A 115,343-nucleotide genomic window follows, 5' to 3' on the forward strand; every position below is an offset into this window, starting at 1 on the left:
TTTCAGACGGACTTGCTCTTTACAATAAACTATCTGGATTTGATCCTTCTACCATACAAACGTTAAAACTTGAAGGAGAAGACAAAAAAATAGGTGGTATTTATTACTTCCTTCCGGATCCAATCAGTGTAGAGACGGTACGTAAGGAAATTGAAAAAGAAATAGGGGAAAAAGAACAAGCCCCAACAGAGACTACGAAAAATGAGAATACAAATTCCGATTCAAATTCTAACTCCAGCGCAAAAGCAAAGAAGGAACCGAGTGAGAACAAAACACCACCTCCTCCTCCCCCTTCTACAAATGCTCATGCAGAGTGGATTATGAGGAATCATGAATAAAAAAAGAGCCAAATCGTATACGATTTGGCTCTTTTTATTTCACGCAATTGTTGTGGGCTAATAATAAACGGAGGATAAAAACCCCATTTATTAAAGTTTCACTCTACTTGTTGAAATGTTGTAAAATCGCTTCTACAATACGCTCTGATGCATGACCATCGCCGTAAGGGTTAGATGCTTTCGTCATCTTATCATGAGCTTCTTTATCAGATAACAACTCATCAGCAAGACCAAAGATTGTCTCTTCATCTGTTCCTGCTAATTTCAGCGTACCTGCTTCGATACCTTCTGGGCGTTCCGTCGTGTCACGAAGGACAAGAACTGGCACACCTAGTGATGGTGCTTCCTCTTGTACACCACCAGAATCAGTTAACATTAAGTATGAACGAGCTGCAACGTTATGGAAATCGATTACATCTAGCGGCTCAATTAAATGAATGCGGCTATGCTCGCCTAAAATATCATTCGCTATTTCGCGAACAACAGGATTCATATGAACAGGGTATACAACTTGTACATCTTCGTGCTTATCAACAAGACGCTTAATTGCACGGAACATATTGCGCATTGGTTCTCCTAAATTTTCACGACGGTGTGCTGTCATAAGTACAAGACGATCATTTCCAAGTTTCTCTAACACCGAATGGCTATAAGTTTCTTTTACAGTTGTCTTCAGTGCATCGATCGCTGTATTTCCTGTTATGAAAATGCGTGACTCATCTTTATTTTCTTTTTGTAAGTTCGTTGCTGATTTTGTTGTAGGTGAGAAATGAAGATCCGCCATTACACCTGTTAGTTGGCGATTCATCTCTTCTGGATATGGAGAATACTTATCCCATGTACGAAGTCCTGCTTCAACATGTCCTACTGGAATTTGATTATAGAAAGCAGCTAAGCTTGCAATAAATGTCGTCGTTGTATCACCATGCACAAGTACGATATCAGGCTTCGCTTCTTTCATTACTTTATCTAAACCTTCTAAACCACGTGTTGTAATATCAATTAACGTTTGACGATCTTTCATGATATTCAAATCGAAATCTGGCGTAATTCCAAAGATATTTAATACTTGATCTAACATTTGACGGTGTTGTGCTGTTACAGTCACAATTGATTCAATCTTTTCTGGGTGCTTTTGCAACTCTAATACAAGAGGTGCCATTTTAATTGCTTCTGGTCGTGTCCCGAAAATTGTCATTACTTTTAAGCGTTCAGTCATTTCATTGCCTCTTTTCTTTCACTAGTTAAAACTTCTATTATCGCATATAAAAATATGCATGTGAAAATACACTTTTTAACGCGCCTGAGAAACATTACTATTACAGACGTCTTTTCGCCCAACTGAGTAATAATTTAATCCATGCTCCTCGGCATCCTCATTAGTATAACAATTTCTCCCATCAAATAGAATAGGTTCCCTCATAAGCTGTGCATACTTTTCTAGCGGATAATTTCGAATTGATTCCCATTCTGTTACGATAAAAACTGCATGTGCCTCTCTAATCGATTTATCTATACACTCAGTGTATCGTATCGTATTTCCAAATAAACTTCTTACATTTTGAATAGCTTGCGGGTCATATACAACCACATCCGCACCTACATTAATTAATTCTTCTATTATAATAAGAGATGGCGCTTCCCTAATATCGTCAGTATTCGGTTTGAATGCTGCACCAAGAACCGCAATTTGCTTCTTCTTCATATCTATAATTTTCTTCGCTTTTTCAACTAACAACAACTGTTGTTTATTATTCACTTCAATGACTGCTTTCAACAAGCGAAAATCATGAGAAACATTCCCTGCAATTTGCACAAGCGCTTTCGTATCTTTTGGAAAACAAGATCCTCCATATCCGATGCCTGCGTTTAAAAAAGATGCACCAATTCTCTTATCCATCCCCATCCCTGTAGCTACATCTACTATATCTGCACCCACTTGCTCACATATATTAGAAATTTCATTAATAAAACTAATCTTCGTGGCTAAAAAAGCATTAGATGCATATTTAATCATCTCAGCACTTCGAATATCTGTAATATACGTTTCTAAGCTTAATTTGCTGTACAAATTCTCTACTTTCCTTGCCGCTTCTTCACTACATGATCCAATTACGATACGATCACCATGAAAAAAATCATAAATACCAGAACCTTCCCTTAAAAATTCTGGATTCGATACAATATATAATTCATGTCTACCTTGTAGTTTCTCCTCAATCCATTTTCTCATTACATCATTTGTCCCTACAGGAACCGTACTTTTCGTAACAACAATAATATCGTTATTCACATATGTTCCAATATCATCACAAGCACTACGAATATACGTTAAATCTGCTGTTCCATCTAATGAAGATGGCGTTCCAACTGCAATGAATATAAACTCTACATCATTAAATGCCGTTGATTTATTTGCTGTAAAAGTTAAATGATTATTTTCGTATGCTTCATTTATTAATTCATTTAATCCACATTCATAAATAGGTAACTCGCCTCGTTTAATCCGTTCAATTTTCCCACTATTTATATCAAAACATGTGACTGAATGTCCTAATCTCGCCAATCCTACTCCCGTAATCAATCCAACATACCCGGTACCTATTATCGTAATTTTCATTTTCCTTTCGCACAGGAATATACATAAGAAAATATACGAATACATAGAACTCCCCCTGTGCTTCCCCCTCTCACACTAAGAATGAGAAAACTCTTTCACTTCTTTATTATATGAATTGTTTTTTTATTATTTTTTAAGATTTTGTAAAGTTAAATGATGCAATATATACAAAATGTAAATTCCCACATTTTAACACGGAACTTACTCATTTTTACGTGCAACACTTATAATAAAATACTTGTTATAAATGAGGCAGATACACTGCCATATTCCAAGTCGTAATATGAACAACCTTCTCAAACGATCCAACATTCTATGTACAATTGTCATATATTCTATGCCCTTCCATTTACAGCTAAAAGAAAAAAAGATTGAATTCTAATCTTTTTGTGATACCATATGTTATGAGCCTGCAAATAAACATCATAATTTTCAGATAAATACAATTAGAAAAATTACGTTAAACTATAAAGGGTGGGGTATTAATGGACTCACAAGTGATTTATGCCATTTTGGCATCTTTCATCACTGTACTCGTCGTTACTCCTTTAGTTATTAAATTAGCTTTCAAAATAGGAGCAACAGACAAGCCAAATGCGCGTAAAGTACACCAAAAAATTATGCCTCGTCTTGGCGGGTTAGCAATTTTCATCGGTGTAGCCGTAGGATTTGTTGTCGGTGGATTGTACGAACAAAGAATGTTATCGATAACTTTAGGTGCTATCATCATTGTTATCATCGGGATTTTAGATGATATGTACGAACTATCTGCGAGGGTAAAATTCGGTGGACAACTATTAGTTGCCATCATGATTGTAAAAAGTGGATTATTAGTGCAAGTATTATATATTCCAATTCTTGGAGATACTGAACTCGGATGGCTTGCTTATCCAATTACTGTATTTTGGATTGTAGGTATTACAAATGCCATCAACTTAATTGATGGATTAGATGGATTATCCGCAGGGATTTCATCTATCGTACTTGCAACGCTAGCATATATGGCCTTCACTAGCCCATGGGGTACTGGAGCAGCTATTATATTACCTCTAGCACTGATTACATTAGCAAGTACAATTGGATTTTTATTCTACAACTTCCATCCAGCAAAAATTTTCATGGGAGATACAGGAGCACTATTTTTAGGATACTGTATTTCTGTTATATCGTTACTTGGATTATACAAAAGCGTAACGTTATTCAGTTTTATCGTTCCAATCATTATTTTAGGTGTACCTATATTTGATACGACGTTTGCAATTATCCGCCGTATCGTAAATAAAAAGCCTATTTCAGCACCTGATAAATCGCATTTACATCACCGTTTGCTTGCAATGGGATTCTCTCATCGTAAAACGGTACTAATTATTTACGCATTGGGTATTTTCTTTAGTGTAAATGCAATTATTTTCAGTAGTGCAACATTATGGTTATCCATTATTCTTCTTTTCATTTTAATCTTCTTTACAGAAATCATTGCTGAAGTAATCGGTCTTGTACACGAACGTTACAAACCAATTATTTCCTTCTATAAAAAAGTGAAAAAACGCGAAGACTAATTGTAGTATAGCCTTTACTATTATGAAATATTCAAATAGCACCCTCTTCCAAGGAAGAGGGTGCTATTTTTTTGTTTTTTATTCCTTATTTCCTATTTCCAAAATATAGATTGTTTGAGAGTGCCTCTATTGGAGAAAGATATACGTATATCGAAGGTAACGAAAAAAGTATCAAATTTTCATTTTTACATCTTGATTGTCAAACTGAGGGTGACTGTTATGCTCAAGCGATTACTTCAATGTATAATTTTATTTTTAACTATTACTATGTACGCATCATCGAATACAAAAGCAACTACAGACATTCAAGCAGAAGATCACCAAAGCACTCAAACTACCTCTCCTACAAAAAAAATTGCGTACTTAACATTTGATGACGGACCAAATAAATACACACCACAAATTTTAAATATTTTAAAAGAGAAGAACGGAAAAGCAACTTTCTTCGTTATTGGTGGAAAAGTGCCCCATTATAAAAAAACGATGGAGCGATTGATTAAAGATGGACATTATATCGGTCTCCATAGTATGTCACATGATGTAAAACGTCTTTATACTGGCGATCCATCTGTTTTAATTGCAGAAATGGAGCAAACCCAAAACATCGTCCAGCAAGTTACACATTTAAATACACATCTCGTTCGTGTCCCATACGGTAGCATGCCTTACTTAAAAAAGAATTACCGTGATGCACTCGTATCTGCCCAGTATAAAATGTGGGATTGGACAATTGATACATATGACTGGAAAAGCTATGATAATCCTTCCGCAATACTAGAAAGAGTACGAAATCAAAGCGATGAACAAGTAGAGGTTATTTTAATGCATGATTCTAGTGTCACAGTGCAAATACTCCCAAAAGTAATTGATTATTTACACTCACAAGGATATAAACTACTTCCCTACAATCCATCTTCCCATCTCGAAGTGAATTTTTGGAAAGACACAAGATTGTAACAGCTTTAGTGCCTATGTACTAAAGCTGTTTTATCCCGCATTAACGGGCAGTAAGACTCCCACCTCAAAATTCAGTTGGAACAAAGAAGTTAGGTGGGAGATTAACTACCCGTAAACGCCCGATTGGTGAAGGCTAATAATCAGTGGGGATGAACAAAAACCCCACTGATTAAAGTTTCACTTTATTTTTCTCTTCCCACACTTCTCATTTTTGTGTAAAATTTTAAATAGTGATGAAGTTTCGAGGTGAATAGAAATGAAACGAATAGATCTCATTTTTAACGCAATACAAAAAGGGAATTATACAGAAGGTGTAACAGCATCAGAACTCGCTACACTTCTACAGTTAGACCGTGCAAATGTTAGTAGCGATTTAAACAAGCTTGTGAAAGATAATCGTTTATTAAAAACGAGTACACGCCCTGTCCGTTTTTATATAGAAACGAACACTTCATTGGAAACGCATTCAACAAAGGGCACTTCATTAGATACATTTGCTATTGAAAATACAAGCCTAAAAATTGCAATTGAAAAAGCAAAAGCTTCTATTCTCTATCCTCCAAACGGTATGCATACTTTACTACTTGGAGAAACAGGTGTCGGAAAATCGATGTTCGCTTCTTTAATGCACGAATACGCAATTGAAGTGGAACAACTTCCAAAAGATGCACCTTTTATCGTCTTTAACTGTGCTGATTATGCAAACAATCCACAACTACTACTTGGACAGTTATTTGGGATAAAAAAAGGAGCTTACACAGGTGCCAGTGATCAAAAAGGATTAATTGAAAAAGCACATGAAGGAATTCTTTTCTTAGATGAGGTACACCGCCTTCCTCCAGAGGGACAAGAAATGCTTTTCACCTTTATTGACCGTGGGGTATACCGCCGCCTTGGAGAAACAGAAAATGAACGTAAGGCACGAGTGTTGATTATTACTGCAACAACCGAAGAACCAAATTCATTTTTACTAAAAACATTTACAAGACGTATTCCGATGACCGTTACGCTTCCACCACTTCGTGAGCGAACACATAAAGAACGGTTTGCCTTACTACAGCTATTTTTCACAAATGAAGCAATTCGTCTAAGGAAAGAGATTCATGTTAGTCCAAATACAATGCGCGCTTTCGTCTTTTACAATTGTCCAAATAACATCGGCCAATTGAAAACGGACGTACAAATTGCCTGTGCGAAAGCTTATTCTGATTTCGTAACAAAAAAACGTGATTCTGTCTGTGTTTCAAGTACAGATTTACCTTGGTATATGAAAGAAGGATTATTTATTGAAAGAAAGAGCCGTCATCTATATCAAATGCCAAATGAAACATTTGTATTTACAGGTGATGAAGGTTGGAGTAAACATACAATAAAACCCGAAGGAAGTCGCTCTTCTATTTACGATTATATTGATTATAAATATGAAGAACTTCAAGCACGTGGCATTGAAGAGGAAGAATTAGAATTATTAATAGAAAATGATATTCAAAGCTTTTTCGTCCAATACTTTAACCAAATATCTAAAAAAACAAGTCATGAAAATGTTTTTAAAATTGTGGATCGTAATATCGTTTCCGTATGTGAAAAAATTGCGGAACTAGCTGAAAAATATTTATCTAAAACTTTCGATGAAAAAGTGTTTCTCGCTTTAAGTTTACATGTACAGACAACTCTACAACGTTTACAGGGCGGGAAACAAATTCACCACCCACAATTAAATCAAATTCGTACGAAATATAAAGAAGCTTTTTCCGTAGCTATGCAATGTATTCAGCTATTAGAAGAAGAATTACAAATAACAATGCCTATTGATGAAGCTGGCTTTTTAACAATGTTCTTCGTTGTTGATCCAATTCCTGCCTCACAAACAGAAGTAAAAGTATTAATATTAGCACACGGTAATGGCATCGCAACAGAAATGGCAAACGTTGCAAACGAACTTCTCGGTATCGATGAAGTAACTGGTATCGATATGCCCTTGCATGAATCACCAAAAGACTTCTTAGAGCGTGTTAAAGTGTATATGAAAACACTTCAAAATGTAAACGGGCTTCTCTTACTTGTTGATATGGGATCTCTCGCTTATATTGGTGATATATTAGAAACTGAATTCAAAATCCCTGTCCGTGTTCTTTCAATGACGAGTACACCACACGCACTAGAAGCAGCTCGAAAAGCTCAGCTTGGCTATTCACTAGATGCACTATACGAAACAGTGAAGAACTTAACGCCGTTCTATTTAAACGTACAGGAAGAAAAGAAAAAGCCACTATCACCAATGAAATCCGTGATTTTAACAGCTTGTTTAACTGGCGAAGGAAGTGCTTTAGCAATTCAAAAAATGTTAGAGAACTATTTACGCTTTGATAAAGACTTAATTGAAATTATTCCGATTAGCATCGTTCATGAAAAAGATTTAACGAAAATGATCGAGAACATAAAAAAAGAGCGTAATATCATTTGTATCGTCACGAATTTCGATGTACAAGTACCTTGCTTAACATATCATTTCCAAGACATTGTAAACTACACAGCTATTCAACCAATTCAAGAATTGATTACGTATGAAGAAACATATGCGAAAATGGCTGATATTCTTGAACAACAAATGCAGCGTAACGATGGGGCATTACTTATTAAAACAATTCGCTATGCATTAAATACAATTCAGGAATTGATTTCTTTACAGCTAACTCCCGACAGTTTAATGGGTGTGATTTTGCATATGAGCTGCATGGTTGACCGTCTTCAAAAAGGTGAAAGTCTCCTCCCTCATCCTGATAAAGAGAAACGAAGACAAGATGAGTACTGGATGTATATGAAAGTGAAAAAAGCACTGCAACCTATCGAAAATACATTTGAAATACAAATACCAGATGACGAAGTATTTTATGTAATGGACTTCTTCATCAAAAATCAACCTGTACAAAGTTAAACTAGGCAATATTTTAGAGTAGTACCTAATACGTAGTAAGTGAAATTATATCGGCGATTCGACATAGGATATCGACTTACCGATAATAATTTACAAAAACGGCAACCAGTATAATTAGAAAAGGCTGTTCCAAAATGTTTTTTTGGACAGCCTTTTCGCTTACTTCTTTACTTCCCTTATTCTCCCCCTTATTTCTCCCTTTTTATTAGATTTCGTATAAACATTTACATATACATTTGCTTGCATTATCTCTTGAAACAAGCTGTCAAATGCTCTCCCCTGTAAAGGCCCTTCAAAATCCTCCACTTTAGCTACACCAGTAACGACTCCTTCATTCACACTAATTCCTTGCTCTAACGGACCAAACAAACTTAAAACAACTGGACCAATTTGATTCGCTTTTCCTAAATGAATTTGGCATGACATGATTTTTTTTATGTTTTTTAATATGACCCGATATTGCAACTTCTTTAAATCTTCACTAAAAATGAGCTCTGTTACACCGTAAGCTTCTGTATTTACAGGAGGTACTTCCCTCTTCCCTGTTAACCTAGCAAAGAAATGTGTTGTCATACGGGCATTCTCCTCATATAAATTTCCCAGCACTACTTCTACTACCTTATGGTTTAGACATAATCATTTATGACTTTTTCAAATTTTAATTACAACTAAAAGATTCACAAAATCTTTACATAGAAATCATTTCATTCACTTTACTGCCTCTTGTATAATGCACATAGAAAAACATTCTAGGAGGTTCTTTTGAAGATTAACAACTACTCTTTTCGATTATTAATGGAGATTTTTCTCGTATCATTTAAATTAGGACTTACTTCGTTTGGAGGCCCTGTCGCTCATCTTGGTTATTTCCACCACGAATACGTGCAAAAAAGAAAATGGATGGATGAACGAAGTTACGGGGACTTAGTAGCGCTATGTCAATTCCTTCCTGGCCCTGCTAGCAGCCAAGTCGGGATGGGAGTTGGATTATTACGCGGCGGATTATTAGGAGCCATTATTTCATGGATTGGATTCACTCTCCCGTCTGTGCTCGTTTTAGTCTTTTTCGCTTCCTTCCTGAACCAGTTCGAACTTGGAAGTACAGGCTGGATTCATGGACTGAAACTTGTAGCGGTCGCAATTGTCGCTCATGCAATATGGGGAATGGCTCAAAAGTTAACACCGGACCGAAACCGTGCAACAATCGCGATTGTAACTGCCGCAATCGCCCTATTATGGCCAAGTAGCTGGACACAAGTCATTCTCATTATAGTATCTGGCTTTATTGGTTGGTTTTTATATCGCGGTCAGCCAATTAGCCAAGCAAATAAAATAAACGTACCTATTTCAAAAATGGTAGCCATGTCTTGTCTCATCTTATTCTTCGGGCTATTAATACTGCTACCAATGTTACGACCGTACTCTTATTTCATCTCTTTATTTGACAGCTTCTATCGCTCTGGTGCACTTGTATTCGGAGGAGGGCATGTCGTACTTCCTCTTCTTGAAAGTGAGTTTGTACAAAACGGGATGATGACAAAAGAACAATTTCTAGCTGGATACGGATTAACACAAGCAGTGCCAGGGCCACTATTTACATTCGCTTCTTATATAGGAGCAGTGCTAAATGGAACCGCCGGAGCAGTTATTGCAACGATCGCTATCTTTCTTCCTGCCTTCCTGCTCGTTGTTGGCGTTTTACCGTTTTGGGACAGTGTAAGGAGAGTATCTTACATACAAGGTGCACTACTTGGAGTAAACGCAGCCGTTGTCGGTATTTTACTTGCAGCTTTTTATGATCCAATTTGGACGAGTACAATTATGAATTCTGTAGATTTCGTTTTTTCTTCTCTTCTATTTTGCTTACTCGCTTTTTGGAAAACACCACCTTGGGTTATCGTTATACTCGGAGCCTTCGGTGGATATGTTCTATCCATTTTGTAAGCACAAAAAACGACGGCCCCATTTAGCCGTCGTTTTCCTATTAAAACTTCACAAGCTCTATTCCCTCAGGCAATTCGCTCTCCGTTAAAATACGCAACTCTTTCACGCGATCCATTACGTAAGAAGAACGTTTCACAAGCTCTGGGTCAATATAAGCTGGATGCACCATAATTTCTACCGTTTGCTCGTCCTGCACTCTTTCCTTTAACTTCACAAAATAATCTTCCGTCACACCGTCAGCGTAAAAATCACTGTAAAACACATCTGAAAATGGGTGCACCGCTCGCTCTTCTTCACAACGACGAATTGGAACATTATATTTACTTGCTAAGCTCTCAAGAACGTCGTGTAAAAGCGGTAATCCATGCACGTGATGATGACTATCTAAATGAGTTGGTGTTAAACCGTAAGACAAAAATTTCTCAATTTGAGCCGTCCACTCTCTTTCAACCTCTTCTGGATTTATATTGCCTTCCCATACAACACTTTGTTTATGAAACAATCCATCGCTACTCACAAGTGATGGCACGTCTTTAAGAAGCGGTTCTCCTGCCGTTAATACGAGATGCACTCCTACTCCTAACGTTTTATACTCTTTCGCCAAACATACGGCATGCTCTGTCCCTGGCATATTCATCATCATCGTTGTTGAATTTACAAGCCCGTTTTTATGTCCATCAATAATTCCGTAATTCGTACCTTCTGTAAGACCGAAATCATCTGCATTTACAATTAGTTTAATCATCGCAATACCTCCTACTAGAATTAAAAAAAGCGGGCTAAATAGCGCCGCTTTATTTCTCTATCTTCTTAAAAAATTGTGGAAGATGTTCTTTATGAGCTTCTAACATTTCATCTAAAATTTGTTTTGCAACTTTATCTGATGGTACAAGTGGATTAATTGTCATAGCAAGCAGCGCCTTATGATAATCCCCTGTAATAGCAGCTTCAATTGTTGTGCGCTCAAATGATTTAATTTGCTGTACTAAACCGCGAACTGGTACCGGTAAGTCTCCTACCGCAATTGGTTTTGGACCTTCTTTCGTAATAATACAGTTCACTTCAACAGCCGAATCATGTGGCAAGCTTGCAATTGTTCCGTTGTTTCGTGTATTAACAGGCTGGATATCACCTTTATTATTATAAATAGACGTAATTAAGCTACATGCTGCGTCACTATAATAAGCTCCGCCACGTTTTTCTAATTGTGGTGGTTTAATATCTAAATTCGGGTCTTTATATAACTCGAATAAATCATTTTCTAATTGTTTTACTACTTCTGCACGTGTACCTTTTTCAATCGAAGCTTCTTTCTCTTCTTCTAACATTTCACGTGTTTTATAGTAGTAACGATGGTATGGACATGGAATAGCGCGAAGACCACGAATGAAATCTGGCTCCCAGTTAAGCGCAGCGATGTTTTCCATCGTAATTTGCTTTTCTGGATCTGTTACAAGTTCTAATACACGATCCATTACGCTTACGCCATCCAAGTATACATCTAATCCGTATACCATATGGTTTAAACCAGCGAAATCAACATGGACACGGCTTGCATCTACTTCAAGTAATCTTGCAAGACCCATGCGAATTCCAATTGGAACGTTACATAAGCCAACTACTCTTTGGATATTCGTGTAGCGGAGTACAGCTTCCGTTACCATACCTGCTGGATTTGCGAAGTTAATAAGCCATGCATTTGGACATAGTTCCTCCATGTCCTTACAAATATCTAAAATAACAGGAATCGTTCTCAGCGCTTTGAACAAACCACCAGGACCGTTCGTTTCCTGACCAATTACATCATATTTTAATGGAATTGCTTCATCTTTTGCACGTGCTTCTAATAAACCAACGCGAAGCTGTGTTGTTACGAAGTCAGCATCTTTTAATGCCTCACGGCGATCAAGTGTTAAATGGATATCAATTGGTAAACCTGATTTTTTCACCATACGTTTTGCTAAGTTACCAACGATTTCTAACTTCTCTTTCCCTGCCTCAATATCTACTAACCAAATTTCACGAACAGGAAGCTCATCATAACGTTTAATAAATCCTTCAATTAACTCTGGTGTATAACTAGAGCCACCGCCGATTGTAGCAATTTTAATTCCAGTCATGCTTTATTCCCCTTTCGCTTCTAGCTTTTTATAAAGGTCAATAAATTCTGCTGCTAATTCTTTTACTGTAATAGAATTCATTAAATGATCTTGTGCATGAATTAAAAGAACACTAATCTCTGTTTTTTCCCCTCTTGCTTCTGATTGTATGAGCTCTGTTTGGAAATGATGCGCTTCATTAATCGCTTCTTTCGCCTTTACCATCGCTTCATCTGCTTCCGCCATTTTCCCCTGTTTGGCAAATTGCAGTGCCTCCATTGCAAAGCTTCGTGCATTACCACTATTTAAAATCAATTGGAATGGAATTTGTTCTGCTGTAGTCATCATAATTACCGCCCTCTCTATAAGGTTCAACCGATTTAAATACCCCTTCAGTTTGAACATGTCTATTAAATTATTATTTTATTAATGATTGTTTGGTGTTCTTGTAGATGGGTCTCATCTTTTTGAACATGATATAAAGGTAATTGTTCTCACAGATAATGTTATCTGTGAGAACAATCTCTATGTTACATAGGTACAGAGTTGTTATTTCCTTGCGCTGCTGCTTTTTCAGTACGAACAACTGAACGGTCAGATAACACAACGAATGGATAATAGATTACCATTGCAATTACAAAGTTGAATAACTGTAGAATCGCACCAGAAATATGTCCACCTGTTACAAGATAACCACTAATAATTGGTGGTGTTGCCCATGGAATCATCACAACTGTTTTTGGTACCCAACCAATAGATATAGCTGTATAAGAAGTAATTACTAATACAATTGGTGTTAGGATAAACGGTAAGAATAAAATTGGATTTAAAATAATTGGTGTACCAAAGATTACTGGTTCGTTAATGTTGAATGCACCTGGACCAATTGATAGACGAGATACACCACGTAGTTGTGCACTTTTCGCTACAAGTAATACAACTACTAAGAACGCTAATGTTGCACCAGAACCACCAAGATATACGAAAGTATCAAAGAATGGTTTTGTAACAATGTTTGGAACATCAAATGCAGATGTGCCACCTTTGAATAAATTAATATTTTTCTCTAATGCTGGTAAGTATAATGGCTCAATAATACCACCAACGATATTTGGACCATGTAAACCGAAGAACCAAAGAAGATGAACAAGGAATACAATGACAATTGCACTTGGTAATGTCCCTGCTAAACTTTGCAATGGTAATTGAATCGTATTAAAGATAAATTCATGAACACTTGTACCAGCTAATTTCACTGCTAGTTGAATACCTGCAACTGCTGTTAAGATAACAAACGCTGGCACTAAAGCTGCGAACGATCTTAAAACTGCTGGTGGTACTCCATCTGGCATTTTAAAAGTAATTTCTCTTTGTACAAAGAAACGGAATACTTCAGTAACAAGAAGTGCCACGATAATCGCTACGAATAACCCTTGTGCACCTGTCCAAGCTAAGTTCAATCCGCCTTCTTTCGGTGTTGTTGGTGTAAGAATAATTAACGCACCAAATGAAATAATACCTGCTGACAAACCATCAACGCCGTAAGATTTTGCTAAGTTATAACTTGTTGTAAATGCTATGATGAGTGCTAGAATTGCGAAAGAGCCGGTCCACATTCCACCGCCAACTTGTTTCCACGTTTCACCAAACAAACCTTTCATGAAATCTTGGAAAGCCTCAGATGGAAAACCATTAATTAGTGATGCAAGTGCACCAACTAAAATAAGTGGCATAACTGCAATAAATCCATCACGGATCGCAGCTAAGTGACGTTGCGATCCGATTTTACCAGCGACAGGAACAATATATTTCTCCATAAATGCAATAAACTTTTGCATTTCGCTTCCCCCCTAATTATTTTTTAAGTGTTAATGCGTGATCTAAAACTGCTTCTCCATTCATCATGCCGTAGTGCATTGGGTTAATAACATCGATTCCAACGCTTTTTTCATCAGCAAGCGTTTTCATTGAAGAAAGCATGTAACGAACTTGCGGTCCTAATAATAGTACATCTGCTTGATCGATATTGTTTTTTACTGCATCCCCAGATACAGCCCAAATCTTACCTTCTAGACCACGAGCTTTTGCAGCCGCTTCCATTTTTGTAACTAGTAAACTTGTAGACATCCCTGCTGAACAACATAATAAAATATTCATTTATAAATCCCCCTTGTGTGGTATAAAAAATTTATGTTTTTTATTTTTCTTTACACTATTTATTAATGCAATTAGCGTGCCAACTTTTTAAAACGCCTAAAATCAACGTTTTTTCGAGCAATTCATTTGTGTGTTACCGCTTTCAAACAGTGTGTCACCCGAAAAACACACAGTGTGTTATAAAACAACACGCTTTTAACACATAACTGTATGAAAATAGATTAGTGTTTAGTTGTCTAGTTGTATTTAAAACAAAAAACACTAAATTTTTTTAAAGCGTGAAAAATATAATAACGAAAAATATAATATTTCGACTCAAATCAAAAACAAATACCTATTCAAGACACTCGTCTAACTATTGTCCAGTCAAACTCTATTAAATTACATAGAATAGAATAAAATAAAGTATTTCGAAAGGGGATTCCAATGCCAAAGCATAGAAAAAAGAATAGAATGAAGATTTATAGAATACAGTTTCAAAATAAATGGTATAAACATGAGGAGGGTTCTGAACTAGATTCAAACACGTATAAACTAGACAAACAGGACACTGAAGATACGCAAGACAAACCAGGTAAACAAGACAAACAAGACAAACAAGATAAGCAAGACAAGCAAGATAAGCAAGACAAGCAAGATAAGCAAGATAAACAAGACAAGCAAGATAAACAAGACAAGCAAGATAAACAAGACAAGCAAGATAAACAGGACAAACCAGATAAACAAGACAAACATGACAAGCAAGACAAACAAGATAAGCAAGATAAACAAGACAAACCAGGTAAACCAGGTAAACCAGGTAAACAAGACAAACAAGATAAACAAGACAAGCAAGACAAACAAGATAAACAAGACAAACCAGATAAACCAGATAAACAAGACAAGCAGGACAAACCAGATAAACCAGATAAACAAGACAAGCAGGACAAACCAAATAAACCAGATAAACAAGACAAGCAGGACAAACCAGATAAGCAAGACAAGCAGGACAAACCAGATAAGCAAGACAAGCAGGACAAACCAGATAAGCAAGACAAGCAGGACAAACCAGATAAACACGATAAGCAAGATAAACAGGACGAAGACGATAAGCAAGTACAATCGGAAAATGTAATAATAGTACCAACAGATTCGCACAGCTTAGATATATGGGATGAAATTTCACTAAAAGAAATACAAGCTGGCGAACATACAAGTTTATTTGAAGAAAAAAGCAATTATCAAAACATTAACTTACTCCAAGTAAGCGATATTCGTCTATATTTGGATAAACAGCTACAATTTAGTTCCGTCGATGAGCAAATCTATCATGAGGCACTAGTTCATCCGATTATGTCAAAGGTAATAGATCCAAAGCGTGTTCTCATATTAGGCGGTGGCGATGGCCTTGCTTTAAGAGAGGTTTTAAAATATGAAACGGTTATCCATGTAGACCTCGTCGACTTAGACGACGAAATGATTAAGATGGCTCGCAATGTTCCAGAATTAGTCGCTTTAAACCAACGCGCATTTTTTGATGATCGCGCAAATGTACATGTATGTGACGCAAAAGAATTTCTGAAATCTCCTTCCTCTTTATATGATGTAATTATTATTGATTTTCCGGATCCAGCGACAGAAGTATTAAGCACTTTATATACGAGTGAACTCTTTGCCCTTATAGCTACGTTCCTAACAGAGGATGGCGCATTTGTTTGCCAATCTAATTCACCTGCTGATGCACCTCTTGTATATTGGAGTATTGGTAACACAATTGAACATGCCGGATTAACTGTAAAAAGCTATCATACAATTGTTCCTTCTTTCGGAACTGACTGGGGATTTCATATTGCCGCTAACTCCTCGTTTGTACTCGATCAAATTGAACAATTTTACGTAGTACCATCCCCTCGAACATTACCTTCTCTTCTTACTCCTTTATTTCAATTTAAAGAAGAACATTTAGAGCACCGCAATAATGCCGTTTTAAATTTAGAATCTGACCTTACCCTACATCATTGCTATCAACAAGAAATGAAGTTCTAATAATATTTTGACAAGGAAGGGAAAGTATATGGAATATTCTACGTTTGGGCGTCATATAATAGTAGATTTATGGGGCGTAGATTTTTCTCTATTAAATGATCTTCATTTTTTAGAGCATCATTTAGTTGCCGCTGCGAATCGCTCTGGTGCCCACGTTTTAAATGTAAGTAACAAGGAATTCCACCCATATGGAGTTACGGTATTAATTTTATTATCAGAAAGCCATCTCTCTATTCACACTTATCCTGAAAAGAAATTCGCAGCAATTGATTGTTATACTTGTGGCACATCTGTTGATCCTCAAAAAGCCATTGATTCTATAATAAGCGTATTAAAACCAGAACGTATGCATATAAAAAAATTAATTCGTGGTGTAGGAGAATTTGTTACTATCGATTAGTTATCATCCCCATTTATCCATGAAGAAGGAGGCTTGTTAATATAAAAATACCATCAGTGGAACTTATAACACTCCACTGATGGTAAGCACACATACATAGTCTATTCATCTTAATTGATGATTGAATTTTGCTATTTTTCGTTTCCATATAAAGTCAGCATAAACCTGGAAATATTAAATACAATCATCCATAGGTAGCCCTCTTTTCGTCATAACTGTCTCTTTTAAAAACATAAAAAAACCTTGCATACGCAAGGTTCATTCAGCTACTCACATCTTCCTATATAATTCTACAAACTCACTCGCCAATTCCTTCACTGTAATTGCATTCATTAAATGATCTTGCGCATGTACCATCAGCAGGGTAACTTCTGTCTTTTCCCCGCCAGCTTCTTTCTGTATGAGCCCTGTTTGTAAGCGGTGCGCCTCTTGCAATTCATTTAACGCTTCTTGTAGTTTAGCTTCTGCTTCCTTAAATTCACCGCGCTTAGCACAATCAATTGCTTCCATTGAACAACTTCTTGCATTTCCCCCGTGCAAGATTAAATGAAAAACTTTCGTCTCTATCGTATCCATTTTATTTCTTTACTCCCCCTTTTCTTCCGCTACTTTTTGTTTATCCCATATTTTTAAGAATGGTAAGTAAATAAAGAATGCAAGCGCAAAGTTAACGAGTTGCAAAACAACCCCTGAAATTTTCCCGCCTGACCCTAAATATCCACTAAAAAGAATAGGTGTAGTCCAAGGTACAGCAGCTCCGCTCGGACGTGCAACCCATCCCCATTCCATTGCGAAATAAGAAACAACCGTTAATACGACTGGAACCAGTATAAATGGAATAAGTAAAAGTGGGTTCATTACAATTGGCATGCCGAAAGTCACCATTTCATTAATATTAAAAATACCAGGTGCAATCGACAATCGTCCTAAACTTTTCAATTGCTGACTTCGCGCAAATAATAACATTCCTACAACTAAAGCAAGTGTTGCACCAGAACCGCCCATATAAATCCATAAGTCAAAGAACTGCGCAGTAATCGTATTCGGTACATCTTGCCCAGCCTGAAAAGCAACTCGGTTTTGGTCCATTAACGACAACCAAATCGGGCTCATTACACCGCCAACAATTGCAGCGCCATGAATTCCACACGCCCAAAGTACATGGACAATAATAACGGCTATTACCGCGCCCCAAAGACTCGCACCAAGTGCACTAAGTGGTTCTTGTAAAATTTTCCCCACAATATTATGGATACTGCCGAAAGAAGTATTTTCTATCATTAAGCGCAAGATCCAAATAACAGTTACAACAATAAATCCTGGAACGAGTGCTGCAAATGAACGTGTCACAGCTGGCGGTACCGTTTCTGGCATTTTTATAATCAGCTTTTTTTGTACAATAAATCTATAAAGTTCAGTAGATATAAGTGCTATAATCATCGCAACGAATAACCCTTGGCTTCCCATTAAAACAGCTGGTATAGCCCCTTCTACAAGTACACTTTCTTTCGTACTTGGTATTATATATGCAACTTGAAACGGAGTGGCAAGTAAGAATGTCACAAGTGATAACGCCCCTGCCGCTAATGCATCGACCTTATAGTATCCTCCAAGTCTGTAAGCGATTCCAAAAGTGGCTATTAAAGACATTATATTAAATGTTGCGCTAACTGGATACCCTAAAGCTTTTTGCCAGCTCTCCCCAAACACTCCTGCCATAAAATCATTATACCCTGGTATGGGTAAAGCACTAATAATTAGAAAGAAAGATCCAATAATCAAGAAAGGCATCGTCAAAATAATTCCATCACGAATCGCTTGCAAATGTCTCTGCTCTGCAACCTTTCCTGCTACTGGCATCACATATTTCTCTAAAAATCCAATCATCTATCCCACTCTCCTCATGGTTTCATTGACAAAGCTGCTTGCAAGATAGCTTCTCCATTACAAAGCCCATAATGGACAGATTGAATGACATCAACAGGTATTCCTTTCTCCTTACATAATTCTTTCATTTTCGGTAATAAATAACGTACTTGCGGTCCAAGTAAAAGTACATCTACATCATCGATATGATTTCGCACTTCTGAACCTGATACAGCCCAAATCTTTACCTCTATCCCCCTTGCCTGTGCCGCTTTCTCCATTTTTGTAACTATCAAACTGGAAGACATTCCCGCTGCACAGCAAAGCAAAATATTCATCCTGTTTCCCTCCCTCTTTTTCTAAACCTAAGGTATGATACAGCCCTTGCCACCACTAGGTTACAAATATATATGTCTAGATTTCTAACTGTATGCCGAGCTTAAAAACAAAAATTTCTCGGTTTTCACGCTATTCCATCTATCCGTATTTTCCTAGTAAAGAAGTCTCTAACTCGCTATAATGATTCAGTATGATTTTTTATAATTGATAGGAGGGTATATTTATGAAGGCATATCGCTTTCCGCTTATTTTATTATCTTCTATCCTAATTGGTGGTTTCATTGGTTATTTCATGGGTGCCGATGCAGTTGCTTTAAAGCCGCTTGGTGACATTTTCTTAAACTTAATGTTTACGATTGTTGTACCGTTAGTGTTCTTTAGCATCGCGTCATCTATTGCTAATATGGATGGATTAAAACGTTTCGGTAAAATTATGTCTAGTATGGCTGGAACTTTCTTATTTACAAGTATTTTAGCTGCTATTTTTATGATTATTATTGTGAAAGTATTCCCGCCAGCACAAGGTGTTGTATTAGAACTAACACAGCCTGATAAAGCTGAAAAGGCAGTTAGTGTTGCTGATCAAATTGTCGGTATCCTAACAGTATCAGACTTTTCAAAGTTACTATCTCGTGAGAACATGCTAGCTCTTATTTTCTTCTCTATCTTAATGGGGGTTGCAACTTCAGCAGTTGGTGAAAAAGGGAAACCATTCGCTACATTCTTACAAGCTGGTGCAGAAATTTCAATGAAAGTTGTATCTTTCATTATGTACTACGCTCCAATCGGACTAGCTGCCTACTTCGCAGCATTAGTTGGTGAATTCGGACCACAACTTCTTGGAACTTACTTCCGAGCAGCAATGGTATACTATCCGGCTTCTCTTATTTACTTCTTTGTATTCTTTACATTCTATGCGTACCTTGCAGGTCGCAAACAAGGTGTACAAGTATTTTGGAAGAACATGGTCTCTCCTACAGTTACATCACTTGCAACTTGTAGTAGTGCCGCAAGTATTCCAGCGAACTTAGAAGCAACGAAGAAAATGGGTATTTCTTCTGACGTTCGTGAAACAGTTGTCCTTCTTGGATCTACACTTCATAAAGATGGATCTGTTTTAGGCGGGGTATTAAAAATTTCTTTCTTATTCGGTATTTTCAACATGGAATTCGAAGGACCGAAAACATTAGCAATTGCACTTGTTGTTTCTCTATTAGTAGGAACAGTAATGGGTGCTATTCCGGGCGGAGGTATGATTGGTGAAATGTTAATCGTTTCTCTATACGGATTCCCACCAGAAGCATTGCCAATTATCGCCGCAATTAGTACAATCATCGATCCTCCTGCAACAGTGTTAAACGTAACAGGAGATAACGCTTGTGCCGTAATGACAGCTCGTCTTGTAGAAGGTAAAAACTGGATCAAAAATAAATTTGCTTAATATATGGAAAGAGGATGCTCGTTGGAGCATCCTCTTTTTGGTGTTATTTTTCAGTGAATCGATATATCGGAAAAATCGTTGATATATTTGAATTTGTGATAGATATATTAGCAAAACCGTTAATATAATTTTATCCCGCCACAAATTTGTTATAATCTTCACAAATATTCCACACCTTTCATCCTTTCTCCGTACTATAATCATGTATGGAAAAGGAGATGTACACAATGACACAAAGCGCACCAGAATTTAAAGTTTTGCAAAGCATTGCATTTCTTGCTGTCGTTTTGCAAAGTTCCTTATTATATACAATGAATCAAGGAAATGTCTTACTCGAGCAATCTCTCATTATGGGTATGCTATTTAATCTTGCAAAATTTTCAGCACCTGCATTCATATTTATCGTCGGCTTCCATTTAATTCGGCAATATACGAAGCAACTCGTTTACAAAGAATATATTTATGAAAAAGCCACACATTTACTCATCCCTTATTTCTTCTGGTCTATTCTTTATCTAGTAACAACAAACGATGTCATTACACTACAAGGCGGACTAAAAAGTTTATTACTCGGAACAGCTGCACCTCATCTTTGGTACGTTATTATGATGTTCCAAATTCACTTATTGTTCCCGTTACTATGCACACTATTTTATTGGTTTCAAAAACGAACAGAAAATAAAAAAGACATATATAAATATATGACCATTTTCGCTTGTCTATATTTCTTCTTAATGTGGTACTCTTCTCACTACATTTTTAATGGAGAGAAACTGACTAGTTCAACCATTTTACATTATACAGATCGTTCCTTCTTCTTCTACTCATTCTATTTCGTCATGGGAGGAATAGCTGCTGTAGCATTACAAACTTGGCGTATATTTGTCATGAAACATATTCCGCTTATAACAATCTTATTTTTCATCTTATTTTTATTCATCAATTATGAGTTATTTAGTTTTTACGGCGCCAATTCTATTCATTTAACCGTTTCTACTTATTTAAAACCGTCCATGTTTCTATATATCGTATGCGAAATTATGATACTGTACGTGTTATCTATTATGATTGTAAAACGAAGAGGCTTATTATATAAAACGTTAAAATTTATCGGAAACTATACGTACGGCGCCTATTTAGCCCACTTTTTCTTTTTACATATAGGCACAAAGTTTCTTTCTCTATTTGCACTACAAGAAAACACAATAGTATATAGTCTATTACTATTTTCAGTAACAGCCGTACTTTCTATATTCACAATGGTCCTTTGCAGCACACTACCATTTCATATGTGGATTACAGGACCGTCCCCTACAACTAAGATGAAATGGGCGATTCTTTCAATCCGAAAGAACCATGAAAAACTATTCAAACCATATATTTGATATAATAATACACATATAAGAAAAGAAAGCAGGAGACACCTATGATTAATCAAATTGGACAAATTATGTTATATGTAAACAATCAAGATGAGGCAGTACAATTTTGGACAGAAAAAGTAGGGTTTCATATCGTTGCTGAAGAAAATAACGGCCAAGGATTCCGATGGATTGAAATTGCTCCGACAAACGAAGCAGGAACAAGCATCGTCCTTCACGATAAAGCGTTAATCGCGAAGATGCAGCCTGAATTAAACTTAAATACACCTTCTCTAATGTTCTTCTCTAATAACTTAGATCAACTGTATAAAGATCTTTCTGAGAAAAATGTCACAGTTGGACAAGTTGTAGATTTACCTACTGGTAGAGCATTTAACTTCGCCGATAATGAAAATAATTACTTTGCAGTTATGGAAAAGAAATAAGAAAAAAGTGCCACCCCTAGGGTGGCACTCTATTTTTTACTCTTCTCCAATTCCATTTCAGCTAGAAGTGGTAGTACGTTATCGAAAATATGTGTATTATTATTCTCACCTGTTACATATCCACCATAATATCTACTAAATACATTATCATTTCGGAATGTAGTCATCCGCTCATACAATTCCTTCGCAAACTTTGTATCACCTGTTTGTAGTACGTACAAAATTGTTAATCCGTAAGATGCTGGTGATTCATAGTTCACAGCTTGTTTTCCCGTTTCTAAGTTATAACGTCCGTATAACTTTCCGTCTTCGCGAAATTTCTTCTTTATAAATTCTAAATAAGCATCTGATGAAAGACCGCCTAAACTGCGATGATAAGCAACGTATGATTGATCAATAAGATTCACTTCTTTATCGTACGTAAATGTACCATCTTCTTTATACTCTTTCGGAAATGCCCAACCCTCTCTCGGATAATCAGCTAAAAACTGAACAACTTCCTGATACTGCTGTGCAGAAATTTTTCCGTACTTTTTCATATAAGAGAATGCATGAGGATTTATATAAGATGTTGTTGTAAACTTATTTTGTTTACCTGCATCTGCATCATAATAATCCACGTAATAATTATCTTTTTTATTATAACGAAGTACAGCATTGCTCAATTGATCAGCAAGGTTTTTATAGCGCTCTTCCTTATACATTTCATAAGCACGATATAATTGTTCAATAATACGAAGATCATCTATAAGTGCATTTGTGGCTGACTGCATTTCTCCCTTTTCAGAGATTTTCCATAAAACGATGTGTTCCTTATGTACAAAATTATTTTGAATGACCTTTACTTGCTCATCAAATAGTGACTGATCATCTTTATCAAGCGTATATTGTAACCATAGTCCTGCCGATTCTGATAAAGCTTCACGGCCCTTCGCTTCACCCATTCCTGCCTTTGTATCCTCTAAACGGTACGTTGCAAGTGTCCCATTTTCATTTACCATATGCCTTAAAATAAAATGCTCCGTACGGTTTCCTTGTAAAGCCGACCAAAATACAATTCCGACTAATACGATTAAGAAAACAACTCCAAACCCTATATATAAACGTTTTCGCAAGCTTTTCACCTCCCTATTAAGGCTAACCTTAATTTTAACAGAACATACGAAAATTTAAAAAAGACAATCCGTTAGATTGTCTCTCCCACCTTATCCTTCGCAAACCTCTTTAGAAGGTCTATATAGCGATTCCACAAGTCGATCATATTCACGACGCGTAATTTCTTTATTATACAACTTTAATAATAAATCTCTATGCTCTCTTGAAAATGCCATCTTTTTAATGACTTCAGGATACATAAAACACCCTCTCCATTTCACATAAACTTCTTCATCCCGGAAACAGAACTTACGTTCGCATAAAAGATTATAAAATATTCAGCCATAAAAAACAAACAAAATATTATCAAATTTTAATTTCTTTTTTTTGGGAATATTCAAACATTATATTACCATACTCATTTTTTAAATACATATATATTTTTGGTAGTTTTTTGAATAAATCTTCCAATTCAATCAGAAAATAATGGCAAAAAAGAAGAGGAGTATACATATGGATACCGTAACATTAGCAAGGGCATTTTTTGGTTCTTCATTAGCATTCCACATCATCTTTGCAACGCTTGGAGTTGGGCTTTCTTTAATGATTTTTATAAGTGAAATACTCTATCACTGGAAGAAAGATTCCGACTATGCCATTATGGCAAAAAGATGGACAAAGGCTTTTGCTATCCTTCTCGGTGTAGCAATTCCAACTGGAACAATTGTTGGTGTACAAATTTCACTTCTTTGGCCTGGTTTCGCCAAAATTGTTGGTCAAGTTATTTCCGTTCCGTTTCAAATTGAGATTTTCGCCTTCTTTTTAGAGGCTTTATTCATGTCTATTTATGTATATGCAGCTGATAAACTACCTCCAGTTATGAGATTAATCTCGCTATTTTTCGTTATGATTGGTGCCACTGCATCCGCCGTGCTTATTACATCAGCAAATACATGGATGAACACACCTGCGGGCTTTTCAATGGGGCCAGATGGCTCAGTTTTTAACGTTGATCCGTGGAAAGCTTTCTTTAATCCAAGCTTTGGCACAAGTGCATTCCATGTCGTTATTACAGCCTATACAACTGGAGCAGCTGTTATCGCTTCTATCGCTGGATTTAAATTATTAAAGAAAAATTTAAGTGCGCGTGAAATTGCTTACCATAAAAAAGGATTACTGTTAGGGCTTGTCGTTACATTTATCACTGGTGCTACGATGTGGCTTTCAGGACACGAATCTGCTATTGCCTTACATAAACATTCACCTGAAAAACTAGCATCTGCTGAAGCTTTGTTTGAAACGACATCCCACGCTCCGTTATCGCTTGGCGGGGTTGTGGATCCTAACACACTTGAACTAAACTATGCCCTTGAAATTCCGAACATGCTTAGCTTATTAGTGGGACTAGACCCTAGCACCGTTGTAAAAGGTCTAAAGGAATTCCCGCAAGAAACGTGGCCACCATTTTACACACATACACTGTTCAACTTAATGGTCGGCACTGCTGCCTTTACCTTTGCAGTTGCAGCTATTGCCCTCTTATATTGGCACTTTGTTTACCGAAAAAAAGGAGTAGAATTACCGAAGTGGCTTCTTTGGGGAGCTGCCGCATGTGGACCCGTTATGTTGCTCGGTATTGAATTCGGATGGATTTTTAGTTGTAGTGGTCGTCAGCCATGGACAATTTATGGCATGCAACGCACGGTCGATGCTTCTACACGCGCTGATTTCGTCGGTCCTTTATTTGTTTTATTCATCATTTTATATATTGGGCTCGGTATTTTAACAGTCTTTGTACTACGGACATTCTTTAAGAAACATCCGTTAAAGAATGATTTACATCACGAAGGAGGCGATTCTCGTGCATGAGGAAAGCATTGCAATCATCATCTTATGGGCTCTTATTTTCGTATATAGCATACTAGGGTCTATTGATTTTGGGGCTGGTTTTTGGGGCATGGTATACGCTAAACACCCGACGCTTGCTGCCAAGCTTGCTAATCGGTACTTATCACCAACTTGGGAAGTAACAAATACGTTTCTTGTCTTTGTCGTTGTCGCTTTTCTCGGTTTCTTTCCGAAAGCAGCCTTTACCCTGGCAACGGTTATGTTTGTACCAGTTATGTTAATTTTAGTACTCGTTGCGATTCGCAGTACATTTATGGTATTCGCTTACTCCCTGCCAAAGTACCAACACCTTCTTCGTATTATTTCAGGTATTACGGGGCTCTTAATCCCAGCTCTATTAATTACCGTGCTGCCCGTTACAGAAGGTGCTTATATTACGATGTCTGAAGGAAAAGAAGTGCTCCTTTACGGAAAACTTCTTTCTAGTCCCGTTATTTATTGTTATATGCTCTTTGGACTAACTTCGGAACTATTTCTATCCTCTCTCTTTCTTGCTGATTTTGCTAGGGAACAAGGTTCTGAAGATACGTACCGAATTTATAGGAGAAATGCCATCATACTTGGTCCTGCAACGCTCGTGACTGCTATTATCGCTCTCGTTGTAATGGACCCTGAAACACACTGGCTTATGCAAGGACTAATAAAGCAATTCCCATGGTTTACAGTCTCTATCATTTTATTTGTTATCGGATATTCCTCCCTTTGGTGGACAAATAAGAAGTATGGCACACTAGGCTTTCCTCGCATTGCAGTTTTAGCTGTCGTCGCTCAATATGCATTTGCAAGCTACGCTTACGGCGTCGCCCATTTACCGTATATCATTTATCCGGACGTAACTGTATTTACAAGCTTTACGACGGTCGAAACATTCTATGCACTTCTTATTCTTTACGCAATCGGGATTGCAATTTTACTACCCGGATTCATTTTCTTCTGGAATTTATTCTTGAAGGATCGAACTTTTTTGAAGGAAAAATAATAAAGTGAAACTTTAATCAGTGGGGGTTTTGTTCATCCCCCACTGATTATTAGCCTTCACCAATCGGGCGTTTACGGGCAGTTGATCTCCCACCTAACTTCTTTGCTCCAGCCGAATTTTGAGGTGGGAGTCTTACTGCCCGACAAATAGCGGGATAAATGAGGGGCATTCGTACATAGAATGCCCCTCATTTATTAGACGTCTCTCCTACTAGTTATTACACTACCACTGATACTTGTCCTATAGCTCAAAGAACACATATTCACTCTATTCCATTATATGCCTAGTTCTTCTTATTTCCTGCTGAATATACTAGCAATATAAACTTGAGACAAGCTACATTTGTTCAAGGGAAAATAGAAAGGTAGGTTAAATATGAGCATTGAAATATGGATTACTATTATTGTATTCTTCTTAACAATGATTGTTGTCTTTTGGCGACCCCGTGGCTTAAATGAGGCATGGCCGGCAGCAGTCGGCGCTGGCATTATCCTCATTACTGGACTTGTATCAAAACCAGACGTCATGGACATTATAAGTAAAATCGGCGGTGCCTCTATAACGATATTAGCGACCATCGTTATGGCGGTTATATTAGAAAGCTTCGGCTTCTTCCACTGGTCCGCAGCAAAACTTGCGAATTTAGCAAAGGGCTCCGGTCGCCGTTTATACTGGTATATTCAATTACTTTGTTTTCTTATGACTCTTTTATTCAATAACGACGGTAGTATTTTAATTACAACACCGATTTTGATTTTACTTCTGAAAAACCTTCAATTAAAACCTCATCAACAAATCCCTTATTTATTAAGCGGTGCTTTAATCGCCACTGCATCTAGTGCACCAATTGGTGTAAGTAATATCGTAAACTTAATCGCCTTAAATATCGTCCATATGACTCTTTACATGCATACAGCTATGATGTTTGTACCTGCAACATTAGGATTATTGTTTATGTCATGGCTCATGTATACAGTTTTAAAGAAAAAACTCCCGAAAAAATTACCTGTTTCTTCATATGATATTGAAGAAATTTTCTTCACGAAAAACTTCCATCCGTTAAAAGGAAAAAATTCTGTTGATACGAAACAAAAACGTACAAAATTTATGTTAAAAGTATTAGGCTTCGTCTTCCTTATGCGCTGTCTTCTATTCGTTGCATCCTTCTTATCGATTCCAATCGAAATTGTTGCTGTACTCGGTTCACTCGTTCTTCTCATCTGGAGATGGTACTACTTACGAACAAACCCAGTCGATATTTTAAAAAAGACACCGTGGCACATTTTAATTTTCGCTTTCTCTATGTATGTAATTATTTACGGGCTTCATAACGCAGGATTAACAGCGGCACTTGTAAGTTGGCTCGAACCAGTTGTAAGTCAGCATCTACTCTATGCCAGCTTTGCAATGGGCGGACTCGTTTCCCTCCTCTCTAACGTCTTCAATAACCACCCTGCACTTATGATTGGTACCATTACGTTAACGGAAATGGGCCTAGATCCAGTCACATTAAAAACTATCTATCTCGCAAATATCATTGGTAGTGACATCGGTTCACTATTATTACCAATCGGTACGCTAGCTTCCCTCATTTGGATGTATATACTAAGACAAAACAAAATTAAAGTGAAATGGAAAGATTATTTAAGCGTATCTCTCATCGTAATCCCACTCACAACAGTCGTCACATTATTCCTCTTATACTACTGGGTACAATTATTCTTCGCCTTATAAAGTGAAACTTTAATCAGTGGGGGGGGTTGTTCATCCCCCACTGATTATTAGCCTTCACCAATCGGGCGTTTACGGGCAGTTTATCTCCCACCTAACTTCTTCGCTCCAGCCGAATTTTGAGGTGGGAGTTTTACTGCCCACAAATAGCGGGATAGACAACAGAAGCCCCCTTTGCTACCGTCTTAGCAAAGGGGGCTTCTTCTATATTTAAGTTAGGTACAGTGTGATCAATCAAGTAAAGAGGTATAACGTGTTATTAATATAAGTGACTACCAGTTTCTTTGAATTCTACCGCTTTCTCTTTCATTCCTTTTTCAATTGCTTCTGTCGTTTCTAAATCATTTTCTTTCGCATATTCACGAATATCATGTGAAATTCTCATACTACAAAACTTTGGGCCACACATTGAACAGAAATGAGCTGTTTTCGCCCCTTCTGCTGGCAACGTTTCATCATGATACTCCATCGCACGTTCAGGATCTAAAGATAAATTAAATTGATCGCGCCAACGGAATTCAAATCGTGCTTTCGAAAGTGCATCATCACGCTGATGAGCCGTTTTATGCCCTTTCGCAAGATCGGCTGCATGCGCAGCGATTTTGTACGTAATAACCCCTTCGCGAACATCATCTTTGTTCGGTAAGCCTAAATGTTCTTTCGGAGTTACATAACAAAGCATCGCCGTTCCAAACCAACCGATCATTGCAGCTCCAATTGCTGATGTTATATGGTCATAACCTGGCGCAATATCTGTCGTTAACGGTCCAAGTGTATAGAACGGCGCACCCTGACAAATATCAAGTTCTTTCTCCATATTCTCTTTAATTAAGTGCATTGGTACATGCCCAGGTCCTTCAATCATAACTTGCACATCATGTTTCCAAGCGATTTTTGTTAATTCACCAAGTGTTTCAAGCTCAGAAAACTGTGCTTCGTCATTTGCATCTGCAATAGAACCTGGACGTAATCCATCTCCAAGAGAGAACGAAACATCGTACTGCTTCATAATTTCACAAATCTCTTCAAAATGAGTATATAGGAAGTTTTCTTTATGATGGAATAAACACCACTGCGCCATAATTGAACCACCTCGCGAAACAATACCTGTCATACGCTTTGCAGTAATTGGAATGTAACGAAGTAATACACCAGCGTGAATCGTGAAGTAATCAACGCCTTGCTCCGCCTGCTCAATTAACGTATCACGGTATACTTCCCACGTTAAATCCTCTGCAATTCCGTTTACTTTTTCAAGCGCTTGATAAATTGGCACAGTTCCAACTGGTACCGGAGCATTACGAATAATCCACTCACGCGTTGTATGAATATTTTTACCTGTAGATAAATCCATAATCGTATCTGCACCCCAGCGAGTCGCCCACGTCATCTTCTCTACTTCTTCTGCAATAGAAGACGATACAGCAGAGTTTCCGATATTTGCATTTACCTTTACGTGGAAATTACGTCCAATTATCATCGGTTCCGCTTCAGGATGGTTAATGTTCGCCGGCAAAATCGCACGACCTTCTGCAATCTCCTTACGAACAAATTCAGGCTCTACCCCTTCACGAATCGCAACATATTCCATCTCAGACGTAATAATGCCATTACGCGCATAATGCATTTGCGAAACATTTGCACCTTGCTTCGCTCTAAGCGGCTTACGATCCATTTGCGGGAAAACAGGTGTATGTTTTGAAGCCACTTTCACACCGTCATCCTCTGGTTTCACTTCGCGCCCTTCATATCCTTCTACATCACCACGCTCCAGGGTCCAAGAGTGGCGCGGCGTTGGAATCCCTTTTTCCAGCTCCACTTTATACTCTGGATCTGTATAAGGTCCACTCGTATCATACACACGGATTGGCGGATTTTGAACACCGTTCGTATCACTTTGTTCAATCTCGCGCATCGGCACTTTCATACCTTCACGTGGCCCATCCACATACACTTTCTTACTTCCTGGTAAACTCGATTTCAATTCAATTTGCTCTGCAGAAACAGACTGTTTCATAACCTTTATTGCCCCCCTGTTCGTGACAAGGACGAGATATGGCCAGCGTATGCCAAAATAAAAAGAGCCAGGTCCATAAAAAAATAAGGACCTGGCTCATAAAGACATAATTATGTAAAGCCGTTAACTTCCCTACGCTGGTACGAGCCAGATCAGGTCCAAAGGGTTAAGAAGTTCACACGCTTCTCTCTCAGCCTACGCATACGTTAGGCACCCCTAGTTTATCACTGATTTAATTTTCAATACTTTCCCATCATACCCTATAATCTGAAAAATGCAAAGGTTATTTCTTTTTTGTTTACGGGATCATCCAAGTTAAATAATAAGCCTGCACATACGTCATAATCCCAATAATAGTAACGAAGAATAAACTATGCTTCAATGTAAAGCGGAACAAATCTGACTCTTTCCCAGCAAGTCCAACTGCCGCACAAGCAATCGCAATTGATTGCGGAGAAATCATTTTACCTGTTACACCGCCCGTTGTATTTGCTGCAACGAGAAGCACTTCAGATACACCGACTTGCTGCGCTGTAATTGCTTGTAAATTCGAAAACAGTGCGTTCGCTGACGTATCTGATCCTGTTAAGAATACCCCAATCCAGCCTAAGAATGGTGAGAAGAACGGGAATAGTCCGCCAGTTCCTGCAAGTGCTAACGCTAATGTAGAAGATAAACCAGAATAGTTTGCGATAAATGCGAATCCTAATACGAATCCAATAGATAGAATTGGCATTTTTAGTTCGTTTAACGTTTCTTTAAATGTGGCTACTGCATCTTTTGCACTCATTTTCAAAATAAAGATAGAAATGATACAAGCAATTAAAATTGCTGTTCCAGTCGCTGATAAAACATCTAATTTCAAGATTGCTTCATAAGGTGTTGGTTTATTTACAATTGGCTCTGCTTTCATTACTAAATTGTGCAAGCCTGAAACTTCAAATTTAAATACGAGACTTTCTAAAGCACCACCTGGAGCGAATAATGCTTTAAAGAAACTTTGGCTCCAAATGACTACCATCACAGTTAAAATAATGAACGGAGACCATGCTTTTACTACTTTTCCTACTGTTAGTTTCGGCATAGATGTCGTCGTTGCTGCTACTTCACTATTTGCTTCTTTAGACTGATAAATTTCTTTCGGCTGCCAAACTTTTAAGAATAGCGATAAACTTACTAAACTTACAAGCGCTGACGTAATATCAGGAAGTTCTGGCCCTAAAAACGTCGCTGTAATAAACTGTGTAATTGCAAATGAACTACCGGCTACAAATAAAGCAGGCCACGTTTGTCTTACTCCTTTAAAACCATCCATTAAAAATACGATAAAGAACGGAACAAATAAAGATAAGAACGGTAATTGATGCCCAGCCATTTGCCCAATTTTATGTGGATCAATGCCTGTTACTTGTCCAGCAACTGTAATCGGAATCCCCATCGCTCCGAACGCTACTGGTGCAGTATTTGCGATTAAACAAAGACCTGCTGCATATAAAGGATTTAGCCCAAGACCTGCAAGAAGCGCTGCCGTAATCGCTACTGGTGCACCAAATCCTGCTGCCCCTTCCAAAAATGCTCCAAATGAAAATCCGATTAAAATAACGAGTAAACGATGGTCATTCGTAATGGATAATACAGATGCACGAATGACATCAAATTGACCTGTCTTCACAGAAATTTTATATAAAAATACTGACATAATGATAATCCACGCAATTGGCCATAATCCGTATAAGAAACCGTATCCGGTCGCTGCCATTGCCATTGTGAATGGCATTTTATACGCAAATAAAGCCACCAAAATCGTTAATACAACTGTAATAAATCCTGCCACATACCCCTTCATGCGGAAAACTGCTAAAGCTAAGAAAAAAAAGATGATTGGAATAAGTGCGACTGCTGCCGAAATCCAAATGTTACCGAACGGATCGTAAACTTGTGTCCATGTGTTCATTGTTCTCTCCCCCTAAAGAATCCCCTTTTAAATAGATATAACCTTATCAATAGACTGTCAGGTCATCATACCTTTAAGTCTAAAAAAATATAAACGCCTACGAAAACGTTTTCATTAATTTTATCACACCAATTTTCATTTAAAAAGATTTTTTTGAAAATTTTATCATTTAAACAGAAAATCTTACAAAAACGTCACGTTCTTGTAATGTTAATCGATAGGAAGCTTACCAAATTTACTGCATACTAAAGGTATAACAACGGACATTACTTATGAGGTGATATATATGAACGGAAACAAAATATTAGCAGCTTTATCATACTTTAGTGTATTATTTGCGCCTATCTTATTCCCTATTATCGTGTGGATTGTGGGTGATTCTGAAACGAAACCACATGCAAAACATGCTCTATGGACACATATTATTCCAAGCATTGCTTCATTTATTGGATTAGTTATTTTAGGAATTATGGGCATCGGATCTGATCAACCAGACGTAACACTTGGAACTGGAGCAATCATCGTCTTATGCATTTGCGGAATCATTAGCTTATACTACTTCATTTGGAATATCGTGAAAGGGATTAAGGTACTGAAAGCTTAGTTTTAAACAAACGTTTGATTAAAAAGAAACTGTCGCATAATCGTAAATGAAATTTTATCGGCGATTCGACAAGAGTAACCTACCTATTAATAAGAAAAAAACCGTCCCAAAATACCTTTTGGGACGGTTTTTTTATCTTCTGCGTTTCTTCTTTTTTCTCATCATTTTCTTTCGGCGCGTATTTGCTTTATCCGCTATAATGTGGAGCGTACTCGCCACAACAATTCCCATTACAAACGTTACAATTTCAACCTCGTATTCCTTCGTAATTTCTATTAAATTTCCGTCGAACGCTATTATATTTAATAGGAATAAAAACGGAGAAAACACGATTAACATGTATGCAATACGAATAATATCACCAATTATAATCGTATGTGTGAAGAAGGAACGATGGGGCATTACGCTCCGATATGGATACCAAAAAATGCGCAGGAATCCCCATTTATTATACGCATTACTGTACGTATCTAAATCCGGTGTTAAAAATGCAGTACCTACTAAAAAGCCAATTGCAAAAGTTAATAAAAAATCAAAATTTGTTAATCCATACGAAAAGAGCATAAACAAAACAACCGGAAGGGATATTAAGTTTATTTTCGTATGCGTTCTTCCTGATGGCATAATGCACTTCCTCGCTTACGTTCGCCCTGTCATCCGACAGGTCTCACCTATTGATCTAATTTTTGATCGATAAATGATGTGTCTATATCCGAACCAAACCATTCTGCCAACTTCACTCGTGCCTTATCTTTCACTTCTTCATTTACGTATATCGATGCTTGTAATAGTGCGGCCATTAACGCACCTAAATCATCCGTATAACCAATTCCAACAACGAAATCTGGGATTGCATCAATCGGTGCAATGAAATAAGCAAGTGCTCCGATTACAATAATTTTCACTCGTTTTGGAACATCCGGTCTTTGCAAAACGTAAAACAACAATAAACTCGCATAGATTACCGACTGCCCTGCCTGCTTCGCAACATGTTTTATTTTCTTCCAAAACGCTTCAACTGAAAATTTTTGTTTCATTCAAAAGCCTCCCTATTTTTCAAAAGAAATAAGCTACAATATGTTATGTTATCAGTAAAAGTTCATCAAAATTACACATAATCTATCAATGAAATTTCATTGTAACAAACAAAACCAAAAAGAACAAGTGTTCGTTAATTTTTTCGTGTTTTCCTTCATATAATAGTTTTCTAGACAACCACTTAAAGATTTCTATTCCATATTTCTCAACCAAAAAACTTTCAATTTCGCTTAACATTCTTTTCTATTTTTGTTATATTTTCTAGTTGACGAGCCTATAAACGAATGTTAAAGTTTTCTCTGGTAGTGACAAATCACATACAAAAAATGTAAAATGTTATAGTGTTTCTCAGAAATGAATTTTGTTGTATAATACAGAAATGACGTTATGCTTATGAGCAGCACAAGAAACCAAAAAGGGTATGCATAGTTAAAGTCGTATATGGGTGAATATAGAAACTCTAATTATGGCCAAGAAAACTATGTATTTTTTATTTTAACATTTTTCGCTCCAAAATCGACCAAGCCTGATAGAGAAAGGGTGGAAATGAATGAAAGAAACCATGAAATCACAATTTCAAAATGTGCGTTTCACTTTATTCGTAGCTTTGGCCGTATGGCTAAAAACCTACATCATTACACGCACTAGCTTCGATTTAAAACTTGAATCTTTCATGCAAGAATTCATTTTATTCATTAGTCCATTAGCAGCATCATTACTGTTTGTGGGTCTTGCATTATTTGCAAAAGGGAAAAAACGTAACTATATAGCACTAGGAATTAACTTTATCTTAACGTTCATCCTTGTTGGTAACGTAATGTTCTACGGATTCTACAATGACTTCGTTACTTTACCAGTACTAGGACAAACATCTAATTTCGGAAGTTTAGGTTCTAGTGTGAAAGAATTATTTAACTTCAAAATCATCCTTGCATTTGCGGATATTATCGTATTCTTCGTTCTATTGAAGAAGAAAAAGAAAGATTTTGCACCGACAGAACGTGTAGCACGTCCGATGCGTTCCCTATACTTCGTGTCAACAGTTGCTATTTTCAGCGTAAACCTAGGACTTGCAGAAGCTGAGCGTCCAGAACTATTAACACGTTCATTCGACCGCGTTATGCTTGTTAAAAACTTAGGATTATATGTACACCAAGCATACGATCTTGGCTTACAAGCAAAATCAAGTTCACAAAAAGCATTTGCTGATAGTAGTAAATTGCAAGAAGCAGAAAACTATGTGAAAACAACACAAAGTAAACCAGATCCAAATATGTATGGTACTGCAAAAGGGAAAAACGTAATTGTTGTCTCTCTTGAATCGTTACAAACATTCTTAATTGGTGCGACAGTAAACGGACAAGAAGTTACACCATTCCTAAACCAATTTGCGAAAGAAAGTTATTACTTCGATAACTTCTTCCATCAAACTGGGCAAGGTAAAACATCTGATGCTGAATTCTTAGTAGATACTTCAATGTATCCACTAGACCGTGGTGCTGTATTCTTCACACACGGTAATAACGAATATACAGCAACTCCAGAAATTTTACGTCAGCAAGGATATCACACATCAGTATTCCACGCGAACAACGCAACGTTCTGGAACCGTAACATTATGTATCCGGCACTTGGTTATGATCGTTACTACAACGAGCTTGACTACAAGATCACGCCAGAAACAAAATTAAATTGGGGATTAAAAGATATCGAATACTTCGATCAGTCTATCGATATGTTAAAACAAGTGAAGCAACCGTTCTATACTCGCTTCCTTACTTTAACAAACCATTACCCATTCACTTATGATGACAGTACGAAATTAATCGACGAGTACAACTCTGGTGATGGAGTATTTGACCGCTATATGGTAACAGCTCGTTATTTAGACGAAGCAATGAAACACTTTATTGAGCGTCTAAAAGCAGAAGGTATTTACGACAACTCTGTTATCGTATTCTACGGTGACCATTATGGTATTTCTGAAAACCATAACCGTGCAATGGCACAGTTCTTAGGAAAAGAAGAAATTACTACATTTGACCATATGAACTTACAAAAAACACCGATGTTTATTCACGTTCCAGGTCAAAAAGAAGGTAAAACAATTTCAAAACCAACTGGTGAAATCGACATTAAACCAACAATTCTAAACTTACTTGGTGTAGATTCTACGAATCAAATTCAATTCGGTCATGACGTATTCTCACCAGACAATAAAGGATTCGTTGTTCTTCGTGATGGTAGCTTCATTACAGATAAGTACATGTACACAAACAGTACATTCTACGACCGTAACACAGGTGAAGTTCTGCAATTACCGAAAGAAGAGGCTCAACCACTTATTGACCGTGCACAAAATGAGCTAAATATGTCAGACAAAATCATTGAAGGCGACTTACTTCGCTTCTCTGAAAGCAATAAGATCAAAACTGGCGAAGTAAAAACGGCTATTAAAGAAGAAAAGAAGAGCGCTGAGTAATCTCAGCCTCTTTTTTATTTTCCTCTCTACAAATTCTTCTATACATTAACTTTAAAATTACATAACCTTCACCTAATATTTACACCACATTAACGAAACATCTTTATAATAAAATATGTAAACAAGGTTCCACATATTTCTTATCTCTCATCTTCAATAAGATCCCTTAGAGAAATATGCGCATCATTTGTTTTCAACTTTCTTATACTTGTCTTTCCAAGTGTTTTGTTTGCATAAATGAAACCTTTAAAGACGATGTCCCTATGAAAGATAGCTACCCTCCTTGTGCAACATTCCATACGAATGTTGCTTTTTTTTTTCAAAAAGCAGGATTCTTATTTCTCATTTTCGAATTTGTATATACAAAATGCTATAAGTCACCACTACTTCTCTATGATTTGCAAATAAATACATATACGTCATATGAAGAGAATTGCTTACATAAAAATAACTAGAGTGCTTTTTATTCATGTACTAACGAAAGGATGGGACGAAAATTGGCATACGAAAGATTTGTACTATGGAATGATGCAGTTATTGATACAACGAAACATCGCGCGTACATAGAACTTGAAGAAAGAGGTTTACAATTTGGCGATGGCGTTTATGAAGTTATTCGCCTCTATAACGGAAACTTTCACTTATTAGACCCACATTTAACAAGATTATATCGATCCATGGAAGAAATAGAATTATCACTCCCTTTCTCAAAAGCCGAACTCATCACCTTGCTCTACAAATTAATTGAAAACAATAATTTCCACGAAGATGGAACCATTTACTTACAAGTATCTCGTGGTGTACAAGCTCGAGCACATGCATTCTCATATGACACAACTCCGACAATCTACGCTTATATTTCAAAAAAGGAAAGACCAGCTTTATGGATCGAATACGGTGTACGTGCTATATCAGAACCTGATACGCGCTGGCTCCGCTGTGATATTAAATCGCTAAATTTATTACCAAATGTATTAGCTTATACGAAAGCTGAACGCAAAGGATGTAAAGAAGCACTTCTCGTACGAAATGGTATTGTAACGGAAGGTAGCCATTCTAACTTCTTTCTCATAAAAAACGGAACGCTATATACGCATCCAGCTAATCATCTTATTTTAAACGGAATTATTCGTCAGTACGTCCTTTCTTTAGCTAACACTCTTCAACTTCCTGTACAAGAAGAGCTTTTCAGCGTTCGCGATGTTTATCAAGCAGATGAATGCTTCTTTACGGGAACGACTATTGAAATTTTGCCGATGACCCATCTCGATGGAACTGCGATTCAAGATGGTCAAGTTGGCCCTATCACCAAATTACTACAAAGGTCATTTTCTCAAAGCCTTTTAAAATCCAACAGCACATCTTCCTAAATACGAATAATCTTCTCATTTTCCACATCAAATATATGTATTTAAATGGAAATCAAGGTGTGAATTTATGCCTTGATTTTTTCTTGTAATCTTTTTGTCATATTCAGATTCCCGCATAAGTCTTGACAGTAATCGACATGCTCTTTAGAATTTTTAACAGTTGGTAAATATTTCTTAACTACATTGCAGACAGAAAGGAATCGAAAAATTATGAAAAAATACCTTGCCGGTCTTGCGGCAGTGTCTGTAGCAGGAGGAGCAGCCCCTACACTTGATAGCGTTCAAGCTGCCCCTGAACAAAACACACAAAAAGCTGCTACACAAACTGTCCAAGCTTCCGCATCAAACAATTCATCATATACGGTGAATGCTAGCGTGCTACATGTTCGCGCAGGATCAAGTACTTCTCACGACGTCATCTCTCGCGTTTATAATGGTCAATCATTAAACGTAATTGGAGAAGAAAATGGTTGGTTCAAAATTAACCATAATGGACAAACAGGCTATGTTAGTGGCGAATTTGTATCAAAAAATGGTGCAAAAACAAATAACAATGTAAGTACAGGTGGCAACAATAAAGTTACTGCTGATGTATTACGTGTACGTACAGCTCCTAACACTTCTAGTTCTGTTTCAGGACGTGTATATGAAGGACAAACTTTAAACGTAATTGGAGAAGAAAATGGTTGGGTGAAAATCAACCATAACGGACAAACTGGTTATGTTAGTAGCCAATTTGTATCAGGCGCTTCTTCAAATACTGGCTCTACAAGCAATAACAACAATAGTAACAATGAAGCAACTGTTCAACCAGCAAGCGGAAACTATACAGTAAATGTATCTTCCCTTCGCGTTCGTACAGGTCCTAGCACTTCTCATCCAACTGTAGGTTCTGTTAAACAAGGACAAGTAGTACAAGTTGTAGGCGAAGTTCAAGATTGGTTCAAAATCAATTACGCAGGACAAACAGCTTACTTAAGCAAAGACTACGTAACAAAAGGCGGCTCTAACGAAAACGTTACTCAAGGTAACAACCAAGAGCAAAATAATAATGGAACTGTTCAAACTGGTGGTACTTACGTCGTTAACGCAACATCTCTACGTGTTCGTACAGGCCCTGCTGCTTACCATAGTGTAATTGGCGGCGTGTTAAATGGTACAACATTAAACGTAGTTGGATCTGAAAACGGCTGGTTTAAAGTAAACTACCAAGGAAAAACAGGCTATGTTAGTAGCGAATTTGTAAAATTCGTTAAAGGTGGCACGGCTACTCCTGAACAACCGAAACAACCTGATCAAGGTGCAATTGGCGACTACTACATTAATGCTTCTGCACTAAATGTACGTAGCGGCGAAGGTACAAATTATAGAATCATAGGCGCACTTCCACAAGGACAGAAGGTTCAAGTAATCTCTGAAAACTCTGGATGGAGCAAAATTAACTACAACGGTCAAACTGGTTACATCGGAACACGTTTCCTATCTAAAACACCAGTTGGCGGCGCAGTAGATAATAAACCTAACGACAATCAAAATAACAATCAAAATCAAAATAACAACAACAACAACAATAATAATAGCGGTGATAGTTCTTCTCTACTTGCATACGCGAAATCTATGCAAGGCGTACCATACGTTTGGGGCGGTACTTCTGCTAATGGTGTTGACTGCAGTGGTTATATCTACCACGTATTTAAGAAATTTGGTCATAACATTAGCCGCCAAAGTGTTGCTGGATATTGGAGCAGCTTATCACAAACTTCAAATCCACAACCAGGTGACTTAATTTATTTCAAAGACACTTATAAAAAAGGCCCTTCTCACATGGGTATCTACCTTGGCGGGGGATCATTTATCCAATCTGGAGATAAAGGTGTAGCAATCGCTTCATTAAACAATTCTTATTGGAAAAGCCATTTCTTAGGGTATACGAAAGCACCTTAAGTTATAGTTTCAGAGCCTTCTAGTTTACTAGAGGGCTCTTTTTATTATGTGTTCCCTATATCCCCCTCCTTTTACTCTCTATCCATGAAAAAATAATGTATCCATTTTCCTATTTCGTACACTATATTCCATGAAAATTGTCCAAAACGTTATCATAATGAATATATTTCCACAAAAAACATAACCTATTTCATGTCAATTCATTTCATATGTGTTTTTTCAAAGAATTTTCTTTTTATTTAAACTTTTCGTTAGACGTTTGACCTCAGATGTCCATTATGATAAGTTACTTAAGATGTTATATTCGCAAAAGTATAGACAACTGGTTTATACACTTTTTTACTATGAGGAAGGAGCATACACTGCATGAATATTTTATGGGGAATTGGCGGCGTGATTGGAGTATTAGCAATCGCTTTCTTATTATCTTCCAACCGCAAAGCTATTAATTGGCGCACAATTTTAATCGCGCTAGCATTACAAATGACATTTTCATTTATTGTATTACGATGGGATGCTGGAAAAGCAGGCTTAAAAATTGCTGCTGACGGTGTTCAAGGATTAATCAATTTTTCTTACGAGGGAATTAGGTTCGTTGCTGGGGATTTAGTCAACGCAAAAGGACCTTGGGGATTTATCTTCGTTATTCAAGCACTACTTCCAATTGTATTTATTAGTTCATTAGTTGCAATCTTATATTACTTAGGTATTATGCAGAAATTAGTTAGTTTCATTGGTGGTGCATTAAGTAAACTTCTTGGAACTTCTAAGGCAGAAAGCTTAAATGCAGTAACGACTGTATTTTTAGGACAAACAGAAGCACCAATTTTAATTAAACCTTACTTAGCACGTTTAACTAACAGTGAGTTCTTCACTATTATGGTAAGTGGTATGACAGCTGTTGCCGGATCGGTTCTTGTCGGCTATGCAGCGATGGGCATTCCGTTAGAGCATTTATTAGCAGCAGCAATTATGGCAGCTCCATCAAGTTTATTAATTGCAAAATTAATTATGCCAGAAACAGAAAAAGTAGATAATAACGTTGAACTTTCTACAGAACGTGAAGATGCGAACGTTATTGACGCAGCTGCACGCGGTGCATCTGAAGGTATGCAACTTGTTATTAACGTAGCAGCAATGTTAATGGCTTTCATCGCATTAATCGCTTTATTAAATGGCCTATTAGGATTGGTTGGTTCTTGGTTCGATATTAAACTTAGCCTTGATTTAATCTTCGGTTACTTACTATCACCATTTGCAATCTTAATCGGGGTTTCACCAGGTGAAGCCGTGCAAGCAGCAAGTTTCATCGGTCAAAAACTTGCAATCAACGAATTCGTTGCATATGCAAACTTAGGACCACACATGGCAGAGTTCTCTGCAAAAACAAATATGATTTTAACATTCGCAATCTGTGGTTTTGCAAACTTCTCTTCTATCGCAATTCAATTAGGTGTAACAGGAACGTTAGCTCCTACTCGCCGTAAACAAATTGCACAATTAGGGATTAAAGCAGTTATCGCTGGTACACTAGCGAACTTCTTAAACGCAGCAGTTGCAGGTATGATGTTCCTATAAATTCATGAAAGCCTCCTTTTTAAAAAGGAGGCTTTTTTATATAGTATAAACATAATTTTTATATATATTAAATCCTTTATGTATAGATGTATAGACAATATGTTACAATAATTAGTATGTCTGTTTATTTTTTCTTGTACAAGAGGGATACTACTTGATGTCGCTCGCTAAAAAAGGACTTCCAGCTACATGGTCCATTTCTTAATAATTGTGCATACTACAAATATCCAGCACGAATTATCTTTAAGGAGGAACGTTTCGTGAAAGATAAGTCCTATAAAGTCCTCTCTATGTGGATTTTACAAATTTTATTTTATTTTACTACTGTACATGTGACGAAATATGAGCACGCGCTCATTTTTACAATTATATATGTCATCATAAATGTACTATTCCTATTTTTAGCTGATAAAACAGCATTTATTTTCTTCATACTGGGAACCATTATTTCAGTATTCTATTTATTTTATGAAGCATGGCTTCACTTATGGAGTACATCAGATCAATGGGAATATATTATTACCCACTTCCTGATGGCAGCTAACTTCTTCATTGTTTATATTTCAACCCATCTATTAAAAAAGGTTATCCTTAAAAATAAAGAGTTAACTGAACGAGTGAGAGTGCTTGAGCAATACATTGGAGAATCAAAATTATTAACAAGACAAGAATTCGAAAGACGACAAGCATTATTAACAACTGCGATGAATCGTCGTAATGAAACAGGCATTATCATTTTCTTCGATTTCACTTCCTTTAGTAAATATACGAAGGAAAGCGTCATGGATCGTGTAGCTTCATTATTAGTTGATACAGTCAGAACTGACTTTGACCTTGCTGCTGAATATGACAGCAACACATTAGTCATTTTATTACAAAACACAAATGAAGCCGGTGCTGACATTGTAATGAACCGTCTACATCCAAAAATGAAGCAATGGCTTGCTGCTGAAGCAATTCAAGATATTAAAATAAAACGAGAACAAATCAATACCAAAGGACATATCCCACTATGATGACACTCGTTATGCTTCTTTTATTTATTTTGTTTTGTGTACTTGTTTTCTGGATCAGCATCACATTTTCAATTAAATATGTATTGATTTTTACGGCCTTTCTATTCTCTGGTTTACTCGTTTATTACTCTTTCTTAACAATTGCGGGCTTAATTCATCGAAATAGTAAACGAAAAGATCGTACGCTAGAACATTATCCAAGTGTAGATATTTTAATACCTGCCCATAATGAAGGGGTTGTTATTAAAGATACATTGGAAGCTATGGCAAAGATTGAATACCCAGGCAAACTAAACGTTTATTTATTAAACGATAACTCTCAAGATGAAACACCTGAAATTGGCGATGATTTCGACAGAGCTTATGCTCATATTCATCACATTCGTGTACCACCTGGCGAACCAAAAGGAAAATCGCGTGTATTAAACTACGGCCTTAGCATTTCGGATGGTGAATATTTCTGTGTTTACGATGCAGATAATCAACCTGAACCACATGCACTGCGAATGCTCGTAGAACATGCTGAAACAACAAAGGATGCCGTTGGAGCAGTTGGACACGTTCGTACAGTAAATGAAAAAAGAAATTGGCTTACACGAATGATTTCATTAGAATTTCAGATTTTCCAGCTCCTTATGCAATCTGGACGCTGGCTATTATTCCAAACAGGTTCACTAACCGGAACAAATATGCTTCTTCGTCGTTCCGCATTAGAAGAACTTGGCGGCTATGACCCTTATGCAATCGCAGAGGATGCCGAATTAACATTAAGAATTACCCAAAAGGGCTATCTCTTACCAATCGTCCCGGAATCGATTACATGGGAACAAGAACCTGAGCATTTAAACATTCTTATTAAACAGCGTACACGTTGGCTTCAAGGAAACTTATACATTTTAGAAAAAATGTTTTCTTCGTTAAGCTTCTTTAAAGGGAAACTTCTCGTCCATTCCTTACAACAAGTTTTAGTGTATGTCGTATTTTGGCTATTCCTAATTATTTCAAACGTTTGGTTTGTAATTGGACTGCTCGGCATATTCCAAATTCAATATAGCATTCCACTACTATTCATGTGGTATGTCGCATATATTACATATGTTTCTCAATTATTTAGTGCCCAGAGCGTCGAACGAACCTTTACACCGACCAACATTTTCATAAGCGTCATTATGTACTTTACGTACGCACAGCTCTTTACGTATTTGTTTATTCGCAGTCTCATTCTTTACTTACGCGCAAAGAGCAAGAAACAAGTAATTGGTTGGGATAAAACAGTACGATTTAAAAAAGAAAAATAGATTTCATTAAAAAATAAGCACAGAGCGCCGTATGCTCTGTGCTTATTTTTTACCGTAATACTATATATCAGACAATACCCCTTAGCAGAAAGTTATTTCACGTCCATCCCCCAACGAACGATCGACCTTCATTTATATACGAAAAAGTGATTGCTATTTTTGTAGAACCAATTGCTTCTCTTGATGCTCTTTACGAGTTTCAGTCTTCGGTTCCGTGCTTTCTTGGGCATTTCGATGTGCCACACGTTTCAAGCAAATATGCTTCCACTTTCTTTCGTAACGTTTCATTATTCTAGTTGTCCCCCTTGAATGCGATTTAAAACTATTTGAAATCGCTTACAGAAAATAATATAGCACATATACATAAAAGTGACAACACATTTCCGACATATTTTTGTCAAAAATATGAATATAGTGTGTAAAATATCGGATATTGTCGAACCATATCGATTTTTCTTTTTAAATTACCGATATCTATAGTATTCCCCAACAAAGTAATGCTTTTCCTACAATGGGATAGAACAGTGAAAAAGGACTGCCGACATTCGACAGTCCTAATACTATTTATATATACAGAATTTTTTTCTTCTATTATTAATGTTGTTTCATACGCCCTTCTTTTTGCAACTCTTTAAATAGTGCTGCAATCATAAAGAAAATAACAAATACAAATGGGAATGCCGCAATAATCGACGCAGTTTGCAGCGCCTCTAATCCACCGACATACAATAAGGTCGAAGCTATCGCCGCTAGAACAATACCCCAAACCATTTTGATGCGATTTGGTGGGTTTAAGCTACCATGTGTCGTTAACATCGCTAGAACAAACGTAGCAGAGTCTGCCGATGTAATAAAGAATGTTGAAATAAGTAAAATAGCTAACACACATAAAGCCGGGCCCATACTACCCATCTGGTCTAACATAGCAAATAATCCTACTTCTGTGCCCATTTCTTTAATTTGGCCATATATATTCGCCCCGTCGAACAATTCCATATGAATACCTGTTCCTCCGAAAACAGAGAACCAAAGTGCACCAATTACTGTTGGTACGAGTAACACACCAATAACAAATTCACGAATTGTACGCCCGCGTGACACACGAGCAATAAACGTACCTACGAATGGTGACCATGCAATCCACCATGCCCAGTAGAAAATTGTCCATGACTGAATCCATTGATTTCCGCCTTCATTTAATGGACTTAAACGGAAACTCATACTTGGTAATTCTTGAATGTATGATCCGATTGTTGAAGTGAAATAATTCATAATAAAGTTTGTTGGACCTGCAAATAATACAATTATCATAAGTGCAAACGCTAAAATAATATTCGCATTACTTAAATATTTAATTCCTTTATCGAGTCCCGTTTGTGCAGATAGCATATAAAGAACAGTTACAATTCCGATGATTACTAACTGTGTCGGTAATGAGTTTGGAATGGATGTTAAATAACTAACACCACCCGCAATTTGCTTTGCCCCAAGTCCTAATGATGTTGCCACACCAAATACTGTCGCAAATACAGCTAGAACATCAAACATATGTGCAATACGGCCATGTTCACCGCCTTTAAATAGTGGACCCACTGTCGCACTAATTGTACTTGCTCTTCCTTTTCTAAATGTAAAATACGCAATACATAATGCTACAAGTGCATATAATCCCCACGGATGTAATCCCCAGTGGAAAAACGAGAAACGAAGTGCAAGACGTGCACTCTCTTCAGTCGCACCCTCTCCAAACGGAGGTGTGTATAAATGATTCAACGGTTCTGCAACGCCCCAGAAAACCAAACCGATTCCCATACCGGCACTAAATAACATAGCAAACCATGTCATATAACTATAATCAGGTTCATCATCATCTTTACCTAAACGAATCGAACCGTACTTAGAAACAATTAAGAAAATAGCAATTCCTAAGAAAATAGAAACGGAAATAATATAGAACCATCCAAACTTACTAACTAACGCAGCTTGAATTGCAGTCGTTACATTTCCTAAGCTACCTTTTCCAATAATAGATTCGGGAATAATCCCCCAAAGTGTAAATGTAATACATAATGTTAATGAGACAATAAATGTTTTCGTCAGTTTCCTCATCAAATCCCCCTTCGTATGTTTCATTTCTTGTGAATATCATAAATTCCGATGTGTTAAATCGGATAGAAAACCATAGTTTTTTGTGGTGATTTTCTTTCGGCTCTCTCAAGTTTGCCTTCACCAATTAGAGTTCTTATGGACAGCCTTACCTTCCGTACAACCTTTTCACTCTGCAAGAGCTACAAGATTGGAATACTACTGTCAAATTGTGTGAGAAAAATGCGGATGGGAAGAGATTTTCCCAAAAAAGGATGTGTTACAGTTTTAAAAAAGGGCAGATTTATTCTTTATAACCCTTTCTTCTTGTAACAATTATGCGGTTTTTTTGCTAGTATATAGCGCGTGTTTATAACTTCACAAACGAGATGTTTATGTTTATATAACTATATTACCCATAAAACGGTAAAATACTCAAGGAATGTAACTGTATAGTAATCATTTTGTAACACGTTAGCAATACTTTTATCTCCACTGAAAAAAAATGTTGTAGTAAAAATTTTGACTATAACTATAAACCTACTAAAAGTACGGAGTGAAAAACGCTTTCCTCTAATTCTAGCTATATTACAAATTGTTAATGACTTATTACGAATGGTTTGTAATTGTGTGTTTTCCCAAAATCCGAAAAAATCTGTTGCTATAATGAGGACACGAAAACAAACGCAATGGAGGCTATCATGAAAAAATTAATTGGAATAGCAACAGCAGCAGTTTTTGGTCTTGGGATTTTCACCGCATCTGCTAACGCAGAAACTGTTGTAAAAACAGACGTACTAAATGTACGAGAAAACCCTACTACTGAATCAAAAGTTGTCGGTAAATTACAGAATGGTCATAAATTAGATGTTCTAAATACAGAAAACGGATGGTCACAAATCAAATTAGATGGTAAAGACGCATTCGTAAGTACAGAGTTTACAAAGAACTCTTACTATGTAACAGCTAACGTATTAAATGTACGTGCTGAAGCGAACACAAACTCAGAAATTCTTGGAACGCTTAAGAAAGACGATATGATCGAAACAACGAACCAAGTACAAAATGAGTGGTTACAATTTGAATATAACGGGAAAACGGCTTATGTTCATGTTCCTTTCTTAACAGGTACAGCACCTGTTATCGAGAAACAAGAAACGCCTGCTCCTGCTAAAGCTCAAGCACCTGCACCAGTAAAAACAGCTGCTAAGCCTGCTGTGAAAGCTGCTGAAACTAGCGAACCTTCTAATGGTCGTGAGTTAACAGTTGTAGCTACAGCATATACAGCTCATCCGAGCGAAAACGGTGGCACATACGGCGGCCGTGTATTAACTGCAATGGGTCATGACCTAACAGCGAACCCAAACATGAAAATGATCGCTGTTGACCCGAAAGTAATCCCATTAGGATCTAAAGTATGGGTTGAAGGTTATGGAGAAGCAATCGCTGGTGATACTGGCGGTGCAATTAAAGGTAACCGTATCGACATTCTACTTGGATCAGATAGCGCTGCTAACAAATGGGGACGCAAAACTGTTAAAGTGAAAATTTTAAAATAACCAATGACTGCTAAATTACAGCCGGTTCTCTTTATTGAGAGCTGGCTTTTATTTTTTATATAATACATATAAGGAGGTGACGTCCATGAATTTACAAGCTAAGGTAGACTGGGTCGGTACACCAAAACCGTACATATATAAAGATGATATAACATATGATGCTATCGCAATTGACTTCTCACTCACAAATGATGACAATCGCTATAAATTAATTGTGCTCAAGTCTGAAGAAAATACACATTACAAAATCGTACAATATGGAATAAAGCCAGGCTCTCAAAAGCCATTTCCTATTGATATTCCATTCGAGCAAGGAATGCTACCGCTCGTAGAACACATATTAAATGATCCATATGTACAAGCGATATTAAAGGAAGCACGCTTCTAATTACAAAAAAAGAGACTGTTCAAAATTGAACAGCCTCTTTCTTATATTAACGAGTCGGACCAGATACTTCCTCTGATTTCAGCGTATTATTTGCTCCAAGAGAATGGTACAATATCTTTCCATTTCCATTAACAGTAACGATATGGTCATTATTAAAGCTCTTGAATTTTACAGAGCCATCACCATAACGAATATGATATTCTTCATATGTCGTTACTTTATATTTCGTCGCACTTTGACGTTCTACATTGCGAATGTTCATTGTCAATAAATCTTCTGTAATTCCTTTTTTCTGTAGATATTGTAAGTAATCACGGTCTTCCTTATACGATTTCCCACTCTTATCATAATCATTTTCAATTAAACTAAAATCGTTTAATGCAATTGCACGTACGTTATTATAAATATGATTTTGTACAAAATCTCCCACCGCTGAACTAGAAGCTTCTTTCGGGAACCTTAAGTAATATGTACTTTGATCTCCAACTTTAATACTTTCAGATTTCATCACACCAAATTCAGCGTTTTTCTCTAAATGTACTTCTACCGTTTCATCCGTCGGTACAGGACCAAGTTTATAACTTCCGTAATTTAACTTTCCGCGTTTCTTGCCATTAACAAATACAGTTGCATCGTTTTCATCAGATGAAATGGTTACATAATTTCCTTCAAGTGATAAATTCACTTCTACTGTCCCATTCTTTTCATCTGCTAAATCCACTTCTTTTTCTGTCTCTAATTCAGCAAGTTCCGTCTTCGCCTTTGCCTTTACAACATAAGTACCCGGGAAGTATGGACCTAATTCTTTCGAAGTTTTATCACTGGAAAGCTCTGTTTCTTTTTTATCATTCACATATATTTCAGCATTCTTTGCAGTTGTGCTAACATTCATGTAATACGATTTCATGCTGAACTTATACTTCGGATATAAGAACCACTCTTTCCCGTCTTCTATAATTTTCCCATCTTTAAAAGATGCTTTATCACTTGCTAACTTTTGATTGACTATCTCTTTTTGTAAATAAGACAGTAATGCTTTATTATACGAAGGGTTATCCTTTAAATAACGTAAGTACGCTTTAATATCTTCGGTCTTGACCTTTAAGGTTGGATCGTCTACTTTCAAAATCTCATCGATTGCATTAACATCTTTATTTTGGAATGCTTCGATCATTGCATTTACTTGCTTTTCCTTCGAAAACTTGCTTGCGCCGAATTTATATGCGCCAAACAAAATAGCAAAAACAATGACAAAACCTATAAGTAAAAACATGTTTTTCTTACTTTTCACTGGCTTTGTTTCTCTCCGCATTTCTGAATGAGAAGAAGCTGTTTGATCAGCAATTTCTTCTACTTTACTTCCGCAATCAGGACAAAAGTTCAAATGATCTGCAACCTGCTTTTTACAAGTTCCACAAAACTTCAATATGCTCTCCCCCTACTTTTTCGCTAATTTCATTCCGGCCAATGCCGCTACATATGTCACAATAAAACTAAACAAAGTTAAATATATAAATGAATTTTGCATAAATAATACAGTACCGCTCGCTTCGAATACATTCATTACATTTCCAGACACATCAATTTGGAACTTAGAAATTATGTTCATTACAACCATCATAATTGTGTAAGAACCGCTGCATACCGCTAATGTAATATACATATTCGTAGTCGGTAATGCTGCTAGTTTTCTTCCGGATCTAAACATAAAAAATAACGGAATAATAAGCAATAATAAACCGTAATGGAATACGCTATTTACTTCTTCCACTTCAGCAATATCTTCCGGAGTTCCTCCTTGTGCAATCATTATATCTTTAAATCCAATTCCATTTACAGAAATACCCGATACGAATGAAAAGGCTAATTTGTTATCAGCTGATTTCTTACTAATTCCTTTAAACTCATGATCAAATGCTGGACTTGATACTTCTAACGGAGAAAAATGAGCCATACTCCATAATTGAGGTGTTAATTCTAATGCTAATAATGCACCTTGCGTTTTTGAAGCTTTCATTTCTTTTAACGGTTCAATACTGTCTTCGTTACTTACTAACGCCATAGCTAAAATACACGTTACTACCGCTGTCACTAAAAGTCCTTTTATCATAGCTGAAACCCCATAATAAATAGATGCCCCATATGGCATTAACTCTTGAAACGCTGCTGCCATATTGTTTTTGCTTGTATGAATAATAAATCCTACTAAAGTGAATAACGTTCCACATACAAAACCACTTAGGAAGCTCTTTATAGCTGAATAACCAACTGTTATCTTACCTGCATCTGAGAATGGAATTACAAAAGATTGTGATGCTACAAAGCTTATGATAAGTAAAAATATTCCATATACAATACCGACTATTGCTGCTACAAAAATTTGATCCTTAATCGTCTTCGCAACACGTTGTTTTCCTAACCATATTCCCGTACCAGCTAAAATAATGAATGGAACAATTAATAATAAAACAAATGGAGTATGCCAAGATAAAGATAACATCAATCCACTATCATCACCGGCTGTAAAACCAAGCAAATGATAATTTAATAGCGTAGAAGTTGCGCTTGCATAGAAACTTGGTAGCATTTCCAGTTCTTTCGTAAGATTGCTAAACATCTCACTTAATATAGAAGCAAATAATAAACTTCCAATCCAACCAGCAACTAACATGAGAACACTTGCAATAGCCCCACCAATTAAACCTGTTTTTAAAGTTTCTTTATCTGCTGTAAATGCAACTTTAGGAGCACTATCCATCGTAGGTAATTTTACAAGTTGTTCTTTTTTCTTAACAACAAATAAAGAATGCCCACACTTTTGACAATATACATTTTGCTGAGCATTTTCATTACCGCAACCTCTGCAATACTTAGCAGTATCTTGATCTAACGTTACTGTATCTACTGCCCCCGCAATCTCCATACTTCCTTCATTAGGACAATAATTCACTTCTTCACCATGTTGTTTTCCGCACGTGCGACAATACATCTTATTCACTCCCCACTTTGCTTAATTCCACAAACCGGGCAGTAAGTAGAGTTTTTATCAATATACTCATTACATGTAATACAATTTTCCTTTTCACTATTACTTTCTACCGCTAACATCGGGTTAGGATTTCCACATGAACCACAGAACTTATCATTTATTGATAAAGACCCACCACATTCACAAGTAGCTTTCTCTCCTTGTTGTTTTTGCAATTCAACTATTCGTTTTCTTGCTTGATAAATAGCAACATCAAACTCTTGAATTGGAGCAATCACTTCTTTTAAACTCGCTTCATTTACTCCGTTTCCTCTTAGTTGAACATATACCTGTTGTCCGAGCTCTAATAAAACTTCTGCTTTTTTCTGCATTTGCACTTGCATTCCTTTTTTCAACTGAGCAATTTCTTGTGCAATTTGCAACTTCTGCTTTCCTTGTTCTATTCCCTCTTGTAACTTATTCATTCCACTACCTAATTTCGTCTGTAAATCTGACAAGTCGATTCTCTCCCTATAAACATATAGTAATATGTAAAATTAACATTATATATATTACCATGATTTTCTAATTGTGTAATTAGAATTTCATTTTTTCTGTTTTGAGCATTTTTTGTTTATAATGGTAAAGGAAAGAAATCTGTGTACGGAGGAATATTATGCTGCAAGACTCAATTACGAAAGATGAAATTATGATGATTGCGAATGAGTTCGTTCAAGGACTTGATCCACAGCAAGTTGCTGATCAGGAGCATGTCGCTACAGCTCGGCACCTATATCGTAGTGGTGTTGTCTATAACGTTGACTTTGATGGCTATACGCTATCCGGAACTGTAAATGCTGAAGGCAGTGTATATAGCGTTCACATCCCGATTCGTAATGTCACTGAAAGCTATTGCGATTGCTTCGCGCCAACGCAATGTCAGCATATGCTTGCTGTGTTACTATCTGCAGCTTCTAGTTTTGGGCAGGTAGGAGATGTATTAACTTTATTCAAAAATAATACAAAACCTTCTCTTCCTCCTATTCGAACTGCACGACAAGTATTGCAATCATCAGCTTTTGAAGAAATGGATTATAAAAGTTGGCAAACATACTTTGAAAATGAATATGAATCATTTAAAAAAGAACAAGCGCGGCTCACTTATAAACAAATGTATTTTCTTATGAGTCTTTTTACAGACTTCTATACAAAATTAGAGCGGAAAGCTCCGCGCATCGTTGCTATTCATGAATTATTTAAGTTGCACGCGGCACTTTATTGCTTTCAAAAATTATTAGAAGAAATTCAAGAATTTGAAGCAAACAAACTATATTCTTATCACCAACCAGTTAACGTCGTTCGCCTATTCGTTGATAAAGTTGAATCTACCGTTAGGGACCTAAAAACAGAGGAGATTCCAGAAGAATCCAAACCGATTTTACAAGAAACAGCTCGGCTCATACATGAAGCATTCTTCTCTACCGATGCCTATACACAAGAGCGATTCTTCATTTATCGTCACGTATGGGGTGAACTGTTAAGAACAGAAGAGCAGCTACAAGAAGAAGAAAAACGAATCGATACTAAAATCAATCCACTTTCCAAAGCATTAGCATCTTCTCATCTGCTCTTTTTAAATAATGAAGACTTATCGGCAATGGAATTACTCAAAAAACAGCCTGCTTCTGTTGTGAGCCTTTACTTCTATTGGTTAGAAGAGTTATTAAGTGCGATGCAGTGGGACCGTGCTAAAAGCTGGCTTTCCTTTACTTATAAACAAGTAAAAGAAACGATAACGGAACAAGAGAATACCGTCTTCATACAAGATATCGTTCGATTATTTGTGATGATGTATGAGACATATGCAACGCATACGAATGAACAAGCGGGATTAGAAATGATTTTACAAGAACTATTACCGTATAGTTTCACAAATTATGAACAATACGTACTAGCGAAGAAACAATACCATGCATGGACGGAACTTCAGCTCTTATATGGATTCGAAGTAATCGAACTTTTGAAAGAACCATTGAAAGATATTGAAAAAGAAGCGCCCGAAGCAGCACTTCCTCTTTATCACCATGCCGCAATGGAAGCAATTGAAGAGCGAAATCGCAAATCATATAAACGTGCCGTTCGTTACTTAAAGAAATTACGTATGCTTTATAAACGACTGAAGCGAACTGATGAATGGGATGCTTTCATTATTCATATCGCTAACTTACATTCACGTCTGCGTGCACTACAAGAGGAATTACGGAGAGGAAAATTAATCGATGATCATACAAACTGAAGTAACAATTAGGCTCCAGCACGTTAGTCAAGGTTGGTTCCTTTGGGGAGAAGATGATAGCGGTACGCTCTTATCCGTAGCAACTTGGAAAAAAAATGCATTCGCATGGCACTCTACTTCCTTCTACGGAACATTTTTAAAAGAAGCAACGTATGAGGGAAAACAAGGCGTTATGTTAACGAATGCACAGGCATTTGAATACATCGCAAATAAACCGATGAATTCATTTGCAAATATGCAAATGAACGGTCCTATTACGGCACTTACAAAGGACGCAAGTGAATTATGGGACGCTTTCGTCAGCGGCAGCTTCGCACCTGACATGAAGCATTGGTCTCAGCAGCCATCTTGGAAAGTTCAGAATACCTCAATTGAAGATGACATGTTAGCATCGCTTTTCTCTGCCGCTGTGAACGAAAGTATTTTGCAAGATGCTCGCTCAAATGACGGATGGGAAGATGCAAAGAGACTGTATGAACATTACGACTTTACGAAAAGGCAATTGGAAGCAGCACTACATGAAGAAGATTGGCTTCGAAAAATTGGTTACATTGAAGATGATCTTCCATTTACAGTCGGCTTAAGACTACAAGAACCGCAAGAAGAACTTGAAATGTGGAAGCTTGAAACAATCGTTACACCAAAACGTGGTGCGCATCGCATATATGTATATGAAAGTATCGATTCCTTGCCAAAACGATGGCACGATTACGAAGAACGGATTCTTGAAACACAAGAAGGATTCAGTAAGCTCGTACCGTGGCTAAAAGAGGACGACAAGTTCCGAGAAGAACTCTTTGAAACGGAAGCTTGGAACTTCTTAACCGAAGCAAGCAATGAATTACTCGCAGCAGGTATTACAATTTTACTACCATCATGGTGGCAAAATTTAAAAGCAACAAAACCGAGGTTACGTGTACAGCTGAAGCAAAGTACAGCACAAACACAGTCTTTCTTCGGCATGAATACGCTCGTTAATTTCGACTGGCGCATTTCAACGGACGGAATTGATTTATCAGAAAGCGAATTTTTCGAACTCGTTGAGCAGAACAAGCGTCTTTTCAATTTAAATGGTCAATGGATGAGACTTGATCCTGCCTTCATTGAAGAAGTAAGAAAACTAATGCACCGTGCCGATAAATATGGACTAGAAATGAAAGACGTGTTGCAGCAACATTTATCTAGCACGGCGGAAACAGAAATTGTAGAAGACGATAGTCCGTTTAGCGATATTGAAATCGAACTAGATGGATATTATGAAGAACTTTTCCAAAAGCTTCTGCACATTGGAGATATTCCAAAAGTAGATACACCATCTTCGCTACAAGCAACACTCCGCCCGTATCAACAACACGGGATTGAATGGTTGCTATACTTACGAAAGCTTGGATTTGGGGCATTATTAGCCGATGATATGGGACTTGGAAAAAGTATTCAAACGATAACTTACTTACTATACGCTAAAGAAAACAATCTCCAAACAGGTCCTGCATTAATTGTGGCACCAACATCAGTCCTTGGAAATTGGCAAAAAGAATTTGAGCGTTTCGCACCAAGTTTACGTGTTCAGTTACACTATGGTAGTAACCGAGCTAAGGATGAGTCATTTAAAGATTTTCTTCAATCAGCAGATGTTATATTAACTTCTTATGCATTAGCTCAGCTTGATGAAGAAGAACTTAGTACGTTATGCTGGGACGCTGTTATTTTAGACGAAGCACAAAATATAAAAAACCCACATACGAAACAGTCGAAAGCAGTAAGAAACTTACAAGCAAATCATAAAATTGCTTTGACCGGTACACCGATGGAAAACCGACTTGCTGAGCTTTGGTCTATTTTCGACTTTATCAATCATGGGTATCTCGGAAGCTTAGGACAATTCCAGCGCCGCTTCGTCACACCGATTGAAAAGGACCGCGATGAAGGAAAAATCCAGCAAGTTCAGCGGTTTATCTCGCCGTTTTTACTGCGTCGTACGAAGAAAGATCAAACAGTCGCATTAAACTTACCAGATAAACAAGAACAGAAAGCTTATTGTTCACTAACTGGTGAACAGGCTTCCTTATACGAACAACTTGTTCAAGATACATTGCAAAATGTAGAAGGATTAAGCGGAATTGAAAGACGCGGATTTATATTACTTATGCTGAACAAGCTAAAACAAATTTGTAACCATCCAGCCCTTTATTTGAAAGAAGAAGAACCACAAAATATCGTCGAGCGCTCTATGAAAACAAAAACGGTAATGGAGCTCATCGAAAATATAAAAGACCAAAATGAAAGTTGCTTAATCTTCACTCAGTACATTGGCATGGGGAACATGCTAAAAAGTATGTTAGAAGAAACATTCGGTCAGCGCGTCCTCTTCTTAAACGGGAGCGTACCAAAGAAAGAGCGTGACAAGATGATTGAGCAGTTCCAAAACGGAACGTATGATATCTTCATCTTATCGTTAAAGGCCGGCGGAACAGGATTAAACTTAACTGCTGCTAACCATGTCATTCACTATGACCGTTGGTGGAATCCAGCTGTAGAAAACCAAGCAACAGACCGTGCTTATCGCATCGGTCAAAAACGCTTCGTTCACGTTCATAAGCTTATTACAACAGGAACACTTGAAGAGAAAATTGATGAAATGTTAGAACGAAAACAATCATTAAACAACGCCGTCATTACAAGCGATAGTTGGATGACCGAACTATCAACAGACGAACTAAAAGAATTACTTGGCGTATAAGGTGGATGTTTCTATTCCCACAAATAGCGGGATAAATAAAAAAGGAGCAAATCTCTAACTGAGATTAGCTCCTTTTTCTATTCCAAAACCAATTGCTTATTATAATTCCTGTTAACCCGCCGCACGTATCAAGCAATGAATCTTGCCACATCGGTGTACGGTCTCCCGTAAACCATTGATGAATTTCATCAAATGTTGCATACCCCGCAACGAAAAGGAGGGCGTATGCAAAGCACCTTTTTCTCGAATAACCCGATCGATGAAAAGCATAATACGTCAATGAACCAAGCATAAAGAACACCATAAAATGAGCACCTTTACGAAGGAAAAACTCAACAAATCCACCTACACCTTTATTTGCAATACTAACAGGCGTACCTCCGCCATAATCGATAGATACCCATGAAAAATGCTCTTTCACAAACTCAACATTTATATATTGCTCAATATCCGAGCGCATATCCTGTTTTTTATATGGCTGTGCCGAAGAATAGAAAATAATCCCCATCCATAGTAATACAGGAATCCAAAATAACCATTTACGATTCATTCTCCCGAAAGCTCCTCTCTTAGTCTTTTAAGAGTACCAAAAAAAAGAAAAAATTTCACGCCAAAACATGACATTTACCCCCTATTTATAAAGTGAAAGGGGGTGATAAACATGGCAGTTGAAACAATCGTAATGGATTTAACTTTACGCCTTGTATTAAACGGAGGATTAGACAAAAACGGTAAAACAGTTTTTAAGAACAAGCAATTCAAACGTGTGAAAACAAATGCAGATTTAGGAAAAGTGCATGAAGTAGCACGTGCTCTTGCTTCACTACAGAAATCATCACTTCACGCTGTACAACTTGTAAGCACGTCAGATCTTTCTAACCTGTAATTAAAAAGGAGGGAATAAAGCATGCAAGTACTAGAGTTAGTTTTCGTAAAAGAAGATGGAAAAACAGTTGTCTTTTCTATCGATAATCCCATTACACCAGTAAATGAACTAGTCGTAAATCAAGTAATGGATACCATTCTTTCTTCATCTGTATTTTCATCAATTGGTGAAAATACTCGTAAAAAAGGAGCTCGCCTCATAGAAAAAAATGTATCTGAGGTTCAGATCACTCCGTAAATCAAAAAGACGAATCTGCATTATTTTGCAGATTCGTCTTTTTTCTTCGGCATTTCAATTGGAATAAAAATGTTTGAAAAACCAACACAAACATACTTATAATTCTCTCCGCCTAAATCAAACTCTGTCGTATATGTTGAGAAGAAAATATAATCATTTCGCTTTGTATAATGTTCGATTAATAATCCAACTTGTGGTTCAACATACTTATTTGCCAATTTCTTTCCCGCTGATGCTAAGTCGCCAAGTATACCCTCTTTATTTTCTTTCTCAACCTCTTCTAACTTCTTACTCACATCATTACGCTTCATAAATTGTTTTGCTGCCCAATCCGTATATTCTCCCTTACCCGGATTACTGTTTGCTAAATAAACTAAGAGAACAACAGCTAGAGCCATAATAATATACTTTTTTTTCATGCTATATCACCGCCTACTCTTTTCTATTTTCATATATATGTACAAGCGATGCAAATTAGAAAGACTATCATCTATTGATTGTAAACGAACCGTAAAAATTTACAATACGAAACAAAAGATTAACAATGATTTTACATTATTCGTATATAATTATATTAAGAATAATAATTTTATAAGGGAGGATTTTAGAATCATGAATAATGAAAATGATATTTTTATTTCTAGTTCTACAATGATGCTCGAACCTTGCAAACACCCTTATTACCGGACAAAAATGATCGACAGTAGCGGCAACCCCCTGCACTCTTGCCAAACAGCTATCCAACTCATAAAGAAATCTTGTCTAACACATGTTCATTCTACTTATCAAGGTAGACGTCGTGCAGTCCAAATAAACTTTAAGCTCAAACAAAATGTTCCAATTCCGATTAATCATAAAGAATATATTTGTGCTTTCCCAACAGAATCTCCTTCTTCTCCAAACTGCATTTGGTTGTTCTATAACCATATAGAGGAGATAGAGTTTTCCAAAAAAACTAACAAGGCTAACATTCATTTTTTTAACGGAACTACCATAACAATACAAATAGGTTCTCATAAGTTACAGCAACAATTTTTCAAATCTGGACATATATTATCCCGAATGAACATAAAAGATTCACTACACTTAAAAAACCCCTTGCCACATTTACTGCCTTAATGTAAATAGAATGGAACGCAATATTTCCTTTGCCTTCCATTCTACTTATTGTTCTTATCCCCTTACACTATCTCTCATTTTCTCAAGTGCTTGTCGATATACCCATCTCACTTGATAGTACGTCATCCCCATTTCAGACGCTATCTCCCCCATATTTTTCCCTGAGAAAAATCGCTCTGAAATGATGTGCCTCTCTCTCTCATCTAACACACTCATAAAGTCCTTCGCTCTCGTTCCCGTATCTTCACACTCAAATCGTTCCTCATAATCATCCGTGCATACATACCGCTCTTGCACTACGCATTCTTTCTTCAACCTTTCCAATATATAACCACGTACCGTTACAACCGCATAAGCAGGAAAACTACCTTTCTCCTCCTCATACCTTTCATACGCATGCCAAAGACCAATTAAACCACATTGATAATACTCTTCATAATCTTGGTAAATATTTAACCTCTTTATTTGATTTACAATCATACCTTCATACAAAACAACCGTATCTGTAAAAGTCGCTGGCTTCACACAGTGCCCGTTTCTAAAAGGTATACCTCTTTAGTATTCCGCGGTACCTCTACAATATAAAATGAGAAAGGAAATTTCATTGTGGGTAATTTCAAATAATACTGCCGGAATTTGAAATTACACTAGGCAGTATTTGAAATTCTGCTTGGGGTATTTGAAATAGGGGTAAAAATAAAAAAGGTGACTCTCGGAAGAGTCACCTTTTTTATTTTATTATTGGAACATACCTTGTAACGCACCCAGTCCAAGAGTTAAGACAAAGAAGACAATAGTAATAGTTGTTGCCTGCTTTTTACTTAAACTTGCCGTAATTTGAAGACCTAACCACGTTATAACAAATCCCCAAATTGTAAATACTTCAAATTTACTTGCAATACCTTTTACAACCCCGCTACTTGAAGCAAAGATAGGACCTAATCCAGTATACATTTCTTGTCCTGATCCACCTAAAACAAACGCTAAAACCGTATTCAACAATACGCCAAGTAATGAAATAATGCTTGAATATACGCTAATTGTTAATAATTTCTTATAAGAAGTATCATTGCTCATAAACATCATTAATACTTTATACACCGCTGCACTAATGAAGAAACTTATCCCCATACCTAAAGCACCAATTCCGAATCCCATACCAAACGTCACTGCAGGTGGAACGTCAAAACCTAACTCCTTATTAAGCTTAATGGCTTCTGGGGTTAAAGAGCCTACATAAGCAGCAAGTCCACCAATAACTGCTCCTAATAAAACAAGTATCCAAAACGCACCCCAAACCGCATTACTAGTCTTCATTCTCTCAAACTGTACACCAGGAGATGTAATCATTCCTAATAATGATGGCTTCTTCGCACCTACATCTTGCGTATTAATATTCGCTTCCATTCTAACGCCTCCTTATTATATTGGCATATTAGGTAAAAATGCCGCAATTAACATAACAATTGCCGCTAAAAATACCGCTTTAATAATGAATAAAACGATAATTGGAATGGCTGCTTTCACTTTACTTAATCCAGCTGTAATTTGTAACCCTAACCAAATTAAAACGATATTCCATAAATAGAATACTTCAATCGTACTACCGATTCCGTAAGCAACTGAACCTTCCTCAAATAACGGTCCTAAACTTGTATACGCAGTTGGTCCAACACCTAAAATTAAAGCTATAACACTATTAATAAGTAAACCAATAATAACAGCAATGTTCGCATATACAATGATCATTACTAATTTCTTATAAGAAGTATCATTTCCGAAGAACATCATAAATACTTTATAAATAGCTGCAATAACGACTGTTGCAAGCATAGCACCTACTGCTCCCCAGATCGTACCAGAAATCACATCTGATACAAGTGAGCCCTGATCTGCAAGTGCACCTAATTCTTTTTTCATTTTGATCATCTCAGGCGATGTGTACGTAACATACGCATTTAAGCCACCTACAAGTCCTTGTAGCAATGCAACTAGGAAGAACATACCCCAAACTTTCTCACTCGTCTTCATTCGCTCAAACTGTAAGCCTGGAGATGTAATCATTCCTAATAATGACGGCTTCTCTCCACCAACTTTTTGCGTATTCAAATTCGCTTCCATTCTAACGCCTCCTTCTATGTATATAACCCGTTCTAACGGGCGGTTCACATCCTCATTTTGAGGCTACGAACCGCCCACTAGAACGGTAATGTGTAGTAGAGAACCCTTCTCTACTACACTAATAATTTACTCATAACGAAGTGCTTCAATTGGATCTAATTTCGCAGCTTTGTTCGCTGGAATTAATCCGAAGATAATACCTAGTGTCATAGAGAACAATACGCCCCCAACGACAACTTCCCATGAAACGAGCGGTGGCCACTTCGCAAATGTGGAAACGATATATGCCCCGCCATACCCAAGACCAATTCCGATTAAACCACCTAGAAGCGTTAACATAACGGCTTCAATTAAAAACTGTAATAAAATTTTACTACGTGTTGCTCCAAGTGCTTTACGTACTCCAATTTCACGCGTACGCTCCGTTACAGATACAAGCATGATGTTCATAACGCCGATACCACCAACGACTAGTGAAATACCAGCGATACCACCGATGATCATCGTCATAATACCTGTCATTTTTGAAATACCTTCTTGAATTTCTTTTAAATTCATAACCTCGTATTTACCAGTTGTATCACTTGGCTTACGACTATTTAACACATCGGCAGCTTTTTTACCTGCTTGCTCTAAATTATCTACATTTTTTGCTTGAACAGAAATATTTTGAATTTCATCTTTTCCATACAATGTCGGCCATAATGAAATTGGAACTAGTGCTTCTGATGGTCCCATTCCCATAAACTCATTATCTGATTTATAGACACCAATAATTTGCATCGGTTGACCCTTCATTTCAATAATTTTACCGACTGGATTGGCATCCTTAAACATCTTTTCTTCCATTTGCTTACTAATCATGACAACGTTATTACCTTGATCCACATCTGATTCTTGTAAAGAACGTCCTTTTAACAACTTTACTTTATTTACTGCAAAGTACTCACTGTCTAATCCAGTAATATTCACCATTTCTATTTTATCTTCAATATCAATTGGTTCCATACTTGAATTTGTTGTTACAACATGTGCGATCTCTGGAATTTTTTTAATTTCAAAAATATCTTCCTCAGTTATCTTCGGTGCCTCTACCATTTCCATACCGAATGGATCATTCATATCTGCACTATAATGAATCGGAACCGTTTGATTACCTGACCCAACAAATTGTGATTTCAGTGCCGCTTCCCCGCCCTGCCCAATCGCAACGACAGTAATAATAGATCCTACACCGATAATAATCCCAAGCATCGTCAGAGCTGAGCGTAGTTTATGAGCTAGAATAGAAGATAAGGCAATTTTCATACTATCTAGTAAGCTCATACCGCACACCTTCTATCTTCTGTAATTTTCCCATCCCTTAGTACAATGCGACGAGAAGAATAAGCAGCTACTTCCTCTTCATGCGTAACCATAACAATCGTCGTACCTTCTGCATTGAGCTTCGTGAAAATATCCATAACTTGTGCACCAGACTTCGTATCAAGTGCACCTGTCGGCTCATCGGCCATAATGAACGTCGGATTATTTGCAATCGATCTCGCAATCGCTACACGTTGCTTCTGTCCACCTGATAACTCACTAGGTAAATGGTGTACTCTATCTGATAATCCAACTTTTCCAAGCGCTTCAAGAGCTCTCTGACGACGCTCTGCTTTCTTCACCCCACCGTAGATGAGCGGAAGTTCAACGTTTTCCACTGCGGAAAGACGCGGAAGTAAATTAAAATGCTGGAACACAAAGCCGATATATTCATTACGAATTAAAGCTAGTTTTGACTCGTCTGCTGTTAAGATATTCACATCATTCAGCATATATTCGCCTTCTGTTGGACGATCTAAACAACCGATAATATTCATAAGCGTTGATTTACCAGAACCAGACGGTCCCATAATAGAAACGAACTCACCGCTTTGAATCGTTAAACTAATACCATGTAAAATTGGTACTGCCAATTTACCTTGATAATATGTTTTGGAAATATTGTTTAACGTAATCATTTCTCTTTCACTTCCATTCCGTCATACACGTTGTCGGAAGGATTTTTAACCACCTTTTGCCCCACTGTTGTGCCTTCTACAATCTCTGTCCAGTCTCCATCAGTAGCACCTTTTTTCACATTTTGTTTACGAAGCTTTCCTTTCTCTTCGATATAAACAAATGCATCTTCGCCTTTTTCTACAATGCTCTTAGTTGGAACAGCAATCATCGTTTTGTTCTCTAAGCTTACTTGCAGAGAAACGTGATAACCTGGAGATAAACCATCTTGGCTATCAAGACTTGCTTTATATGTATATTGAGACATATTTTGAGTTCCCTCACCAGCAGCTTGAGCCATCTCTGCACTCGTTGGGAATTCACTTACTTCCGTAATCTTACCTGTCCACTTCTTCTTATTATTTGCTTTCGCAGTTACAGTGAACGTTTGATCTTTTTGAATTTGTGACTTTTGAAGCTCTGTTAAAGTCCCTTGAACTTGGAACGGGTCTTTAGAAGCAACTTGTAAAAATGCTTTCCCTTGACCACCTAATGCTTGTGATGAACTTTGCGCTGCATCTTTATCTAACTTTTGTACAACACCCGTAAAGTTACTATAAATCGTAAGTTCGTTCTGTTTTTTACTTAACTCTTCTTTTTGCAACTTCCCTTTTTCTTTCTCAAGGTCAGTTGTTTTTTGTGCCATTTCTAATTCACTTACTTGCTCTTCCATTGGGTCTGTTACTTCTTTCCCAGCCCCACTATCTTTTACCTTCTTAATTTCTTTCTTCAATGAATCAATCTTCTTTTTCCCTTGATCATAACGCATATCAGCCATCTTCTGATCAAGATCAGCTTGCTTCATTTGAAGATTAATTTCTTCATTATCATAAGAGAATAATTTCGTTCCTTTTTCTACTTCTTGTCCTTCTTTCACTGCAATATCTTTCACTTTTCCTTTAGTCGGATCCGCATAGAAACTTTCAATATTTCCTGGCTTCACTTGACCAGAAATTAATTTCGTATTATTAAGCTTACGCTCTGTCACTTTCTCAAAACTTACAGCATCTGTCTTCGCCGTACCTTTCTTCTTGCCTTGCATTACAAAAATATTAACTGCTGCAACAATAACAATTAGTGCAATAACCCCGATAATAATCCATTTCTTCTTCTTGTTTGGAGTACGAACCGTATTTGGTAACAATATTCTCTCTCCTTTTATATCTTATAGTTTAATAGATATTCAATTGTATAAAACTTTCTGAAAATTTTAATCCCACTTACATTGTTACACTCATTTTACAAAGTTTTACACAATCATTTATATTGTAACAAAAATACCAATGATTAGAAATATGACATCCTATCTTTTAAGATAGTTTTAAGGAAAGATTATTGTATATAGAAAAAGCCATCCAAAATGATAATTGGATAGCTTTTCTTAATAAAATATTACGCTACTTTAGGACCTTTTCTCTCATGTCCACGTTGCACGATAAATAAGAATACTGTTGATAAAATACCGCCTGCTAATAGTAAGATGAAACAGCCGTCCCAGCCAGAACGATCAACAATAACACCAATTGCTGCGTTTGCTACAAGACTTCCACCTACATAACCGAACAGACCACACATACCAACTGTTGTACCTACTGCAAATTTTGGTACTAATTCCATCGCACTTAAACCGATTAAAAACTGTGGTACGTAAATTAAACAACCGATAATAGAAACTGCAATACTTACAACAAGTACGCTAGATGCTTGCCAATATACAACCGTACCAACAACAACTCCGGCCATACTCATAATACATAATGGCATACGTTTTCCTTTAAATAACTTATCGCTTAAAAGACCAACGATTAATGAACTTGGAATTGCCATCCCTTCAAAAATCGCGTATGCAGCATGTGCTTCTGCTTTTGAAAAACCTTTAACTGTTGTTAAATAAAGTGGAACCCAGTTAATAACACCGAAACGAATTAAGTAGACAAATGCATTCGCAATACATAAATACCAAACGAACTTATTTGTCACTACATATTTCATTAAAATTTCTTTTGGTGACATCTTATTAGCATTATCTGCTTTTTCAAGATTTTCATAATCATTACGATACTCATCAATTGGAGGAAGACCTTCAGATTCTGGTGTATCCTTCGCATTAATCCAAACAAGAACTGCAATTACCATTGCGATAATTGCTGGGAAAATAAATACTCCGCCCTGCCAATTATTTTCACCGAAAATACCTACACCAATTCCGACAAGGGGCGGCACTAGCATTCCGCCAACGTTATGTGAAATATTCCAAATACCTGTTTTCGTACCACGTTCTTTCTTCGAGAACCATTTCGTCATAACGATACTACAAGGTGGTGCTCCCATACCTTGTACAATACCATTTAGGACAAGTAATGTAACAATCATCCCAAATGAAGATGCAAAACCGAAACAAATATTTACAAGCCCTGATAAGAATAATCCGACTGCGATAAAGCGCTGGGCGAAAGCTTTATCTGATAAATTCCCCATAAAGAACTTACTAAATCCATAAACAATTGCCATTACTGAACCTAGTAATCCAATTTCAGCTGTACTAAAACCATATTCTTGTACTAAATACGTACTTGATAACGTAAAGTTACTGCGCACTAAATAATAAGCAGCATATCCAACTGAAATTCCAATTAGTACACGAATACGCAGTAATGTATATACTTTAGCGATCATATCCGCTGGTAATCTCTCAATTGCAGGTGCTGGCTTAAGCCATTTAAACATATACTCTCGTCTCCTTTTCTCACTTTTGAGAGAGACGCTGTCTATTCCATATCTCGATTATCCCACTATTTGATATATTTTTGTTCGTCCTTCTAACTGGCTGACCTTCTATCTCTTTCTGATTCTTCGCAAACATCGTTGGTACGCCAAACGAAACTTTTTCTAAAATGTGCCCCGCTTCTTCTGATAAACAATAATCAATAAATAAGTCCGCAATAAAACCACTCGGTGCACGCTTCAGTTTCGAAATCGCATTAACAGATAACCCTGTTTGCTCAGGCTCATTACTTACAATAGGAAAGCCTTGTTTCTGAAGCATTCTCTGATCTCCCGCAAAATTGATGCCTATCATATATTCACCGCTCGCAACCAGTTCTGCGGGCATATAACCATTCACCGTTACTTCACCAACTTGCCTTGCAAGATTCTTAACATACTCTTTCGCTTCTCTTTCACCTAAAGTATCAATAAGTGATTGAAACAAAGTATATGCTGTGCCGGAAACATTTGGATCAGGCATTGCAATCTTACCCGTATATACCGGATCTAATAAATCTTGCCACCTTGATGGATATGGAAGACCGAGCGGCGCTATTTCTTCATTCCACCGCTCTTTATTAATCGCAATTGCCAGTTTCTCCACCTCATAACCGTACCAATAACCGTCTTTATCTTTAACAGTCTTTGAAATACGATTCGCATGCTGGCTCGTAACAGGAATAGAAAGGTTCTTTTGCTTCATCATTTGATGCGCATCCACTGTACCGCCAATAATAATATCCGCCTTCGGATTTCCAGCTTCCTCTTCCACTCTCCGAAGAAGTTCTTCTGTCGATAGACGAATAAATTCATATGTACACCCGCGTTGTTTACAAAATGACGAAAGCAAAGCTTCACCAACTTCCTCGCGGGCCGCTACATACGCAACGAGATGACGATCATCCAAAATAGGGAGACCACTTTTATTATATTTAATAGAGGTTGTATCTCGAGAGCAACTAGACATCGCTCCTCCGATTACTAGCAAAAAGAAGAAAAAGGCTATCTTTCTCATGACACACTCTCCTTTACAAATAACTCTGCTAGGGAGCCCTTCATATACATGACATTCCCGTTATTATCACCGAGATATTGCACAACAAAGTAAGATGGATACACAGAAATAGTTAGAATATCTTCACGCTCATTCTTTATACGCTTACCTGTTTTATAAGCAGTAACATAAGCAATCGGTTCATTCTGTGATTGTAATAATTTCTGAATTTCTCCGTAATCTGTAATTTGCTTTGCGTATCGAATAGAATCAAATATTTGCGTAAGATCTATAGTACGTATTACATCCCCTTGCCTCACTACAACTTCCTTTGCCTCCGCAAAGAAATTACTAATGCGCTCTGGTGTATAATACAGACTTAACAAATACGTTTGAAATGCTGAGATCATCGGATCCGTGCCATTCTTTCCGTATACATTAGCCTCATACTGGAACAAGTCACCTACTGCAAAAGTACGCTTATGTCCATTCAAGTACGTTACTTCTCCAGTAAATACTTGTTCTTGATTCTTAGCTTCTCTCGGCTCTATTCGAATTCGGTCAAAGAATGAAACAATCGTATGCAACCGAACTTCATCCGTTACAACAATTTCTCCCCACTTCTCATGCCTTACTTTCACTTCAGTAGGAAGGGATTCATTCACTCTTTGTAAAACGGCTTGTTTGTCATCCACAATTGTGATTCGATTATATATTTGCTTCTCAATAACATAAAACAAAATAAGAGAAACGATCATACAAAAGACAAACACAAGAATTTGAAATGATAGCCTTTTCATTTCTGCCTACCTCCAAGATAAAAAAACGTTGTTTCGAAAATACCGCATAATTGTTTCATAAATGTATCATTTAACCGCTTTCAAGTTTTTTATGTCTTCCATCCTTCTCGGAAGTAAAAATGTAATACATATTGTATTTCCCATTTCTTCACTACTCTCAATTCGCATACTTCCGCCTTGCTTCTTCATAATCTCCTGACAAATGTATAAGCCATAACCATTCCCGTAACTAGAAGGAAGCACCTTACCTTCCGGAGACTCATTCCATTCTGCAAGCACACCTTCATCCATACCAATACCATCATCATGAACAAAAACCTTTGCTTCCTGCTCATTTATAATTACATTCATACGAACTCGCGTAGCATCACTATATTTAATCGCATTATCAAGCACATTCAAGAAAATTTGCTTCGTCTTATCAAAATCCGCAACGACGTGTACTTCCGTTAACTCATTCATAACTTCAATTTCAAACTGCTGCAGGCGCGGTTTCACAATTGAAACTGCTTCTTCTGCTAACTCTTTAATATTCACGACTGTAGGTGACACTTCAAACGTACTCTTCCCGTACTTTGAAGACTTAAGTAATTCCTCTACAAGTGATAATAGACGCTCACTTTCTACAGACACATAACGAAGGCTCTCCTGCACATCTTCCTTCGATTGTAACTTCGGAATTAAATCCACATAACCGATAATTGCCGTAAGCGGTGTTTTCAGCTCATGCGTAATGCGGTCCAAGAAATCTTTCTGTTTCTCTTTCTCTTCTTTCAGCTGCTTAATATGCAGTTCAATCCCATCAGCCATCGCATTAAAGGACGCTGAAAGCTGCGCAATCTCCACATACTCATTCAGCACAATCTTACTTTCATAATCCCCATTCGCAAGCCGATGTGCCATTTGCCTTAACTGATCAATTGGTTTATGAAGAGACTTCGCCAAACGAATCGCAAAGAAAATACCAGCAGCTACTAAACAAAGAGACGTCATTAAAAACGTCCAACTCACATTTGTTAAAACTTCCTTCTCATCCGTTAACTCATTTATAAAACGAATACTCCCAATGACATCGTTTCCATAATAAACCGGACTTGAAAACAAAAGAATTGGAGCTGGGTCTCCCTCCTCGAAAACATAAGATTTCTTTCCCTTCAAAGAACTCCCAATATCAATATTCCGATGAAGTAACGCTCCCTTTTGTGTATCTGCAACAACATCCCCATTCTTCCCAATCATCTGTACCCGGACATCCATTCGCTTCGCTAAATAAGAAGCAATTAAAAGCGAATTAGGACCTAGCGTCTCCACTTCTGCTTCCTTCTCTAAATAATTCATCGTATAAATTTGTGCTTCCACACTTAACTTTTCTAAGGAATCCGCCGCATTATGATACACATTCTTCTCCAGTGCAATATAAACAACCGCATACAAAAGAACAAGAATTGGAATCAACAATCCAACTATCCCAAACACCATATTTCGTTTTAAAGACATATCATCACCTTTTAGCAATCAAGCTTATACCCAACACCATAAATTGTCTTAATATACTCCCCGCTCGCGCCGAGTTTCTTGCGCAGCCTCTGCACCATAATATCAACCGCTCTCGTATTCCCTATATACTCAAACCCCCACACTTTCTCTAGTAGCTCATCCCTCATGAATACACGCTGCGGATTTGAAACAAACAACTGACACAAATTAAACTCTCGGTACGTTAACTGAATCTCCTGCCCACTCACATGAAGCTTTCGTTCCTTTGGACAAATAAGTAAATCACCAGCCCCAATCACCTCATGATTTAAAGGAACCTCCTTCTTCGTCACGCGCCGCGCCATATTCTTCACCCGAAGAATAAGCTCCGCATAATTAAAAGGCTTCGTCACATAATCATCCGCTCCAAGCTGAAGACCAAGTAACTTATCATTCATCTGACTCTTCGCTGTCAGCATGAGCACCGGAATATCACGCTCCTTCTCCCTGAATAAACGTAATAACTCATACCCATCCGTATCAGGAAGCATCACATCTAAAATAAGTACATCCGGCTGCTCATTCCATCTCTCTAAAGCTTCTCTCCCATCAGCCGCCGTCAATACTTCATACCCTTCCATCTCTAACTGCATCCGAATCAAATTACGAATACTCGATTCATCATCTACTACAAGTATTTTCATCATTCTCCTCCTTCCATCCTGTATTATAGTACAGTTTAGTATAGCAAAAATAAGACAAAAAAAGAGAGGGTATTGTCGAACATATGTTGAACGACAGTACCCTCTCTTTCACTTATTATATTTTATTTAGCATACCCATTCGGTTGTTTCTGATGCCAATCCCACGCATGCTCGATAATTGTCTTCACATTTACATACTCAGGATTCCACCCTAACTTCTCTTTCGCCTTTTGAGAAGAAGCTACTAAACGTGCTGGATCTCCTGCACGACGTGGCGCTACCTCAGCTGGAATCTCATGATTCGTAACTTCACGAACTGCATCAACGATTTCTTTTACACTGAAGCCATTACCATTTCCTAAGTTATAGAAATCACTTTCTCCGCCATTTTGCAGATCCTTAAGCCCTAAGAAATGAGCCGCCACTAAATCTTCAACATGAATATAATCACGGATACAAGTACCATCTGGTGTATTATAATCATCACCGAACATCATAATCTTCTCACGTTGACCTAACGCCACTTGTAAAACAAGAGGAATTAAATGTGTCTCTGGACGGTGATCTTCCCCAATAATACCACTTGGAGTTGCACCAGCCACATTAAAGTATCTGAAAATCTTATAACGTAAATTTGAAGCTTGGCTATACCAATGAAGCATCTTCTCAATCGCTAACTTCGTCTCTCCGTACGTATTCGTCGGATTTGTCATCGTTTCCTCAGTAATAAGGTCTACATCTACCTCACCATAAGTTGCTGCAGTAGAAGAGAAAATAAACTTATCTACTTTAAACTCATCCATTACCTCTAGCAAGCAAAGTGCACCATACACATTATTATTATAATATTGAAGAGGCTTCTCCATACTAACTCCAACTAAAGAATCAGCTGCAAAATGCATAACCGCCTCGATACTTTCTTGTTTAAAAACATCTCTTAAAAATGCTTTATCACGAAGGTCACCGTTATAAAACTTCGCACCTTCCGTAATCGCGTCTTCATGACCAGTTTGTAAGTTATCTACTACTACTACAGATAAACCTTCATCAACTAGTTTTTTAACAGCGTGAGAACCGATATAGCCCGCTCCGCCGCAGATTAGAATTGAATTCATTGTCTTCCTCCTACATATGTTAGGATTTCTTACTTACTCACTTTCTTATTATAAAAGGTATACGATTGCTCGTATACCTTTTGTATATATTCTTTATTACTTAGTTACAAAATAACCCTAACCATCTTTACAAGTGGTCAGGGTTATTAAAAATTAACGATTTAATTCAAGATGTGCTTTTAACTTATTCGTTAAATCTTGTTTTGCTGCATCTGGAACATAGTAGTACCAAATACCATCGGCAGCTTTGTGTCCGTCGCCTGGGATTTGGATATCTTCACTATTTTCCAAGCAGTTTTTATAATTCTTTTGCATATCAAACATTTGATCCTGCGTTAAGTTTGTTTTTACATTCTTTTGAATTGCTGCTAGCACATCTCCATAACCTGTTAAAGAAGAGAAGCTTGCACCTTTTTTGATAACTCCTTGCATGACTTGACGTTGGCGCATTTGACGACCAAAGTCACCACGTGGGTCTTGTTTACGCATACGTGTATATGCTAAAGCCTCATTACCAGTTAAATGAATATTTCCTTTCGCAAAATGATGTCCATCCTGCGTAAATTCTAAATCATTATTTACATCTACCCCGCCGACTGCATCAACGATATCTTTAAATCCTTCCATGTTCACTTCAATATAATAATTAATAGGAACATTCAAGAATTTTTCTACTGTCGCTACAGACATATCTACTCCGCCAAATGCATAGGCATGGTTGATTTTATCACTTTTCCCTTTTCCAACGATCTCCGTATACGTATCACGAGGGATACTTACTGTTTTCATTGAATTATTTTTAGGATTTAACGTGATAACCATTAAAGAATCTGAACGTCCTTTATCCTCACCACGTTCATCTGCTCCTAATAGTAAAATTGAAACTGGTTCACCATTATTAACTTTTTCTCCAACTTTATTGTTGTTTTGATCACGCTTTAGAGGTTTATGAACTTCCTCTAATGTTTTGGATACAGAAGAATATACATTATAAGCGTAAATTCCTCCACCTATGATTAGTACCCCAATGATGCCGAGTACCCAAAATAAAATTTTCTTTTTCATTATTGTAACCCTTCCTTCTTAAAACCTCTCGTTAACCTAACTGATCATACATGTAAACTCTATTATACAAAGTATGAAGTCATTTAATAAAGCTAAGTTATAAATTAATTCACAAAAAATAGACAAATAACAATTATCTATCGTTATTTGTCTACCATATATCTTAATATATTTATTCTTTCTTGTCACCAAGTGCAAACGTAATTTCTGTCTCACAAGCGATTTCACCATCTACAGTAGCAATTGCTTTTCCTTTTCCAATTGCTCCACGTACACGCGTCATTTCAACTTCTAAACGAAGCTGGTCACCTGGACGGACTTGTCGTTTAAAACGGCAATTATCAATGCCTGCAAAGAATGCTAAACGACCACGATTTTCCTCTTTCTTCAGCATAGCAACCGCGCCAACTTGTGCTAAAGCTTCTACAATTAAAACACCCGGCATTACAGGATAATCTGGAAAATGCCCATTAAAAAACTCTTCATTAGCTGTAACATTCTTTATTCCAATAGCACGCTTTCCTTCTTCTACTTCTAAAACTTTATCCACAAGTAGAAATGGATAGCGATGCGGAATAATTTCTTTAATTTGCTGAATATCTAACATATTGTTCTCTCCTTACACACTAAATTGGTCATACCACCACAACACTGTCCTTATTATCCCATTCTCTCCCGTTTTTGTCACGGAAAAACAAAAAAGACGCTTTCTATAGAAAACGCCTTTGTAAACAAATTCGATGCAGTATTACAAAAAGGTCCGACTGCATACACTTATGGATTACATCCTAAATTTAGAAAAATGAATTTAGAGCGGTGGATCTAAAAGGTGCAACAAATAATGGAGTAATAGGTCAAGCTTTCTTTACATTGCCGGAGGAAGTTAGACTGACTGAGAAAAAAAATTATGATGCAGATTTAATTTTGTTACTAACTGAAAAAGAGGTGCTGTAAAATAGATTAGTTTACAACCATTAAAACCTTAAAGGATTTGGGCTGTTATATCGATGAGGAGGTTAGTAAATTTGTAGAATATCAAAAATTATACCTGAACAATATGAGCAAATCACAGGATCCTCGTATAAACTAAAAGTAAATTTAGGGGAATTTTATGAAGAAATTAAAGATAGCGATTATAGGGAGTTGTGCATCAAGGGATAATTTTAATTCTATGTTTATACCGCATTATAAAGATTTTTACAATTGTGTTTTTCATCAAAATCAAATGTCTATGATTTCTCTTGTCTCACAGCCAATTCCTTACGAAGCTTCAAAAGTTGATGGGCCTTTGAGCCCTCATGATAAGAGACAATTTCAAACAGAATTAGAGAAAAGTGCTTACGCCCATTTAATAATTAATCAGCCTGATTATCTTATATTAGATTTTTATGCCGATGTTCTTATGGGGGTTAGAGAAATAGGAGATTCCTATATAACTAATAAGAAATGGAAATTTTCTCAAACCACTTTGTATTCGGAGTTACATGAAGGTAATGAAATTACCTTAAACAAAAATCCAGAAAATTATTTACGTTTATGGAAAGAGAGTGTAGACTCTTTTTTTGAATTTGCTAATACCTATTTTCCAAAGTGTAAGATAATAGTTCACAAAACACGATTTACTGATGAATATTTAGATGAATCATCAGGAGAGGTAAAAAAATTAAATGATAAAATAACCCCGATTGATATCAAAATATGTAACAAATGGTGGGACATTTTCGATAACTATATTATTGAAAATTATCAAGTTAGAAAAATTGATTATAAAAATAATTACTTAGCAAGCGAAAGTCATCCTTGGGGGCTTTTCCAACTTCACTTTGAAGATACCTTTTACAAAGATTTTACTAATCAATTACTTAGTATAATTGTTAATGATTTAAAGTCTGAACTAGACTCGATTGAAAAGAATGATAACAATACTAGATTACTAAATCATAATCCTAATTTTAATTTAATATTGAATCCAACTTTTAACCTCGGTAAATCATTCTGGTCTGAATGGAATGACTCTTTCTCTATTGTAGAAGGCGAACAGGACAAAAATCATAGTAAAATAGTTAATATTAATAGGGAAGGACTTACGAAAAATCCGATAGCATCTTTATGGTCAAATCTTATTGAGATTAATGCGGATGGGGAGAAAGTTTTCACCTTATCTTTCGATATGAAAATATCTGATGTGGAAATATTCGATAGTCATCAAGCCTTCTTCTGTGTTAGGACCTTTGATAAAACAGATCAATTTTCTCAGAAGGATGCAGTTTGGTTTAGGTATTTTAAATTGCAAGAGATATCTATTCAAGAAGGTGAATGGTATCGTTATACCTTTGAAATTAAACCATTTGCAGGTAAATATATTAGGTTAGGACCGTATATGTTTCAAAACGGGAATATTTCTTGGCGAGAGCTTCAATTAAAGTAAATAACAGTGATTCAATTGATTAATTTCTAATTTTGGGCGAAAATTAAATTACAAACATCTAAGAGGAGTCGGTGCATTGCGCTGGCTCTTTTAGTATTTGGTAGGTTCATATACAGTAAATGTAAAGTAACTCCAAAATATACAATAAAAATTGATTTGGAGTTGTTTTTTGTTTACTTCACTTTTTTGGTACTCTGCATCTAGACTTTAAATCCGTTGACCACGGCAAGACTTTATCAATTTTTATTATTTAAATCAATATTGGGGATTTAAACAATAAAAATAAAGGAGATAATGATAGGGACTTAAATTGTTCTCTTTTTCGGTTTCAACCACACTATACATGATGGTACTTCCTCTAACATCTCACGGTGTATTTGAGAACATCCAATTCACACACTCATTTTTATTTTGATTTTCAGCCATTAATATAGCCGATTAATTGGTAGGTTCTGTTTTTGACACCAGAAATTTTTTGATAATCACTGTTTTTATAATTTTAAATATAAGCTTCTCTCTTTCTTTACTAAGTGTTTTTTTACAAAAAAACTTCACATGTAGTATGTAAGGAGATTATCTCATAAGTTATTTACAAATAGTAGGTGGGGACTATTTGACGCTTACTGAAAAATATAAAAAAAGATACACCCTTTTTCCTTTACTAATATCGGTATAACAAAATAATAGCAAATGACACGGAGGTTGGAAAAAGAGTGTATATCAAGTTAGGGAAAGGCAGCATGCTTAAAGCACTACTTACCTTAAGTGTGGTATTCACAACTTATTATAAAGGACAGAGATAGGAAAGAAAAATCTAATATTTATTGTTTTTCCTTGCTATTTCCTCTAATTACTACAAATTTCTCCTTTTTTCTTGCATTATCTTAAATGTTATATTTGGAAATTAAAATTCATTATACTTTCTAAAAGAGCTTTTATATTTAATAGCTAGTATGTAACCCCATTTGCAAAAAAATCCCCCAACTTTTTATACAGAATTGGGGGATTTTTATTTGTGTATCATGAAAAGTTAATTAACAACCAGTTCGCTTTCCACTAGCTTTTTCATGTAGTCTAATAGCTCGTTCTTTAGCTCTTCATGTTGCAATGCCATTTCAACAGTTGTTTGAATAAATCCAAGTTTTTCTCCAACGTCATAACGCTTTCCTTCGAAGTCATATGCAAATACACGTTGAATCTCATTTAAGCGTTGAATCGCATCTGTTAATTGGATTTCTCCACCCGCTCCTGTTTGTTGGTCTTCTAGGAACATAAAGATCTCTGGTGTTAACACATAGCGTCCCATAATTGCTAAATTAGATGGTGCTGTTCCTTTAGCAGGTTTTTCAACAAACTTACTCACTTGATAACTACGACCTTTTTGCTCTAACGGATCAATAATGCCATAACGATGTGTTTCATTCTCTGCAATAGTTTGAACACCGATGACTGATGAGTGTGTTTGCTCATATTCATTCATTAATTGACGTAAGCATGGTGTATCCGCTTGAACAATATCATCACCAAGTAGTACTGCAAATGGCTCATTCCCAATGAATTTACGAGCACACCATACTGCATGTCCTAAACCTTTCGGCTCTTTTTGACGAATATAGTGAATATTAATCTTTGAAGATTCCTGTACCTTTTCAAGAATTTCATGTTTCCCTTTTGATAGTAAATTTTGTTCTAACTCAAAAGAGTGGTCGAAATGATCTTCAATTGCACGTTTTCCTTTTCCCGTTACAATAATGATATCTTCAATTCCAGACTCGATTGCCTCTTCCACAATATATTGAATTGTTGGTTTATCAACAATCGGTAACATTTCTTTTGGCATTGCTTTCGTTGCTGGTAGGAAGCGAGTTCCTAATCCTGCAGCTGGAATAATGGCTTTTTTTACTTTTTTCAATGGTAATCCTCCTAATAATATAAAACTTTTATGCTTGTTTGATTCTACAAATAAAAATACAATTATTATACTACTGTCTTATTTTAACATATCGATAGCAACTATCTGCTCAATTGTTGAACCGTTAGAAATGAACTGGAAATCAACCTTATTAGATCGATATATTAATAAAGGACTCTTTTCATCCGTCAATTGAGCATTACCTAATTGCTCAATTAATTTCGATTTCAATATTGTCGCATTTTTTAAATTCACTTGCTTAACAATTGATTGATTGTTATACAAAATATCAACATCTTTATATTGAGTTAACATTCCTTCTGGTAATTGTTGTTGATCTTGAGGAGTACCTAGTGCACTAACTACATCCTCTTTACTCTTGCCTAAAAAGGCAAGGTATTGTTCTAAATTTTGAGGGGTTCCCTCAAATTGTTTCAATTTATTAATAACGTCCTCATAAGATAAAGCCTGATTAAATGGAATTGAACTTACGATTTCTTCGCTAATCCAACCTTCTACACCATTGTCATAAACAATTTTTAACCAATTGATTCCAGACTGTTCATCTTTTTTCTGATCCTTCACTACAAAACCTGTTCCAAATGTCATCGTATTAATTACTTGTCCTTCTAAAGCTGGCATACTCCTTACACGTGCCTTTGCAGAATTTATATACCGAACATCTAAATCAGCTAATAGGTTTTTCTCTTTTTTTACAGGTTTTTCTTTACGAGTTTCTTTTTCCACCGACTCTTTCGCTTGTAAAGAATGAAAGATATTATCCTTTTGCCAATACGTTAGTCCACCTATCGTGATAAGTAATATAAAACCAATTAAACTTGTCATATACTTACGATTTAGTCGTTTCTTCTTATGCTGCAACGTTTTTCCACGTAATAAAGAAGCATAGTCCGTAATTTCTTTTGATGCATTTGGTTCACTTTCTGGAACATGATTTACCACTTCCAGTCCTTTTCCTGCTTGCTTTTCCATTGCTTCTTTTTTGAACTTTTGTTGTTCTTCTTTACTCATCGCCTTGTATTCTTTTAAGAAGCTTTCATACTTCGGCATTACTTCTTCAATAGGACCATAATCTCTAATTTCACCGTATTCAAGCCATAGAGCCTTTGTACAGAATTTCTTCACTTGTCCTAAAGAATGGCTAACAAAAAATATTGTTTTTCCTTGATCCTTAAATTCATTCATTCGCTTTAAACATTTATCAGCAAATGTTTGATCACCTACTGATAAAGCTTCGTCAATTACGAGTACATCTGGATTAATACTAACGGAAATTGCAAATCCTAAACGTGCTTTCATCCCACTAGAATATTTTTTCACTGGCATATCAATAAACTTACCAATATCAGCAAAATCAATAATTTCAGGTGTCAATTCTTCAATTTGTTGTTTACTTACTCCCATCATTAAACATTTAAGCTCAATATTTTCTCTACCTGACAATTGATTATTCAATCCAGCTGCGATTGCAATGAGTGCAACTTTCCCTTTTATGTCGATACTCCCAACTGTAGGCGGTGTAATTCCAGCAATCAAATTCGACATCGTTGATTTTCCAGAACCATTTACCCCAACAATACCAATAACATCACCGTTTTGAGCTTTAAATGTTAAGTTTCTTAATGCATAAAAGTCTTCACCAAATCCTCCTGGATATATAATATCCTTTAATTTCTCAGAGTTTTTGCTATGCATTTTATATTTTTTTGTTACATTATGAAACTTTACTGATTCATTCATTTTTACAACCCTCATCATAGATAATCTGCAAAGTGCTTTCTAAATTTCACATGTAGTGTTGCACCAATTAATAACATAAAAAAGACAATCGTCCAAAAGTAAAGTGCATATTTAATATCTTCATGAACCCAACCGGTCCCTAAAAATGCATCTCGATAACCCTCAACGATATAACACAACGGATTCAACTGCATAATCTTTTGAAGAATTGTTGGCAACTTATCTGGTGTCCATAAAATCGGTGTTAAATACAATAACATACGCATTAAAGACTGAACAACCATTTGAACATCACGAACAATCGTAGCCAATGTAGAAGTAATTAAAGAAAACGCAAATATAAACATAATTGTTGCAAACATATAATAAACAAGTTGAATATAATGAATTGAAATTCCTTGACCTGTTATTAAGAAAAGAATTGTTACAATACCAACTAGTATCAAATGTTGATAAAAATTCGACATAATTACATAACTTGGAATAACACTCATTGGAAAGTTCATCTTTGAAATCATATTTAGTCTTGTATAAATTGATTTAGAAGCTTGAAGAATAGATGGGCTGATAAAGAACCAAACTGCTAAACCTGACATGAGCCAGTATACAAATGGTACTTCATCCACTCCTTCTCCTCCTCTTATTCCCATTCCAAACACAAACCAATAAATACTCATTTGAATTAAAGGATTTAAAATTTCCCACACAAGCCCTAAGTAATTATTATTATTCGTACTTTTTACTTGATAAATAGATAAACGCTTAATTAAATAAAGGCTGTTTACCTGTTCTTTTAAGACCATAATCATTGAGTTCATCTTTATTGTGCCTCTCCGAAGAATATTTTCTCTACTACTCGCTTAGAAGCAAATCCATCTTCTAAATAACAATAACTATTATAGAAGTTATTATATTTCCCTACAAATTCACTTAAGTCTAGAGTTTCAAATCTTAATATTTCCTCTAGCACTTCTTCTGTACTCATCACAACCGGTCCAGGGGCTTCCGTTTCTAAATCAAAATAAAAACCTCTTAATTTATCACGATAAGAATCAATATCATACGTATAAAAAATGATTGGTCGTTTCAAATTTGCATAGTCAAAAAAGACTGAAGAGTAGTCTGTAATTAACAAGTCAGATAGCAGATACAACTCATTTATATCGACATGCTTAGAGAAATCATAAGCAAATCCTTTATAAGATTCTAAATCAAACTGTTCTGCCACTAAGTAATGCATGCGTAACAAAATAATATAATCTGAACCCAATTGTTTCTGCAAAAGATTTAAATCGAGTTGTAAATCTAATTTATATCGACCTTTACTATAGAATTGATCATCTCTCCACGTTGGCGCATATAAAATAATCTTTTTATCTGTAGGTAACCTATTTTTTTTCTTTAAAGTATCCATTGTCTTAGAATTATTATTTGCATATAAAAAATCATTGCGAGGATATCCCGCTTCAACAACATCCTTTTGAAATTGAAAAGCTCTTTTAAATATTTCAGTCGAATATGCATTCGGGGAAAGTAAATAATCCCAGTTTTGCGCTTCACGATGAAAGTTATCCTTATACTTTTCTGTTGTTGTACCTGGCATATGAACTTCTTTCATATCTCCCGCCAATTTCTTAAGAGGTGTACCGTGCCAAGTCTGTATATAAGTAGTATGATTAGGTTTTAGAAGCCAAAGTGGCATTCTACTATTTGTTACCCAATACTGTGCACGTGCCAATAAAATAAACCACCGAATCGAAAACCTTTTTACATACGAAATATTTTGTTGATTAAATTGTGCTGTGTAGTTTTTATTTACGCTCCAGACCATTTGAAAGCCACTGTTATTGTGCTCCATATATTCATATATCGCACGAGGATTACAACTATATTGTTTTCCAGAATAACTTTCAAATACAATTAAATTCTTTTTAGGTGGTAAATAGCTAAAAAACAGAAACAATAATTTACATAATATCTTTACAATTCGATGATTCTTTATTTTTTTAATTAGACTCATTTGACTTATACCACTTTCTAACTTAGTCATTTCAAATTAATTTGAAACTTCGCCTTTTCCCGTTCTTCCCATTAATGCGTCTACTTCTTCTTTTGCATTTTTCCCATTAAATAAGACATTGTATATCGCATTTGTGATTGGCATTTCAATATACAGTTTTCCAGCTAAATGATACGCTGCTTCAGCTGTGCGAACACCTTCTACGACCATGCCCATATTTTCTAACACTTCTTCTAAATTATGACCCTTACCAAGTAAGTTTCCAGCTCGCCAATTTCGACTATGAACACTTGTACAAGTTACAATTAAATCACCAACGCCTGTTAAACCTGCAAAAGTAAGCGGATTTGCTCCCATCTCACACCCTAATCGTGTAATTTCAGTTAATCCACGTGAAATTAAAGCTGCTTTCGCATTATCTCCATAACCAAGACCATCTGAAATTCCTGCACCAAGAGCAATAATATTTTTTAATGCTCCACCTAATTCCACACCTAGTACATCTCGATTTGTATAAACTCGGAAATTTGTATTCATAAATAGTTTTTGTGTTTTCTCAGCAGCTTGTAGATGATATGAAGCAGCCGTTACAGTAGTAGGATGACGAAGACTCACCTCTTCTGCATGGCTTGGACCTGAAAGGACAACAATACTTTCTACCAACTCTTTCGGCATCTCTTCCTCAATCATTTCTGAGATACGTTTAAATGATCCTGGTTCAATTCCTTTACTCGCATGGATAATTGTTATTGGTTGTTTTACGACGTTCTTTAGTTGTTGCATCACACTACGAATTGCTTTCGTTGGGACAACTAATAATACCGTATCTATCCCACTCATTGCTTCCTCTAAAGACCCATACCCTTTTATTGTTTCAGGAAGCTGAATTTCAGGTAAATATGTTTCATTCGTATGCTTCTCATTAATTTCATGGATTTGTTCCGCTTTATTTCCCCAAATCCTTACTCCATGTCCGTTATCTGCAAGAACCATAGATAACGCTGTTCCCCAGCTTCCTGCACCAATTACCGTAATTTGTTTCACAATTCTCACCCTCTTATCATCTTAAAGATATTAAAAGTCGTACCCATTCACGTAAGAAGCTAAGTGATATAAACATAGTTCACTTAGCTTCTTTGATACTTAATTTATAATAACGACTAAACAAGCTATAACAGCAGTCTTATTTTAATAAAACGAAAAATACATACTAATCGGTTATTGCTTATTTTCTAGTGCATTAAATACAGCAATCCACTTTTCAATGTAGCCTTCTGCAGAAAAATGATCCAATACCTTTTCACGAGCTTTTTTACCCATTTCAATAGCTTGATCCGGATTATCTAACAAGTATGCCATCTTATTAGCTAACTCTCCAATATTTTTATTCTCAACTAAGATTCCGTCCGCTCCATCATCAATAATATCCTTAGGACCAAATGGAACATCGTAACTAATTACAGGAGTCGATTGGTACATAGATTCTAATATTACTAATCCAAATCCTTCATACCTTGAAGATAGAATAGTAAATAACGACTTCCCATAAATTTCTGCTAAATCAGTAGTATATTTATTTAAGATCACCTGTTTTTCTAATCTAAAATCATGAATTAGTTTTTTAAGTTCACTTTCTAAAGGACCGTTTCCGTATAGTTCGAACCTAGCATCCGGATGATTTTTTACAGCAATTTTGAACGCTTTAATTGCATCATCGATAGCTTTTTGAGAATGATATCTTCCGACCATAGATATCAATTTACTATCTTTATTTCCCTTATAAACTTCCGTGAAGGCAGTTGAATTTGGAATAACATAAGCATTATTAAAATCTCCAAATTGCTTTTTAATTAGCTCACTTTGGTTTTCAGTTAATAAAACTAAAGCATCTAATTTACCATAATTCTCTAATAAGTGTTTATGACTCGGTCTAATTGGAGAACCTTCAACAAATGGAGGATCAAAATGATTTAAGTGGACCGTACTAATTCTTGTAGCAACCTTCGGATCTACTTTCATTAAAGTATGTGTTAAAAAGATTCCATCGTTGATAATAATTGGCTTTGTAATACTCTCCTCACATAGCGATTGAATCCAATGAGCGTGGAACAACAGATTTGGATTTGTCCCTCCAAAGCACATTGCTTCTCCAGTTTCTCTATCAAATACAAAGATTAAATGTGGTTTCCCTGTTTCTTCATGTAATGATACATTTAGATATGGGAATCCATCGACTGTATAATAAATTTCTTGCTTTGCTTTGTTCTCATACGTGAAATATGTTACTTTTTTAACCGTTCTTTCTTTACCATATTCTACACGCTTCAATCTTGTACGATTTTCATTAAAATAATCGATAAAAGATAATTCATCTTGATTATTCCATTTTTTATATTTAACATACTTACCTTCATAATCGAAGTATCTAGCCTCTTTTCGGTTCTCAAACGAGGTTTTTTGAACAATAAATCCTTCTTCATCAAGACCACTCGCAACTTGATAACTAGCATGTTGTTCATCTGTAATATCAGTTCTTGTATTTTTTTTCCTATAATACTCATAAATATTTAGAATACGAACATCTTTTGATAACCTATTAGTTTCATGTAACTCACGCTCAATTTCCTCATATCTTTCTGAGTAATCAATTGTTAATAAATTCACATCGTAACCATTAGCAGCTAGGCCGCTCGCTCTTTCGAACATTACTCTTGTTAACCCGCCTCGATTAACATCAATACTACTATTCATCATATAAATTTTCTTCATAATCGTTGCCCCGTTCCACAGTCTTATGTTAATGCTTAGATTCCTTGTATACGATTTTTAAATTATTCTTAAATTTTTAAAACAATTGGTTAACAATCTTTTCAGATGCACGTCCATCATCAAATTGATTATATTTCTCTTTAAAACGCGTGATTCTCTCTTGATACTTTTCTGAGAACATATCAATATCTTGGATTTCTTTTACGAGTGTCTCTGTGTTTTCGATAAGTGGTCCTGGTGCCTCTTCTTCAAAATCAACATACATACCTCGTAACTTATTTTTATAGTTATCGTAGTCATACGTGTAAAATAGCATCGGTTTATTTAATAATGAGTAATCGAACATAACTGAGGAATAGTCAGTAATCAAAATGTCAGCTATTAAATACATATCTCGAATATCACCATAGTGACTATAATCATACGCAAATCCTTCATACTCACTTAACGAGAATCCTTTTTTCGAAAAATGATGTAGCTTAACAATAAAGATATATTCATCACCAAAATGTTGTTTTAATTGGTTCAAATCTATAGGCATCCTGAATTTTCCTTTTGTTCTCCATGTTGGAACGTAAACAATAACTTTCTTATCTAAAGGTATACCCATTTTTTCTTTGATTTTATTAATACTCTCTTTATTATTATCCCTAAATAATTTATCATTTCTTGGATAACCGACTTTTAAGAAATCATTGTTGAAATCATACGCACTTTTGGCAATCTCAGAAACATAATTACTTGGAACTGATAAATAATCCCAACGATGACATCTTCTTAAAAACTTCTCTTTCTGAACTTCACCAATAACTTCTCCTGGTGCATCTAGGCCTAAAGTTTTTAATGGTGTTCCATGCATCGTCTGAATTTCAGTTACATCTTTACGCTTTTCATAAAAATCAGGGAAGTTAACATTATTTACAAAATGTTTAGCTGTTGCTAAATAATAATAGTACTTCAATGAATTAATTCTAACTGTCTCTGCATTTCCTGGTATATTTGTATGATGATCTCTTAAAAACCAAACTGTTTTGTAATCTTTTTTATGTTCATCAATATATTCATATACTGCCCTTGGATTACATTCGAAATTTTTCCCCCAATAAGATTCAAATACTACAGCCTTCTTTTTCAACGGTAATAATCTCATTAAAGGATATAGTACTTTCTTAATTACTTCTTGCCTTCTTGGTCCCCTTTCAATCCACTTCCATTCAGGTTCCACTTTCAACCTTAAAAGGTTATCCTTCTTTGAACGGTACATTACATACTTATAATCTTGAAAAATTGTTCGAACACTATCCATGTTTTCTTTTTTAAATTCTATTTTGTTCTCTAAATTCTTTTGCCCAGTTGTCTTTAGCTTTAACTGCCAACGACCACTTTCAAACATAGATACATTGTTTTGATATAATGGGAACTCAAAATACAACAGCGTATGTCCCTTATTCGTTTCGGACTTACTCATTTTTACACTTGTTTCTTCATGTCCATTCATTTTTTCAATAATTAAGTTATGTTCAACGTTCCTTCTATCAACACCAAGATAAAAGTTATTCGCAACTTTTATGCTCAGTTCCGCTCTATTATCAACAATTTTTAACGATTCTACTTTTGGAGAGAATTTATCTACTCTAACTAGTAAGTTCCCTGCCGGACTATGATCAATTTCTATTTCATTTACACCAATACTACTAATTTCATTGAATTGAACTGGCATAAGCGTTAAAGGATTTTTATTTTTATTTTCAACAATATGCCCAAACCATTCTCCACGATCTTTTATCTTACTTAACTTAGATACTTCTATACTTGTCTTAAATGCATTCGTATCATCAATTTGTTGCAATGGTATTATAATAGATTTTCCTAATTCATAGTTAACCAATAATAACTTTGAGTTTTTAAATGAGAAAGAAGTATTTCCTTCAAATATTAGATGTTTCTTATTTCTATATATTTTTTTCACTGTCGATTTTGTTTGATTCACTTCTAGGCGAATATCCCATGCAGCATTATACTTTGGATAAACAATATTCTCATCAAAAACTCTGTACTTAGGCTTGGTTTTCAAGCCAGCAACTGGTTGTCCCAATCTAACAGTTCTTTCAATTCCATCATTTTTAATAGAATAAAAAATATAATATTTATCACTTGTTAACTCATAAGATTTTACAATATCAGCAAAATTAATTTTAATTTCAAACCCTGACCAGTTATAGTTAAAAGCTCTTTTTAGAGGGATTTTCGAACTGATAGCGATACCTCTTTTAACTGTAATATCTGTTCTTTTATGGATTGTTATATCTTCTACTGGAATTTTAACTGAACCTTGTTCGTCACTTATGAAAACTTTAATTTCAGCATCAGATTTTTTTTTCACATTTAAATTTTTGATATAAGCATATCCTTTAACTTCTAAACAGTTTCCGTCCCAGCTTACACTCTCTACCTTTTTAATTGCTTCAAATTCTTCTTCTAATACTCTTAATTCCATTGGCAATTTTTCGATATAAGGGTAATCAGCAACGTAAACATTTCCCTTTTTAATTGGTCTAGAATTCTTTAGTTCAGTTTTTTGGAACTCTAACAACTGTAATAATTCCTGTTTTTCATTGTTCTTTACTAGCTGATACTTTAATCGATCAATAACTTTTAACTTTTTGAACACAGACATATCTACATTTTCCAAATACTCGGATACACTTTTAAGATATGTGTTTATATATTCATCATCGGCTTTATCAAGTTGATTAAGATATACTAACAAATCGATACTAAGATATTTATAATCTTTTTCTTCTTTTACTAATCCATCAATATTATTTTCACTAAAATGTTGATCTACCATTCCTAAAGCTTTCAAACGATCCGTTAAATTATTGATATCGGTCCTTTGCTGTGTGATCGATTGATCCCCTGCATCACGTGCTCTCCACTTATACACAATACTCGTCAACACATCTACACTTTTTGCTTTAAAGTGAGCTGGAATCGTTACTGGAATATCTTCATATAGCATCGCTTCTGGAAATTGGAATTTATGTTCTTCCCAGAAGCTCACCTTATAAATTTTATTCCATGCTGTTGTATCATAAAGTAATTCTGGCGATTCTGTGATATGTGTCTTTAATTTATTTTCACTAAATACTTTTTTGTGCAAGACAGATGGGAACTCTTTTGTAGAGTTAAACCTCACAACATTACCTATAATAAAGTCCGAGTCTGTTTGTAAAATTGTGTTCATCATCATCTTATAAGAACCGTTAGGAATAATATCGTCTGAATCAACAAATGTCACATAATCTCCCGTAACAAATTCGTATCCAAAGTTTCTCGCTTGGCCTAATCCACCATTAGGCTTTTTATACGCATGAAAGTCTGTGTACTTATCAGCATACTGAAACATAATATCAGAGCTATTATCTTGAGAACCATCATCAACCATAATTACTTCATAATTGTCATACTCTTGCTCTAATAATGAATCTAAACACTCTTCTAAATATCCCTCTACATTGTAGATAGGCACTACTATACTTAATTTAGGTAAATCCATTAAATTATCTCCCTCTATAAACATTAATATATTTAAACTTTATAAAACTGGATAACCCCCTGAAAGTTCACTATATTAACATTCAGAGATTTCCTATATTTTACGACTTAAATAAATAGTTAACCAATTTCTCACTCGAATTTCCTTGAGAATACTTATTCCACTTCAATTTAAACTCTGTTAAAACTTCTGTATCAAATGAGCCTTTTGTAATAACATCGATTAACTCATTTGTATTGTACACAACCGGTCCTGGAACATTCCTTTTGTAATCTCCAATAATCCCTCTTTTTTTTGCATACTTCTTCAAATCATATGGGAAGAATACCATTGGTTTATTCAAAAGACAAAATTCAAAAGGAACCGACGAATAATCTGTTATTAAAATATCCGTCACTAAAAATAAATCATTTATATTAGGATACAAAGAATAATCATATACAAAACCCTTATATTTATCTTGATGATTTAATTTATTTCTTACCGCTGGATGGAGCTTAATTAAAACGATGTACTCATCTTTTAAAGCTTTATACATCGTATCAATATCCAAATGCAAGTCAAAATCGACTAACTCTTTATCTCTAAATGTTGGAGCATATAAGATAACTTTTTTACCCTTCAAAGATGGATTTATTAATAAAATGTTCTCTTTATTCTCTTGCTTACGCTGTTCATAAAAAAACAAATCTGTTCTCGGAATACCTGTTTTTAATATCCTGTCATCCGATAAAACAAAGGCATCCTTATAAATATTAGCAAGTGCATCCGATCCGACAACAATTTTATGGAAGTTTTTATAAACATCGAAAAATCGTTTTTGGGCCCGTAGACTCCTTTTGTTAAAAGAAGGTGCCAATAATCCAAATTTTTTTATAGCACCTGCTGCGTGCCAAATTTGAATACATTGCACCCCTTTTTTAAAATTAACTTTCGCTAACGATCCGAAATAGTTATCTATAACAACATACTTGGAAGTAGACAAATGGTAGACCGACTTGATTGTATGAAAAATATTCTTCGTTTCAAATTTATAAGATTTTACATCCGAGTAGCTATCCACTTCATATTTACATGTAGGCTTATATAAGAAAACTACGTTGTAATCAATTTTTTGACGTTTCATTTCATCATAAATGAAAATCAAGTTTTCTCCATAAGACATAATAAAAGTCACTTTCCTTTTAACAGGGAAAATTTTCATAATATTATGTAGAATTGCAAATAAGATGAGGTATACCTCTACAATAATTTCTCTAATCATCTAATATTTATCTAGCAACTAGTACTAGTTCCTTTTTTATTTTCGTAGTGGAGATTCCAGCTGTACGTGGTAAATATACAACTTCGCAATGTTCCGCTAAAAAGTCAAACTCACCTTCCCAATCATCACCCATAACAAATAAGTCGACATCATAATTCACAACATCTTTTGATTTTTGCTCCCAATCATGTTCAGGAATTACTTCATCTACATAACGGATTGCTTCTAAAATCATTTTACGATTCTCGTAGCTATGATACGATTTTTTACTCTTTAATTTATTAAACTCATCTGAAGAAACAGCAACGATTAAATAATCCCCTAAATCTTTCGCTCTCTTCAATAAATTAATGTGTCCCCAGTGTAATAAATCAAAAGTACCGTATGTAATTACCTTTTTCATAGTTTCAAGTTCCCCCTAAAAAGTATTTTTTATTTTTTTTATAATTCACTTAATAGTAGCTTAAAAGAGATTCCCCTCTTACCCTTAAAACATCTATTCCATCCTTGTAAAGCGAAAATAGCTTTACATAAAATTAACATCAAGTTCACACGAAATTCACAAAAAAAATTATATCATATTTTTCATTTACAAACTATGACAATTAGCCAACATTTCTTGTCATATCCAAACAATGTGATGATTTTTTTGTCGAATATTAGCGTTTATGCGTTTTTACTTATAAAAAAGGTGCCAAGGAAATATTTCCTTGGCACTTTTTTCTTATTATTGACTTTACATTACTTCAACAAACGCTTCGGTAATTTATCGATATTCTCTAACATAATACCTGTACCAACAGCAACACATTGCATTGGGTTTTCAGCGATTAATACTGGTACCTTTAATTCTTCTGCTAGAAGCATGTCGATACCGTGTAATAAAGCTCCACCGCCTGTTAGAATAACACCGCGATCGATAATGTCCGCAGATAGTTCTGGTGGTGTACGCTCTAGTACGCCTTTTGCAGCTTGTACAATAATAGCTGCGTCTTCTTTTAGTGCTTCTGTAATTTCTTCAGAGCATACTGTAATTGTACGTGGTAAACCTGTTACCATGTCACGTCCGCGAATTTCAAGCTCTTCACTGCGTGCACCTGGGAATACTGTACCAATTTTAATTTTAATATTTTCTGAAGTACGTTCTCCAATTAATAGCTTATACTTACGTTTAACGTAGTTTAAGATTTCCATATCAAACTTATCGCCAGCCATTTTGATAGAGGAAGAGGTAACAATATCACCCATAGAAAGTACGGCAATATCTGTTGTACCTCCACCAATATCAACAACCATGTTTCCGCTTGGCTGGAAAATTTCCATACCAGCACCAACTGCGGCTACTTTTGGTTCTTCTTCTAAAAATACTGTTTTACCACCTGAACGTTCAGCAGCCTCACGAATTGCTTTTTGCTCTACAGATGTGATATTTGTTGGACAGCAAATTAAAATGCGAGGTTTTGAAAAGAAGCTCTTCACGTCCAATTTGTTAATGAAATACTTTAACATTGCTTCTGTAATTTCGAAATCTGCTATTACACCATCTTTAAGTGGGCGAATTGCCACAATATTACCAGGTGTACGTCCCACCATACTTCTTGCTTCTTCACCTACTGCTAATACTTTTCCACTATTACGATCAATTGCCACAACAGATGGCTCATTTAATACAATACCCTTACCTTTAACATGAATTAATACGTTAGCCGTACCTAGGTCAATTCCGATATCTCGCGCAAACATTCCCGTCATTTCCTCCTCGATATTCAAAATCAGGTTACACCCGAATTCTTTTACACCTAATTTCTGATTTTATCATAAATTTAACAGAAACGTAATATTCGCAAAAAGAATTCTTCTGAAAATTATTACCGAATTCGCAAGGAATGTTTGCTATTTTAGATTTATTGGCGCACAGGGTTTTCTGTATCTTCTTTTCGATACTTCTGCTTTGTTGCTTCTCCTCCTCTTAAATGACGAATAGACTTATGATAATCAAGAATTTCCTTCACTTCATTTGCGAGCTCTGGATTAATTTCTGGCAAACGTTCTGTTAAGTCTTTATGGACTGTACTCTTTGATACCCCAAACTCCTTTGCGATTACACGCACTGTCTTTCTTGTCTCCACGATATACTTGCCAATCTTGATAGTTCTCTCTTTGATGTAATCGTGCACACCACTCGCCTCCCTAAATTGGATGTGAGAAGTGTGAAATGAGACTCGCTGCATACGACTATGAAGTAAATGTGAGTGCTGTTTGTAAGCGTTAAACATTCTTGGATTTATAATGAAATGATTCACGATTTCTCACCTCAAACACTCTCTTTGCATTGGTTTATACCATTGTATTGCCCGCACTACTGATATATGCTACATGTTCACTATTTTTGCGGACTAAGTTAAGAAAAATTACGTTTTTTTGTGAGAAATACGTTAACAATGACAATTATGGCGAAAAAAAGTGACACCTCTTTATAAAAGGTGTCACTCTTCTCTTTCATACTCTTCTTCTAACAACTGATGGTGGGGGACTTCTTTCTTACCGGCAATATAATAATATAAAGCGAATAAAACAAACAATAAAATGATAGCAATCGACAGAACAGATAAAAATGACACAGTATCCCCTCCCTTTTGTAATATATATTCGAGAATCTCGTCATTTTTCCTTGTTATTGCAACTTTTTTCTCGAAATTGATTATTTTTATATGAAAATAAAAAAATCAGCTCTCCTAATGAGAACTGATTTTTTTACTTTATTATTCTTGTGAAGAAGAACCGTTAGATGATTCTGTAGAACCATTCGTTGATTTTTCTTCTTTTTGAGATTTCTCATCTTGTTTACCGTTCGTCTCTTTATCACTAGTCGAGCCGCTTGTTGATTTCTCTTCTTTTTGAGATTTCTCACCTTGTTTGCCGTTCGTCTCTTTATCACTAGTCGAGCCGCTTGTCGATTTCTCTTCTTTTTGAGACTTATCTTCTGTTTTACTTTCTGGTTTCGTGCTTGTTGACTTTTCTTCTTTTTGAGATTTGTCATCAGCTTTTTTACCAGAAGCATTTGTCGCCTTTGCAGCACCTGCATCAGCTTTAATTTCTGCTACTGATTTATTTAAGTAATGCTCAGGGTTCACAGCCATATTGTCTTTACGTACTTCAAAGTGAACGTAAGAACCAGCTTCTTTATTCATTGCATTTAGACCTGATTTTCCTAACACTTCACCTTGCGTGATTCTTGCACCTTTTTCTACTTTCACACTGCCTAAGCTTTGATAAGATGCTGCTACACCATTTCCGCTATCTACCGTTACAACATAACCAAGAAGTGAATCTTTTTCAGCTTTCGTTACTGTACCACTTAAAGCAGCTGTAACATCAAATTCTTTTCCGTTTTTCGCAGCAATGTCAATTCCTTTATTCGGGGAATATGTGTTGTTATAAAAGACAAGTGCTTTTTCTTGTTCCGCCTCTGATGCTGCATCTTCATAGAATTTCTTCTGTACTACTACTTCTGCATTTACTGCAGCTGGCATTTTCACTACTTCTGAAGATTTTGTTACCGGTACTGCTGGATCTTCCGTTTGTGTATACGGTGTTGCTTGATCTTGGTTCGGAGCTTTCTTTGGATTAGCTCCCTGGAACCATAGCGCAACCATTAAGATTACCGCCGCACAAGCAATGTATAGTGCCGGAAACACCCATCTTTTTTGAAATAAATGTACTACCTTTTGTGACTTTTTACTATTTCTTCCTCGCATTCCATCATCACCTCAGCAATCATTTTGAACAATATTCACTCATCCTATACAACCTATAACTAATTACTTTTCGACAAAATCTGTAAAAATATGTATAAGAATTGCAGAATTTCCGAGGAAATGATGAAAAAAGAAAAAACTGAGCGTTTGAGCTCAGTTTTTAGTCCATTTGTTTCTTTTTATATACGATCCAACATGCAATAAGCGAAAGAATGAACCAAACTGTAATGTTCAACACATGACCACCCATACTACTAAAACTAGCTCCATCTACTAAACTGCTCATCGCTTTTGTAATATGAGATGTTGGAAGATATTCAATCATCGTCTTAATTGTTTTATTTTCGACAAATGGCTCAAATTGTACAGCTAAATACATCGTCATTAAAATAGGCATTCCGATTAATGATGTTTGCGGTACAGAAGATGCAAGTAATCCAATCATTGTTCCAATCGCGATAAATAAAATAATTCCACATAAGAATATCAATCCTACCAATGGAAGATTTATATTTAATTGATCTAAAATGAATAAATTCGCAACGCAAATGACCATCGTCAGGCCCGCTGTTAATAAACTCTTTCCAAGAAGAACTTCAACAGAAGATGCTGGGGATAACATTAACACACGTAGTGTATGTTTTTCTTTTTCTTCTGCAATTACCATAGATTGAACAAAACCTGCGACAAACAGGAGGGACATTATAGTAGTAGTACCCAACACTTGCTTGCCCACTCCAAATTTGCTATATATAACCGAAAATATAAGTGGTAAAGATGCCATTAACAACACTTGTGAATTTGTCTTAAAATCTTGTACTTCTTTCCTAAAAATAGCTGATACACGTCTCATTGAAAATGTCATTATAATCCCCTCCCAGTAACTTCAATAAAGATATCGCCTAACGTTGGCTCGTGTGAATGAATAGATAGTAATTCGCCTTTTTTCATCCATTCTGAAATGCGTTTTGCCCCTAATTCATCTTTTTTCACAATTTCTTTCTTCTTATCTGTTAACACAACTTGTATTTGATCTTTCGCGTATTGCAAGCGAAGGTTTTCTGGTGTATCAAGAGCTACTATTTCTCCTCCACATAGAAAGGCAATGCGGTTACAAAGCGTTTCTGCTTCGTCCATGTTGTGCGTTGTTAAGAAAATCGTTGTTCCTTCTTTATTTAAGTCTTTTAAGATTTTATGAATGTTTTGTACGTTTACTGGATCAAGTGCAGATGTTGGTTCATCTAAGAAGAGGATATCTGGTTTATGAAGAATTGCTCTCGCTAGTATGACGCGCTGCTTCATTCCTTTTGATAACTTTTTCACTTGTGTTTTTTTATCATCCAATAAGTTCACTTGTGCTAGCACTTCATCAATTCGTTCTTTTTTGCAATCGTATAAGTCACAAAATAATAGTAAGTTATCATAAATGCTAAGTCTTTCATATAAGCCGCTATTGTCTGTTAAAATACCGATTCGTTTGTAATCAATGCTACTTGGTCCTTTAATGTCTTTACCTAATACTCTTACAGTTCCAACGCTATGAAGCAATTGAGAAGTTAATATTTTCACTGTTGTCGTTTTCCCAGATCCACTCGGTCCGAGGAATCCGAAAATTTCTCCTTGCTTCACCTCAATATTTACATTTCGAAGGGCTGTTTTTCCATCGAAACTTTTCATTACATCTTTCATTTCAATTGCCAATGTCATTTCGTCATCCCCTTTGTTTTTCTTTTTATAGATGAAAGTCGCTTTAGCTCTTTTCGTTTGTTTGTTTCGGTTTTCTTGACTCAATCATATGAAAAACAAAGGGGTTACGCAGTAAAATACCGGTAAAAGGAGTATTTTTACCGGTGAATGAATCCTATTTTGAGCTTATTGAAGCTTTTTTCATAGCCCAATTACACCTTTTAATTCATCCATTCGTCCTTTCGAAAGCGGAATGGAGCTTTTCCGTTCATCATCCAAAATTAAACTAAAACTATTTCGTGTCCAAGTAATAACTTCTCGTACTCTTTGTAAATTAACGAGGTACGAGCGATGACATCTGAAGAATCCGAATCCTGTTAATCTCGCTTCTAATTCACTTAATGTTAATGCGCATACGAAATCGCCTTCCCGAACATGAATATGTGTCACTCCATTTTGCGTTTCAATGAAATGAATCTCCATCGGATCAAGTAAAATGATTTTATCATTCACTTTCGCTGGAATTCTTTCTAACTTCATTTGCGGAATCATTTGAACTACTTTTTCTCGATCGATCTCTTCAGCTTCTTCTTGCTCAATTTCCACCTTTTTCACACCGTCTTGGTTTAATATATATACATCTTCTGTTAGCGAGAGCGCATCTGATAAGAAGGAGGACGTAATAAAGATCGCCTTTCCTTGCTCTTTCATTTTCATAATTGCTTTTCGAATAATGATTGTACTTTCTGTATCTACATTTTGCTCTGGCTCTTCCAAAATAACTAAATCCGGATTATGAATCATAACTCGCCCAATATGAAGGCGCCGTTTCTCTGAAAATGACAATTTTTCTATTTTAACGTTTAACTTATCTAGGAGACCGACATATTGTACTACTTCTTCTATACTCATATTTGATTCATAAAGCCCTAATAAAAACTTGAAGTACTCTTTCACCTTCAAACGGTCGTATGCTTCATCTTTCAAAAAACAAAAACCGATGCGTGAATATACTTTTTTTCCAATCGGCTCCCCTTCAAATAACACACTGCCCGAAGAAGCCTCTTCTTCTCCGATAATAATGCGGTGCAACACTTTAGCTGTATGATTATTGCATTGCAAAACAACACATTGTCCTTTTTCAACCTCCAGTTCAACTGCCGGTAACTGGTTCGTCTTCCCTAACTGTTTCAACTCCAGTAACGCCATTCTGTCTCCCCCAAATGTTTTTTATCTTATTATACCAAACAATTAATGGAAAATTATGATATTTTATACAACGTCACTTAAAATACGTCAACAAAGAAGGCCATCCATGTTAAAGGATAGCCTTCTTCTCTATTTCTGCTCCACCATATAAGTTTTCAACTGATCACGAAGTGCTCTTTTTAAGAATTTCCCTACAGATGTTTTCGGAATTTCATTTACGAATAAAATATCATCTGACATAAAGAGTACCTTCCATTTTTTTCTACAAATAATGACAAAAGGGTTGTCGCCTTGCTGAACAATACCATAGCAACTGAAATTATATTAACGATTTTTCGAATATATCTATCATAACTTACAATATATCAACGATTTTTTAAATATATCTATCGTTACTCACAATATATCAACGATTCGACGAGGAATATCGATTTACCGACAAAGTTTTACAATAGTAGCAACCTATATAATAAAGGTGTATGTGCACCATCATCTCTATTTTTTCACCATCAATTTCCCTTCATAATCGTTCATCGTTTTAATTTCGATTCCTTTATAATAATGAGCGACGATATCTGTATATTTCTTACCTTCTTGTGCCATACCATTCGCACCATACTGGCTCATACCAACGCCGTGACCGAAACCTTTCGTCTTAACGATGATGTTATCTCCTTCTTGTTTCCACGTAAAGTCTGAGGAGCGTAAATCTAACTTTTCACGAACTTGCTTTCCCGTTAATGTTTTCCCTTGAAACGCTACATCCTTTACTCGCTTTCCTTCCGTGAGGTCTTTAATATTACCAACCTTTCCGTCCGCTAGTACTTTCACACCGAGGCGTTTTTGAAAATCAGCTACTGTGAATGTTTGTTCACTCGTAAATTTTGGAGAGGCTTGATCCCACGGACTATCTACACTCTTTAAGTACGGATAATCATTTCCCCAATAATCAGCTGCATTTTCTGTTCGTCCGTTACTCGTTGAGAAGAAGGATGCTGAAATGGGTTTTCCATCATACGTTAAAACTTGTCCTGCGGTTTTCGAAACGGCTTCCTCAATTTTCTTTAAATTATTTTCGTAGTTATTACCCCATTGTTTCTTCAATTCCTCTTTGCTTTTGTACACTTGATCTTTCACCGTATCTGTCACGTCCGCATTGTTTTTCTTACCACCGCTTAGCATGCGCTGCACTACAAATGTTCTTGCTGCTAATGCCTGCGCCTTTAGCGCCTCTATTTCAAAGCTGGCATTCATCTCAGAAGCTACTACACCGGCCACATACTCCTCCATAGGTAATGTTTCTACCTTCTTCTGCTGATCACGATATACAGCAACTTGAACCGCTGTATCCACTTTCCCTGGAGCTGGTATACTTTCTATCGCTGGAGGAGTTTTAGAAGCTGCTTCTTCCCCTACTTTTGCTTTCGCAAACGGAATAACAAGAGCAGCAGGTACAATGATAACGAGCGCTATTAGGAGCGCTACTGTAATGAAAAGTGGCTTTGAAAATTTCATCCTATTCCCCCAATATAAAGTTGGATTCCTTTCATTCTTATGGAACTACGGGATTTTTTAGAACATACTTGGGGGTATCGATATAAAGTGAAACTTTAATGAGGTGGAGTTTTGAGGTGGGAGTCCTACTGAACGCAAATAGCGGGGGAAATAGGAAATTTTCTAAATATTTTTACTGAGACGTGCATAAGTATAGAATTTATTGACTATAACAGTAATAACCCAAAAAAAAATAGCCTCTACGTCAAAAGACATAGAGACTATTTTAATTAAGCGTGAAGATCAGAAACTTCTTGTTCTTTCACTTCTTCTACTTTTTCGTTTACACGTTCAATAGTTGCACCTAATGCAGCTAATTTCTTATGGAAATCTACATAACCACGGTCAAGATGTTTTAACTCTGTTACACGAGTATAACCTTCTGATACTAAACCAGCTAAGATTAATGCTGCTGCAGCACGTAAATCAGTTGCGCCTACTTCAGCACCTTGTAAGCTACTTGGACCGTTCATAATTACAGAACGACCTTCGATTTTAATATCAGCATTCATACGACGGAATTCTTCAACGTGCATAAAGCGGTTTTCGAATACCGTTTCTGTAATCATACTTGTTCCATCAGCATGTAGTAATAATGCCATCATTTGTGATTGCATGTCTGTTGGGAAACCTGGATGAGGCATAGTTTTAATATCAACCGCTTTTAACTTATCTGGGCCGATAACACGTACACCTTCATTTTCCTCAATAATTTTAACACCCATTTCTTCCATTTTCGCTGTAATTGAGCGTAAATGTTCAGGCACAGCATTTTCAATTAAGATGTCTCCACCTGTAATTGCCGCTGCAACCATGAATGTTCCTGCTTCAATACGGTCAGGAATAATAGGGTGGTTTGCACCATATAATTTCTCAACGCCTTCAATACGAATCGTTCCAGTTCCAGCACCGCGTACTTTCGCTCCCATTGCATTTAAGAAGTTAGCTAAGTCAACGATTTCTGGCTCTTTCGCTGCGTTTTCAAGGACTGTTGTCCCTTTTGCTAATGTAGCTGCAGACATAATGTTTTCTGTTGCGCCTACGCTTGGGAAGTCTAAATAAATTTTAGCTCCTTTTAGTTCTCCCTCTACGTGTGCTTCAACAAATCCATTACCAACTTTTACTTTCGCTCCCATTGCTTCGAAGCCTTTTAAATGTTGGTCAATTGGACGTGAACCAATTGCACATCCACCAGGAAGTGCAATACGAGCACGACCGTTACGTGCTAATAATGGTCCCATTACTTGAACAGATGCACGCATCTTACGTACATACTCAAATGGTGCTTCAATGTTTAATTCTTTAGAAGAATCGATTGTTACTTGGTTATTTTCAAATACGACTTCAGCATTTAAATGACGTAATACCTCGTTAATTGTGTATACATCAGATAATACTGGTACTTCAGATAGTACATTCTTTCCGTCACTCGCTAATAGGGCTGCAGCGATTATAGGTAATACAGCATTTTTTGCGCCCTCAACACGCACTGTGCCGCTTAACCGCTTTCCGCCACGGACGATGATCTTTTCCAAATTATTCCCCTCCGTGTCCTTTTTTCAGTATCTATTCACTCAATACTCAGAAGTTATGATCGGTGTGCCAACCACAATTGTATCTTTGTTGTTTGTAGAACGTATTGCTATTTGCACATTTATTTTCTCTCTATTTGTTGAAAGAGCGTCATTCCACTTTTTATTATATGCGGAGACTGATACAAATGCTCTTTCTTCTATCTGCTCGATCGCTCTTGCTGAAAGATCTTTCAAAACCTGATTGGTTTTATTTTGCAAAACACCTTCAATCTTATCATTCAATACACCTTGAACACAAGTGTAAATTATAGGTTTTTCGCTAAAAATTTCATTCATTCTCTGAACATACTTTGGGTCCCATTTCGCCCCGCTTACTTCAAATATAATGAAAGTGTTTTCTTTAGTATTTTCCTTACTCCAAGTTACTACTATTCGTTCTTCATGTGAAGAAGATTTTTTATAGGATGTAGCCTTATATCCATCTGGAGATTGTTCTAATTCCCAACTTTCAATGTTTGCCTCTTCCTTCACATCGTTTAACAGTTTTTGAAACGTATGTATATTAGAAATTGTTTTCGTTTCTCGCGCTAACCATGACCACCGCTCTACTTTTGCATCATTTTTCTCTAAAGCTGCAATCATGCTCTCCATTTTCTGTTCATCGCTTATAGGTTTCATCTCTTTATATCCAACCAAAAATAAAACAACACTCACGATAACGATAAGAATGGCTTTAAACTTCAATTTCATCCCCTCCTATCCCCATTGTTAACGGAGATATGAGGTTCTATACACTTACTTTACTAAATACGTTAAACTCTTTGAATAGCCTAAATAATCAAGGAAAAAGTTACTTACAGATGTCCCAATTGTAATTGTAATTAGGATGAGTAATACTCTCGTCTGCATCACTTTCCCAGACTTCATTAAGCGCTCAATGTGAATACCTTGTAAGGCCCACCACGTAATGGTAATAAATAATAAATGTGAAACAATGGCAATCAGTGCTTGTTGCCCTAAAAGATGTGCCAAAAAATCGACCCCTTTTTTTGCTTGGCTACTACTTACGCAAAATGTAAAAAACGATACCATAAATAAGTAGAAGCCACACTTTTTCACACGCAAATAAGCATCTTACATTTTACATCGTAATTTTCTGTTAAAAAACATATACCTACAGGTGTTTTCATTTGCTGTTACTCCACAATAAAAAGCGTAGAGTACAGACTCTACACCTTTTATTTTTACTATTGTACCACGTTCCCTAAGAAGAAGAAATCTTTCATTAATGGAAAATATTCATAGAAGAAATTGTAACCAATCATCGGCATAATCCCCAGTATTACAATTGAAATTGCGCAAAGACTTATGACAATCTTTATATTTAACGGTAACCGAAGCTTTTCTTCTGTCTCTCCCGTGCGGAAAAACATTTGCTGTAATATCCGGAAGTAATATACGAATGAAATAACTGTTGTCCCCATCATAATAGAAACTAATACGTAATGAGCAGGTTCAACATGAAGTGCCCCTAAAAAGATGTTAATTTTCCCGATGAAACCTGCTGTCCCCGGTATTCCAGCTAACGATAAAATAAAGATCGTCATCACTATAGCTGTAAAGGGAGATCGCTTATATAACCCTGTAAAAATCGTCATATTTTCCTTATCATTTTGTAAGATTAATCCGTGGATGATTGCAAATACCCCTATATTCATAAGCATATATGCAAGCATATAAAACCACATACTATCCATCGTAAACTGTGATAGCGCTACAAGGGGCACGAGCAAATATCCAGCGTGCGCGATACCCGAATAGGCAAATAGACGTTTTACGTTGTATTGTTTTAATGCTACTACGTTCCCAACAATCATCGTAATACTCGCTAGCACCGCAATGTATATGCTCATACGCCCGTATAAAGATTGTGCGTCTCCTTGGATTGCCACACCTGCAAAAACCATTAGGAACAGGCGAGTAATGAGTAAAAACCCAGCAATTTTAGAAATTGTTCCAAGAAAGGCAGTAACAGGTGTAGCGGCTCCCTCATACACATCTGGTGCCCACATATGAAACGGCACTGTTGCAATTTTGAACGAGAGTCCAACGAGCAGTAGTAGAAATGCAAGAGCTAACAATAATTGAATGCCACCAGCCAGCTCTTGCGTAAATACCTTTTGCATTTCCACTATGTTGGTCGACCCTGTAATACCGTATAAGTAGCTCATTCCAAAGAGCGTAATTGCTGTTCCAATTCCTCCGTTAATGACGTATTTCATCGCTGCCTCATTTGATGCGCGGTTTCTCTTTCGGATTCCTACTAGAATATAGGAAGAAAGCGAAAGCAACTCTAAACCTACAAATAGTGTGATGAAATCAACACTTGAAGCCATGAACATCGCTCCAAGAAGCGCCATTAAAATTAAATAATAATATTCTCCCTTATCTTGAATAGGCTCCTTCTCATCATCGCTCATTGCCATACATAAAATGAGAGCTACTCCGCCTAACAACAACGTTTTAAACCCTTTTGAAAATCCATCTAGCACAAACGATCCATTTAAAATATCTCCTGCCGGTTCGCTGTATAGCGAAATTAATGACACTATCGCTAACAAGACAGCGGCAATTGCACTAATCGCTACGTACCTATGGTTCAGCTTAAAAAACAAATCACATATGGAAAGAAGGATGGCCGCCCCGAGAATAATGAATTCTGGTACCATGAGATGCCATGATAAGCTAAGTAATGTGTTCATATCCATCCTACTTCACCCCCAATGTTTTCAATGTAGTTTGAAGTGGATCCCCTAGTAGTTCTGGCATTACCCCTATTGCAATAATACAAACGATAAGCACTATAACAGGAACGTACTCCCATCCGTGTATATCAGATTTCACTTCCCATTCTTTCTTACCAAATGTCACTTGAAGTGTCGCTCTTAATACGTATACAGCGGTCAAAATAATTCCAAGTACGCCTGCGGCAGCGATAACCGGTTTTCCTTGGAATAAACCGAGAAAGGCAAGGAATTCGCTAATAAATCCAGACATCCCTGGCATTCCAAGCGATGCCATACCGCCCGCTAGGAAGAAACCGCTAAGTACTGGAACACTTTTTGCAAGTCCACCAAGTGCTGTAATATCCGAAGTCCCGAAACGCTCTTCAATAATGCCAAGCAAGAAGAAGAGCAAGGCCGCAATTAAACCGTGAGACACAACTTGGAACAGCGCCCCTTGTGTACCTGGTGCATTTAACGCCGCAAGACCCATTAATACAATGCCCATATGCGAAATACTAGAGTAAGCAAGTACCTTTCTAAAGTCCGTTTGGATGAGTGCTAGAAAGGCCCCATACAATAAATTAATTACCCCTAAAATCGCGATTAGCGTTGCAAAATCACGAAAATATTCTGGGAATAATCCTTTCCCGAAGCGAACAATACCGTACGCGCCAATCTTCAGCAAAACCCCCGCATGAAGCATAACTACAGCAGGATGCGCTTCTATGTGTACATTGACCATCCAGCGATGCAAAGGGAAAACAGGGAGTTTAATCGAAAAAGCAATCATTATGGCAAGAAATAAACCGAACTGTAAGCTACTCGAGACAAGGGGTCCTCCCCCAGCAGCTACACCCGTTAATATCTCTTTAAGCTCCGTAATATTCGTCGTACCTGTTTTCGCAAATAAAACCGAGAAAACGATAAGTAAAATAGCTGATCCAATACCGTTATATATTAAATAACTATATGCAGCCTTTTCACTCGACAATTTCCCCCACTTGCCAATTAATAAAAACATTGGCGGCAACGTAATTTCAAAGAAGATGAAGAACAGCATTAAATTTTGAGCAGCGAAGACACCGAGCATGCCTATTTCTAACATGAGTAACAGCATGTAGAATGCTTTCAAATTTCTTTTAATAGAAAATGCCGCAATAGCTGCGAGCATCGCTAGAAGGGCTGTGAGCACCATCATTACAAGCGATAAACCATCAATACCAAGCTCGTAATAAATTGAAAACCACCTTTTGTCCACTGCTGTGAAATCCCCAAATTTAATCCATTTCACTTTTTCATCAAATATCGATAAACTCTTTCCTGAAGCGTATGTACAAGCAAGGACGATAGCAATTCCAAATGGAAGCGCCGTTCCGAATAAACCAAGCGCCTGTACTGTACGCGATTCTCGTTTCGGCGTTAATAAAAGCAAGAGAATTCCTAAAAGTGGGGAAAAAATGAAGAACGTTAATAGCAATCCATTCATCGTAAATCCCCTCCCGTATATAACAAAATAATTAGGAGCACTGCGAGCGAAACTGCTGTTACAGTTCCATACACTTGTACATTCCCGTTTTGAAGCCGTGATCCTAGGCCACTCATACCTTTAACGAATCCAGCAATTAAAACTGCGATTCCTTCTACAACGTATACTTCAAATAAGCGAAGCACATGAGCGATTCCTTTCGTAATAGGAAGCACCGTCACATTGTATAGTTCATCCACATAATATTTTTCTTTCAAAAGGTTATAAAGAGGCGTCCCTTCTCCGCCGGCCCAACCTCTAGAGATAGATTTCTTACCATATATGAAATATGCGAGGGCAATTCCAGCGAATGAAACGAGCGTCGCAACAACCATAATCCAAACAGGTCCATGCACTTCCTTCACCTTGAATCCTATATCCTTCGTCAGCCAATCCCCAAGAAACGTCCCGAACCACGGTGTATTTATATAGCCTGCCACTACCGCAAGAACACCAAGGACAATCATCGGATACGTCATGGTGCGAGGCGATTCATGCACCTCTTCCTTCGTCTTCGTTTCCCCTGTAAAGACAAGAAAGTATAGACGGAACATATAAAATGCTGTTAGAAATGCCGCAATTACTGCTAAAACGAATAGAAAGTAATTGCCATTCATCCAAGCCGCCGCTAAAATTTCATCTTTACTAAAAAATCCGGAAAGAAGAGGAACACCACTAATTGCAAGTGTGCCTATTAAAAATAGTGCACCGGTTACTTTCATCTTTTTCTGTAAACCGCCCATTTTATTAATGTTTTGCGTATGGACTGCATGAATTACACTTCCTGCTGCCAGAAACAGTAATGCTTTAAAAAAGGCGTGTGTCGTTAAGTGAAAGATACCAGCTACATAACCAGCAGAGCCTAGCGCAAGCATCATATACCCGAGCTGACTAACTGTAGAATAAGCAAGAACCCTCTTAATATCTGTTTGCACTAGACCAATAGAGGCCGCAAAGATTGCGGTGAAAGCCCCAACGATTGCCACAGTTTGCATCGCTACCGCACTTGCTGAAAATAGCGGAAACATCGTCGCTACTAAATATACGCCGGCTGCAACCATCGTTGCCGCGTGAATAAGTGCCGAAACAGGCGTCGGTCCTTCCATTGCATCTGGCAACCATGTATGAAGCGGGAACTGACCCGATTTCCCCATCGCACCGATAAAAATTAATATCGCCGTTATTGTAATCATAGAAGGAGAGAGGTCGCCCGTATGAATCGCTTTAAAAATCGCGTCATATTCAAAACTACCTGCGTGCCAAAAAATTAAAATCATCCCAACAAATAGCCCAACATCCCCAATGCGTGTCATAATAAAAGCCTTTTTCGCAGCAGCTTTCGCTTCTTCTTTAAAGAAATAAAAACCGATAAGTAAAAACGAACCAAGGCCGACTAACTCCCAAAATATATAAAGCTGTAATAAATTCGTCGATATAACTAGCCCAAGCATCGCAAAGGTAAAGAGCCCTAAATATGCATAAAAGGTTGATAATCTGGTGTCACCTTTCATATAACCTTTTGAGTACACATGTACAAGAAAACTCACAAGCGTAACGATAAACAACATTAAAGCTCCTAATGCGGTAACTTCAAAACCAAATGATATATCTATATCTCCTACCCTAAGCCATACCCACTTATGCTTCACTGCCTCGGATGAAAACCGTTCTATTAGTACCACTACCGCGGATATAAAGGAGAGAAAGGTAAAGAAAATACCTAGTACACTACTTCCCTCTCTAATTTTCTTCCCGAACACAATAAGTAACAAAAATGAAACAAGCGGGAAAAGCGGTATGAGCCATGCATAATCAATCATTGTTTCCTTCCCCCTTTTCGGTCACAATGCTATCCTTTGAGCGTATCCATCTCATCTACATGAACTGTCGGGCGATTACGGTACAAAGCAATCAAAATTGCAAGACCTACCGCTGCCTCCGCTGCCGCTACAGACATCGTAAACAGCGAAAAAATTTGTCCTGTTAAATTCGGAAACAAGCCTAATTTACTAAACGCTACTAAATTTAAATTGGCGGCGTTTAGCATCAATTCGATACAAACTAATACAATTACTGTATTTCGCTTTGTTAAAGCTCCAAATAAGCCGATGCAAAACAAAATAATCGCAAGTGTTAAATACGCAGAAGCTGGAACGCTACTCATGGGGAATCCTCCTCTCCCTCATCCTTCTTCGCAAGGATAATCGCTCCTACAAGTGCTACAAGTAAAAGAACTGAGGTTAACTCAAATGGAATAATATATTTTGAATAGAGCAGTGTACCGATTTGAAGTGTGTTGTTTTCATGGAGAGGTAAACTTCCTTGTGTGCTTTGATTTGAAAAATCGATACTATTAACAGCGAAATACATAACTGCTCCAAATGCTACAACCGCAAAGAAGATAATCCATTTTCGAAGAGTAAGGCGCGATTCATTTTCCGCGTTATGTTTCGTTAACATAATGCCAAAAATCATAATAATAGTGATCGCACCAGAGTAAAGTAAAATTTGTGCAACTCCGATAAATTCGGCTGATAAGAGAAAGTACAAACCCGCAATGCTAAGGAACGTAAGCACAAGGGCCAGCATCATATGCATTACTTTCGTTAAATTCAGCATAAGAACGCCGCCGATAATCGCAGACAAGGATAATATAAAGAAAGCTACAAACTCGCCATTCATGCTTTATTCTCCTTCCTGACGTTCTCGTCGTTCTCGTCAAGCCACTGCAAATTTTTAAATAAATCATCACGTGAATACTCTGCGAGTTCAAAGTTATTTGTCATTACAATCGCCTCTGTCGGGCAAACTTCTGTACATAAATCGCAAAGAATACAAATTTCAAAATTAATATCATACGTGTCGATAATTTTTCCTTTTTTTGTAGGATCAGGATGTTTTTTTCCTGTTAATTGAATGCAATCTGTCGGACAAATGTTGGAACACTGATTACAAACAATACATTTCTCTGGATAAAACTTTTGAATACCTCGAAAGCGGTCTGGTAATGGCAACGGTTGATTTGGATAATCATACGTCACCTTTTTCTTACTCAAATTACTAAGCGTATATTTTAACCCTTTAAATAGTCCTTTCATCTCTTGCTGGCACCCCCTTCATAGATTAGAAGAATAGCTCCTTAATCAATGCCGTTAAGAAAATATTTGCAAGTGCGATTGGTAATAATACTTTCCATCCAAACTCCATTAACTGGTCACCTCTTATACGTGGGAACGTAACGCGGAACCAAATCAATAGAAAGACCACACTGCTGAATTTCAAAGCAAACCATACGGCTCCTGGAATAAATCCAAGGAACATAACTGGATTCCATCCGCCTAAAAAGAGTACTGTAATTAAAGATGCCATTCCGAAGAAATATACATACTCTGAAAGCATGAAAAACGCCCAGCGAAACCCTGAGTATTCCGTATGGTATCCTGAAACAAGTTCTGACTCCGCTTCTGGTAAATCAAACGGCGTCCTATTTAACTCTGCAACTGCCGCGATTAAGAAAATGACGAAACCGATTGGCTGTGCGAAAATGTACCATACCTTCTCCTGCGCCGCTACAATTTCATTCAAGTTAAGACTACCAGCTAACAAAACGACACCAATTACACTCATCACAAGTGGAATCTCATAAGAAATCATTTGTGCCGCCGCTCGCATCCCTCCTAAAAGGGAATACTTATTATTTGATGCCCATCCCCCAGTCACAACTCCGATCGTCGTAATCCCAGAAACAGCAATGTAATACAGTAACCCTACGCCAATATCCGCGAACTGAAATTTATCGGTAAACGGGATAACCGCAAGTACCATAAATGCTGGTGCGAATGCAATAACAGGTGCTAATATAAACAACGGTTTATCAGCAGCTTTCGGAATGCTATCTTCTTTTAATAATAGTTTCAAAACATCAGCTACCGTTTGGAGTAAACCGAACCGGCCCCCAACTTGGTTTGGCCCAATCCGTCCTTGCATAAATCCCATCACTTTCCGTTCTGCCAAAATACCGTATGTAACGAAGCCAAGGACTGCAAATAATAGAAGCACCGCTAACCCGAAAAAAATGAAGAAATTCGTCCAGCTTGAAGGTGATTGTAAGAGCGTCTCAATCATTAGCCGTCAACCTCCCCAAGTACAATATCAACCCCACCTAAAATCGTAATTAAATTGGCGATATTTTCACCTTTCAATAGTTTCGGTAAGATTTGCAAATTATAAAAAGACGGTCTGCGAAATTTCAAACGGTACGGCTCTTTCTTTCCATCACTAGCAATATAACAACCAATCTCTCCCCGCGGTGACTCTATACGGACGAACACTTCTCCCTTAGGTGCTTTAATAATTTTCGGGACTTTCGCCAGCACAGCGCCGTCTTTCGGGAACTGCTCGGCTGCTTGCTCAATAATTTTCAATGACTCCTCAATTTCCTCCATCCGGCAAACGTAACGATCCCAAGCATCTCCCGTGCTCCCAACAGGAACATCAAAGTCAAAACGATCATAAATAGAATACGGCTCATCTTTACGAAGATCCCAGTTTACCCCCGTGCACCGTAAATTCGCTCCGCTTAAAGAATATGAAATTGCCTCTTCGGCGTTATATACGCCAACGCCCTTCACACGATTTAAGAAAATTTCATTTCCGCTAACGAGGTCGTGGTAACCTGCCAATTGCTCTCTCATATACGGAACAAACTCTTTCACCTTTTCAATCCAACCGTCTGGCGCATCCCACTTCACGCCGCCGACTCTCATATAGTTGAAAGTAAGCCTTGCACCGCACAATTCACTTAATAAATTTATAATCATCTCTCGTTCACGAAAGGCATATAAAAATGGACTAACCGCTCCTATATCAAGCAAGTTCGTTCCCCACCAGACGAGATGGCTCGCAACTCTCCCAAGCTCCATCGCAAGCACCCGTAAATATTCAGCACGCTCTGGAATCTCAAGATCCATCATCGTCTCTACAGCATGGCAAAGGACGTAATTATTCGTCATCGCTGATAGATAGTCCATTCGATCTGTATACGGGATAATTTGCGTATATTGTAAGCTCTCAGCGATCTTTTCTGTTCCGCGATGCAAATATCCGATAACCGGTGTAGCCTCTTTAATAATTTCCCCGTCAATCTTAATTACAAGCCGAAACACACCATGTGTACTCGGGTGCTGCGGTCCTACATTTAAGAGCATCTCTTCCGTACGGATCACAAGCTACACCTCCACATCATACGGTTCATAATCTTTCCTAAGCGGATACCCTACCCAATCATCTGGCATTAAAATGCGAGATAAATTAGGATGACCTTCAAATACAATACCGAGCAAATCATACGCTTCACGCTCCGGCCAATCTGCCCCTTTCCAAAGCGGCGTCACCGATTCTACTTGCGGCGCTTCCCTATCCAGCTTTACCTTCACTGCTACTGACTGTTTCTTTCCATATGAAAATAAATGAACATACACTTCCATATGTGTCACAAAATCCGTCGCATGTAGCTCTGACATATAATCAAAAGCAAGTCCCTCATGGGATCGTAGCAATTCCATCACTTCATAATATTTTGAAGGCTCCACCACAAGCGTTGGAACATCTTTTGAAAGCTTATTAATATAGGAATCTACTAATGCATATTCCCCTATCTTCTCCTTAACAATCTCCACATAGCGATTTAAATATGGTTGGTTAACTGATGGTTCTTCCTGCTGCGGTTCATCTTCTATCTTATTTACAGCTCCCTTTGCCTTTGCCCTTGCCGCTGCTGCGGCTTTCGCTTTTGCGGCTGCAATTGCTTTTGCTTTCTCATCTCCAGAATCCCCATCACCTTGCGAGGATTTCACTTTCGCCAACGCTGCCGCTTTTGCTTTTGCAACTGCTACAGCCTTTGCCTTCGCTTTTGCTTTTTCTTCGTCCGTTACTTCTTCGTTTCCTTCTCGCTTCTGCTTCGCTAGTGCCTCCGCTTTTGCTTTGGCTGCTGCTGCGGCTTTCACCTTCGCTTTGGCTTTTTCTTCGTCCGTTACTCCTTCGTTTCCTTCTCGCTTCTGCTTCGCTAGTGCCTCCGCTTTTGCTTTGGCTGCTGCTGCGGCTTTCACCTTCGCTTTTGCTTTTTCTTCGTCCGTTACTTCTTCGTTTCCTTCTCGCTTCTGCTTCGCTAGTGCCTCCGCTTTTGCTTTGGCTGCTGCTGCGGCTTTCGCCTTCGCTTTGACTTTTTCTTCGTCCGTTACTTCTTCGTTTCCTTCTCTCTTCTGCTTCGCTAGTGCCGCTACTTTCGCTTTGGCTGCTGCTGCGGCTTTCGCTTTCGCGGCTGCAATTGCCTTCGCTTTCTCATCTCCAGAATCCCCATCACCTTGTGAGGCTTTTGCTTTAACTTTTTCCTCGTCCGTTACTCCTTCTGTTCCTTCTCTCTTCTGCTTCGCTAATACCGCTGCTTTTGCTTTTGCGGCTGCTGCGGCTTTCGCCTTCGCTTTGACTTTTTCTTCGTCCGTTACTTCTTCGTTTCCTTCTCTCTTCTGCTTCGCTAATGCCGCTGCTGCGGCTTTCGCCTTCGCTTCTTCTACATTAATCCCCTTATCTTTTGGTAGCGCTTTCTCTTTTTCTCGATGTTCTTCAAGTTTAGACATTTCCGCCTCATGTTTCGCAGCAAGACGTTTTCGCGCTTCCTCTTTCGCATGACGGGCTGCTTCTCTTTTCATGCTTTCTAAGTCTTTATTTGGATCACTCATTTATTCGTCACCTGCTTCCCGGTCCTCGCCTCGTAACGAATTTTTTCTTTTAATTTATTAATTCCATAAATTAAAGCAGCAGGATTTGGAGGGCATCCAGGAATATACACATCAACTGGTACAATTTGATCTACACCTTTCACAACAGCATACGAATTCACATACGGACCACCGGCTGTTGCACAAGACCCCATCGCAATTACCCACTTTGGTTCAGGCATTTGATCATATAAGCGCCGAACAATAGGCGCCATTTTCTTCGTTACCGTTCCTGACACAATCATGACATCTGATTGTCTTGGTGAAGTCCGAAAAAATGACCCAAATCGATCTAAATCGTAATGTGATGAGCCTACTCCCATCATTTCAATCGCACAGCATGCCAGTCCAAATGTCATCGGCCATAAAGAGTTGCTCCGCGCCCATCCCTTCAACTGTTCCAATGTAGAAAAAAAGATATTTCTTTCTAATTCCGCTCGATCCCGCGGGTGTAATTCCTCAAAATTTATAACCATTGTAACACCTTCTTTTTCCAAGCATACGCTAATCCAACTAGCAACATCACAACAAAAATGAGCATTTCAATCAGTGCAAATAAACCCAGCTTGTCATATGCAACAGCCCATGGGTATAAAAATAAAGTTTCTACATCAAAGATGACGAACAATAAAGCGAAAATATAATAACGAGCATGAAACCGAATATTTGCATCATGAAAAGGCTCAATTCCACTCTCATACGTCGTCGCTTTCGCTGCACTCGGTTTATTTGGACGCAGCATTTTTCCTAATGTAAGAGCCACTACCGGCAGCAATATACCTAATAGCAAGAAAATCAAAACGATCATATAACTATTTTCATATACACTTGCCATTGTGAAACCCTCCCCCCTGAATTAAGAACAAGTTCACATAGTAAACAATATGTCTTACTTGCATTATTTATTATTTTTAAATTTTTCTAAATAATGCAACTATTTAGTCCATTATAGCAAACTTCAAATTCCTATGTCGATATATTGGGAACAGAAACAACAATTAATACTTACTGAGCAAATCTATTTTTACAACTCATAATAAATGTGTAAAATAAATATAGAAGTTCTATATGTTTTTCAAGCAATCCTAAAAAACATAAACTACAAAAAGGTGGTTCTTATGTATATACAGTGGGTGATATAAATGAAAAAACAAACACATGTAAGTATTCTAATAAGCATTGCATTGTTGTATATAACTATTCATTACGTATCAATGCCCTTTTTATATGAATACGCACTTCCATTTCAAATATTAACTGGAATAAGTACCATATTAATTGATATTACAATTTGTAGTTATATATTTTACTTTTCCAATATGAAACAAGGGTTAGCTCGTTTATTTTGGATGATATTAACTATCGGATCTTTCTCTTATTTCATCGGCGATATAGTAGTTGCTTATCAACGCTTAATTTTGCATGACTACTATACATTCGTTGATCCATCAGACTTTTTTTACTTATTATTTTTAATTAGCTTTGCATTTGCCTTTCTATATGAAATTATTTATGGCCGAGACTTGTTGGAGCAGCTTTTTACGATATGTGATATTTGTATTATTGTTACAGCTCAATTTACTTTAAGCTACTATTTGCTTATTGAAAGAACCATTCATATTTTTACAACATCATATATCGACATGTTTGTTCAACTCACGTATCCAATGGCTGATTTACTCTTTCTTTTAATAGGAATCAACCTCTTATTCAGGCCATTATTCTTACTACCAAAACAAGTTGGCGCTCTTCTTGGCAGCTCTTTAATTTTGTATGCTACTACGGATGCTATTTATGCTTATATCAAATACTTCCAGCCCGAGCACTCTATGTTCACAGTTGCTCCATTATATCAAGTAACCCTAGTATTAGTAGCAATCGCTTGTATACTTCACACAAAAGAGCCTGAAAAACAAGAACAAGTATTACTAACACCTCAAGTGGGTGAATCAATCCGATTATCATTACCGTATATTTCTGTAGTGATGCTTATTGTTTTTCTATTGGTCGAAAATGTTTTTGCACCTAGCGTAGTAATTGGACTTATAGTAACTTTCGCCTTCGTTCTCATACGCCATATGTTAGTTCGAAGACAAAATAAAATATTATTGCTAGTACAAATGCAATTCAACTTGGAACTCGAGAAACAAATCGAACTACGTACAGAAGATTTAGTAGAACAAAAAAATGAGTTATATCATAACCAACAAATGTTTAAATCTTTATATGAGCATCATCCAGATCCAATTTTCACATTAGATTTGTACGGTAATTTCCTCAATGTGAACAACGCTGGAACTACTTTACTCGGTTATCAAACGAATGAATTATTAAACCAACCATACTATTCACTTATGTATAAAGAAGATTTGGAAGAAATCATTAATGCCTTTCGTCACGTTAAAAAAGGGAAATCTATTTCTTTAGAAATACGGGCATATCATAAAAATAGGGATATTTACTACTTGCATGTTACAGCTGTTCCCATCTTTTTAAAGGAACATATTTCTGGGGCCTATTTAATGATTAAAGATATTACAGAAAGCAAGCATCAACAAGAACAAATTAACTTCCTAGCATATCACGATACCTTAACGGAACTTGCAAATCGCCGTTCATTTCATCAGCAGTTAGAAGAAGCAATTGCACGAGCAAAAATATCGAAAAGACCTTTTGCTGTTATGTTTCTAGACCTAGATCGCTTTAAAGTTATTAATGATACACTCGGTCACCGGGTAGGAGATCTCTTATTAATTGCAGTAGCAAAAAGGCTCGAACGAATATCAACACAGAATATGAAACTTGCTCGACTAGCTGGGGATGAGTTCACAATCCTTATCGAAAATTATCAAAAGAGGACAGATGTAAAAAGGATAGCTGATATGATTGTAGTAGCCATGAACGAACCATTCGAAATCGAAAATCAACATTTACGAATCTCACCGAGTATCGGGATTGCCATATACCCTGAAGCAGGAGAAGACCCACTATCTATTTTACAACATGCCGATATGGCCATGTATGAGGCAAAAAATAAAGGGAAAAATCGTAGCTCTCTTTACACGAAAGAACTATATAAGAAAATGGAACGTAAAGCTCGAATCGAAAAAGATTTGCCACTCGCTTTAGTAAACAACGAATTTTATCTCGTCTATCAACCACAAATTGATACGACAACAAATAAAATTATCGGTGCTGAAGCATTAATACGTTGGAAACATCCACTATTAGGTGACATTTCACCATGTGAGTTCATTCCAATTGTGGAAGAGACTCCGCAGGTCATCCCACTTGGACATTGGGTGCTACAAGAATCTTGTCGTCAACTAAAAATATGGCAAAGTTTTGGATACACAAACTTAAAAATGAGTGTCAATTTATCAGCGAAAGAATTTACACAAAATCAATTCATCGAAAATATTTCACGAATACTAAAGGACGTAAAGATTGACCCGAAAGATGTAACACTTGAACTAACAGAACGAATTGCGATGATTGATGAAAAGGAAACATTATCGAGACTAAAGCAATTAAAAGAATATGGTATTCAAACGTCCCTTGATGACTTCGGTACCGGCTACTCTTCTCTTGCTTATTTATCAATTTTCCCTATCGATACATTAAAGGTACCAAAAGAATTTACACAACTAGCCGATCATCGACCTGAAGAGAGAGCCATCGTTTCCACTATCCTTTCTCTTGCAAATACTTTAAATCTCTCTGTCGTTGCTGAAGGAATTGAAACAGAAAAACAGCTTAAGTTTCTGCAAAAAAACAACTGTAAATACATGCAAGGTTACTATTTCAGTAAACCTCTAACAAGTAAACAGTTTATAAAATTTTTACAAAAAACACCCAGTATGAACCAATAGTTCACACTGGGTGTTTTTTTAAAGTGTTGGAATTTTTTTTTCGTAATATTCCTCTGCAATCTCTTCGTAAAAAGCTGCTGCCGTTGTATAAAAATATGGAATTAACCATAAAAATCCAATCCCTAATGTAATACAACTTAATATAAACCAACCAATAAAACTTAAACATAAAATGAAATACTCCATCTTATGTCCAGCCATCATACGACGACTTTCTGTAATAGCTTGATTTATTGAATACTCAGGATGATCATTTATAATAAAATACGTCATCGCATAAGAAAATGATTTAATAATGCCTGGAATAATAAATAGTAAGCACCATAAGAAAATATAAATGTTTACTACTATATATAATAAAAATGACTTTATAAACTTACTTCCTGCTGCAAACCATCTGAATATATGCCCAATACGCGCTTCTTTTTCACGAATTATATGTAGCGCTAAACAATAACCCCCTAGCGTTAAAGGCCCCACCAGCAATATTGTAATAACCTCTATTGAAAGTGAGCTATTCACTTCTTTCCACTCCCAAACCTGAGAGAGAATGAACTGAATACTAAAACTAAAAACTGAAGTAAGAATCGAAATAAGTAATGTTGCCCCAACAGCTAAGCCCCATTTTCCTTCTAGTGAATCTAGCGCTTCTCCTTTTAAATCACTAATCATAATTAGCCTCCAATACGTAACAATTCTATTAGTATAGCATGTTCCTACTGCAATTCACCTTTTGCAATATAGCGATAAAAATGTGCTGTCGTTGTACCTACATATGGACTAAGCCAAAGAAACCCTATTCCAAGAGTAAGAATCGCTAAAATAGCCCACCCTATGAAGCTAAGCCATAGAAGAAATAAATCTAGTTTATGTCCCTTCATAAGATTCTTACTTTCTTTCATCGCCTGTGAAACGCTATAATCTGGATTTTCAATCATCACATAATACGTCATCGCATAAGAAAAATACATTACAATCATGCCGACAATTGAAATAGCTAATAATACGAAGAAAGCAATTGCAAACGACGTATTCCCTTCTTCACCCAAAAACGCGAATAAACCTAGTAACAACATCGGAATCCATGTACCTGTATATAACAAAATCGCAAGCATTGCCCACATTGTTTTCATCATTCTTTTAAAGCCGCGAAATCCTTCAAATAAATAATCTACTCTAGCATCTTCTCGTTTACTAATTTGTAGCAACACATTCGTATAACCGTACGATGTAATACTATAAGATGCATTACTCAAAATGATCATTATGCAATAAAAGATCCCAAATGTAACACCTGCTCCGATTGATATTGTTTCCTCTTCAAGTGAGCCTGTTAAACCAGCAAATAAGAAAAATATAATAAGTCCTGGAATTAAAAGTATAAGCATTGCGGCCATTGAAACAACATAACTTAAAATAAAATATAAAATCGTTGATCCAACACCTAGTCCCCATTTTCCCTTTAAAGAGTGCAACGCTTCTCGTTTCATTTCACCGATCATTGATTCATCTCCTTTATGAAATATAAATTGTTGTACATTCTCTACTTATACGAACAACAATATAATTATACCTATTTTTCAAATTTATTCCATCCATTAAATTCAGTTCCAGTTTCGACATTTAAATAAAACACAGCTATGCATAACAAATAACTAACCTGCAGTTCTTTTTATTTCTTGATTTTTACCTGGCATGGGGCAGAAAAAAGCCCTGACCGCTTCTATGCATGGCTAGATGCTCTCTCCTACCTAAAAAAAGGCGTCTTTTCCTCTTTTAATTTATATCCATAACAAAAAATCCGTAAAGGCAAGAGCCCTTACGGATTTTTTTACTTCATATCAGAAACGTTTAAACGGTTCACAGCACGCTGTAATGCCATTTCTGCACGTCTAAAGTCAACATGTGCTTGTTTCTCTTGCATACGTTGCTCAGCGCGACGTTTCGATTCATTTGCACGATGGATGTCGATATGGTTTGCTTCTTCAGCAGATGATGATAATACAGTTACTTTATCTGGACGAACTTCGATAAAGCCACCGCTTACTGCTACATAATCAGTGTGCCCATCATGTTTCAGACGAACTGCACTAATTTTTAACGGTGCAACAGTTGGAATGTGACCTGGTAAGATCCCCATTTCCCCACTCTCTGCTTTTACACTTACCATTTCTACTTCTTTTTCGTAAACCGGTCCATCAGGAGTTACAATACTGACTGGAAATGTCTTCATAATTCGTCCCTCCTAAGGCCTTACGCCATCATTTTCTTCGCGTTTTCAATAACATCTTCAATGCTACCAACAAGACGGAATGCATCTTCTGGAAGGTCATCATATTTTCCTTCTAGAATTTCTTTGAAACCACTAACTGTATTTTTTACAGGTACGTAAGAACCTTTTTGACCTGTAAACTGCTCAGCTACGTGGAAGTTTTGAGATAAGAAGAATTGAATACGACGAGCACGATGTACAACTAACTTATCTTCTTCAGATAACTCATCCATACCTAAGATAGCGATGATATCTTGAAGCTCTTTATAACGTTGTAAAGTTTGCTGTACTTGACGAGCTACTCCATAATGCTCTTCTCCTACGATTTCTGGAGAAAGTGCACGAGATGTAGATGCTAATGGATCTACGGCTGGGTAAATACCCATTTGTGTTAAACGACGCTCTAAGTTTGTTGTTGCATCTAAGTGAGCGAACGTTGTAGCTGGTGCTGGATCCGTATAGTCATCGGCTGGTACATATACCGCTTGGATAGACGTGATAGATCCTTTATTTGTAGATGTAATACGCTCTTGTAATTGACCCATTTCTGTTGCAAGTGTTGGTTGGTAACCTACCGCAGATGGCATACGACCAAGAAGGGCAGATACTTCAGAACCTGCTTGCGTGAAACGGAAGATGTTATCGATGAACAATAGTACGTCTTGTCCTTGCTCATCACGGAAATGTTCAGCCATTGTTAAGCCTGTTAATGCAACACGTTGACGTGCTCCAGGTGGCTCGTTCATTTGTCCGAATACCATCGCAGTTTTCTTAATTACGCCAGAATCGCTCATTTCGTGGTATAAGTCGTTACCTTCACGAGTACGCTCACCTACACCAGCGAATACAGAGATACCACCGTGTTCTTGTGCGATGTTGTTAATTAATTCCTGAATTAATACTGTTTTACCTACACCGGCACCACCGAATAGACCGATCTTACCACCCTTAATGTAAGGGGCAAGTAAATCTACTACTTTAATACCAGTTTCAAGAATTTCTACTTTAGTAGATAACTCTTCGAATGCAGGCGCTTGACGGTGAATTGGATCACGACGTACATCGGCAGGAACTTCACCATCTAAGTCAATTGCATCACCTAATACGTTAAATACACGACCAAGTGTTGCATCACCAACTGGTACAGAGATTGCTTTACCAGTATCTTCTACTTCTGTGCCACGAACAAGTCCATCTGTGGAAGACATCGCAACTGTACGAACTGTGTCATCACCTAAATGAAGTGCAACTTCAAATGTTAAGTTAATGCTTGCTCCGTTTTCGTTGCTTTGTTTTACCGTAAGGGCGTTGTAGATTTCTGGTAGCTTTCCGCCATCAAACTTAACGTCTACAACCGGACCCATGATTTGCGTAACGCGCCCTTTATTCATCGGGTTCCCTCCTAGCTTTCTTTTAATTAGCCAGCTTTCTAAGAGAAGTCGGCTTTTAATTTTTATTAGTTTATAGCTTACGCGACTCTCCTGTTCTGGACGAGCCGCCTACGCTTTTTATTGAATCTAGCTCCAGCGGTTAGAATGTTCGGTGGCTTCGCTTTTTCCTGCGAGGCACAAATCGCCTCTACGTCAAAAGCTCCATCCCCCTCTCATTCTGAACGAACCGCCTACGCTTTTTATTACTATTCTAACGCTGCTACTCCACCAACGATTTCCGTAATTTCTTGCGTAATCGCTGCTTGACGTGCACGGTTGAATGAAAGTGTAAGTGAATCGATAACTTCCATTGCGTTGTCTGTAGCACTCTTCATTGCTGTCATACGCGCCGCGTGCTCACTTGCTT

General features: G+C 36.7%; 103 protein-coding genes and 1 riboswitch (2 of these 104 running past the window's edge). Of the genes, 29 read left to right on the top strand and 74 right to left on the bottom strand.

The features are described from left to right. Positions 1–338: the 3' portion of an LCP family protein gene (locus NSQ47_RS19205; protein WP_341037697.1), read on the top strand. 790 nt of this gene lie to the left of the window's left edge; only the last 338 of its 1,128 coding nucleotides appear in the window; its start codon lies beyond the left edge, outside the window; the stop codon is at positions 336–338. Between the two features lie 103 nt (positions 339–441). Here NSQ47_RS19205 and wecB read toward each other — a convergent pair whose 3' ends face one another. Both wecB and NSQ47_RS19215 read right to left on the bottom strand, forming a co-directional pair. Further along, positions 442–1,557 carry a non-hydrolyzing UDP-N-acetylglucosamine 2-epimerase gene (wecB, locus tag NSQ47_RS19210; protein ID WP_002159866.1) on the bottom strand — a complete coding sequence of 372 codons (1,116 nt, stop codon included), beginning with the start codon at positions 1,555–1,557 and terminating at the stop codon, positions 442–444. A gap of 75 nt (positions 1,558–1,632) precedes the next feature. After that, entirely contained in the window at positions 1,633–3,003 is a 1,371-nt protein-coding gene (locus NSQ47_RS19215; RefSeq protein WP_341037700.1) for a UDP-glucose dehydrogenase family protein, read from the bottom strand. A gap of 440 nt (positions 3,004–3,443) precedes the next feature. Between NSQ47_RS19215 and NSQ47_RS19220 the strand changes: the two genes are divergently transcribed. From NSQ47_RS19220 to NSQ47_RS19230, 3 genes are all read left to right on the top strand, one after another. Beyond that, on the top strand, positions 3,444–4,517 hold the full coding sequence (locus NSQ47_RS19220; protein WP_002068377.1) for a glycosyltransferase family 4 protein: 1,074 nt from the start codon (positions 3,444–3,446) through the stop codon (positions 4,515–4,517). Positions 4,518–4,736: 219 nt separating this feature from the next. Beyond that, positions 4,737–5,474: a polysaccharide deacetylase family protein gene (locus NSQ47_RS19225; RefSeq protein ID WP_341037704.1), complete on the top strand. Its 738-nt coding sequence runs from the start codon at positions 4,737–4,739 to the stop codon at positions 5,472–5,474. 256 nt (positions 5,475–5,730) lie between these two features. Continuing rightward, the gene (locus NSQ47_RS19230; protein WP_341037707.1) at positions 5,731–8,409 is read left to right on the top strand and encodes a PRD domain-containing protein; all 2,679 of its coding nucleotides are present in this window, start codon (positions 5,731–5,733) and stop codon (positions 8,407–8,409) included. Between the two features lie 159 nt (positions 8,410–8,568). On the opposite strand, the gene exsM is transcribed toward NSQ47_RS19230, so the two are convergent. Next, entirely contained in the window at positions 8,569–8,982 is a 414-nt protein-coding gene (gene exsM, locus NSQ47_RS19235; protein ID WP_199692985.1) for an exosporium regulatory protein ExsM, read from the bottom strand. Between the two features lie 189 nt (positions 8,983–9,171). Here exsM and NSQ47_RS19240 point away from each other — a divergent pair, with 189 nt between their 5' ends. Further along, positions 9,172–10,353, top strand: a complete 1,182-nt coding sequence (locus NSQ47_RS19240; protein ID WP_341037711.1) for a chromate transporter — start codon at positions 9,172–9,174, stop codon at positions 10,351–10,353. A gap of 40 nt (positions 10,354–10,393) precedes the next feature. Here the strand turns inward: NSQ47_RS19240 and chbG are convergent, their stop codons facing one another. The 5 genes from chbG to NSQ47_RS19265 form a co-directional block, all read right to left on the bottom strand. Continuing rightward, positions 10,394–11,098, bottom strand: coding sequence for a chitin disaccharide deacetylase (gene chbG, locus NSQ47_RS19245; protein WP_341037712.1), 705 nt, complete (start codon positions 11,096–11,098; stop codon positions 10,394–10,396). Positions 11,099–11,147: 49 nt separating this feature from the next. Then, positions 11,148–12,473 (bottom strand): 6-phospho-beta-glucosidase, encoded by a 1,326-nt coding sequence (celF, locus tag NSQ47_RS19250; RefSeq protein WP_078173371.1) that lies wholly within the window; start codon positions 12,471–12,473, stop codon positions 11,148–11,150. Positions 12,474–12,476: 3 nt separating this feature from the next. Then, entirely contained in the window at positions 12,477–12,800 is a 324-nt protein-coding gene (locus NSQ47_RS19255; RefSeq protein WP_000989054.1) for a PTS lactose/cellobiose transporter subunit IIA, read from the bottom strand. Positions 12,801–12,982: 182 nt separating this feature from the next. Continuing rightward, positions 12,983–14,290 carry a PTS cellobiose transporter subunit IIC gene (gene celB / locus NSQ47_RS19260; protein ID WP_078173370.1) on the bottom strand — a complete coding sequence of 436 codons (1,308 nt, stop codon included), beginning with the start codon at positions 14,288–14,290 and terminating at the stop codon, positions 12,983–12,985. A 16-nt stretch (positions 14,291–14,306) separates the two neighbouring features. Further along, complete coding sequence (locus tag NSQ47_RS19265; protein WP_002123966.1) at positions 14,307–14,609, bottom strand: PTS sugar transporter subunit IIB; 303 nt, start codon at positions 14,607–14,609, stop codon at positions 14,307–14,309. Between the two features lie 426 nt (positions 14,610–15,035). Here NSQ47_RS19265 and NSQ47_RS19270 point away from each other — a divergent pair, with 426 nt between their 5' ends. Beyond that, complete coding sequence (locus NSQ47_RS19270; protein WP_341037716.1) at positions 15,036–16,634, top strand: polyamine aminopropyltransferase; 1,599 nt, start codon at positions 15,036–15,038, stop codon at positions 16,632–16,634. A 28-nt stretch (positions 16,635–16,662) separates the two neighbouring features. Continuing rightward, positions 16,663–17,034, top strand: a complete 372-nt coding sequence (speD, locus tag NSQ47_RS19275) for an adenosylmethionine decarboxylase (RefSeq protein WP_002159854.1) — start codon at positions 16,663–16,665, stop codon at positions 17,032–17,034. Positions 17,035–17,304: 270 nt separating this feature from the next. Here the strand turns inward: speD and NSQ47_RS19280 are convergent, their stop codons facing one another. From NSQ47_RS19280 to NSQ47_RS19290, 3 genes are read right to left on the bottom strand one after another with little or no spacing between them, the layout of a single operon-like run. Further along, a complete protein-coding gene (locus tag NSQ47_RS19280; protein ID WP_341037718.1) occupies positions 17,305–17,610 on the bottom strand; it encodes a PTS lactose/cellobiose transporter subunit IIA in 306 nt (101 codons plus the stop codon). A 9-nt stretch (positions 17,611–17,619) separates the two neighbouring features. Continuing rightward, positions 17,620–18,921, bottom strand: a complete 1,302-nt coding sequence (gene celB / locus NSQ47_RS19285; protein ID WP_341037720.1) for a PTS cellobiose transporter subunit IIC — start codon at positions 18,919–18,921, stop codon at positions 17,620–17,622. A 14-nt stretch (positions 18,922–18,935) separates the two neighbouring features. Then, on the bottom strand, positions 18,936–19,238 hold the full coding sequence (locus NSQ47_RS19290; protein ID WP_341037722.1) for a PTS sugar transporter subunit IIB: 303 nt from the start codon (positions 19,236–19,238) through the stop codon (positions 18,936–18,938). A gap of 224 nt (positions 19,239–19,462) precedes the next feature. Here NSQ47_RS19290 and NSQ47_RS19295 point away from each other — a divergent pair, with 224 nt between their 5' ends. From NSQ47_RS19295 to NSQ47_RS19305, 3 genes are all read left to right on the top strand, one after another. After that, positions 19,463–20,680 carry a dicarboxylate/amino acid:cation symporter gene (locus NSQ47_RS19295; protein WP_002112907.1) on the top strand — a complete coding sequence of 406 codons (1,218 nt, stop codon included), beginning with the start codon at positions 19,463–19,465 and terminating at the stop codon, positions 20,678–20,680. Between the two features lie 227 nt (positions 20,681–20,907). Then, positions 20,908–22,065, top strand: a complete 1,158-nt coding sequence (locus tag NSQ47_RS19300; RefSeq protein WP_070140123.1) for an acyltransferase — start codon at positions 20,908–20,910, stop codon at positions 22,063–22,065. Positions 22,066–22,106: 41 nt separating this feature from the next. Further along, entirely contained in the window at positions 22,107–22,487 is a 381-nt protein-coding gene (locus NSQ47_RS19305; protein WP_002112910.1) for a VOC family protein, read from the top strand. Between the two features lie 29 nt (positions 22,488–22,516). Here the strand turns inward: NSQ47_RS19305 and NSQ47_RS19310 are convergent, their stop codons facing one another. Together NSQ47_RS19310 and NSQ47_RS19315 are read right to left on the bottom strand one after the other, a co-directional pair. After that, positions 22,517–23,602, bottom strand: coding sequence for a transcriptional regulator (locus tag NSQ47_RS19310; RefSeq protein ID WP_286098478.1), 1,086 nt, complete (start codon positions 23,600–23,602; stop codon positions 22,517–22,519). Between the two features lie 90 nt (positions 23,603–23,692). Then, positions 23,693–23,842 carry a hypothetical protein gene (locus NSQ47_RS19315; RefSeq protein WP_002144831.1) on the bottom strand — a complete coding sequence of 50 codons (150 nt, stop codon included), beginning with the start codon at positions 23,840–23,842 and terminating at the stop codon, positions 23,693–23,695. Between the two features lie 253 nt (positions 23,843–24,095). Between NSQ47_RS19315 and cydA the strand changes: the two genes are divergently transcribed. The 3 genes from cydA to NSQ47_RS19330 all read left to right on the top strand — a co-directional run bounded on the left by cydA (position 24,096) and on the right by NSQ47_RS19330 (position 28,203). Beyond that, entirely contained in the window at positions 24,096–25,451 is a 1,356-nt protein-coding gene (gene cydA, locus NSQ47_RS19320) for a cytochrome ubiquinol oxidase subunit I (RefSeq protein WP_002144830.1), read from the top strand. Next, positions 25,444–26,469 carry a cytochrome d ubiquinol oxidase subunit II gene (locus NSQ47_RS19325; RefSeq protein WP_002089640.1) on the top strand — a complete coding sequence of 342 codons (1,026 nt, stop codon included), beginning with the start codon at positions 25,444–25,446 and terminating at the stop codon, positions 26,467–26,469. Before cydA ends, NSQ47_RS19325 begins: the two co-directional genes overlap by 8 nt. Positions 26,470–26,844: 375 nt before the next feature. Next, complete coding sequence (locus NSQ47_RS19330; protein ID WP_204208519.1) at positions 26,845–28,203, top strand: arsenic transporter; 1,359 nt, start codon at positions 26,845–26,847, stop codon at positions 28,201–28,203. Positions 28,204–28,459: 256 nt separating this feature from the next. On the opposite strand, the gene thiC is transcribed toward NSQ47_RS19330, so the two are convergent. Both thiC and lldP read right to left on the bottom strand, forming a co-directional pair. Beyond that, complete coding sequence (gene thiC / locus NSQ47_RS19335; RefSeq protein WP_341037733.1) at positions 28,460–30,217, bottom strand: phosphomethylpyrimidine synthase ThiC; 1,758 nt, start codon at positions 30,215–30,217, stop codon at positions 28,460–28,462. 112 nt (positions 30,218–30,329) lie between these two features. Then, positions 30,330–30,445: riboswitch (TPP riboswitch) on the bottom strand. Positions 30,446–30,515: 70 nt separating this feature from the next. Beyond that, a complete protein-coding gene (gene lldP / locus NSQ47_RS19340) occupies positions 30,516–32,171 on the bottom strand; it encodes an L-lactate permease (RefSeq protein ID WP_341037736.1) in 1,656 nt (551 codons plus the stop codon). Between the two features lie 286 nt (positions 32,172–32,457). Between lldP and NSQ47_RS19345 the strand changes: the two genes are divergently transcribed. Beyond that, positions 32,458–32,775, top strand: coding sequence for a DUF4870 domain-containing protein (locus NSQ47_RS19345; protein ID WP_341037738.1), 318 nt, complete (start codon positions 32,458–32,460; stop codon positions 32,773–32,775). Positions 32,776–32,907: 132 nt separating this feature from the next. Here the strand turns inward: NSQ47_RS19345 and NSQ47_RS19350 are convergent, their stop codons facing one another. Beyond that, on the bottom strand, positions 32,908–33,399 hold the full coding sequence (locus tag NSQ47_RS19350; protein WP_341037741.1) for a metal-binding protein: 492 nt from the start codon (positions 33,397–33,399) through the stop codon (positions 32,908–32,910). 47 nt (positions 33,400–33,446) lie between these two features. After that, positions 33,447–33,812, bottom strand: coding sequence for a YkvA family protein (locus NSQ47_RS19355; protein WP_341037744.1), 366 nt, complete (start codon positions 33,810–33,812; stop codon positions 33,447–33,449). 551 nt (positions 33,813–34,363) lie between these two features. Between NSQ47_RS19355 and NSQ47_RS19360 the strand changes: the two genes are divergently transcribed. The 6 genes from NSQ47_RS19360 to NSQ47_RS19385 all read left to right on the top strand — a co-directional run bounded on the left by NSQ47_RS19360 (position 34,364) and on the right by NSQ47_RS19385 (position 43,501). After that, a complete protein-coding gene (locus tag NSQ47_RS19360) occupies positions 34,364–36,295 on the top strand; it encodes an LTA synthase family protein (protein WP_341037747.1) in 1,932 nt (643 codons plus the stop codon). A 485-nt stretch (positions 36,296–36,780) separates the two neighbouring features. After that, the gene (locus NSQ47_RS19365; RefSeq protein ID WP_080013674.1) at positions 36,781–37,665 is read left to right on the top strand and encodes a D-amino-acid transaminase; all 885 of its coding nucleotides are present in this window, start codon (positions 36,781–36,783) and stop codon (positions 37,663–37,665) included. A gap of 210 nt (positions 37,666–37,875) precedes the next feature. After that, positions 37,876–39,609, top strand: coding sequence for a C40 family peptidase (locus NSQ47_RS19370; RefSeq protein WP_341037749.1), 1,734 nt, complete (start codon positions 37,876–37,878; stop codon positions 39,607–39,609). A 366-nt stretch (positions 39,610–39,975) separates the two neighbouring features. After that, complete coding sequence (locus NSQ47_RS19375; protein WP_078179476.1) at positions 39,976–41,187, top strand: NupC/NupG family nucleoside CNT transporter; 1,212 nt, start codon at positions 39,976–39,978, stop codon at positions 41,185–41,187. 260 nt (positions 41,188–41,447) lie between these two features. After that, positions 41,448–42,203: a diguanylate cyclase domain-containing protein gene (locus NSQ47_RS19380; protein WP_341037754.1), complete on the top strand. Its 756-nt coding sequence runs from the start codon at positions 41,448–41,450 to the stop codon at positions 42,201–42,203. Next, on the top strand, positions 42,200–43,501 hold the full coding sequence (locus NSQ47_RS19385; RefSeq protein WP_204208512.1) for a glycosyltransferase family 2 protein: 1,302 nt from the start codon (positions 42,200–42,202) through the stop codon (positions 43,499–43,501). The genes NSQ47_RS19380 and NSQ47_RS19385 overlap by 4 nt, the downstream gene beginning before the upstream one ends. 153 nt (positions 43,502–43,654) lie before the next feature. Here NSQ47_RS19385 and NSQ47_RS19390 read toward each other — a convergent pair whose 3' ends face one another. After that, complete coding sequence (locus NSQ47_RS19390; RefSeq protein ID WP_002068447.1) at positions 43,655–43,789, bottom strand: hypothetical protein; 135 nt, start codon at positions 43,787–43,789, stop codon at positions 43,655–43,657. 306 nt (positions 43,790–44,095) lie between these two features. Further along, the gene (opuD, locus tag NSQ47_RS19395) at positions 44,096–45,610 is read right to left on the bottom strand and encodes a glycine betaine transporter OpuD (protein ID WP_078174877.1); all 1,515 of its coding nucleotides are present in this window, start codon (positions 45,608–45,610) and stop codon (positions 44,096–44,098) included. A 677-nt stretch (positions 45,611–46,287) separates the two neighbouring features. Here opuD and NSQ47_RS19400 point away from each other — a divergent pair. Further along, complete coding sequence (locus NSQ47_RS19400; protein WP_341037757.1) at positions 46,288–47,145, top strand: cell wall-binding protein EntA; 858 nt, start codon at positions 46,288–46,290, stop codon at positions 47,143–47,145. Positions 47,146–47,230: 85 nt separating this feature from the next. After that, complete coding sequence (locus tag NSQ47_RS19405) at positions 47,231–47,533, top strand: DUF3910 family protein (protein ID WP_341037760.1); 303 nt, start codon at positions 47,231–47,233, stop codon at positions 47,531–47,533. A gap of 46 nt (positions 47,534–47,579) precedes the next feature. Here the strand turns inward: NSQ47_RS19405 and NSQ47_RS19410 are convergent, their stop codons facing one another. The 3 genes from NSQ47_RS19410 to NSQ47_RS19420 are packed head-to-tail and all read right to left on the bottom strand — an operon-like array spanning position 47,580 to position 51,019. Then, on the bottom strand, positions 47,580–48,959 hold the full coding sequence (locus NSQ47_RS19410) for a zinc ribbon domain-containing protein (protein WP_341037763.1): 1,380 nt from the start codon (positions 48,957–48,959) through the stop codon (positions 47,580–47,582). 12 nt (positions 48,960–48,971) lie between these two features. Continuing rightward, complete coding sequence (locus NSQ47_RS19415; RefSeq protein WP_341037765.1) at positions 48,972–50,522, bottom strand: zinc ribbon domain-containing protein; 1,551 nt, start codon at positions 50,520–50,522, stop codon at positions 48,972–48,974. A gap of 5 nt (positions 50,523–50,527) precedes the next feature. Then, positions 50,528–51,019 (bottom strand): zinc ribbon domain-containing protein, encoded by a 492-nt coding sequence (locus NSQ47_RS19420; RefSeq protein WP_144505107.1) that lies wholly within the window; start codon positions 51,017–51,019, stop codon positions 50,528–50,530. Positions 51,020–51,177: 158 nt separating this feature from the next. On the opposite strand from NSQ47_RS19420, the gene NSQ47_RS19425 reads away from it, so the two are divergent. Together NSQ47_RS19425 and NSQ47_RS19430 are read left to right on the top strand one after the other, a co-directional pair. Beyond that, on the top strand, positions 51,178–52,797 hold the full coding sequence (locus NSQ47_RS19425; RefSeq protein WP_070129191.1) for an SWIM zinc finger family protein: 1,620 nt from the start codon (positions 51,178–51,180) through the stop codon (positions 52,795–52,797). Beyond that, entirely contained in the window at positions 52,781–55,537 is a 2,757-nt protein-coding gene (locus NSQ47_RS19430; RefSeq protein WP_016106660.1) for a DEAD/DEAH box helicase, read from the top strand. Before NSQ47_RS19425 ends, NSQ47_RS19430 begins: the two co-directional genes overlap by 17 nt. A gap of 64 nt (positions 55,538–55,601) precedes the next feature. Here the strand turns inward: NSQ47_RS19430 and NSQ47_RS19435 are convergent, their stop codons facing one another. After that, positions 55,602–56,087: a VanZ family protein gene (locus NSQ47_RS19435; protein WP_002034802.1), complete on the bottom strand. Its 486-nt coding sequence runs from the start codon at positions 56,085–56,087 to the stop codon at positions 55,602–55,604. Between the two features lie 111 nt (positions 56,088–56,198). On the opposite strand from NSQ47_RS19435, the gene NSQ47_RS19440 reads away from it, so the two are divergent. Together NSQ47_RS19440 and NSQ47_RS19445 are read left to right on the top strand one after the other, a co-directional pair. After that, complete coding sequence (locus tag NSQ47_RS19440) at positions 56,199–56,423, top strand: DUF1659 domain-containing protein (protein WP_078179479.1); 225 nt, start codon at positions 56,199–56,201, stop codon at positions 56,421–56,423. Positions 56,424–56,444: 21 nt separating this feature from the next. After that, entirely contained in the window at positions 56,445–56,660 is a 216-nt protein-coding gene (locus NSQ47_RS19445) for a DUF2922 domain-containing protein (RefSeq protein ID WP_002159825.1), read from the top strand. Positions 56,661–56,680: 20 nt separating this feature from the next. Here NSQ47_RS19445 and NSQ47_RS19450 read toward each other — a convergent pair whose 3' ends face one another. Next, the gene (locus NSQ47_RS19450) at positions 56,681–57,079 is read right to left on the bottom strand and encodes a DUF4359 domain-containing protein (protein WP_002034805.1); all 399 of its coding nucleotides are present in this window, start codon (positions 57,077–57,079) and stop codon (positions 56,681–56,683) included. Between the two features lie 193 nt (positions 57,080–57,272). Between NSQ47_RS19450 and NSQ47_RS19455 the strand changes: the two genes are divergently transcribed. After that, positions 57,273–57,779, top strand: coding sequence for a competence protein ComK (locus NSQ47_RS19455; RefSeq protein ID WP_088099696.1), 507 nt, complete (start codon positions 57,273–57,275; stop codon positions 57,777–57,779). Between the two features lie 54 nt (positions 57,780–57,833). Here NSQ47_RS19455 and NSQ47_RS19460 read toward each other — a convergent pair whose 3' ends face one another. From NSQ47_RS19460 to fabZ, 14 genes are all read right to left on the bottom strand, one after another. After that, complete coding sequence (locus NSQ47_RS19460; protein ID WP_002159823.1) at positions 57,834–58,304, bottom strand: sigma-70 family RNA polymerase sigma factor; 471 nt, start codon at positions 58,302–58,304, stop codon at positions 57,834–57,836. A 213-nt stretch (positions 58,305–58,517) separates the two neighbouring features. After that, positions 58,518–59,186 carry a Yip1 family protein gene (locus NSQ47_RS19465; protein ID WP_002112956.1) on the bottom strand — a complete coding sequence of 223 codons (669 nt, stop codon included), beginning with the start codon at positions 59,184–59,186 and terminating at the stop codon, positions 58,518–58,520. Positions 59,187–59,201: 15 nt separating this feature from the next. Then, positions 59,202–59,900, bottom strand: coding sequence for a Yip1 family protein (locus NSQ47_RS19470; RefSeq protein ID WP_283746677.1), 699 nt, complete (start codon positions 59,898–59,900; stop codon positions 59,202–59,204). A 126-nt stretch (positions 59,901–60,026) separates the two neighbouring features. After that, positions 60,027–61,226, bottom strand: coding sequence for an ABC transporter permease (locus tag NSQ47_RS19475; RefSeq protein WP_002159821.1), 1,200 nt, complete (start codon positions 61,224–61,226; stop codon positions 60,027–60,029). Then, positions 61,223–61,903, bottom strand: a complete 681-nt coding sequence (locus NSQ47_RS19480) for an ABC transporter ATP-binding protein (RefSeq protein ID WP_002159820.1) — start codon at positions 61,901–61,903, stop codon at positions 61,223–61,225. The genes NSQ47_RS19475 and NSQ47_RS19480 overlap by 4 nt, the downstream gene beginning before the upstream one ends. Then, positions 61,900–63,084 (bottom strand): efflux RND transporter periplasmic adaptor subunit, encoded by a 1,185-nt coding sequence (locus NSQ47_RS19485; protein WP_002112962.1) that lies wholly within the window; start codon positions 63,082–63,084, stop codon positions 61,900–61,902. The genes NSQ47_RS19480 and NSQ47_RS19485 overlap by 4 nt, the downstream gene beginning before the upstream one ends. 248 nt (positions 63,085–63,332) lie before the next feature. Then, entirely contained in the window at positions 63,333–64,667 is a 1,335-nt protein-coding gene (locus tag NSQ47_RS19490; protein WP_341037778.1) for an MFS transporter, read from the bottom strand. 19 nt (positions 64,668–64,686) lie between these two features. After that, a complete protein-coding gene (locus tag NSQ47_RS19495) occupies positions 64,687–65,721 on the bottom strand; it encodes an ABC transporter substrate-binding protein (RefSeq protein WP_341037779.1) in 1,035 nt (344 codons plus the stop codon). After that, positions 65,718–66,500: a DUF3919 family protein gene (locus NSQ47_RS19500; protein ID WP_341037781.1), complete on the bottom strand. Its 783-nt coding sequence runs from the start codon at positions 66,498–66,500 to the stop codon at positions 65,718–65,720. Before NSQ47_RS19500 ends, NSQ47_RS19495 begins: the two co-directional genes overlap by 4 nt. Before the next feature lie 66 nt (positions 66,501–66,566). Next, entirely contained in the window at positions 66,567–67,997 is a 1,431-nt protein-coding gene (locus NSQ47_RS19505) for a HAMP domain-containing sensor histidine kinase (protein ID WP_341037783.1), read from the bottom strand. Positions 67,998–68,008: 11 nt separating this feature from the next. Then, positions 68,009–68,680: a response regulator transcription factor gene (locus NSQ47_RS19510; RefSeq protein WP_002112969.1), complete on the bottom strand. Its 672-nt coding sequence runs from the start codon at positions 68,678–68,680 to the stop codon at positions 68,009–68,011. A gap of 122 nt (positions 68,681–68,802) precedes the next feature. Then, a complete protein-coding gene (gene galE / locus NSQ47_RS19515; RefSeq protein ID WP_070129202.1) occupies positions 68,803–69,795 on the bottom strand; it encodes a UDP-glucose 4-epimerase GalE in 993 nt (330 codons plus the stop codon). Positions 69,796–69,948: 153 nt separating this feature from the next. Next, positions 69,949–70,860: a polyisoprenyl-teichoic acid--peptidoglycan teichoic acid transferase TagU gene (gene tagU, locus NSQ47_RS19520; protein WP_341037785.1), complete on the bottom strand. Its 912-nt coding sequence runs from the start codon at positions 70,858–70,860 to the stop codon at positions 69,949–69,951. Positions 70,861–71,032: 172 nt separating this feature from the next. Further along, positions 71,033–71,467 carry a 3-hydroxyacyl-ACP dehydratase FabZ gene (fabZ, locus tag NSQ47_RS19525; protein WP_000884318.1) on the bottom strand — a complete coding sequence of 145 codons (435 nt, stop codon included), beginning with the start codon at positions 71,465–71,467 and terminating at the stop codon, positions 71,033–71,035. Between the two features lie 504 nt (positions 71,468–71,971). On the opposite strand from fabZ, the gene NSQ47_RS19530 reads away from it, so the two are divergent. Continuing rightward, the gene (locus tag NSQ47_RS19530) at positions 71,972–73,288 is read left to right on the top strand and encodes a DUF6270 domain-containing protein (RefSeq protein ID WP_341037786.1); all 1,317 of its coding nucleotides are present in this window, start codon (positions 71,972–71,974) and stop codon (positions 73,286–73,288) included. A 1,030-nt stretch (positions 73,289–74,318) separates the two neighbouring features. On the opposite strand, the gene galU is transcribed toward NSQ47_RS19530, so the two are convergent. The 31 genes from galU to nuoA all read right to left on the bottom strand — a co-directional run bounded on the left by galU (position 74,319) and on the right by nuoA (position 108,237). After that, on the bottom strand, positions 74,319–75,200 hold the full coding sequence (gene galU / locus NSQ47_RS19535) for a UTP--glucose-1-phosphate uridylyltransferase GalU (protein ID WP_341037787.1): 882 nt from the start codon (positions 75,198–75,200) through the stop codon (positions 74,319–74,321). Positions 75,201–75,278: 78 nt separating this feature from the next. Then, the gene (gene tagH / locus NSQ47_RS19540) at positions 75,279–76,961 is read right to left on the bottom strand and encodes a teichoic acids export ABC transporter ATP-binding subunit TagH (protein ID WP_341037788.1); all 1,683 of its coding nucleotides are present in this window, start codon (positions 76,959–76,961) and stop codon (positions 75,279–75,281) included. 14 nt (positions 76,962–76,975) lie between these two features. Further along, entirely contained in the window at positions 76,976–77,779 is an 804-nt protein-coding gene (locus NSQ47_RS19545; RefSeq protein WP_341037789.1) for an ABC transporter permease, read from the bottom strand. Between the two features lie 2 nt (positions 77,780–77,781). After that, a complete protein-coding gene (locus NSQ47_RS19550; protein WP_341037790.1) occupies positions 77,782–78,981 on the bottom strand; it encodes a CDP-glycerol glycerophosphotransferase family protein in 1,200 nt (399 codons plus the stop codon). Between the two features lie 36 nt (positions 78,982–79,017). Then, the gene (locus tag NSQ47_RS19555) at positions 79,018–80,025 is read right to left on the bottom strand and encodes an NAD(P)H-dependent glycerol-3-phosphate dehydrogenase (protein WP_341037791.1); all 1,008 of its coding nucleotides are present in this window, start codon (positions 80,023–80,025) and stop codon (positions 79,018–79,020) included. 174 nt (positions 80,026–80,199) lie between these two features. After that, entirely contained in the window at positions 80,200–81,750 is a 1,551-nt protein-coding gene (locus NSQ47_RS19560) for a glycosyltransferase (RefSeq protein ID WP_341037792.1), read from the bottom strand. 76 nt (positions 81,751–81,826) lie between these two features. Beyond that, entirely contained in the window at positions 81,827–85,309 is a 3,483-nt protein-coding gene (locus tag NSQ47_RS19565) for a CDP-glycerol glycerophosphotransferase family protein (protein ID WP_341037794.1), read from the bottom strand. 100 nt (positions 85,310–85,409) lie between these two features. Further along, positions 85,410–86,573 carry a CDP-glycerol glycerophosphotransferase family protein gene (locus NSQ47_RS19570; protein ID WP_341037795.1) on the bottom strand — a complete coding sequence of 388 codons (1,164 nt, stop codon included), beginning with the start codon at positions 86,571–86,573 and terminating at the stop codon, positions 85,410–85,412. A 7-nt stretch (positions 86,574–86,580) separates the two neighbouring features. Continuing rightward, positions 86,581–86,976 (bottom strand): glycerol-3-phosphate cytidylyltransferase, encoded by a 396-nt coding sequence (gene tagD / locus NSQ47_RS19575; RefSeq protein WP_070129217.1) that lies wholly within the window; start codon positions 86,974–86,976, stop codon positions 86,581–86,583. Between the two features lie 338 nt (positions 86,977–87,314). After that, positions 87,315–88,316 carry a rod shape-determining protein gene (locus NSQ47_RS19580; protein WP_070129218.1) on the bottom strand — a complete coding sequence of 334 codons (1,002 nt, stop codon included), beginning with the start codon at positions 88,314–88,316 and terminating at the stop codon, positions 87,315–87,317. Between the two features lie 161 nt (positions 88,317–88,477). After that, a complete protein-coding gene (gene spoIIID / locus NSQ47_RS19585) occupies positions 88,478–88,750 on the bottom strand; it encodes a sporulation transcriptional regulator SpoIIID (RefSeq protein WP_002089714.1) in 273 nt (90 codons plus the stop codon). 309 nt (positions 88,751–89,059) lie between these two features. Beyond that, positions 89,060–89,194: a hypothetical protein gene (locus NSQ47_RS19590; protein WP_002016211.1), complete on the bottom strand. Its 135-nt coding sequence runs from the start codon at positions 89,192–89,194 to the stop codon at positions 89,060–89,062. Between the two features lie 141 nt (positions 89,195–89,335). After that, positions 89,336–90,331, bottom strand: a complete 996-nt coding sequence (locus NSQ47_RS19595) for a peptidoglycan DD-metalloendopeptidase family protein (RefSeq protein ID WP_341037798.1) — start codon at positions 90,329–90,331, stop codon at positions 89,336–89,338. A gap of 160 nt (positions 90,332–90,491) precedes the next feature. Next, positions 90,492–91,196: an ABC transporter permease gene (locus NSQ47_RS19600; protein ID WP_002159797.1), complete on the bottom strand. Its 705-nt coding sequence runs from the start codon at positions 91,194–91,196 to the stop codon at positions 90,492–90,494. After that, complete coding sequence (locus tag NSQ47_RS19605) at positions 91,196–92,038, bottom strand: ABC transporter ATP-binding protein (RefSeq protein WP_002159796.1); 843 nt, start codon at positions 92,036–92,038, stop codon at positions 91,196–91,198. Before NSQ47_RS19605 ends, NSQ47_RS19600 begins: the two co-directional genes overlap by 1 nt. Before the next feature lie 180 nt (positions 92,039–92,218). Continuing rightward, entirely contained in the window at positions 92,219–93,226 is a 1,008-nt protein-coding gene (locus tag NSQ47_RS19610; RefSeq protein WP_341037799.1) for a LytTR family transcriptional regulator DNA-binding domain-containing protein, read from the bottom strand. Positions 93,227–93,721: 495 nt separating this feature from the next. Next, a complete protein-coding gene (gene spoIID, locus NSQ47_RS19615) occupies positions 93,722–94,741 on the bottom strand; it encodes a stage II sporulation protein D (RefSeq protein WP_341037801.1) in 1,020 nt (339 codons plus the stop codon). 269 nt (positions 94,742–95,010) lie between these two features. Next, positions 95,011–96,315, bottom strand: a complete 1,305-nt coding sequence (gene murA / locus NSQ47_RS19620; protein WP_002068497.1) for a UDP-N-acetylglucosamine 1-carboxyvinyltransferase — start codon at positions 96,313–96,315, stop codon at positions 95,011–95,013. Positions 96,316–96,354: 39 nt separating this feature from the next. Further along, positions 96,355–97,059: a YwmB family TATA-box binding protein gene (locus NSQ47_RS19625; protein ID WP_002113020.1), complete on the bottom strand. Its 705-nt coding sequence runs from the start codon at positions 97,057–97,059 to the stop codon at positions 96,355–96,357. Positions 97,060–97,110: 51 nt separating this feature from the next. Beyond that, the gene (locus tag NSQ47_RS19630) at positions 97,111–97,347 is read right to left on the bottom strand and encodes a DUF1146 family protein (RefSeq protein WP_002113021.1); all 237 of its coding nucleotides are present in this window, start codon (positions 97,345–97,347) and stop codon (positions 97,111–97,113) included. A gap of 215 nt (positions 97,348–97,562) precedes the next feature. After that, the gene (gene nuoN / locus NSQ47_RS19635) at positions 97,563–99,077 is read right to left on the bottom strand and encodes an NADH-quinone oxidoreductase subunit NuoN (RefSeq protein ID WP_341038252.1); all 1,515 of its coding nucleotides are present in this window, start codon (positions 99,075–99,077) and stop codon (positions 97,563–97,565) included. 7 nt (positions 99,078–99,084) lie between these two features. Further along, positions 99,085–100,587: an NADH-quinone oxidoreductase subunit M gene (locus tag NSQ47_RS19640; RefSeq protein WP_341037802.1), complete on the bottom strand. Its 1,503-nt coding sequence runs from the start codon at positions 100,585–100,587 to the stop codon at positions 99,085–99,087. Beyond that, positions 100,584–102,446 carry an NADH-quinone oxidoreductase subunit L gene (gene nuoL / locus NSQ47_RS19645; RefSeq protein WP_341037804.1) on the bottom strand — a complete coding sequence of 621 codons (1,863 nt, stop codon included), beginning with the start codon at positions 102,444–102,446 and terminating at the stop codon, positions 100,584–100,586. Before nuoL ends, NSQ47_RS19640 begins: the two co-directional genes overlap by 4 nt. A 29-nt stretch (positions 102,447–102,475) precedes the next feature. Then, complete coding sequence (gene nuoK, locus NSQ47_RS19650; RefSeq protein ID WP_000100081.1) at positions 102,476–102,790, bottom strand: NADH-quinone oxidoreductase subunit NuoK; 315 nt, start codon at positions 102,788–102,790, stop codon at positions 102,476–102,478. After that, a complete protein-coding gene (locus NSQ47_RS19655; RefSeq protein ID WP_002159789.1) occupies positions 102,787–103,308 on the bottom strand; it encodes an NADH-quinone oxidoreductase subunit J in 522 nt (173 codons plus the stop codon). Before NSQ47_RS19655 ends, nuoK begins: the two co-directional genes overlap by 4 nt. After that, a complete protein-coding gene (gene nuoI / locus NSQ47_RS19660) occupies positions 103,305–103,724 on the bottom strand; it encodes an NADH-quinone oxidoreductase subunit NuoI (RefSeq protein WP_000677191.1) in 420 nt (139 codons plus the stop codon). The genes NSQ47_RS19655 and nuoI overlap by 4 nt, the downstream gene beginning before the upstream one ends. Before the next feature lie 25 nt (positions 103,725–103,749). After that, entirely contained in the window at positions 103,750–104,751 is a 1,002-nt protein-coding gene (gene nuoH, locus NSQ47_RS19665; protein WP_002144750.1) for an NADH-quinone oxidoreductase subunit NuoH, read from the bottom strand. After that, the gene (gene nuoD / locus NSQ47_RS19670) at positions 104,751–105,851 is read right to left on the bottom strand and encodes an NADH-quinone oxidoreductase subunit NuoD (protein WP_341037805.1); all 1,101 of its coding nucleotides are present in this window, start codon (positions 105,849–105,851) and stop codon (positions 104,751–104,753) included. The genes nuoH and nuoD overlap by 1 nt, the downstream gene beginning before the upstream one ends. A gap of 3 nt (positions 105,852–105,854) precedes the next feature. Further along, the gene (locus NSQ47_RS19675; protein WP_341037806.1) at positions 105,855–107,363 is read right to left on the bottom strand and encodes an NADH-quinone oxidoreductase subunit C; all 1,509 of its coding nucleotides are present in this window, start codon (positions 107,361–107,363) and stop codon (positions 105,855–105,857) included. After that, positions 107,360–107,878 carry an NADH-quinone oxidoreductase subunit NuoB gene (gene nuoB / locus NSQ47_RS19680; RefSeq protein WP_002113032.1) on the bottom strand — a complete coding sequence of 173 codons (519 nt, stop codon included), beginning with the start codon at positions 107,876–107,878 and terminating at the stop codon, positions 107,360–107,362. The genes NSQ47_RS19675 and nuoB overlap by 4 nt, the downstream gene beginning before the upstream one ends. Next, positions 107,869–108,237, bottom strand: a complete 369-nt coding sequence (gene nuoA / locus NSQ47_RS19685; RefSeq protein WP_000179270.1) for an NADH-quinone oxidoreductase subunit NuoA — start codon at positions 108,235–108,237, stop codon at positions 107,869–107,871. Before nuoA ends, nuoB begins: the two co-directional genes overlap by 10 nt. A gap of 307 nt (positions 108,238–108,544) precedes the next feature. Here nuoA and NSQ47_RS19690 point away from each other — a divergent pair, with 307 nt between their 5' ends. Next, complete coding sequence (locus NSQ47_RS19690; RefSeq protein WP_088079754.1) at positions 108,545–111,274, top strand: putative bifunctional diguanylate cyclase/phosphodiesterase; 2,730 nt, start codon at positions 108,545–108,547, stop codon at positions 111,272–111,274. A gap of 18 nt (positions 111,275–111,292) precedes the next feature. On the opposite strand, the gene NSQ47_RS19695 is transcribed toward NSQ47_RS19690, so the two are convergent. From NSQ47_RS19695 to atpG, 5 genes are all read right to left on the bottom strand, one after another. Then, positions 111,293–111,946 (bottom strand): DUF975 family protein, encoded by a 654-nt coding sequence (locus NSQ47_RS19695; protein ID WP_341037807.1) that lies wholly within the window; start codon positions 111,944–111,946, stop codon positions 111,293–111,295. Between the two features lie 44 nt (positions 111,947–111,990). Next, positions 111,991–112,776: a DUF975 family protein gene (locus NSQ47_RS19700; RefSeq protein ID WP_341037809.1), complete on the bottom strand. Its 786-nt coding sequence runs from the start codon at positions 112,774–112,776 to the stop codon at positions 111,991–111,993. A gap of 329 nt (positions 112,777–113,105) precedes the next feature. Further along, positions 113,106–113,507: a F0F1 ATP synthase subunit epsilon gene (atpC, locus tag NSQ47_RS19705; RefSeq protein WP_002113040.1), complete on the bottom strand. Its 402-nt coding sequence runs from the start codon at positions 113,505–113,507 to the stop codon at positions 113,106–113,108. 20 nt (positions 113,508–113,527) lie between these two features. Then, positions 113,528–114,937 (bottom strand): F0F1 ATP synthase subunit beta, encoded by a 1,410-nt coding sequence (gene atpD, locus NSQ47_RS19710; RefSeq protein WP_002089736.1) that lies wholly within the window; start codon positions 114,935–114,937, stop codon positions 113,528–113,530. A 245-nt stretch (positions 114,938–115,182) separates the two neighbouring features. Then, positions 115,183–115,343: the 3' end of a F0F1 ATP synthase subunit gamma gene (gene atpG / locus NSQ47_RS19715; protein WP_002159783.1), read on the bottom strand. The gene runs 700 nt beyond the window's last position; 161 of the gene's 861 nt are visible here — the last part of the coding sequence; the start codon falls outside the window, past its right edge — the gene reads right to left on this strand; the stop codon is at positions 115,183–115,185.

The sequence above is a fragment of the Bacillus sp. FSL R10-2780 genome (assembly GCF_038006125.1).
GTDB classification, from domain to species: Bacteria; Bacillota; Bacilli; order Bacillales; family Bacillaceae_G; genus Bacillus_A; species Bacillus_A cereus_U.

Coding starts and splice junctions, on each gene's coding strand:
- wecB (WP_002159866.1), bottom strand. CDS start 1,557: ATGACTGAACGCTTAAAAGTAATGACAATTTTCGGGACACGACCAGAA.
- NSQ47_RS19215 (WP_341037700.1), bottom strand. CDS start 3,003: ATGTATTCGTATATTTTCTTATGTATATTCCTGTGCGAAAGGAAAATG.
- NSQ47_RS19220 (WP_002068377.1), top strand. CDS start 3,444: ATGGACTCACAAGTGATTTATGCCATTTTGGCATCTTTCATCACTGTA.
- NSQ47_RS19225 (WP_341037704.1), top strand. CDS start 4,737: ATGCTCAAGCGATTACTTCAATGTATAATTTTATTTTTAACTATTACT.
- NSQ47_RS19230 (WP_341037707.1), top strand. CDS start 5,731: ATGAAACGAATAGATCTCATTTTTAACGCAATACAAAAAGGGAATTAT.
- exsM (WP_199692985.1), bottom strand. CDS start 8,982: ATGACAACACATTTCTTTGCTAGGTTAACAGGGAAGAGGGAAGTACCT.
- chbG (WP_341037712.1), bottom strand. CDS start 11,098: ATGATTAAACTAATTGTAAATGCAGATGATTTCGGTCTTACAGAAGGT.
- celF (WP_078173371.1), bottom strand. CDS start 12,473: ATGACTGGAATTAAAATTGCTACAATCGGCGGTGGCTCTAGTTATACA.
- NSQ47_RS19255 (WP_000989054.1), bottom strand. CDS start 12,800: ATGATGACTACAGCAGAACAAATTCCATTCCAATTGATTTTAAATAGT.
- celB (WP_078173370.1), bottom strand. CDS start 14,290: ATGCAAAAGTTTATTGCATTTATGGAGAAATATATTGTTCCTGTCGCT.
- NSQ47_RS19265 (WP_002123966.1), bottom strand. CDS start 14,609: ATGAATATTTTATTATGTTGTTCAGCAGGGATGTCTACAAGTTTACTA.
- NSQ47_RS19270 (WP_341037716.1), top strand. CDS start 15,036: ATGCCAAAGCATAGAAAAAAGAATAGAATGAAGATTTATAGAATACAG.
- speD (WP_002159854.1), top strand. CDS start 16,663: ATGGAATATTCTACGTTTGGGCGTCATATAATAGTAGATTTATGGGGC.
- NSQ47_RS19280 (WP_341037718.1), bottom strand. CDS start 17,610: ATGGATACGATAGAGACGAAAGTTTTTCATTTAATCTTGCACGGGGGA.
- celB (WP_341037720.1), bottom strand. CDS start 18,921: ATGATTGGATTTTTAGAGAAATATGTGATGCCAGTAGCAGGAAAGGTT.
- NSQ47_RS19290 (WP_341037722.1), bottom strand. CDS start 19,238: ATGAATATTTTGCTTTGCTGTGCAGCGGGAATGTCTTCCAGTTTGATA.
- NSQ47_RS19295 (WP_002112907.1), top strand. CDS start 19,463: ATGAAGGCATATCGCTTTCCGCTTATTTTATTATCTTCTATCCTAATT.
- NSQ47_RS19300 (WP_070140123.1), top strand. CDS start 20,908: ATGACACAAAGCGCACCAGAATTTAAAGTTTTGCAAAGCATTGCATTT.
- NSQ47_RS19305 (WP_002112910.1), top strand. CDS start 22,107: ATGATTAATCAAATTGGACAAATTATGTTATATGTAAACAATCAAGAT.
- NSQ47_RS19315 (WP_002144831.1), bottom strand. CDS start 23,842: ATGTATCCTGAAGTCATTAAAAAGATGGCATTTTCAAGAGAGCATAGA.
- cydA (WP_002144830.1), top strand. CDS start 24,096: ATGGATACCGTAACATTAGCAAGGGCATTTTTTGGTTCTTCATTAGCA.
- NSQ47_RS19330 (WP_204208519.1), top strand. CDS start 26,845: ATGAGCATTGAAATATGGATTACTATTATTGTATTCTTCTTAACAATG.
- thiC (WP_341037733.1), bottom strand. CDS start 30,217: ATGAAACAGTCTGTTTCTGCAGAGCAAATTGAATTGAAATCGAGTTTA.
- lldP (WP_341037736.1), bottom strand. CDS start 32,171: ATGAACACATGGACACAAGTTTACGATCCGTTCGGTAACATTTGGATT.
- NSQ47_RS19345 (WP_341037738.1), top strand. CDS start 32,458: ATGAACGGAAACAAAATATTAGCAGCTTTATCATACTTTAGTGTATTA.
- NSQ47_RS19350 (WP_341037741.1), bottom strand. CDS start 33,399: ATGCCATCAGGAAGAACGCATACGAAAATAAACTTAATATCCCTTCCG.
- NSQ47_RS19355 (WP_341037744.1), bottom strand. CDS start 33,812: ATGAAACAAAAATTTTCAGTTGAAGCGTTTTGGAAGAAAATAAAACAT.
- NSQ47_RS19360 (WP_341037747.1), top strand. CDS start 34,364: ATGAAAGAAACCATGAAATCACAATTTCAAAATGTGCGTTTCACTTTA.
- NSQ47_RS19365 (WP_080013674.1), top strand. CDS start 36,781: ATGGGACGAAAATTGGCATACGAAAGATTTGTACTATGGAATGATGCA.
- NSQ47_RS19370 (WP_341037749.1), top strand. CDS start 37,876: ATGAAAAAATACCTTGCCGGTCTTGCGGCAGTGTCTGTAGCAGGAGGA.
- NSQ47_RS19375 (WP_078179476.1), top strand. CDS start 39,976: ATGAATATTTTATGGGGAATTGGCGGCGTGATTGGAGTATTAGCAATC.
- NSQ47_RS19385 (WP_204208512.1), top strand. CDS start 42,200: ATGATGACACTCGTTATGCTTCTTTTATTTATTTTGTTTTGTGTACTT.
- NSQ47_RS19390 (WP_002068447.1), bottom strand. CDS start 43,789: ATGAAACGTTACGAAAGAAAGTGGAAGCATATTTGCTTGAAACGTGTG.
- opuD (WP_078174877.1), bottom strand. CDS start 45,610: ATGAGGAAACTGACGAAAACATTTATTGTCTCATTAACATTATGTATT.
- NSQ47_RS19400 (WP_341037757.1), top strand. CDS start 46,288: ATGAAAAAATTAATTGGAATAGCAACAGCAGCAGTTTTTGGTCTTGGG.
- NSQ47_RS19405 (WP_341037760.1), top strand. CDS start 47,231: ATGAATTTACAAGCTAAGGTAGACTGGGTCGGTACACCAAAACCGTAC.
- NSQ47_RS19415 (WP_341037765.1), bottom strand. CDS start 50,522: ATGTATTGTCGCACGTGCGGAAAACAACATGGTGAAGAAGTGAATTAT.
- NSQ47_RS19425 (WP_070129191.1), top strand. CDS start 51,178: ATGCTGCAAGACTCAATTACGAAAGATGAAATTATGATGATTGCGAAT.
- NSQ47_RS19430 (WP_016106660.1), top strand. CDS start 52,781: ATGATCATACAAACTGAAGTAACAATTAGGCTCCAGCACGTTAGTCAA.
- NSQ47_RS19435 (WP_002034802.1), bottom strand. CDS start 56,087: ATGAATCGTAAATGGTTATTTTGGATTCCTGTATTACTATGGATGGGG.
- NSQ47_RS19440 (WP_078179479.1), top strand. CDS start 56,199: ATGGCAGTTGAAACAATCGTAATGGATTTAACTTTACGCCTTGTATTA.
- NSQ47_RS19445 (WP_002159825.1), top strand. CDS start 56,445: ATGCAAGTACTAGAGTTAGTTTTCGTAAAAGAAGATGGAAAAACAGTT.
- NSQ47_RS19450 (WP_002034805.1), bottom strand. CDS start 57,079: ATGAAAAAAAAGTATATTATTATGGCTCTAGCTGTTGTTCTCTTAGTT.
- NSQ47_RS19455 (WP_088099696.1), top strand. CDS start 57,273: ATGAATAATGAAAATGATATTTTTATTTCTAGTTCTACAATGATGCTC.
- NSQ47_RS19465 (WP_002112956.1), bottom strand. CDS start 59,186: ATGGAAGCGAATATTAATACGCAAGATGTAGGTGCGAAGAAGCCATCA.
- NSQ47_RS19470 (WP_283746677.1), bottom strand. CDS start 59,900: ATGGAAGCGAATTTGAATACGCAAAAAGTTGGTGGAGAGAAGCCGTCA.
- NSQ47_RS19475 (WP_002159821.1), bottom strand. CDS start 61,226: ATGAGCTTACTAGATAGTATGAAAATTGCCTTATCTTCTATTCTAGCT.
- NSQ47_RS19480 (WP_002159820.1), bottom strand. CDS start 61,903: ATGATTACGTTAAACAATATTTCCAAAACATATTATCAAGGTAAATTG.
- NSQ47_RS19490 (WP_341037778.1), bottom strand. CDS start 64,667: ATGTTTAAATGGCTTAAGCCAGCACCTGCAATTGAGAGATTACCAGCG.
- NSQ47_RS19495 (WP_341037779.1), bottom strand. CDS start 65,721: ATGAGAAAGATAGCCTTTTTCTTCTTTTTGCTAGTAATCGGAGGAGCG.
- NSQ47_RS19500 (WP_341037781.1), bottom strand. CDS start 66,500: ATGAAAAGGCTATCATTTCAAATTCTTGTGTTTGTCTTTTGTATGATC.
- NSQ47_RS19505 (WP_341037783.1), bottom strand. CDS start 67,997: ATGTCTTTAAAACGAAATATGGTGTTTGGGATAGTTGGATTGTTGATT.
- NSQ47_RS19510 (WP_002112969.1), bottom strand. CDS start 68,680: ATGAAAATACTTGTAGTAGATGATGAATCGAGTATTCGTAATTTGATT.
- galE (WP_070129202.1), bottom strand. CDS start 69,795: ATGAATTCAATTCTAATCTGCGGCGGAGCGGGCTATATCGGTTCTCAC.
- tagU (WP_341037785.1), bottom strand. CDS start 70,860: ATGAAAAAGAAAATTTTATTTTGGGTACTCGGCATCATTGGGGTACTA.
- fabZ (WP_000884318.1), bottom strand. CDS start 71,467: ATGTTAGATATTCAGCAAATTAAAGAAATTATTCCGCATCGCTATCCA.
- NSQ47_RS19530 (WP_341037786.1), top strand. CDS start 71,972: ATGAAGAAATTAAAGATAGCGATTATAGGGAGTTGTGCATCAAGGGAT.
- tagH (WP_341037788.1), bottom strand. CDS start 76,961: ATGAATGAATCAGTAAAGTTTCATAATGTAACAAAAAAATATAAAATG.
- NSQ47_RS19545 (WP_341037789.1), bottom strand. CDS start 77,779: ATGAACTCAATGATTATGGTCTTAAAAGAACAGGTAAACAGCCTTTAT.
- NSQ47_RS19550 (WP_341037790.1), bottom strand. CDS start 78,981: ATGAGTCTAATTAAAAAAATAAAGAATCATCGAATTGTAAAGATATTA.
- NSQ47_RS19560 (WP_341037792.1), bottom strand. CDS start 81,750: ATGAAGAAAATTTATATGATGAATAGTAGTATTGATGTTAATCGAGGC.
- NSQ47_RS19565 (WP_341037794.1), bottom strand. CDS start 85,309: ATGGATTTACCTAAATTAAGTATAGTAGTGCCTATCTACAATGTAGAG.
- NSQ47_RS19570 (WP_341037795.1), bottom strand. CDS start 86,573: ATGATTAGAGAAATTATTGTAGAGGTATACCTCATCTTATTTGCAATT.
- tagD (WP_070129217.1), bottom strand. CDS start 86,976: ATGAAAAAGGTAATTACATACGGTACTTTTGATTTATTACACTGGGGA.
- NSQ47_RS19580 (WP_070129218.1), bottom strand. CDS start 88,316: ATGTTTGCGCGAGATATCGGAATTGACCTAGGTACGGCTAACGTATTA.
- NSQ47_RS19595 (WP_341037798.1), bottom strand. CDS start 90,331: ATGCGAGGAAGAAATAGTAAAAAGTCACAAAAGGTAGTACATTTATTT.
- NSQ47_RS19600 (WP_002159797.1), bottom strand. CDS start 91,196: ATGACATTTTCAATGAGACGTGTATCAGCTATTTTTAGGAAAGAAGTA.
- NSQ47_RS19605 (WP_002159796.1), bottom strand. CDS start 92,038: ATGACATTGGCAATTGAAATGAAAGATGTAATGAAAAGTTTCGATGGA.
- NSQ47_RS19610 (WP_341037799.1), bottom strand. CDS start 93,226: ATGGCGTTACTGGAGTTGAAACAGTTAGGGAAGACGAACCAGTTACCG.
- spoIID (WP_341037801.1), bottom strand. CDS start 94,741: ATGAAATTTTCAAAGCCACTTTTCATTACAGTAGCGCTCCTAATAGCG.
- nuoN (WP_341038252.1), bottom strand. CDS start 99,077: ATGAACACATTACTTAGCTTATCATGGCATCTCATGGTACCAGAATTC.
- NSQ47_RS19640 (WP_341037802.1), bottom strand. CDS start 100,587: ATGAATGGATTGCTATTAACGTTCTTCATTTTTTCCCCACTTTTAGGA.
- nuoL (WP_341037804.1), bottom strand. CDS start 102,446: ATGATTGATTATGCATGGCTCATACCGCTTTTCCCGCTTGTTTCATTT.
- nuoK (WP_000100081.1), bottom strand. CDS start 102,790: ATGAGTAGCGTTCCAGCTTCTGCGTATTTAACACTTGCGATTATTTTG.
- NSQ47_RS19655 (WP_002159789.1), bottom strand. CDS start 103,308: ATGAATGGCGAGTTTGTAGCTTTCTTTATATTATCCTTGTCTGCGATT.
- nuoI (WP_000677191.1), bottom strand. CDS start 103,724: ATGAAAGGACTATTTAAAGGGTTAAAATATACGCTTAGTAATTTGAGT.
- nuoH (WP_002144750.1), bottom strand. CDS start 104,751: ATGATTGAGACGCTCTTACAATCACCTTCAAGCTGGACGAATTTCTTC.
- NSQ47_RS19675 (WP_341037806.1), bottom strand. CDS start 107,363: ATGAGTGATCCAAATAAAGACTTAGAAAGCATGAAAAGAGAAGCAGCC.
- nuoB (WP_002113032.1), bottom strand. CDS start 107,878: ATGGTTATAAATTTTGAGGAATTACACCCGCGGGATCGAGCGGAATTA.
- nuoA (WP_000179270.1), bottom strand. CDS start 108,237: ATGGCAAGTGTATATGAAAATAGTTATATGATCGTTTTGATTTTCTTG.
- NSQ47_RS19690 (WP_088079754.1), top strand. CDS start 108,545: ATGAAAAAACAAACACATGTAAGTATTCTAATAAGCATTGCATTGTTG.
- NSQ47_RS19695 (WP_341037807.1), bottom strand. CDS start 111,946: ATGATTAGTGATTTAAAAGGAGAAGCGCTAGATTCACTAGAAGGAAAA.
- NSQ47_RS19700 (WP_341037809.1), bottom strand. CDS start 112,776: ATGATCGGTGAAATGAAACGAGAAGCGTTGCACTCTTTAAAGGGAAAA.
- atpC (WP_002113040.1), bottom strand. CDS start 113,507: ATGAAGACATTTCCAGTCAGTATTGTAACTCCTGATGGACCGGTTTAC.
- atpD (WP_002089736.1), bottom strand. CDS start 114,937: ATGAATAAAGGGCGCGTTACGCAAATCATGGGTCCGGTTGTAGACGTT.